The sequence below is a fragment of the Curtobacterium sp. VKM Ac-2852 genome (assembly GCF_013205045.1).
Lineage (GTDB): Bacteria > Actinomycetota > Actinomycetes > Actinomycetales > Microbacteriaceae > Curtobacterium > Curtobacterium flaccumfaciens.
The window spans coordinates 737,942-826,376 of the sequence record NZ_JABMLI010000003.1 but is presented as its reverse complement, the minus strand read 5'-3'; the positions used below and the strand labels follow the sequence as shown (position 1 = coordinate 826,376).

General features: G+C 70.3%; 92 protein-coding genes. 50 read left to right on the top strand and 42 right to left on the bottom strand.

What is annotated here, in order from left to right; all coding sequences use genetic code 11:
• The first annotated feature begins 1,413 nt into the window (after positions 1-1,413).
• The 10 genes from HQQ79_RS15045 to HQQ79_RS15000 all read left to right on the top strand — a co-directional run bounded on the left by HQQ79_RS15045 (position 1,414) and on the right by HQQ79_RS15000 (position 11,247).
• Positions 1,414-2,265: a hypothetical protein gene (locus tag HQQ79_RS15045; protein ID WP_051596930.1), complete on the top strand. Its 852-nt coding sequence runs from the start codon at positions 1,414-1,416 to the stop codon at positions 2,263-2,265.
• Between the two features lie 13 nt (positions 2,266-2,278).
• On the top strand, positions 2,279-3,268 hold the full coding sequence (locus HQQ79_RS15040) for an HAD-IIA family hydrolase (RefSeq protein ID WP_173035286.1): 990 nt from the start codon (positions 2,279-2,281) through the stop codon (positions 3,266-3,268).
• Between the two features lie 10 nt (positions 3,269-3,278).
• Positions 3,279-3,446 (top strand): hypothetical protein, encoded by a 168-nt coding sequence (locus HQQ79_RS15035; protein ID WP_155896846.1) that lies wholly within the window; start codon positions 3,279-3,281, stop codon positions 3,444-3,446.
• Complete coding sequence (locus tag HQQ79_RS15030) at positions 3,439-4,272, top strand: TlyA family RNA methyltransferase (RefSeq protein WP_173035283.1); 834 nt, start codon at positions 3,439-3,441, stop codon at positions 4,270-4,272. The genes HQQ79_RS15035 and HQQ79_RS15030 overlap by 8 nt, the downstream gene beginning before the upstream one ends.
• Positions 4,269-5,192: an NAD kinase gene (locus tag HQQ79_RS15025; RefSeq protein ID WP_071245131.1), complete on the top strand. Its 924-nt coding sequence runs from the start codon at positions 4,269-4,271 to the stop codon at positions 5,190-5,192. The genes HQQ79_RS15030 and HQQ79_RS15025 overlap by 4 nt, the downstream gene beginning before the upstream one ends.
• Before the next feature lie 144 nt (positions 5,193-5,336).
• The gene (gene recN / locus HQQ79_RS15020; protein WP_173035281.1) at positions 5,337-7,031 is read left to right on the top strand and encodes a DNA repair protein RecN; all 1,695 of its coding nucleotides are present in this window, start codon (positions 5,337-5,339) and stop codon (positions 7,029-7,031) included.
• A gap of 211 nt (positions 7,032-7,242) precedes the next feature.
• Complete coding sequence (locus HQQ79_RS15015) at positions 7,243-8,958, top strand: CTP synthase (RefSeq protein ID WP_367948109.1); 1,716 nt, start codon at positions 7,243-7,245, stop codon at positions 8,956-8,958.
• A 99-nt stretch (positions 8,959-9,057) separates the two neighbouring features.
• Positions 9,058-9,633 (top strand): NUDIX hydrolase, encoded by a 576-nt coding sequence (locus HQQ79_RS15010; protein ID WP_173035279.1) that lies wholly within the window; start codon positions 9,058-9,060, stop codon positions 9,631-9,633.
• The gene (locus tag HQQ79_RS15005; RefSeq protein WP_111057955.1) at positions 9,630-10,229 is read left to right on the top strand and encodes a DUF1349 domain-containing protein; all 600 of its coding nucleotides are present in this window, start codon (positions 9,630-9,632) and stop codon (positions 10,227-10,229) included. The genes HQQ79_RS15010 and HQQ79_RS15005 overlap by 4 nt, the downstream gene beginning before the upstream one ends.
• 37 nt (positions 10,230-10,266) lie before the next feature.
• The gene (locus HQQ79_RS15000) at positions 10,267-11,247 is read left to right on the top strand and encodes a site-specific tyrosine recombinase XerD (protein WP_173035277.1); all 981 of its coding nucleotides are present in this window, start codon (positions 10,267-10,269) and stop codon (positions 11,245-11,247) included.
• A gap of 142 nt (positions 11,248-11,389) precedes the next feature.
• On the opposite strand, the gene HQQ79_RS14995 is transcribed toward HQQ79_RS15000, so the two are convergent.
• The gene (locus HQQ79_RS14995) at positions 11,390-11,836 is read right to left on the bottom strand and encodes a DUF2510 domain-containing protein (RefSeq protein WP_173035275.1); all 447 of its coding nucleotides are present in this window, start codon (positions 11,834-11,836) and stop codon (positions 11,390-11,392) included.
• Between the two features lie 124 nt (positions 11,837-11,960).
• Here HQQ79_RS14995 and HQQ79_RS14990 point away from each other — a divergent pair, with 124 nt between their 5' ends.
• Complete coding sequence (locus tag HQQ79_RS14990) at positions 11,961-12,419, top strand: ASCH domain-containing protein (RefSeq protein ID WP_367948108.1); 459 nt, start codon at positions 11,961-11,963, stop codon at positions 12,417-12,419.
• 48 nt (positions 12,420-12,467) lie between these two features.
• Here the strand turns inward: HQQ79_RS14990 and HQQ79_RS14985 are convergent, their stop codons facing one another.
• Positions 12,468-13,505: an LLM class flavin-dependent oxidoreductase gene (locus tag HQQ79_RS14985; RefSeq protein ID WP_173035270.1), complete on the bottom strand. Its 1,038-nt coding sequence runs from the start codon at positions 13,503-13,505 to the stop codon at positions 12,468-12,470.
• Positions 13,506-13,555: 50 nt separating this feature from the next.
• On the opposite strand from HQQ79_RS14985, the gene HQQ79_RS14980 reads away from it, so the two are divergent.
• Together HQQ79_RS14980 and HQQ79_RS14975 are read left to right on the top strand one after the other, a co-directional pair.
• Positions 13,556-13,888 (top strand): TraR/DksA C4-type zinc finger protein, encoded by a 333-nt coding sequence (locus HQQ79_RS14980; RefSeq protein WP_071245122.1) that lies wholly within the window; start codon positions 13,556-13,558, stop codon positions 13,886-13,888.
• 130 nt (positions 13,889-14,018) lie between these two features.
• Positions 14,019-14,468: a TIGR02611 family protein gene (locus HQQ79_RS14975; protein WP_173035268.1), complete on the top strand. Its 450-nt coding sequence runs from the start codon at positions 14,019-14,021 to the stop codon at positions 14,466-14,468.
• A 10-nt stretch (positions 14,469-14,478) separates the two neighbouring features.
• Here HQQ79_RS14975 and HQQ79_RS14970 read toward each other — a convergent pair whose 3' ends face one another.
• Together HQQ79_RS14970 and HQQ79_RS14965 are read right to left on the bottom strand one after the other, a co-directional pair.
• On the bottom strand, positions 14,479-15,330 hold the full coding sequence (locus tag HQQ79_RS14970; protein ID WP_173035266.1) for a hypothetical protein: 852 nt from the start codon (positions 15,328-15,330) through the stop codon (positions 14,479-14,481).
• Positions 15,324-15,734, bottom strand: coding sequence for an MFS transporter (locus HQQ79_RS14965; RefSeq protein ID WP_173035264.1), 411 nt, complete (start codon positions 15,732-15,734; stop codon positions 15,324-15,326). Before HQQ79_RS14965 ends, HQQ79_RS14970 begins: the two co-directional genes overlap by 7 nt.
• Before the next feature lie 103 nt (positions 15,735-15,837).
• Here HQQ79_RS14965 and HQQ79_RS14960 point away from each other — a divergent pair, with 103 nt between their 5' ends.
• Together HQQ79_RS14960 and HQQ79_RS14955 are read left to right on the top strand one after the other, a co-directional pair.
• Positions 15,838-16,203, top strand: coding sequence for a helix-turn-helix transcriptional regulator (locus HQQ79_RS14960; protein ID WP_071245119.1), 366 nt, complete (start codon positions 15,838-15,840; stop codon positions 16,201-16,203).
• A 41-nt stretch (positions 16,204-16,244) separates the two neighbouring features.
• Positions 16,245-17,798 carry a methyltransferase gene (locus HQQ79_RS14955; RefSeq protein WP_173035366.1) on the top strand — a complete coding sequence of 518 codons (1,554 nt, stop codon included), beginning with the start codon at positions 16,245-16,247 and terminating at the stop codon, positions 17,796-17,798.
• 3 nt (positions 17,799-17,801) lie between these two features.
• Here the strand turns inward: HQQ79_RS14955 and HQQ79_RS14950 are convergent, their stop codons facing one another.
• Entirely contained in the window at positions 17,802-18,665 is an 864-nt protein-coding gene (locus tag HQQ79_RS14950; RefSeq protein ID WP_173035262.1) for an NAD(P)-dependent oxidoreductase, read from the bottom strand.
• A 113-nt stretch (positions 18,666-18,778) separates the two neighbouring features.
• The gene (locus tag HQQ79_RS14945) at positions 18,779-19,369 is read right to left on the bottom strand and encodes a TetR/AcrR family transcriptional regulator (protein WP_027465935.1); all 591 of its coding nucleotides are present in this window, start codon (positions 19,367-19,369) and stop codon (positions 18,779-18,781) included.
• Between the two features lie 176 nt (positions 19,370-19,545).
• On the opposite strand from HQQ79_RS14945, the gene HQQ79_RS14940 reads away from it, so the two are divergent.
• Complete coding sequence (locus HQQ79_RS14940; RefSeq protein WP_173035260.1) at positions 19,546-22,026, top strand: glycoside hydrolase family 3 C-terminal domain-containing protein; 2,481 nt, start codon at positions 19,546-19,548, stop codon at positions 22,024-22,026.
• 532 nt (positions 22,027-22,558) lie between these two features.
• On the opposite strand, the gene HQQ79_RS14935 is transcribed toward HQQ79_RS14940, so the two are convergent.
• On the bottom strand, positions 22,559-23,572 hold the full coding sequence (locus HQQ79_RS14935) for an LLM class flavin-dependent oxidoreductase (protein WP_173035258.1): 1,014 nt from the start codon (positions 23,570-23,572) through the stop codon (positions 22,559-22,561).
• A 122-nt stretch (positions 23,573-23,694) separates the two neighbouring features.
• On the opposite strand from HQQ79_RS14935, the gene HQQ79_RS14930 reads away from it, so the two are divergent.
• A complete protein-coding gene (locus tag HQQ79_RS14930; protein ID WP_173035256.1) occupies positions 23,695-26,265 on the top strand; it encodes an RNA helicase in 2,571 nt (856 codons plus the stop codon).
• A gap of 64 nt (positions 26,266-26,329) precedes the next feature.
• A complete protein-coding gene (locus HQQ79_RS14925; RefSeq protein ID WP_027465939.1) occupies positions 26,330-26,581 on the top strand; it encodes a DUF6458 family protein in 252 nt (83 codons plus the stop codon).
• A gap of 13 nt (positions 26,582-26,594) precedes the next feature.
• Here HQQ79_RS14925 and HQQ79_RS14920 read toward each other — a convergent pair whose 3' ends face one another.
• Positions 26,595-27,116 (bottom strand): ribonuclease H, encoded by a 522-nt coding sequence (locus HQQ79_RS14920; RefSeq protein WP_027465941.1) that lies wholly within the window; start codon positions 27,114-27,116, stop codon positions 26,595-26,597.
• Between the two features lie 63 nt (positions 27,117-27,179).
• Entirely contained in the window at positions 27,180-28,004 is an 825-nt protein-coding gene (locus HQQ79_RS14915; protein WP_173035254.1) for a LysM peptidoglycan-binding domain-containing protein, read from the bottom strand.
• A 118-nt stretch (positions 28,005-28,122) separates the two neighbouring features.
• Here HQQ79_RS14915 and HQQ79_RS14910 point away from each other — a divergent pair, with 118 nt between their 5' ends.
• Complete coding sequence (locus HQQ79_RS14910; protein ID WP_071405879.1) at positions 28,123-28,461, top strand: hypothetical protein; 339 nt, start codon at positions 28,123-28,125, stop codon at positions 28,459-28,461.
• A gap of 5 nt (positions 28,462-28,466) precedes the next feature.
• On the opposite strand, the gene HQQ79_RS14905 is transcribed toward HQQ79_RS14910, so the two are convergent.
• Positions 28,467-29,285, bottom strand: a complete 819-nt coding sequence (locus HQQ79_RS14905; RefSeq protein ID WP_173035251.1) for an aldo/keto reductase — start codon at positions 29,283-29,285, stop codon at positions 28,467-28,469.
• 197 nt (positions 29,286-29,482) lie between these two features.
• Complete coding sequence (locus tag HQQ79_RS14900; protein WP_071245113.1) at positions 29,483-30,688, bottom strand: MFS transporter; 1,206 nt, start codon at positions 30,686-30,688, stop codon at positions 29,483-29,485.
• Positions 30,689-31,043: 355 nt separating this feature from the next.
• Here HQQ79_RS14900 and nrdH point away from each other — a divergent pair, with 355 nt between their 5' ends.
• The 5 genes from nrdH (at position 31,044) to HQQ79_RS14875 (ending at position 35,324) form a co-directional block, all read left to right on the top strand.
• Positions 31,044-31,277 (top strand): glutaredoxin-like protein NrdH, encoded by a 234-nt coding sequence (gene nrdH, locus HQQ79_RS14895; protein ID WP_017886897.1) that lies wholly within the window; start codon positions 31,044-31,046, stop codon positions 31,275-31,277.
• A gap of 110 nt (positions 31,278-31,387) precedes the next feature.
• A complete protein-coding gene (nrdI, locus tag HQQ79_RS14890) occupies positions 31,388-31,804 on the top strand; it encodes a class Ib ribonucleoside-diphosphate reductase assembly flavoprotein NrdI (protein WP_027465945.1) in 417 nt (138 codons plus the stop codon).
• A 17-nt stretch (positions 31,805-31,821) separates the two neighbouring features.
• Positions 31,822-33,927 carry a class 1b ribonucleoside-diphosphate reductase subunit alpha gene (gene nrdE, locus HQQ79_RS14885; protein ID WP_110864196.1) on the top strand — a complete coding sequence of 702 codons (2,106 nt, stop codon included), beginning with the start codon at positions 31,822-31,824 and terminating at the stop codon, positions 33,925-33,927.
• 90 nt (positions 33,928-34,017) lie between these two features.
• Positions 34,018-34,992 (top strand): class 1b ribonucleoside-diphosphate reductase subunit beta, encoded by a 975-nt coding sequence (gene nrdF, locus HQQ79_RS14880; protein WP_017886894.1) that lies wholly within the window; start codon positions 34,018-34,020, stop codon positions 34,990-34,992.
• Positions 34,993-35,147: 155 nt separating this feature from the next.
• Positions 35,148-35,324 carry a hypothetical protein gene (locus tag HQQ79_RS14875; RefSeq protein ID WP_173035249.1) on the top strand — a complete coding sequence of 59 codons (177 nt, stop codon included), beginning with the start codon at positions 35,148-35,150 and terminating at the stop codon, positions 35,322-35,324.
• Between the two features lie 165 nt (positions 35,325-35,489).
• Here the strand turns inward: HQQ79_RS14875 and HQQ79_RS14870 are convergent, their stop codons facing one another.
• From HQQ79_RS14870 to HQQ79_RS14855, 4 genes are all read right to left on the bottom strand, one after another.
• Positions 35,490-36,464 carry a carboxypeptidase-like regulatory domain-containing protein gene (locus HQQ79_RS14870; protein WP_173035246.1) on the bottom strand — a complete coding sequence of 325 codons (975 nt, stop codon included), beginning with the start codon at positions 36,462-36,464 and terminating at the stop codon, positions 35,490-35,492.
• A gap of 119 nt (positions 36,465-36,583) precedes the next feature.
• A complete protein-coding gene (locus HQQ79_RS14865) occupies positions 36,584-37,819 on the bottom strand; it encodes an acyl-CoA dehydrogenase family protein (protein WP_173035244.1) in 1,236 nt (411 codons plus the stop codon).
• A gap of 416 nt (positions 37,820-38,235) precedes the next feature.
• On the bottom strand, positions 38,236-38,661 hold the full coding sequence (locus tag HQQ79_RS14860) for a hypothetical protein (RefSeq protein ID WP_111047495.1): 426 nt from the start codon (positions 38,659-38,661) through the stop codon (positions 38,236-38,238).
• Positions 38,662-38,831: 170 nt separating this feature from the next.
• The gene (locus HQQ79_RS14855; RefSeq protein ID WP_173035242.1) at positions 38,832-39,698 is read right to left on the bottom strand and encodes a CPBP family intramembrane glutamic endopeptidase; all 867 of its coding nucleotides are present in this window, start codon (positions 39,696-39,698) and stop codon (positions 38,832-38,834) included.
• A 699-nt stretch (positions 39,699-40,397) separates the two neighbouring features.
• Between HQQ79_RS14855 and HQQ79_RS14850 the strand changes: the two genes are divergently transcribed.
• The 6 genes from HQQ79_RS14850 to HQQ79_RS14825 all read left to right on the top strand — a co-directional run bounded on the left by HQQ79_RS14850 (position 40,398) and on the right by HQQ79_RS14825 (position 44,415).
• Complete coding sequence (locus HQQ79_RS14850; protein WP_173035240.1) at positions 40,398-40,895, top strand: hypothetical protein; 498 nt, start codon at positions 40,398-40,400, stop codon at positions 40,893-40,895.
• Positions 40,896-41,169: 274 nt separating this feature from the next.
• Complete coding sequence (locus tag HQQ79_RS14845) at positions 41,170-41,502, top strand: hypothetical protein (protein WP_071405895.1); 333 nt, start codon at positions 41,170-41,172, stop codon at positions 41,500-41,502.
• Between the two features lie 52 nt (positions 41,503-41,554).
• On the top strand, positions 41,555-42,154 hold the full coding sequence (locus tag HQQ79_RS14840; RefSeq protein WP_173035238.1) for a DUF5819 family protein: 600 nt from the start codon (positions 41,555-41,557) through the stop codon (positions 42,152-42,154).
• Positions 42,139-43,122 (top strand): HTTM domain-containing protein, encoded by a 984-nt coding sequence (locus HQQ79_RS14835; protein ID WP_173035236.1) that lies wholly within the window; start codon positions 42,139-42,141, stop codon positions 43,120-43,122. The genes HQQ79_RS14840 and HQQ79_RS14835 overlap by 16 nt, the downstream gene beginning before the upstream one ends.
• Positions 43,103-43,951 carry a serine hydrolase domain-containing protein gene (locus HQQ79_RS14830; RefSeq protein WP_173035233.1) on the top strand — a complete coding sequence of 283 codons (849 nt, stop codon included), beginning with the start codon at positions 43,103-43,105 and terminating at the stop codon, positions 43,949-43,951. The genes HQQ79_RS14835 and HQQ79_RS14830 overlap by 20 nt, the downstream gene beginning before the upstream one ends.
• Complete coding sequence (locus HQQ79_RS14825; RefSeq protein WP_173035231.1) at positions 43,951-44,415, top strand: DUF1648 domain-containing protein; 465 nt, start codon at positions 43,951-43,953, stop codon at positions 44,413-44,415. The genes HQQ79_RS14830 and HQQ79_RS14825 overlap by 1 nt, the downstream gene beginning before the upstream one ends.
• Positions 44,416-44,580: 165 nt before the next feature.
• Here HQQ79_RS14825 and HQQ79_RS14820 read toward each other — a convergent pair whose 3' ends face one another.
• Complete coding sequence (locus HQQ79_RS14820; RefSeq protein WP_173035229.1) at positions 44,581-45,630, bottom strand: methionine synthase; 1,050 nt, start codon at positions 45,628-45,630, stop codon at positions 44,581-44,583.
• 37 nt (positions 45,631-45,667) lie between these two features.
• A complete protein-coding gene (locus tag HQQ79_RS14815) occupies positions 45,668-46,624 on the bottom strand; it encodes a putative oxygenase MesX (protein WP_173035227.1) in 957 nt (318 codons plus the stop codon).
• 120 nt (positions 46,625-46,744) lie between these two features.
• Between HQQ79_RS14815 and HQQ79_RS14810 the strand changes: the two genes are divergently transcribed.
• On the top strand, positions 46,745-47,686 hold the full coding sequence (locus tag HQQ79_RS14810; protein WP_027465957.1) for a LysR family transcriptional regulator: 942 nt from the start codon (positions 46,745-46,747) through the stop codon (positions 47,684-47,686).
• Between the two features lie 56 nt (positions 47,687-47,742).
• On the opposite strand, the gene HQQ79_RS14805 is transcribed toward HQQ79_RS14810, so the two are convergent.
• Positions 47,743-49,062 carry a family 20 glycosylhydrolase gene (locus tag HQQ79_RS14805; protein ID WP_173035225.1) on the bottom strand — a complete coding sequence of 440 codons (1,320 nt, stop codon included), beginning with the start codon at positions 49,060-49,062 and terminating at the stop codon, positions 47,743-47,745.
• A 345-nt stretch (positions 49,063-49,407) separates the two neighbouring features.
• Here HQQ79_RS14805 and HQQ79_RS14800 point away from each other — a divergent pair, with 345 nt between their 5' ends.
• The 5 genes from HQQ79_RS14800 (at position 49,408) to HQQ79_RS14780 (ending at position 55,971) form a co-directional block, all read left to right on the top strand.
• Positions 49,408-50,469 carry a LacI family DNA-binding transcriptional regulator gene (locus tag HQQ79_RS14800; protein WP_216852526.1) on the top strand — a complete coding sequence of 354 codons (1,062 nt, stop codon included), beginning with the start codon at positions 49,408-49,410 and terminating at the stop codon, positions 50,467-50,469.
• A 147-nt stretch (positions 50,470-50,616) separates the two neighbouring features.
• Entirely contained in the window at positions 50,617-51,954 is a 1,338-nt protein-coding gene (locus HQQ79_RS14795; protein WP_173035223.1) for an extracellular solute-binding protein, read from the top strand.
• An 11-nt stretch (positions 51,955-51,965) separates the two neighbouring features.
• Entirely contained in the window at positions 51,966-52,916 is a 951-nt protein-coding gene (locus HQQ79_RS14790; protein WP_216852525.1) for a carbohydrate ABC transporter permease, read from the top strand.
• A complete protein-coding gene (locus HQQ79_RS14785; RefSeq protein WP_110864171.1) occupies positions 52,913-53,821 on the top strand; it encodes a carbohydrate ABC transporter permease in 909 nt (302 codons plus the stop codon). The genes HQQ79_RS14790 and HQQ79_RS14785 overlap by 4 nt, the downstream gene beginning before the upstream one ends.
• Positions 53,818-55,971: a beta-galactosidase gene (locus HQQ79_RS14780; protein ID WP_254066266.1), complete on the top strand. Its 2,154-nt coding sequence runs from the start codon at positions 53,818-53,820 to the stop codon at positions 55,969-55,971. The genes HQQ79_RS14785 and HQQ79_RS14780 overlap by 4 nt, the downstream gene beginning before the upstream one ends.
• A gap of 77 nt (positions 55,972-56,048) precedes the next feature.
• On the opposite strand, the gene HQQ79_RS14775 is transcribed toward HQQ79_RS14780, so the two are convergent.
• Positions 56,049-56,792, bottom strand: a complete 744-nt coding sequence (locus tag HQQ79_RS14775; protein WP_173035221.1) for an SDR family NAD(P)-dependent oxidoreductase — start codon at positions 56,790-56,792, stop codon at positions 56,049-56,051.
• A gap of 83 nt (positions 56,793-56,875) precedes the next feature.
• Here HQQ79_RS14775 and HQQ79_RS14770 point away from each other — a divergent pair, with 83 nt between their 5' ends.
• Together HQQ79_RS14770 and HQQ79_RS14765 are read left to right on the top strand one after the other, a co-directional pair.
• Positions 56,876-57,325 carry a MarR family winged helix-turn-helix transcriptional regulator gene (locus tag HQQ79_RS14770; protein WP_173035219.1) on the top strand — a complete coding sequence of 150 codons (450 nt, stop codon included), beginning with the start codon at positions 56,876-56,878 and terminating at the stop codon, positions 57,323-57,325.
• A gap of 109 nt (positions 57,326-57,434) precedes the next feature.
• Complete coding sequence (locus HQQ79_RS14765; protein WP_173035217.1) at positions 57,435-58,682, top strand: endo-1,4-beta-xylanase; 1,248 nt, start codon at positions 57,435-57,437, stop codon at positions 58,680-58,682.
• A gap of 52 nt (positions 58,683-58,734) precedes the next feature.
• On the opposite strand, the gene HQQ79_RS14760 is transcribed toward HQQ79_RS14765, so the two are convergent.
• The 5 genes from HQQ79_RS14760 to HQQ79_RS14740 all read right to left on the bottom strand — a co-directional run bounded on the left by HQQ79_RS14760 (position 58,735) and on the right by HQQ79_RS14740 (position 62,716).
• Entirely contained in the window at positions 58,735-59,073 is a 339-nt protein-coding gene (locus tag HQQ79_RS14760; RefSeq protein ID WP_173035215.1) for an SdpI family protein, read from the bottom strand.
• A 96-nt stretch (positions 59,074-59,169) separates the two neighbouring features.
• Positions 59,170-59,583 carry a hypothetical protein gene (locus HQQ79_RS14755; RefSeq protein WP_173035213.1) on the bottom strand — a complete coding sequence of 138 codons (414 nt, stop codon included), beginning with the start codon at positions 59,581-59,583 and terminating at the stop codon, positions 59,170-59,172.
• A gap of 46 nt (positions 59,584-59,629) precedes the next feature.
• Entirely contained in the window at positions 59,630-60,307 is a 678-nt protein-coding gene (locus tag HQQ79_RS14750) for a DUF402 domain-containing protein (RefSeq protein WP_173035211.1), read from the bottom strand.
• A gap of 40 nt (positions 60,308-60,347) precedes the next feature.
• Positions 60,348-61,010 carry a response regulator gene (locus tag HQQ79_RS14745; protein WP_173035209.1) on the bottom strand — a complete coding sequence of 221 codons (663 nt, stop codon included), beginning with the start codon at positions 61,008-61,010 and terminating at the stop codon, positions 60,348-60,350.
• Positions 61,007-62,716, bottom strand: coding sequence for a sensor histidine kinase (locus HQQ79_RS14740; RefSeq protein WP_173035206.1), 1,710 nt, complete (start codon positions 62,714-62,716; stop codon positions 61,007-61,009). The genes HQQ79_RS14745 and HQQ79_RS14740 overlap by 4 nt, the downstream gene beginning before the upstream one ends.
• 153 nt (positions 62,717-62,869) lie before the next feature.
• Between HQQ79_RS14740 and HQQ79_RS14735 the strand changes: the two genes are divergently transcribed.
• The gene (locus tag HQQ79_RS14735; protein WP_173035204.1) at positions 62,870-64,363 is read left to right on the top strand and encodes a CitMHS family transporter; all 1,494 of its coding nucleotides are present in this window, start codon (positions 62,870-62,872) and stop codon (positions 64,361-64,363) included.
• 53 nt (positions 64,364-64,416) lie between these two features.
• On the opposite strand, the gene HQQ79_RS14730 is transcribed toward HQQ79_RS14735, so the two are convergent.
• Genes HQQ79_RS14730 through HQQ79_RS14720 form a run of 3 tightly spaced genes read right to left on the bottom strand, consistent with a single transcriptional unit; the run spans position 64,417 to position 67,641 of the window.
• A complete protein-coding gene (locus HQQ79_RS14730; protein WP_173035202.1) occupies positions 64,417-65,490 on the bottom strand; it encodes a low specificity L-threonine aldolase in 1,074 nt (357 codons plus the stop codon).
• A gap of 4 nt (positions 65,491-65,494) precedes the next feature.
• Complete coding sequence (locus HQQ79_RS14725) at positions 65,495-66,178, bottom strand: SDR family NAD(P)-dependent oxidoreductase (protein ID WP_258373706.1); 684 nt, start codon at positions 66,176-66,178, stop codon at positions 65,495-65,497.
• Positions 66,175-67,641: a DUF6421 family protein gene (locus HQQ79_RS14720; RefSeq protein ID WP_173035200.1), complete on the bottom strand. Its 1,467-nt coding sequence runs from the start codon at positions 67,639-67,641 to the stop codon at positions 66,175-66,177. The genes HQQ79_RS14725 and HQQ79_RS14720 overlap by 4 nt, the downstream gene beginning before the upstream one ends.
• Before the next feature lie 300 nt (positions 67,642-67,941).
• On the opposite strand from HQQ79_RS14720, the gene HQQ79_RS14715 reads away from it, so the two are divergent.
• Positions 67,942-68,520 (top strand): TetR family transcriptional regulator, encoded by a 579-nt coding sequence (locus tag HQQ79_RS14715; protein WP_173035198.1) that lies wholly within the window; start codon positions 67,942-67,944, stop codon positions 68,518-68,520.
• Positions 68,521-68,602: 82 nt separating this feature from the next.
• Here HQQ79_RS14715 and HQQ79_RS14710 read toward each other — a convergent pair whose 3' ends face one another.
• Positions 68,603-69,247, bottom strand: coding sequence for a GntR family transcriptional regulator (locus HQQ79_RS14710; protein WP_173035196.1), 645 nt, complete (start codon positions 69,245-69,247; stop codon positions 68,603-68,605).
• 97 nt (positions 69,248-69,344) lie between these two features.
• Between HQQ79_RS14710 and HQQ79_RS14705 the strand changes: the two genes are divergently transcribed.
• From HQQ79_RS14705 to HQQ79_RS14690, 4 genes are all read left to right on the top strand, one after another.
• On the top strand, positions 69,345-70,052 hold the full coding sequence (locus HQQ79_RS14705) for a DUF969 domain-containing protein (RefSeq protein ID WP_027465970.1): 708 nt from the start codon (positions 69,345-69,347) through the stop codon (positions 70,050-70,052).
• Positions 70,049-71,131: a DUF979 domain-containing protein gene (locus HQQ79_RS14700; protein ID WP_173035194.1), complete on the top strand. Its 1,083-nt coding sequence runs from the start codon at positions 70,049-70,051 to the stop codon at positions 71,129-71,131. Before HQQ79_RS14705 ends, HQQ79_RS14700 begins: the two co-directional genes overlap by 4 nt.
• Entirely contained in the window at positions 71,118-72,179 is a 1,062-nt protein-coding gene (locus HQQ79_RS14695; protein WP_254066265.1) for a DUF2891 family protein, read from the top strand. Before HQQ79_RS14700 ends, HQQ79_RS14695 begins: the two co-directional genes overlap by 14 nt.
• Before the next feature lie 63 nt (positions 72,180-72,242).
• On the top strand, positions 72,243-72,425 hold the full coding sequence (locus HQQ79_RS14690) for a hypothetical protein (RefSeq protein WP_027465973.1): 183 nt from the start codon (positions 72,243-72,245) through the stop codon (positions 72,423-72,425).
• A 69-nt stretch (positions 72,426-72,494) separates the two neighbouring features.
• Here HQQ79_RS14690 and HQQ79_RS14685 read toward each other — a convergent pair whose 3' ends face one another.
• The 4 genes from HQQ79_RS14685 to HQQ79_RS14670 form a co-directional block, all read right to left on the bottom strand.
• Positions 72,495-72,797 (bottom strand): putative quinol monooxygenase, encoded by a 303-nt coding sequence (locus tag HQQ79_RS14685; protein WP_173035192.1) that lies wholly within the window; start codon positions 72,795-72,797, stop codon positions 72,495-72,497.
• A gap of 63 nt (positions 72,798-72,860) precedes the next feature.
• Complete coding sequence (locus HQQ79_RS14680; protein ID WP_173035190.1) at positions 72,861-73,745, bottom strand: biotin-dependent carboxyltransferase family protein; 885 nt, start codon at positions 73,743-73,745, stop codon at positions 72,861-72,863.
• Complete coding sequence (locus HQQ79_RS14675) at positions 73,742-74,383, bottom strand: allophanate hydrolase subunit 1 (protein ID WP_173035188.1); 642 nt, start codon at positions 74,381-74,383, stop codon at positions 73,742-73,744. The genes HQQ79_RS14680 and HQQ79_RS14675 overlap by 4 nt, the downstream gene beginning before the upstream one ends.
• The gene (locus HQQ79_RS14670; protein ID WP_173035186.1) at positions 74,380-75,141 is read right to left on the bottom strand and encodes a 5-oxoprolinase subunit PxpA; all 762 of its coding nucleotides are present in this window, start codon (positions 75,139-75,141) and stop codon (positions 74,380-74,382) included. The genes HQQ79_RS14675 and HQQ79_RS14670 overlap by 4 nt, the downstream gene beginning before the upstream one ends.
• A gap of 169 nt (positions 75,142-75,310) precedes the next feature.
• Here HQQ79_RS14670 and HQQ79_RS14665 point away from each other — a divergent pair, with 169 nt between their 5' ends.
• Together HQQ79_RS14665 and HQQ79_RS14660 are read left to right on the top strand one after the other, a co-directional pair.
• A complete protein-coding gene (locus HQQ79_RS14665; RefSeq protein WP_173035184.1) occupies positions 75,311-75,481 on the top strand; it encodes a hypothetical protein in 171 nt (56 codons plus the stop codon).
• Between the two features lie 215 nt (positions 75,482-75,696).
• Positions 75,697-77,061, top strand: a complete 1,365-nt coding sequence (locus tag HQQ79_RS14660) for an MFS transporter (RefSeq protein ID WP_173035182.1) — start codon at positions 75,697-75,699, stop codon at positions 77,059-77,061.
• Positions 77,062-77,177: 116 nt separating this feature from the next.
• Here the strand turns inward: HQQ79_RS14660 and HQQ79_RS14655 are convergent, their stop codons facing one another.
• The 3 genes from HQQ79_RS14655 to HQQ79_RS14645 form a co-directional block, all read right to left on the bottom strand.
• Complete coding sequence (locus tag HQQ79_RS14655) at positions 77,178-77,522, bottom strand: hypothetical protein (RefSeq protein WP_110864146.1); 345 nt, start codon at positions 77,520-77,522, stop codon at positions 77,178-77,180.
• Positions 77,523-77,668: 146 nt separating this feature from the next.
• Positions 77,669-78,499, bottom strand: coding sequence for an alpha/beta hydrolase (locus HQQ79_RS14650; protein ID WP_173035180.1), 831 nt, complete (start codon positions 78,497-78,499; stop codon positions 77,669-77,671).
• 92 nt (positions 78,500-78,591) lie between these two features.
• Complete coding sequence (locus HQQ79_RS14645; protein WP_173035178.1) at positions 78,592-79,305, bottom strand: hypothetical protein; 714 nt, start codon at positions 79,303-79,305, stop codon at positions 78,592-78,594.
• A gap of 9 nt (positions 79,306-79,314) precedes the next feature.
• On the opposite strand from HQQ79_RS14645, the gene HQQ79_RS14640 reads away from it, so the two are divergent.
• A complete protein-coding gene (locus HQQ79_RS14640; RefSeq protein WP_173035176.1) occupies positions 79,315-80,346 on the top strand; it encodes a YeiH family protein in 1,032 nt (343 codons plus the stop codon).
• Between the two features lie 76 nt (positions 80,347-80,422).
• On the opposite strand, the gene HQQ79_RS14635 is transcribed toward HQQ79_RS14640, so the two are convergent.
• The 6 genes from HQQ79_RS14635 to HQQ79_RS14610 form a co-directional block, all read right to left on the bottom strand.
• Complete coding sequence (locus tag HQQ79_RS14635) at positions 80,423-81,499, bottom strand: ABC transporter permease (RefSeq protein WP_027465983.1); 1,077 nt, start codon at positions 81,497-81,499, stop codon at positions 80,423-80,425.
• Entirely contained in the window at positions 81,496-82,377 is an 882-nt protein-coding gene (locus HQQ79_RS14630; protein ID WP_173035174.1) for an ABC transporter ATP-binding protein, read from the bottom strand. The genes HQQ79_RS14635 and HQQ79_RS14630 overlap by 4 nt, the downstream gene beginning before the upstream one ends.
• A gap of 145 nt (positions 82,378-82,522) precedes the next feature.
• On the bottom strand, positions 82,523-83,239 hold the full coding sequence (locus tag HQQ79_RS14625) for a response regulator transcription factor (RefSeq protein ID WP_173035172.1): 717 nt from the start codon (positions 83,237-83,239) through the stop codon (positions 82,523-82,525).
• A complete protein-coding gene (locus HQQ79_RS18990) occupies positions 83,221-84,495 on the bottom strand; it encodes a sensor histidine kinase (protein ID WP_173035170.1) in 1,275 nt (424 codons plus the stop codon). Before HQQ79_RS18990 ends, HQQ79_RS14625 begins: the two co-directional genes overlap by 19 nt.
• A gap of 110 nt (positions 84,496-84,605) precedes the next feature.
• Positions 84,606-84,914, bottom strand: coding sequence for a transcriptional regulator (locus HQQ79_RS14615; protein ID WP_173035168.1), 309 nt, complete (start codon positions 84,912-84,914; stop codon positions 84,606-84,608).
• Positions 84,911-85,321, bottom strand: coding sequence for a hypothetical protein (locus HQQ79_RS14610; RefSeq protein ID WP_173035166.1), 411 nt, complete (start codon positions 85,319-85,321; stop codon positions 84,911-84,913). The genes HQQ79_RS14615 and HQQ79_RS14610 overlap by 4 nt, the downstream gene beginning before the upstream one ends.
• Before the next feature lie 126 nt (positions 85,322-85,447).
• Here HQQ79_RS14610 and HQQ79_RS14605 point away from each other — a divergent pair, with 126 nt between their 5' ends.
• On the top strand, positions 85,448-85,780 hold the full coding sequence (locus tag HQQ79_RS14605) for a YciI family protein (RefSeq protein ID WP_173035164.1): 333 nt from the start codon (positions 85,448-85,450) through the stop codon (positions 85,778-85,780).
• On the opposite strand, the gene HQQ79_RS14600 is transcribed toward HQQ79_RS14605, so the two are convergent.
• Positions 85,686-86,888 (bottom strand): MFS transporter, encoded by a 1,203-nt coding sequence (locus HQQ79_RS14600; protein WP_216852523.1) that lies wholly within the window; start codon positions 86,886-86,888, stop codon positions 85,686-85,688. The genes HQQ79_RS14605 and HQQ79_RS14600 overlap by 95 nt on opposite strands.
• Before the next feature lie 62 nt (positions 86,889-86,950).
• Between HQQ79_RS14600 and HQQ79_RS14595 the strand changes: the two genes are divergently transcribed.
• Entirely contained in the window at positions 86,951-87,538 is a 588-nt protein-coding gene (locus HQQ79_RS14595) for a TetR/AcrR family transcriptional regulator (protein ID WP_173035160.1), read from the top strand.
• Positions 87,535-88,428 carry an alpha/beta hydrolase family protein gene (locus HQQ79_RS14590; protein ID WP_173035158.1) on the top strand — a complete coding sequence of 298 codons (894 nt, stop codon included), beginning with the start codon at positions 87,535-87,537 and terminating at the stop codon, positions 88,426-88,428. Before HQQ79_RS14595 ends, HQQ79_RS14590 begins: the two co-directional genes overlap by 4 nt.
• The last annotated feature ends 7 nt before the right edge of the window (positions 88,429-88,435 follow it).

Below are 88,435 nucleotides of genomic sequence, written 5' to 3'. Positions count from 1 at the left end.
GAAGCTAAGCCTCTCAGCGCCGATGGTACTGCAAGGGGGACCTTGTGGGAGAGTAGGACGCCGCCGGACTTAACGTATGAAAGATGTGGCCATCGGCCCTCCATCGAGAATTCGCAGGGGAAACCCTCGTTCTCGGTCGGGGCCGGTGGCCATTTCTGTTTTCGCCGCCGTTCGCTCGACGCCGGCTCTGGTTCGTGATGGACTGGAGGCCGACGTCGGGTGACCGACGCGGCACCCAACACAACGACACAGCGGACGAACGCCCGAGGCACTGCACCGGGCACGCGATGAGGAGCAACGGTGGCGAACGACGACGATCAGCGGCGGAACGACGGGGACCGCGGAGATCGACCCCGGCGGGACGGCGACCGGTTCCCGCGTCGCGATGGCGCTCCGCGTCGGGACGGCCAGAGTGATGGTCGTTGGTCGTCCGGTCCTCGCGAGTTCGAGCGCCGCGAAGGCGACCGTCGTGATCGTCCGCAGGGTGGAGACCGTCCGTTCCGTGACGGCGCGCCTCGACGGGACAGCGCTCCGCGTCGCGACGGCGACCGTCCGTTCCGTTCCGGCGACCGGAACGACCGTCCGTCGTGGCAGGGCGACCGTGGTGACTCCGGCCGGCCGCCGCGCGGCGATGGTCCGCGCGGTGCCGATCGTCCGCGGCGCGATGGCGATCGTCCGTTCCGTGGTGGCTCCGACCGCCCGGCTCGTGACGGTGACCGTCCGTTCCGTAGCAGGAGCTCCGACCGTCCGCGTCGTGACGGCGACCGCCCGTTCCAGGGCGGCTCGGACCGTCCGCGCCGTGATGGCGACCGCCCGTACCGCGGTGGTTCGGACCGTCCCGCTCGTGATGGCGACCGTCCGTACCGTGGCGGATCGTCGGACCGTCCCGCTCGTGATGGCGACCGCCCGTACCGTGGCGGATCGTCGGACCGTCCGCGGCCTGATGGCGACCGTTCATTCCGTGGTGGCTCTGACCGCCCGGCTCGGGACGGTGACCGTCCGTACCGTGGCGGCTCCTCGGACCGTCCCGCCCGAGATGGCGACCGTCCGTACCGTGGTGGTTCGGACCGTGCCGCCCGAGATGGCGACCGCCCGTACCGCGGTGGCTCGGACCGTCCCGCTCGTGACGGGGACCGCCCGTACCGCGGTGGATCCTCCGACCGTCCGGCCCGTGGTGGTTCGTCCGACCGTCCGTTCCGCGGTGGTTCGTCGGACCGCCCGGCCCGCGACGGCGGTGAGGACCGTCGTCGTTTCGGTGACGGCAGCCGTCACGCCGGCGCCCGTTTCGGTGAGGCCGCGCGCGACGACTGGGAAGACCGCGACCCCTACGGCACGAAGTCGATCCGTCCGCGCCACGACGACCCCGAGATCCCCGAGGAGATACAGGCGCGCGACCTCGACCCTGCGGCCCGGATGGAGCTGAAGACCCTCAGCAAGGACAACGCCGACTGGGTTGCGCGTCACCTCGTGGCAGCTGCGCTCTTCGTCGACGACGACCCCGAGACGGCCAACCAGCACGCCCTGAGCGCTGCTCGTCGTGCCGGTCGTGTCGGTGTCGTCCGCGAGACGGCCGCGATCACCGCGTACCGCCTCGGCGACTTCGCTACCGCGCTCCGGGAGCTCCGCACCTACCGTCGGATCTCCGGTCGCAACGACCAGCTCCCGATGATGGTGGACTGTGAGCGTGGCCTGGGCCGTCCGGAGCGGGCGCTGGAGCTCGGTCGCTCGGTCGAGCGCTCGGCCCTCGACACCCCGGTGCAGGTCGAGCTCGCGATCGCCATGTCCGGCGCTCGTCTCGACCTCGGGAACCCCACAGCCGCCCTCGGTGAGCTGGAGATTCCACAGCTCGACCCGTCCACCGCCTACACGTGGTCCCCGGCGCTCTACAGTGCTTACGCGGCCACGCTCGAGGAGCTCGGTCGACAGGACGAGGCCGACGAGTGGTGGGCCCGAGTGGACCGCGCGGCAGCGGCCCTCGCCGAAATCGCGGACGACAACGCTTGGGAGACAGTTGATGTGGTCGAGGAAACGCTCGAAGTCGAAGAACACGGAGACGCCGGAGACGACGACGCCGATGACCTCGGAGCCGACGACGTCGCGACCGACGAACTCGACGGCGACGACGAATCCGCCGACGACCTCGACGACGACCTCGATGACGAACCCGCCCTCGACGACCTCGACGACGACACCTCCGCAGCCGACGAGCCCGGCGAGATCGACGACGACAACCCCCGCGACGTCGACGGCTCCGCAGCCGACTGAGCAGTCTGCGGCCTTGACCGACGGCGTCGACGTGGTCCTCACCGACCTCGACGGCGTCGTCTACCGGGGCCGCAACGCCATCCCGCACGCGGTCGAGGCCCTGACCCGGGCATCGCTCACGGCGCGGGTCGGCTACATCACGAACAACGCGTCGCGCCGCCCGATCGACGTCGCCGAGCACCTCCAGCGGTACGGGCTCGAGGTGTCCGAGGGTGACGTCGTGACCTCGTCGCAGGCCGGCGTCCAGCTGCTCGCGACCCTGGTGCCGGCTGGGTCGACCGTCCTGGTCACCGGCGGGCTCGGCCTGTCGAGCATCGTCGAGGCAGCCGGGTTCACGGTCACCTCGAGTGCCGAGGACTCCCCGGCCGCGGTCATCCAGGGCTTCTCGCCGGACCTCGGTTGGAAGGAACTGGCCGAGGCCTCGTTCGCACTGGCCGACCCGGACGTGCCGTGGGTGGCCACGAACATGGACTGGTCGATCCCGGTCGAGCGGGGCATCGCACCCGGCAACGGCACACTCGTGTCCGCCGTGCACCAGGCGGTCGGCCGGATGCCCGTGGTCGCAGGCAAGCCCGAGCGGCCGATCTTCGACACGGCCGTCGAGCGCTTCGGCGGCGGTCGGACCCTGTTCATCGGGGACCGGTTGGACACCGACATCAAGGGCGCGAACGACGCCGGTATCCCGAGCGTGCTCGTGCTCACCGGCATCGACAAGGCGAAGCAGGTGCTCGCGGCCGACCAGCGCTCGCGTCCCACCTACGTGCTCGAAGACCTCCGGGGGCTGTCCCAGCCCTACCCGGAGACGGCGCGGCGCGAGGACGAGGACGGCACCCGGTACGTGACCGTCGGTACCTCGACGGTGGCGATGCGCGGGCACGTCGTCCGGGTGCTCGATGCCGGGACGGACATCGATCGGCTCCGTGCCGGCTCGACGCTCATCTGGGAGTCCGGGTTGGCCATCTACGGCCTCGACGTGGACCCGCAGCTGTACGGCGGCGAGTAGCGTGTCGGACGTGCCGAACCCCGAGCAGCCGTCCGCCGATCCCGAGCAGCAGGACGCCTTCGCCGCGCGCACAGCCGAGGCCGAGGCCCTGCCGCTCGCTGACCGTGCCGACGCCTTCTCCGCCCTGCACGACGAGCTGCGGACGCGGCTCGAGAGCGGCGGCTCCGCGAGTGCCTGAGCCGGACGGAGCCGTGCACGACGCGACCCCGGTCCGCCTCGACGCCCTCCTCGCCGCACGCGGGCTCGCACGGTCGCGCACCGTCGCCAGCAAGCTGATCCAGGACGGCCGGGTGCTCGTGGGCGGCCGTGCCGTCCTGAAACCGTCGACGCCGATCGCGTCCGACGCGGACATCGAGGTCGACGCCGCGGACGAATGGGTCTCGCGTGCTGCCCGGAAGCTCGTCGGCGCACTCGACGCGTTCGACGTCGACCCCGCCGACCGGGTCGTGCTCGACGTGGGTGCGAGCACCGGTGGGTTCACCCAGGTGCTGCTCGCGCGCGGCGCGCGCCGGGTCATCGCGCTGGACGTGGGCCACGGGCAGCTGCACCCCACCATCGCAGTCGACGAACGCGTCGCCGTGGTCGAGGGGACGAACGCGCGGAACCTCACGCGCGCCGACTACCTGGCGCTCGACGGCGCCGCCGTCGAGACGAGCCTGGTGGTGGGGGACCTGTCCTTCATCTCGCTCCGACTCGTGCTGCCGGCGCTGGCCGAAGCCGTCCCCGCGGACGAGTTCGTGCTCCTGGTGAAGCCCCAGTTCGAAGTGGGTCGTGGCGGTGTGCGCGAGGGCATCGTGCACGACGCCGGACTCCGGAACGACGCGCTCATGAACGTGCTGTGGGCGGCGTGGGACCTGGGCCTCGGCACCAGTGGGCTCGCTGCGTCCCCGATCGTCGGGACGCACGGCAACCACGAGTACCTGGCCCGCTTCCAGCGCGGTGTCGGGGGCAATCCGACAGAATGGAGAGTCCGGGCGACCGAACTCACGGAAGGGTCTTCATGAGTGACGAACGGCACATCCTGCTCGTGTCCCACACGGGTCGCCGTGACTCGATCGACGCTGCGGTCGAGGTCTGCGACCTCCTGCACGCGGCCGGTCTCACGCCCGTCATGCCCTTCGACGAGTACGCGGACATCCGTCGTGCCGAAGCGTCGGTCGGCAAGGTCGACATCCTCGGCGTCGACGTCCAGCCGAACCAGCTCGAGATCGTCATCGTGCTCGGTGGCGACGGCACGATCCTCCGCGCGGCGGAACTCGTGCGGAACACCGGCGCTCCGCTCATCGGGGTGAACCTCGGGCACGTCGGGTTCCTGGCCGAGAGCGAGCGTGACGGCCTGTCCGAGACGGTCGAGCGCGCGCTGTCCGGCGAGTACAACGTCGAGGAACGCGTCACCCTGCAGGTCGACGTGGTCGTGGGCAACCAGATCGTCTACTCGAGCTGGGCGCTGAACGAGGCCACGATCGAGAAGGCCTCGCGGGAGCGGATGCTCGAGGTCGTGACCGAGGTCGACGGCCGCCCGCTGTCGTCCTTCGGCTGCGACGGCGTGGTCGTGTCGACCCCGACCGGCTCCACGGCGTACTCGTTCTCCGGTGGTGGCCCCATCGTGTGGCCGGATGTCGACGCGCTGCTCATGGTGCCGCTGAGCGCCCACGCCCTGTTCGCCCGTCCGATCGTCGTCGGGCCGGACTGCACGCTCGCGATCGAGGTCCTGCGGCGCACGAGCGGCGTCGGTGTCCTCTGGTGCGACGGCCGACGGACCCACGACCTGCCTCCGGGCGCCCGTGTCGAGGTGCGGCGTTCGCCCGACCCGGTGCGTGTCGCCCGCCTCAAGGACGCTCCGTTCACCGACCGCCTGGTCGCGAAGTTCCAGCTGCCCGTCGCCGGGTGGCGCGGCCCCCAGAGCGACGAGGACGACCGATGATCGCCGTGGAAGGGCGCAGCATCGCTTCCGCCGGGTCCGCCGTGGCGCAAGGAACGACGGAGGACGACCGATGATCGCCGTGGAAGGGCGCAGCATCGCTTCCGCCGGGTCCGCCGCGGCGCAAGGAACGACGGAGGACGACCGATGATCGAGGAGATCGCGATCCGCGACCTCGGTGTCATCGGTGAGACCACGCTCGAACTCGGGCCGGGCTTCACCGTCGTCACCGGGGAGACCGGTGCGGGCAAGACCATGATCGTCACGGCGCTCGGGCTGCTGCTCGGTGCGCGGGCCGATGCCGGTTCGGTGCGCCGCGGTGCGTCGAGCGCCGTCGTCGAAGGTCGCTGGCACGTCCCCGAGCAGGACGCCGTCGCCGAACGCGTCGAGGACGCCGGCGGCACCGTCGAGGACGGCGAACTCATCCTCACGCGCACGGTCTCCGCCGAGGGGCGCAGCCGTGCCACGGTGGGCGGTCGCAGTGCGCCCGTGGCGGTGCTCGGCGAGCTCGCCGACCAGCTCGTCACCGTGCACGGGCAGTCGGACCAGATCCGCCTGACCTCGGCCACGGCGCAGCGCGCGGCCCTCGACGGGTTCGGGGGAGCCTCGCTCGAGAAGGCCCTCGCCCGGTACGTCGCCGCGTACGACGCCTGGCAGCAGCACGCCGGTGAACTCGAGGTCCTGGTCCGCGACCGGGACGACCGGGTGGCCGAGGCCGAGCGGATCCGCGCGGCCTCCGACGAGATCGAGGCCGCCGACCCGCAGCCCGGCGAGGACGTCGAGCTGGCCGAGCGCGCCGAACGGTTGGGCAACCTCGAGGAGCTCCGGTTGTCCGCGGCCCTGGCGCACGAGGCGCTGTCCAGCGAGTCCCTCGACGGCGTCTCCGACGTCGTCGGCCTGGTCGAGTCCGCACGCCGTGCCGTGGAGCGCGTCGTGTCGTCGGACAGCGCCCTGCAGCCGGTGCTCGAGCAGCTCACGGAACTCGGGATCCAGGCGGCCGAGGCCTCGGCGAGCATCTCGAGCTACCTCGGTTCCCTGGAACCCGAGGCCGGGCACGACCTCGAACTCATCAACGAACGCCGTGCCCTGCTTGCCGGCCTCACCCGCAAGTACGGCGAGACGGTGGACGACGTCATCGCCTACGGACAGCGCGCGAGCGACCGGCTGCTCGAGCTCGACGGCGACGACGACCGGATCGCAGCGTTGCAGCAGTCGGTCGAGCAGGACGAGCAGGCGCTCGAGACCGCCGCCGCCGCGCTCACCACGGCGCGCACCAAGGCCGCGACCGACCTGGCGAAGCGTGTGACCGCTGAGCTGAAGACCCTGGCGATGGGTGGTGCGACCCTGGTGGTCGAGGTCACCGACGCCGGCGATTACCGCCGCCACGGCCGTGACCAGGTCACGATCCTGCTCCAGCCGCACTCCGGTACCGACCCCCGGCCGATCGGCAAGGGGGCGTCCGGCGGTGAGCTGTCCCGCGTGATGCTCGCGATCGAGGTCGTCATGGCCGGCAGCACCACGGTGCCGACGTTCGTGTTCGACGAGGTCGACGCGGGTGTCGGAGGGGCGGCGGCGATCGAGATCGGCCGACGGCTGGCGAAGCTCGCCGAGCGCACGCAGGTCATCGTCGTCACGCACCTGGCCCAGGTCGCGGCGTTCGCGAACAACCACCTCAACGTCGTGAAGGACGCCAGCGGTGCCGTCACGTCGTCGAGCGTGCGCCGGCTCGAGGGCGAGGACCGGTTGCAGGAGATGGCACGGCTGCTCTCCGGACTCGGTGACAGCGCCAGTGGCATCGAGCACGCACGCGAGCTGCTCGACGTGGCCGGCCAGCGGGCCTGACGACCAAGCAGGCGGGTACTGTCCCCGGACCCGGACCCGGACCCGGACCCGGACCCGGACCCGGACCCGGACCCGGACCCGGACCCGGACCCGGACCCGGCCACGGCCCGAGGACCCGGCCACGGCCCGAGGACCCGGCCACCCACCCGCGCAACGCCCACGGCGAACCGAGGTCGCGCCTCCCGGCAGTTCTGACGTACGATGGAATCCCGTGGCGGACACTCTCAGCGGCGGTACCAATTCTTCGATCTCGACCCCGAAGGTCACGAAGCAGATCTTCGTGACCGGCGGGGTCGTCTCGTCTCTCGGCAAGGGCCTGACGGCGGCCAGCCTCGGCAACCTGCTCACGGCTCGCGGCCTCAAGGTCGTCATGCAGAAGCTCGACCCGTACCTCAACGTGGACCCGGGCACCATGAACCCGTTCCAGCACGGCGAGGTCTTCGTGACCGACGACGGTGCGGAGACGGACCTCGACATCGGGCACTACGAGCGTTTCCTCGACATCAACCTGTCGCAGGCCGCGAACGTCACGACCGGTCAGGTGTACTCGACGGTGATCGCCAAGGAGCGTCGCGGCGAGTACCTCGGCGACACGGTGCAGGTCATCCCGCACATCACCGACGAGATCAAGCGCCGGATGCGCGAGCAGGCGCAGAACGACCCCCAGCCCGACGTCATCATCACCGAGGTCGGCGGCACCGTCGGCGACATCGAGTCGCAGCCGTTCATCGAGTCCGCCCGACAGGTGCGGCACGAGCTCGGCCGCAACAACGTGTTCTTCGTGCACGTCTCGCTGGTGCCGTTCATGAACGCCTCGGGTGAGCAGAAGACCAAGCCGACGCAGCACTCCGTCGCCGCGCTCCGCTCGATCGGCATCCAGCCCGACGCGCTCGTGCTGCGAAGCGACCGTCCGGTGTCGGAGTCGAACAAGCGCAAGATCGCGCTCATGTGCGACGTCGACGAGGACGCCGTGGTGAACGCCGTGGACGTCCCCTCGATCTACGACCTGCCGACGCTGCTGAACAACCAGGGCCTCGACCAGGTCATCGTCGATGCGCTCAGGCTCGACGCCGGTCCGGTCGACTGGACCGCGTGGACCCCGGTGCTGAAGGCCGTGCACGAGCCGAAGAAGGCCGTCACGATCGCCCTGGTCGGCAAGTACATCGACCTGCCGGACGCCTACCTGTCCGTCACCGAGGCGCTCCGTGCCGGCGGCTTCGCGCACGACGCCAAGGTGACGCTGAAGTGGGTCGTGTCCGACGACTGCACCACCCCCGAGGGGGCGGCGAAGCAGCTCGGCGACGTCGACGGCATCTGCATCCCCGGTGGGTTCGGCGTGCGCGGCATCGAGGGCAAGCTCGGCGCGCTGAAGTTCGCGCGTGAGCAGGGCATCCCGACGCTCGGCCTGTGCCTCGGCCTGCAGTGCATGGTCATCGAGTACGCCCGCCACGAGGTCGGCCTGACCGACGCGTCGAGCACCGAGTTCGACCCGGAGACCTCGACCCCGGTCATCGCGACGATGGCGGAGCAGGTCGAGATCATCGCCGGCGGCGACCTGGGCGGCACGATGCGCCTGGGCCTGTACCCGGCGTCGTTCACCGAAGGCTCGCTGGCGGCGGAGCTGTACGGAGCGCCGGAGGCCTCCGAGCGGCACCGTCACCGCTACGAGGTGAACAACAAGTACCGCGAGCAGATCGCGGACGCCGGCCTCGTCTTCTCGGGCACGTCGCCCGACGGCACGCTGGTGGAGTACGTCGAGCTCCCGCGCGACGTGCACCCGTTCTACATCGCCACGCAGGCGCACCCGGAGCTCCGCTCGCGTCCGACCGATGCGCACCCGCTGTTCGCGGGGCTCGTCGCGGCCGCGATCGAGCGCCACGAGGCGTCCAGCCTGTTCGACCCGCAGACCGAGGAGCAGGTCGCGTAAGCGTCGGTCTCCACGATCGGACGGGAGGCGCGGTGCCAGCTGGCACCGCGCCTCCCGTCCGTCTGTCGCCGCGTCAGGGGCGCGTGCTTGGATGGAGACGTGACAGACGAACCGATCGCTGACGAGTCCGCCTCCTTCGAGGTCACCGAATCCACCGTCGTGTACGAGGGCGCCGTCTGGGACGTGCGCCGCGACACCGTCGCGTACAACGGCGACTCGATGGTCCGCGAGTACATCGACCACGCGGGCGCCGTCGCCGTGTACGCCGAGGACGACGATGGCCGCGTCCTGGTCATCCAGCAGTACCGACACCCGGTGCGGCTGCGCGACTGGGAGCTGCCCGCCGGTCTGCTCGACATGGAGGGCGAGGACCACCTGACGGCCGCGAAGCGCGAGCTGGGCGAGGAGGCCGACCTCGAGGCCGACACGTGGGAGCCCCTGGTCCGCTACAACACGTCGTCGGGTGGCAGCGACGAGTTCATCCAGATCTACCGGGCGCGCGGTGTCCGGTCGACCGAGTCCGCCTTCGAGCGCGAGGCCGAAGAAGCCGACATCGTGACGCGCTGGGTCCCGCGGGCGGAGCTGCTCGAGGGGATCCTGAGCGGTCGGCTCAACAACTCGGCCCTCGTCGTCGCGACGCTCGCCGTCGAGGCCATCGAACAGCGCGGCAAGTGAGCGGGTCCGCGGGCGACGGTCTGCGCGAGCTGGTCGCCACGGGGACGTGGACGCACGAGCCGGAGGCCGCCCAGTTGGACGGCGACGTGTTCCGCGTCACCGCGGTCGAGGGCAGTGACGCCTGGCGGACCACCTCGTACGGGTTCGTGCACGACTCCGAGCACGCGCTGCTGCAGCCGACCGACGGGCCGTTCTCGGTCGAGGCGTCGTTCGTGCTCGACTACACCGAGCAGTTCGACCAGGCCGGGGTGTTCCTGCGCGTCGACGAACAGACCTGGATCAAGGCCGGCGTGGAGTTCTCGGACGGAACCCCGCAGCTCGGCGCCGTGGTGACGCGTGGGTTCTCGGACTGGTCGGTGTCGCCCGTGCCGGAGTGGGCGGGCCGGGTGGTGACCGTCCGCGCGAGCCGCGATGGCGACGCCGTGACGATCCGGGCGTGGGCCGAGGGTGACGAGTCCCGCTTGGTGCGGGTCGCGTACCTCGACCCGGACGCCGTCGTGTCCGCGGGGCTGCTGTGCGCCGGGCCGACGCGGGCCGGGCTGACCGTGACGTTCACCGGGTTCCGCGTGGGCACGCCGGACGAGGCGTTGCACTGACGGCGGGTGGCCCCGCGCCGGTTAGCCTGCTGAGGTGATGCCCCTCGACCGTGCCGCGGAGACGTACCTGCGGCACGTCGCGATCGAGCGGGGACTCTCGCAGCACACGTTGTCCGCGTACCGGCGGGACCTCGCCGTGTTCACGTCGTGGTTGGCGGCCGCTCCGGTCGTCGAGTCGGACGGTGCGGACCGGGCCGGGGGGTCCTCGGCGCTGCTGGACGTGGCACGGTTGGCACGGGCGGACGTCTCGGGGTTCGTGACACACCTGGCCACCCGACCGGAAGGTCCGCTCGCACCGCGGTCGATCGCGCGGATGCTCAGTTCGGTGCGCTCGTTCACCGCCTTCGCCGCGGGGGAGGGCTGGCTGCCGCTCGACCCCGGCACCGCCGTCCGGCCGCCGAAGGCCCCGATGCGGCTGCCGAAGGCGATCCCCGTCGAGGACATGGAACGGCTGCTCGGGGCGGTGTCCGTCGACGCCGACGACCCCGTCCAGCTGCGGGACAAGGCCCTGCTCGAGCTGCTCTACGCCACCGGTGCGCGGATCTCCGAGGCGGTGGGGCTGTCGGTCGACGACGTGACGACGCTGTCGGATGCCGACGGCGAGCTCTCGGTCGTGAAGGTCACCGGCAAGGGCAACAAGCAGCGGATCGTGCCGCTCGGCAGCTTTGCCCGGGCCGCGATCGACGCCTACCTGGTGCGCGCACGGCCGGTGTTCGCCGCACGAGGTCCGTCGACACCGGCGCTGTTCCTCGGTGCCCGTGGAGCGCGGTTGTCGCGGCAGAGCGCCTGGCTCGTGATCCAGGCCGCCGCTGCTGCCGCCGACCTGGAGGCGCACGTGTCACCGCACACGTTCCGGCACTCGTTCGCCACGCACCTGCTCGAGGGTGGTGCCGATGTGCGCGTGGTGCAGGAGTTGCTCGGGCACGCGAGTGTCGCCACGACGCAGATCTACACGATGGTCACGGCGGACATGCTGCGTGACGTCTACCAGACGGCACACCCGCGGGCGCGGCGGTAGGCGGGCCCGCGCCCGTCGTGCGGGTGCGGGTGCGGGTGCGCGACGGGCGCGTTTCGTGAGCAGAAATGGTCGGGTCGCGCCGTCGCACCCGACCATTTCTGCTCACGAAGCGCCGTGGACCGCGGCGCGCGGCTCCCGCTGCTCAGAACAGGTGGAACTGGGCCGACGCGGCGATGACGGTCGTCGTCACGGCGACGACGAGGGCGCTCGCCGAAGCGCTCCGCGCCAGGACCGCCCAGGCGCCGACGGCCCCGGGACGGACGATGCCGATGATGCCGCACGCCACACCGAGCAGCCCCGCCAGGCCCCAGGGGTTCGCGATGACCGAGACCACGGCGAGCAGCGCCGCGAGCACCGTGAACACGCAGAGTCGACGGTCGCCGGCGGTGCCCGATGCCCACGCGTCCGTCCGGATCGCGGCGGTCTGCACCGAGAACGACGGCCCCACCGGCGCGACGACGATCGGCGTGACCGGGTCAGCAGCGGCCGCGGGGACCCGTGTGGCTGCGCCCCAGGTGCGACCGTCCCACCAGCGCAGACGACGGGCGTCCTGCGGGTCCGGGAACCAGCCTGCGGCCGGCAGCGTCACGGTTGCTCCTCGAGGTGCGGGGTGGATCGACGCTCCCGAGCCTAGGAGCGCGGTCGGCCCCGCCCCAGTCCCCAGCCGGGTGTCAGCACAAGGGGGGACCGGGCTCGTGCACTACGGTCGGGGCGTGCCCTCGACGCTCGACGACTTCTGGACCGAGCGACGCCGCGAGCGTCCGAGTCTCCCGACAGCGGTGCCGGAGGCGTGGTCGTTCGGCGCGACCCCGGAGCAGGCGGACGCGCTCCTGCAGCTCGTGTTCGACGGGGTCAAGGTCGGCACGGCGTCGTCGCTCTGGGACTACGAGGCGACCGGTGACCCGCTGCCGGCAGCCGACGAGTTGAGCATCGTGACCGACGGCTCGGGTGCGCCCCGTGCCGTCATCGAGACGACGGCGGTCCGGGTGGTGCCGTTCGACCAGGTCGGCGCGGACCACGCCTGGGCCGAGGGCGAAGGGGACCGGACGCTCGAGCACTGGCGGAGGGTGCACGAGGCGTTCTGGCGCGGACACTCGGAGAACCCGCGCGGGTTCGCGCCGGACATGCCGGTCGTGTGCGAGCGGTTCCGGCTGCTCTGGCCGAACGGCTGAGACCGAACCCGAACCCGAACCCGATCCCGAGACCGAGATCGATCCGGGTCAGGCGGGGACGGGCTCCGCGTCGACCTCGGTGAACACGTCCTTCACGGCGGCGAGCAGCCGGGCGTTGAAGTCCACGCCGAGCTGGTTCGGCACGGTGACGAGCACGGTGTCGGCAGCCCGGACGGCCTGGTCGGCCGCGAGTTCCGCGACGAGCTGTTCGGGCTCACCGATGTAGGACCGGCCGAACCGGGCCAGCCCGCCGTCGAGGTGCCCGACCTGGTCCTGCCCCTCGACCTGCGCGCGGACGCCGAAGTAGTGGCGCGACTCGTCGTCGATGATCGGGATGATGCTGCGCGAGACCGAGACACGAGGTTCGCGGTCCCAGCCCGACTCGGACCACACCCGGCGGAAGCGCTCGATCTGCTCGGCCTGCAGCTGGTCGAACGGCACACCGGTGTCCTCGGTCAGCAGGGTCGAGGACATCAGGTTCATGCCCTGCTCGGCGGTCCACTCGGCGGTGGCGCGGGTGCCGGCGCCCCACCAGATGCGGTCGCCGAGCGAGTCGGACAGCGGGGAGATCGGCAGGGACCCTACCGAGCCGGTCATCTGCGGGTTGGCGTTGGCCATCGGCTCGCCGGCGATCGCGCGGCGGAACACGCTCGTGTGCGCACGGGCCATGTCGCCGCCGTTCTCGTCAGCAGCGTCGGGCACGTAGCCGAACTGCTGGTAGCCGGCGAGGGCGGTCTCGGGTGATCCCCGCGAGACGCCGAGCTGCAGTCGGCCGCCGGCGATCAGGTCGGTGGCCGCGGCTTCTTCCGCCATGTAGAGCGGGTTCTCGTAGCGCATGTCGATGACGCCGGTGCCGATCTCGATCCGGCTGGTCTTCGCGGCGATGGCGGAGAGCAGCGGGAACGGTGCGGCCTGCTGCGGTGCGAAGTGGTGGACGCGGAAGTAGGCGCCGTCGACGCCGGCTTCCTCGGCTGCGACCGCGAGGTCGATCGCCTGCACGAGGGCCTCCCGCCCGCTGCGCACCTTCGACCCCGGCACGTCACGCCAGTGTCCGAACGACAGGAACCCGATCTTTGTCATGTCCATGCGAACGCATCCGGAGGCGGGGCCATTCCGCCGCGACTACCGTGTCCGGGATGGAGGACCCCCGCCCCGCCCTCGAGGCCGAACGCGTCCGCAACGTCCGGCTGCTCGCCGAGGTCGAGCGGAGCATGCGCGACGTCAGCGACGCCCGGCAGGACGCGAACTCCGACGACGAACACGACCCGGAGGGCGCGACCCTGGCCTGGGAACGCGGCTCGCTCGGTGCGGTCCGCGACGGCGCGCAGCTGCGGATCCGCCAGGTGGACGCAGCGCTCGCACGACTCGACGACGGCACCTACGGTCGGTGCACGGTCGGCGGCGAGCCGATCCCCGAGGCACGTCTGGCCGCCGTCCCGTGGGCGGCGACGTGCGTCGCGCACGCGTGAGGGGCACGCGGCCGGTGCCGCCTGACGGCCTGGAGGCGCGGGCTGTCCCCGCCACGCGCCTCCCGGCATGCGCACCCCGCGTCCACCCCGTGCGCCGCTGATTCCCAGCCGCGCGCCCTACGTTTTCGGCATGGACGGCGACCCGAACGACCGACCCGGCGACGCCCGGGCCGACGGCACGCCGCGCCAGCGCTTCCAGTGGTTCCACCGCCTGCGCGCCTGGATCCACGCTCGGCCGCACGTGCACCTGCTCTACAAGGTGCTGGTCGGTCTGGTGGGCGGGCTGATCGTCATCGTCGGGCTGATCCTGGTGCCGCTGCCCGGACCGGGGTGGCTCGTGGTGTTCATCGGCCTGACGGTCCTGGCGAGCGAGTTCCACTTCTTCCACCGGATCATCACCTGGCTCCGGGCGCAGCTGCACCGCTTCTGGGACTGGGCCAAGCGGCACGGGCCGAAGCGCCTGCGGGATGCTGCAGACCGGGGCAAGGCCGACGTCGATGCTGCGCACACCGGTGCGGCGCGGACGGTCGGGGTGCGTGCGCGCGCTCGCGGTGCGAACTCGGCGCGACCGGGCCACTAGCGCGGCGGCACTAGTCGGCGGAGGCGACCCGGATCGAGCCGGTCGCGGTGCGCTCGATGACCTCGGCGGCGTGCTCCTCGACCTCAGCGGCGTCCGTCGACGACAGTTGCAGCACGAGGGCGACGACCGCGGCGAGCACGATCAACCCGCCGTACCCGGCGATGACCGGGACGAGACCGACCGACGGCTCGAGCAGGCCTCCGATGACCGAGGGCACCCCGAACGCCAGGTAGCTGACGACGTAGATCGTGGAGAGCAGTCCGGCGCGGTGGGTCGGGGCGGCGGTGGCGAGCAGCATCCGGAGCGGCGCCTGGAACCCGGCGCCGAAGCCGACACCGGCGATGGCGCTGCCGACGACCATGCCCGGCAGGGAGTGCGCGAACACGAACGACACGGTGACGATCGGGCCGAGCACGAGCGCGACGAGCCCGAGCAGGACCGCGCGACGGGTGTCCATCCGCTGGATCGCCAGGCCGGTCAGGGCGCCGACGCCGGTGACCACGGCGATGAGCGCACCGGCGGCGAAGTGGTTCGTGATGCCGAACACCGCGCCGAGCGCCGAGGGGACGAGCGACAGGAACATGCCACCGAGTGCCCAGCTGGCGACGAGCGAACCGGCGACGCCGCGGAACAGCCGGCGTGAGGACCGCGGCACGCTGATCGTCGGGCGCAGGGAGCGGAGTGCGCCGGGGCGACGCTGCACCTGCTCGGGGACGACGAACAGTGCGAGCACCAGCAGCACGAGGAGCGCGCCGAACAGCAGGTAGACGAGCTGCTCCGGCGCCGGACCCCACTGCACCAGGGCGCCGCTCGACATCGCGCCGGTGGCCAGGGCGATCGGCGGGATGACGCCGTTCAGCACGCCCGCCATGGTGGGGTGGCGTTCGAGGGAGTTGTCGATGAGCGCGGCGCCGAGGGCCCGATGAGCAGTCCGACCGAGACACCCTGCACGATCCGGTCGACGATGAGCGCGACGACCCCGTCCGCCATCGCGAACAGGCCGAGCGACAGCGCGACGCCCAGGCCGCCGACGACCAGCACGGGCTTGCGGCCGACGTGGTCGGACAGGCGGCCCGCGACGAGCAGGCTCGCCAGCAGGCCGGCGACGTAGATGGCGAAGACGCCGGTGAGCATGAGCGGGGTGAGGTGCCACTCGGCTGCGTAGACCGGGTAGATGGGCGACGGTACGGCCGACGACGCGACCGAGACCAGGAGCATCGCCGCCAGGATCCAGAACCCGGCGACCGAACGAGCTGACTGGTGCATGCGCACCCCTTTCCATCTCCGTGCAGTACGACTGCATTCGTACCGCACTCGAACAGTACGACGCAAGTCGTACAGCAAGCCGAACGGTGGTAGCGTCCCGTCCATGCCCGCGCACGTCGATGCTCCTGAACGGCTGCCGCAGCCGTCCGTGGCCGAGATGGACCTCCCGGTCGTGATGGACGCCCTGAGTGATCCGATCCGGCTCGCGATCCTGCACCGCTACCTGGTCGACGCGGCCGGGGGTGAGCGCAGCTGCGGCTGGGTCGGCATCGACCGGCCGAAGTCCACGCTGACCCACCACTTCCGGGTCCTGCGCGAGGCCGGTCTGCTCGAGCAGCACCTGGAGGGCCTGACCCGCGTCAGCCGCGTCCGCGTCGAGGACGTGCAGCAGCGGTTCCCCGGGCTCCTCGACCTGGTGCTCGACTGGCAGGTCCCCGCTGCGCTGCTGCGCGAGGGGATCGCCTCGTGAGCGCCGGTGCGTCCGCCGGTGCGTCCGCCGGCGTGGACGCTGTGCACACGCTGCCGTCGATCGTCGCGGACCCTGCCGTCACCGCGGCGCTCGCAGCGGACCTGACGGCGGCCGGGTTCACCGTCGACCGGCTCGACTCGCTGTGGGGCGCCGAGGCCGCCGCATCGCTGCACCGCGGTTCGCGGGTCGCCGCGCTCCGCGCGCTCGCCGCCCGCGAGACCACGCCGCTCGGCACCCTGGCGACGCTGTTCGTGCTCGGCCTGCCGGTGGCGCGGGCCGAGGCCGCCGCGGCGTTCCCGACCGCCGGGCTCGACGCCGTCATCGCCGCGGGCCTGCTGCGCAGTGAAGGCGACAGTGCCGACGTGCTCGTGCACCCCACCGTCGACCTGCGCCCCTACGCCTTCGTCGACGACCTCGGCGCCGGCAGCTGGTGGATCGTCTCCGACCTCGGCGAGCTCGCCCTCGGGCACGCCATCAGCGAGGAGCACGTCCTCGGCATCGGCGGCGCCACCACGACGCTGAGCGGCCTGCAGGTGCCCGTCCCGGTCGAGCGTGTGCTCGACCTCGGCACCGGGTGCGGCATCCAGGCCATGCACGCGCGGCGCTTCGCCGACCAGGTGGTCGCCACCGACATCTCGCGCCGTGCCCTCGACATCGCCCGGTTCAACGCCCGGCTCAACGGCATCGACGGCATCGACTTCCGGTTCGGCTCGCTGTTCGAGCCGGTCGCGGGGGAGCGCTTCGACCGGATCGTCTCGAACCCGCCCTTCGTCATCACACCCCGTCGCGAGGGCGTCCCGTCGTACGAGTACCGCGACGGCGGCATGGTCGGCGACGCCCTGGTCGAGACGGTGCTGCGCGGCCTCGAGGCCCACCTGGAGCCCGGTGGCACCGCTCAGCTCCTCGGCAACTGGGAGTACCACTGGGGCGTCGACGGCCTGGACCGCGTGCGTGCGTGGTTCGCCGACACCGACCTCGACGTGTGGGTGATCGAGCGCGAGCGGCAGGACCCGACGTCCTACGCCGAGACCTGGATCCGCGACGGCGGGACGAAGCCCGGTACGGCCGAGTTCGACACCCTGATGAGCGCCTGGCTCGACGACTTCGCGGACCGTCGCGTCACCGGCGTCGGCTTCGGCTACGTCGTGGTGCGTCGACCCCTGCCGGGAGGCCCGTCCGGCCTCCGCCGGTTCGAGCGCGTCCCCGAGACGCTCGGCTCCAACCCCGCGGGTCTCGGCGCGACGGTCGCCCGCGTCCTCGACGCGGCCGCCTGGCTCGCCGCCCACGACGACGCCGCGCTCGCCGCCGCCCACCTGTCGGTGGCCGGTGACGTCACCGAGGAGCGGTACTACTGGCCGGGCAACGACGACCCCACCGTGATGACCCTGGTGCAGGGTGGGGGGCTCGGGCGCCGGGTGGACGCGGACACCGCACTCGCGGCGTTCGTGGGTGCGTGCGACGGCGACCTGTCCGTCGCCGCGATCATCGGCGCGCTCGCGCAGATCACCGGCGTGGACGAGCAGGCGCTCGCCGCCGACCTGCTGCCGGCGGCGCGCGACCTGGTGCTCGACGGGCTGCTCGTCCCCGCCGCCTGACGATCAGGCGCGGTGGTCGCGCCAGCTGTGCTCGGGCGTGTAGCCGAGGAGTTCGCGGGCCTTCTCCGACGACAGCAGCGAGCTGACGCCGTCGATGTCCGCGCGGCGCTCGATGTCCGGCACGAAGCGTTCGACGAGCTCGATCGTCGGGGTGTCCATCACCGTGTCGGGGCTCGCGATGACGAACGCCTCGAACCCGGTGAGGTCGGCCTCGAGTGCCCGGCGGACGGCCTGGGCCCCGTCGCGGGAGTCGATGTACGACCACAGGTTGAAGGTCTTCGCCTCGGGGCTGGCGTCCCACGGGAACGCCGGGTAGTCGGTCTCGTCCATCACGTTCGAGAAGCGCAGGCCGATCATCTTCAGTTCCGGGTCCCAGCGGGTGAAGTGGCGGGCCATCTCCTCCTCGACCGCCTTGCCGAGGGAGTACGACGACTGCGGGCGGACCGCGAACTCCTCGTCGACCGGCAGGTAGGGCGGGTGGTGCTCGCCCATCGGGATGCCGAGCAGGGTCTCGCTCGACGCCCACACGACGTTCTTGATCTTCGCGGCACGTGCGGCATGGAAGACGTTGATCGACGAGGTCACGTTGTTCGTGATGAGGGCCACGTCGGGGACCTGCCCCGGGGCTGGCACCGCGGCGAGGTGCACGACGGCGTCGACGTGGTCGTACCGGTCGTCGATGCCGAGCAGGGCGTTCAGGACCTGGCCGTGGTCGGTCAGGTCGATCCGCACGAACGGCACACGCTCGGGCTTGTCGGGGGAGGGGACACGGTCGAGCAGGACCACGTCGTACCCGTGCGCATCGAGGTCGCGCACCACCGCTCGTCCGAGCTTGCCGCTGCCACCGGTCACCACTACACGCGTCATCGCGTCACTCCACATCGTCGTCGGAACACACCCTGGCGGGCACCGACCATCCTGCCCCGCCGCACCTGACGCGACCAGGCCCTGTCCGTACCCCGGAGCGTCGGGGGTGGTGGTCAGGCGGTGGGGGTGACCTGGGCGATCGCGAGGCGGGCGACGAGTTCGACGTGCTCGGCCATGTCTCGGGTGGGGTCGAAGAGCCACTGGATCTGCATGCCGTCGGACACCGCGAGCAGGACGCTGGTGAGTTCGTCGGGGTCGATGTCGGTGCGCAGCCTGCCGTCCTGCTGCATGGCCCGGAAGTCGGCGGACAGGTCGCGGCGGCTGCGGTCGTAGCGCTCGCGGAAGTACTCGTGCGCCGGGTGCTCGGCGTCGGTGGCGGCCGCGGCGGACAGGTTGACGAACATCTGCACCAGGCCCGGGACCTCGGCGTTGTGCCGCACGATCGCGGCGAGCAGTGCTGCCGGGTCCGCGGCCTGCCAGTCGTGCGCGAGGTCGAGCTCGTCGCGACGGCGGAGGATCTCGACCCAGAGCTCGTCCTTCGAGTCGAAGTAGTGCAGCAGGCCGGCCTGGGTCAGCTCCACGGCGTCGGCGATGTCCTTGATGCTCGTCCGCCGGAAGCCCTGCGACGCCACGAGGTCCAGCGCGACCGTGAGGATCTCCTCGCGCTTCGCGATGCCCTTTGCGTACGAACCCCGTCGTGCCATGGCCAGACTGTACCGCCCGCAGGAGACCCGGAGAAACCAAGCAACGGTTGGTTTTCGGTGGTACGGTGCAGGAGCTGCCAGCGCGGGCGGCGAACCCGGTGGATGGTGGGTGTGGGCGACGAGGCCCCGGCCGTCCAGGCGGCGCCCCGCGGCCCTGAACGAGAGGACCGACCACCGTGACCACCGTGAACGACGCGAGCACCGCCTCCAGTCCGTCGACGCCGCTGACCGAGCGCATCGATGCGCTCCTCGGCCAGCTGAGCACCGACGAGAAGGTGCAGCTGCTCACCGGACGTGACTTCTGGACCACCTGGCCCATCGAGAAGATCGGGCTGCGCCGGATCCTGATGTCGGACGGCCCGTCGGGCGTGCGCGGCGAGGTGTGGGACGAACGCGACCCGTCCCTGAACCTGCCGTCGGCGACCGCGCTGAGCGCCTCATGGGACCGTGCGATCGCGAAGCGCTACGGCGCCGCCGCCGCGGTGGAGGCCCGCCGCAAGGGCGTCGACGTCGTGCTCGGCCCGACCATCAACCTGCACCGGTCGCCGCTCGGTGGCCGGCACTTCGAGGCGTTCAGCGAGGACCCGGTGCTCACCGGTGACCTGGCCGCGTCGTACGTCGACGGCGTGCAGGAGAACGGTGTCGCCGCGACCCCGAAGCACTACATCGCGAACGACTACGAGACCGACCGCTTCACCGCGTCGACCGAGGTGTCGGACCGTGCCCTGCGCGAGCTGTACCTGCTGGCGTTCGAGAAGGCCGTGACCGAGGCGCACGCCTGGGCGATCATGTCGTCGTACAACGCGATCAACGGCGTGACGGCGTCGGAGAACGACCTGCTCGAGACCCCGCTCAACTCGGAGTGGGGCTTCGACGGCATCGTCGTGTCCGACTGGACCGGGGTGCGTTCGGTGGACTCGGCGAAGGCGTCGCAGGACGTCGCGATGCCCGGGCCGAACCCGTGGTGGAGCGAGGGCCCGCTGCTCGCCGCCGTGCAGTCCGGCGAGGTGCCGATGGCGGCGATCGACCGCAAGGTCCGCCGGATCCTGACGCTGGCTGCCCGCGTCGGCGCGCTCGAGGGCTTCGAGCCCGTCGCCGCGTCGCCCGTGCACGTCGAGGACGGCATCGCGTTCGTGCGCGAGGCCGAGGCCGAGGGCACGGTCCTGGTCCGCAACACCGGTGTCCTGCCGCTCGACGCCCCCGCCGTGTCGCGCATCGCGGTGATCGGCCACAACGCCGACCAGGCCCGCACACAGGGCGGTGGCTCGGCCACGGTCGTGCCGTCGCAGGTCGTGTCACCGCTGGACGGCATCCGTTCGGCCTTCCCCGGCGCGAGCGTGGACTACGCGATCGGCGCCGTCGTGCAGGAGGGCATCGCGGAGTTCCCGCTGTCCACCATCACGAACCCCGGCACCGGGGAGCCCGGAGCCCGGGTCGCCTTCGTCAAGGACGGCGAGGAGCTGTTCGTCGAGGACCGCCGCGCGACGGCACTGTTCTGGTTCGGCGGCGACGCCCCGACCCGCGAAGCCGACCGGCTCGACATCACCACCACCTACACGGCCGAGTCGACCGGGACCGTGCGGTTCGGCATCGGCGCGGCTGGCCGGTCACGCATGTGGATCGACGGCGAACTGCTGCTCGACGAGGACGTGCCGTTCGAGGGCGACCAGCTCGGTGCCGCGTTCCTCAACCCGCCGGCGCGGTCGGTGCCGGTGTCGGTGACCACCGGCCAGCAGGTCGCGATCCGCATCGAGTACGACATCGTGCAGGACGAGACGCTCGGCGGGGTGCTGGCGTACCAGTTCGGCACCGAGCCGTCGGACGACGACCCCGCCGTGCTCATCGAGGCCGCAGTGGACGCCGCCCGTGGTGCGGACGTCGCCGTCGTCGTGGTCGGCACGAACTCCAAGGTCGAGTCCGAGGGCTACGACCGCTCCTCGCTGGCACTGCCCGGCCGCCAGGACGACCTGGTGCGCGCGGTCGCCGCGGCGAACCCGAACACGGTCGTCGTCGTGAACGCCGGATCGCCGGTCGAGATGCCCTGGCGGAACGACGTCGCCGCGGTGCTGCTGACCTGGTTCGGCGGGCAGGAGTACGGCAACGCCCTGGCCGACGTGCTGACGGGGGCGCAGGAGCCCGGCGGCCGCCTGCCCACCACGTGGCCCGTCGCGATGGCCGACGTCCCGGTGCTCGACGTCACCCCGGTCGACGGGAAGGTCGCCTACGACGAGGGTGTCCACGTCGGTTACCGGGCCTGGCTCCGCGCCGGCACGGAGCCGGCGTACCCGTTCGGCCACGGCCTCGGCTACACCACGTGGTCGATCGAGGGCGTCTCCGCGACCCCGACCGTGCGCGAGGGCGACGCCGTCATCGTCACGGCGACCGTCGCGAACACGGGCGCCCGCGCCGGCAAGCACGTCGTGCAGGTCTACGCGTCCCGTGCGGAGTCGGCGGTCGACCGCCCGGTGCGCTGGCTGGTCGGGTTCGCCCCGGTCCGGCTCGCTGCGGGCGCCTCGACGGAGGTCTCGATCGAGGTCCCGGCGCGAGCCTTCGCCCACTGGGACGGCTCGTGGCAGTACGAGTCGGGGACCTTCACGTTGCACGTCGGCGCCTCGGTCTCCGACGACGCCGGAACCGCGTCCCTCGAACTGGAGTGACGAAGTCGTCCGGTTTCCGCGCAGCTCCCAACTCCATTCAGTAACATCTATGTGCGCGAGTCGGCTGGTTACCGTCCGCGCACGCACCGACTACGGGGTCGCTGGGTGAGTGACTCGGTCTCCTGATCCGGCCGTTGTTGCCCTGGCCTCCCCGGTGCGTCCCAGAATGCGTCCCCGCGTCCGCGCGGGGACGCATTCGTCGTTCCGGCCCCGATGCGCACCGGTGAACCGGTTGCCGCACTTCGTCCCGGTTCGGAAAAACGAGTGACACTTGGTCAACTTCTTACGTCCCAGGTGCGCGGAACGGTGTGACAAACCGCTCGGTAGGTGGAACGATGGGTGCACCATCTCGTGCGGATCAGGGACGAGATGGTCATCCGGCCGGGCTCTCGGGCCTCACCAACTCGATCAGAGCCCCGCCGGATGCCCTTGACTCTCGGTGGTGCTGCGGCGGCGGGACCGCAGGTGGTCGAGCCCGCGGCGCCGGCTCTCAGGCCCGCGGCACCGGCTCTCAGGCCCGCAGCGCCGGCCCTCAGGCCCGCAGCGCCGGGGCGATCTCCTCGGCCACGATGCGCAGGATCCGCTCGTGTGCCGCACGGTCGCCGTTCGCCGGCAGGGTGATGACCAGTTCGTCGGTGGCGGTGACCGCCGGGTCGGCGAGCAGGGCGTCGACGATGGCCGCCGGTTCGCCGGACACGACCTTGCTGAACCGGAACGGCGGGGTACTCGAGAGCGGCCGGCCCTCGTCGTCCATCCCGGAGGCGTACCCGGTCAGGAACTCCTCGTGCACGGCGCGGTCGTGGTCGTCGAGGAGCGGCACCACGATCCGGCCCACGGCGACCTTGGACTCGCGCTGCGGGTGTAGCTCGGCGAACCGCTCGCGGTAGGCGACGATCTGGTCGGCCTGCGCCTGGGCGAACGGGGCGCCGGTGTCCTCGGTGTTCAGGGTCGAGCAGTGCAGCAGGAGGCCCTTCTCGGCCGTGCGGACCGCCGTGCCCATGCTGCCGCCGCCCCACCACACTCGGTCGCGCAGGCCCGGGCTGAGCGGCTGCAGGGTCAGGTCGGCCCCGGCGGGGATGCTCTCGTAGCCCTTGCCAGCACTGCCCAGGGGCTCACCCTGCAGCACCTCGAGCAGCCGTGCGGCGCGGGTTTCGGCCTCGTCGCGGAAGCTGCGGTCGACCGTGCCGAACACCGGGTCGAGGATCGGGCCGTACCCGGCGATGCCCGTGCTGATGCCGAGTTGCACCCGGCCACCGCTGAGGAGGTCGACCGTGCTGGCGTCCTCGGCCAGGCGTACCGGGTCCTCGTAGCGCATGCCGAGCACGGCGGTGCCGAACGCGATGGTGCTGGTGCGTTGGGCGGCGGCCGCGAAGAAGGTCATCGGGCTCGTCAGGTACGGCTCGAAGTGCCGTCCGCGCACCCAGCCCGTCCCGTAGCCGAGCGACTCGGCGGTCTCGAACAGGCGCAGGCCGTCCTCCAGGGCGCCGGCGGCGCCGTCGGTGCCGCCGTGGTTCGGGACGAAGGAGAGGAAGCCGAGTTCGCGCATGTCGCGAGTCTATGCGCACGTATCGAAATGCGCCTGGGTCGGCGACGGGGCGGACGGGAGGCCCGTGGCGGCGCCGCCACGGGCCTCCCTTCCGGCACATGCGCACCTGGGAGGATGTGTACATGACCGACGTCACCACCGTGCCCCCGCTCGTCGCCGCGATCCCGGCGGCGGTGGACGGCGTCGTCGACCCCGACGAGGTCTACGAGGCCTTCGCGGCCTGGGCCGCCGAGGGCGGCCGGCCGCTGTACCCGGCGCAGGACGAAGCGGTCATCGAGCTCGTGTCCGGCGCGAACGTCGTGCTGAGCACGCCGACCGGCACCGGGAAGTCGCTCGTCGCGGCCGGCGCGCACTTCGCCGCGCTCGCCGAGGGCAAGCGGAGCTACTACACGGCGCCGATCAAGGCGCTGGTGTCCGAGAAGTTCTTCCAGCTCGTCGAGCTGTTCGGTGCGCAGAACGTCGGCATGGTCACCGGTGACTCGAGCGTCAACGCCGACGCCCCGATCGTCTGCTGCACCGCCGAGATCCTGGCGAACCTGGCCCTGCGGCAGGGGCCGGACGCCGACGTGGACGTCGTCGTGATGGACGAGTTCCACTTCTACGGCGACCCCGACCGAGGCTGGGCGTGGCAGGTGCCGCTGCTCGTGCTCGAGCGGGCGCAGTTCCTGCTCATGTCCGCGACCCTCGGCGACGTCACCACCATCGCCGACGACCTGTCCCGCCGGACCGGTCGGCCCACCGCCCGCGTGACCGGTGTCTCGCGACCCGTGCCGCTCGAGTACCAGTACGTGATGACGCCCGTGCAGGAGACGGTGGAACGGCTCCTCGAGGAGGGCAAGGCGCCGATCTACATCGTGCACTTCGCCCAGGCCGCCGCACTCGAACGGGCGCAGTCGCTGATGTCGGCGAAGGTCGCCTCGCGCGAACGCCGCGACCAGATCGCCGACGCCATCGCCGGCTTCCGCTTCAGCGCCGGGTTCGGACAGACCCTGTCTCGCCTGATCCGGGCCGGCATCGGCGTGCACCACGCCGGCATGCTGCCGAAGTACCGACGACTCGTCGAGCAGCTCGCCCAGCGCGGCCTGCTGCCCGTCATCTGCGGCACCGACACCCTGGGCGTCGGGATCAACGTGCCGATCCGGTCCGTGCTGTTCACCGGGCTGACGAAGTTCGACGGCACGAAGATGCGCCAGCTGTCCGCGCGGGAGTTCCACCAGATCGCCGGCCGCGCCGGACGTGCCGGCTACGACACCGAGGGTGACGTCGTCGCCGAGGCACCCGAGCACGACATCGAGAACGCCCGCGCCGTCGCCAAGGCCGGCGACGACCCGAAGAAGAAGAACAAGATCAAGCGGAAGAAGGCGCCCGAGGGCTTCGTGTCCTGGGGTCAGGCGTCGTTCGAGCGGCTGATCGCGGCCGAGCCGGAGCCGATGGTCTCGCGCATGCGGATCACGCACGCGATGGTGCTGTCCGTCGTCGCCCGTGGCGGGGACGCCTTCGCGGACGTCCGGTCGCTGGTCTACGACAACCACGAACCGCGCTCGCGGCAGCTCGCGATGGCCCGGCGGGCACTCGTCATCGCCCGGACCCTCATCAACGCGCGGGTGATCGAGAAGGTCGACGGCGCCTACCGCCTGACCGTCGACATCGCGCCGAACTTCGCGCTCAACCAGCCGCTGTCACCGTTCGCGCTCGCCGCGTTCGAGTTGCTCGACCCTTCTTCTCCCACCTATGCGTTGGACATGGTCTCGGTCGTCGAGGCCACGCTCGACGACCCGCGGGCGATCCTGTCGCAGCAGCAGTTCAAGGAGCGTGGCGAGGCCGTCGCCCGGATGAAGCAGGAGGGGATCGAGTACGAGGAGCGGATGGAACTGCTCGAGGAGATCACCTGGCCGAAGCCGCTCGACGAGCTGCTGACCGCCGCCTACGAGGCGTACGCCGCCGAACAGCCCTGGGTGCTCGACTTCCAGCTGTCCCCGAAGGCCGTCGTCCGTGACATGTACGAACGCGCGATGACCTTCGGCGACTTCGTGCGCTTCTACCAGCTCACCCGCTCCGAGGGGCTCGTGCTCCGCTACCTGTCCGACGCGTACCGGACCATGCGGCAGACCATCGCCGAGGAACAGCGGACCCAGGAGCTCGACGACCTGATCGAGTGGCTGGGCGAGGTCGTCCGGCAGACCGACTCCTCGCTCGTCGACGAGTGGGAGGCGCTGCTCAACGGCGACGTCCTGCTGGCCTCCGAGGAGCACGAGGAGATCGCGCCGCCGCAGCCCGCGCGACTCACCGGCAACCCGCGGGCGTTCCGGGTGCTCGTGCGCAACGCCCTGTTCCAGCGGGTGCTGCTCGCCGCGGCCGACGACATCGACGGGCTCGGGGAACTCGACGCGACCGTCGGCTTCGACCGGTCGGCGTGGGACAACGTGCTCGAGGAGTACTACGAGGAGCACGACAGCATCGGCACCGATGCCGACGCGCGCTCGATGCAGTACCTGGTGCTCGACGAGAGCGGTGCCACCGCATCACCCCGGGTCTGGAAGGCGCGGCAGATCTTCGCCGACCCCGAGGGCGACAAGGACTTCGGCTTCTCGGCGACGATCGACCTGGACGCCTCGGACGAGGTCGGCGAGGCCGTCGTGCGGGTCACCGAGATCGGACGGTTCGACGGGTGGGCCGAGGTGGACGTCGACTGATCGGCGCTGGGGTTGTCGGACGTGTACCGTCTCCGGCACCACCCCCACCCGAGAGGACTGCGCAATGCGCATCGGATCCAGCATCGCCCTGATCGTCATCGGCGCGATCGTCGCCTTCGCGCTGAACATCCAGCTCGCCGGTATCGACCTCCGCCTGATCGGCTACATCCTGATGGCAGCCGGTGTCGTGCTGCTCATCATCAGCCTCGCCGTGGCCTTCGGTGGTCGCCGCACCACGACCACCACGCGCTCGGGCGTCGACCCGGCGTCGGGGGAGCAGATCACCCGCCAGGACCGGCGCGACGGGACCTACTGACCCGCAGGAAGGGTCAGAACAGGGTCGCGGGCGGGGTCGCGTCGGGCAGCGCGGACGGCTCGGGGACCTCGGCGCCGGGCCAGCCGGGACCGTGCGGCACGTCGGTGCCGTTCTGGAACGCGGTGGCGGCACCGCGGGCACGAACGTCGGCGGCCTCGTTCATCTCGTGACCGACGTGGCCGCGGACCCACTCGAACGTGACCTTGCGACCCTGCAGTTCCGCGTCGAGTTCCTTGATGATCTCGACGTTGAGGACCGGCTTGCCGTCGGCCTTCCGCCAGCCCTTGCGCTTCCAGCCGGCGAGCCACTCGGTGCAGGCCTTGATGGCGTACTGGCTGTCGCACAGGATGTGCAGCGGCTCGCCGGTGTCCTTCGTGGCGCGGAGCAGCTGCAGCACGGCGGTGAGCTCGCCGATGTTGTTCGTCGCACGGGGCCAGCCGCCGGCCGCCCACCGGTCGTCGTCGACGTACCAGGCCCATCCGGCGGGGCCGGGGTTGCCGAGGGCTGAGCCGTCTGCGGCGGCGACGATCGTCACGATGGGACCTCCTGGTGGTGCCGAGTGCTGGTCAACCGTAACGGACCGGCCCGGCCCCTCGGCTCAACGCCGAGCGGGGTCGATGTTGAGCGTGCTGCCCTCGAGCAGCCAGTCGTCGTCGCGTTGCTCCGTGTAGGGGTTCATCCACTGCACCTGCGCCGGCGTGACGCCAAACCGCTCCGCGACGGTCGAGAGCTCGTCGCCGTGCGCGACCAGGTAGTTCGCCGGTCGGCCGTCGACGTCGGTGACGATGCCGTAGGCGCCTGGTCGGTCCTTGCCGACGGTGACCCGGAGGTCGGGGTAGGGGTTCGGGATCCTCCACGTGAGGTCAGCGGCGGCGAGCACCGATCCGGCCCACGGGCGCGCCGACGAGTCCTCGTCCGCCACCGTCGCCGGCACGAGGACGACACTGCGCAGGTAGTCGGGGCGTGGACCCGCCTGACCCATCGTGAACGAGGTCGGAGGAGCAACCGCGGCGGCCCACTCGACCGTTTCGCGTACCGCGCCGTCCGCACCGTCGAGCGGCTGCGCGTGCCGGTGTCGGAACTCCAGACGCATCGGCTGCGGATTGGTCGTCCGGTACCCGGAGAGCTGGGCATCGAAGGTGCCGCGGTCGTTCGCCACGACGCGGACGTGGATGCTCGTGTCACCGCTCGGCGAGACGACGTCGGTCTCCGCCGCCACGGTGTCGGTCGGCAGGGCCTGCTCCACCTCGACCGCATCGGCCGCCGGCGTCGGGTCCGGAGTGGGTTCCGCCGTGCGTTCGGCCGCCTGTCGCGTCGGCGTCGGGATGGTGTCGTCGCCACCGAACGCCGTGCACCCCGTGAGCAGCAGCCCCAGCAGTGCGGAGCCGATCACCGCGGTCGTCGCGGTCCGTGTTCGTCCCATCGTTCCCCCTCGTCGGCAGCGTAGCGGGGGCGAGGGACGTCATCGAGGGCGGGGAGCGGACCGAGCCAGACTCGTTACACGGGGCCGAGGACTACCGTCCGCTGCAGGAGGAAACACCATGAGCGACAGCATCCCGAACGCCCCCGGCCCCGAGCCGTCGGACGACCGAGCACGGAACGACGCGCTCCGCGACGCCGCGCACAGCGACGACGTCGACGGGGTCAGTGGCCGCGAGCAGCGAGCGGCGGACACGTCGTACAGCCCCTCGAGCGAGCGTGAGATGGACGCATCCCAGACGAAGCAGCGCGACGACGCCGACCTGCGCGCGGACGGCATCGACCCGTCCAAGGTCATCGCGGCCCCCGGGACGGGCGGCGCGGACGACGCCGGCGACGTGGAGCCCGAACCGGGTGACCTGCACCTGCCGTGGCAGTCCGAGGAGGACCGCCGGGGCTAGCTCGGCTACGACACCGAGTCCGGGTGGGAGCCGGTCCGCTGCCCGGACTCGAGCGTCCCGATCGCCGCGAGCTCGTCGGCGGTGAGTTCGAAGCCGTCGACGTCGAGGTTCGACCGGATCCGTGACGGCGTGACCGACTTCGGCAGCACCACCACGCCCTGCTGCACGTTCCACCGCACGAGCACCTGCGCCACGCTCACGCTGTGCGCGTCCGCGATGCTCGTCAGCACCGGCTCGTCGATCAGGCGCCCGCGACCGAGCGGCGACCACGCCCCGGTCACGATGTCGTGCTGCTCGTGGAACGCGATGAGTTCGCGCTGCGGCAGCCACGGGTGCCGTTCGACCTGGTTCAGTGCCGGCACCTCGCCGGTCTCGTCGATGAGTCGCTGCAGGTGCGGCACCTGGAAGTTCGAGACACCGATGCTCCGCGCCCGCCCCGACTCGTGCAGTTCCACCAGCGCCCGCCAGGTCTCGACGTAGCGGTCGTTCGCGGCGGCCGGCCAGTGGATCAGGTAGAGGTCGACGGCGTCGAGCCCCAGCCGGTCGAGACTGCCGTCGAACGCCCGCAGGGTCGCGTCGCGCCCCTGGTGGTCGTTCCACACCTTGGTCGTCACGAAGACGTCGTCACGATCGAGCGAGGAGGCCCGGATCGCCTTGCCGACGCCGGTCTCGTTGCCGTACATCTCGGCGGTGTCGACGTGCCGGTAGCCGGCGTCGAGCGCGAGACCGACCGCCGTCTCCGCTTCGGCATCGTCGACCTTGTAGACGCCGAAGCCGATCGCGGGGATCGCGCGGCCGTCGCGCAGGGGGACTGAGGTGACCATGCACCCATCCTGCCGCTGCCTGGCGGGCGCGTGCCGGGCCTCCAGGCCATCTGTGGAGAACGCGACCGGCGCGCCGGACGCACGTTCCTTCCCACACCGGCCGCGATGGCAAGTGGAATCGGGCGTACCTGGTCAGAACTCCCGACCAGGTACGCCCGATTCGACCAGGTACGCCCGAAACCGCCCGCCCCGCCCGCTCAGGTCGGCAGGTGCACCGGCTCGGTGTCGGGGAGGGGGCTGGCGTCACGGCCGCGCAGGTCGGGCAGCCAGCTGCGCATCGCCAGGGGGAGCAGCACGCCCAGGCCGGCCATCACGGCGCCGACGGTGAAGCCGCCGACGGGGCCGCTGCCGTCGATCAGGAAGCCGGCGATCGCCGAACCGCCGGCGGCACCGATCAGCTGGCCGGTGCCCATCCAGCCGTAGGCCTCGGCCGTGTCGGAGAACTTGACGGTGGCGGAGACCGAACCGAACATCACCGCGAGGGCCGGCGCGATGCCCACACCCGCGATGACCAGGGCGAGGCAGAGCCACCAGAAGCCGGTGCCGCCGAGGGCCAGGGTGAGGCCGACGAAGACGACGGCCATGCGCGTCCACAGGGTGTTGCGGGAGATCGGGCGGTGGCCGAACGCCAGGCCGCCGACGAGCGAACCGACCGCGAACACCGCGAGGACGATGCCGGCGTTCGGGCTGCCCTCGCCGAAGACGCTCGTGACGCTCGCCTCGACCGCTGCGCACGCCCCGATCAGGAGCAGACCGGTCAGGGTCGCGACGACGACTGCGGGGCGCTTCAGCACGACACCGAAGGCGCGCTTGGAGCGGGGGATGCGGACTCGACCGAGCTCGGGGGAGGCGATGAACCACGCGCCGCCGACGACCAGGAAGACCATCGCGACGACGATCGCCTCGACCGTGCCGACCTGGGTGGCGACGAAGGTGGTGATGACCGGGCCGGCGACCCAGATGAGCTCCTGCGCGCTGGCGTCGAGTGAGAAGAGGGGTGTGAGCTGCGCCGACGTCACCATCTTCGGGTAGATGGTGCGCACCGCCGGCTGCACGGGCGGGACCGCCAGGCCACCGAGGAACCCGACCACCACGTAGCCCCAGAGCGGCATGACCACGAACGCGATGACCACCATGCTGATCAGCGCGACGATGCTCGTCAGGATGAGGACGGGGCGCATGCCCCAGCTGCCCATCCACCGGCTCGTCAGGGGACCGGCCAGCGCCTGCCCGATGCTCGTCGTCGCCAGCACCAGACCGGCCGCGCCGTAGGAGCCGAACACGTGCTCGACGTGCAGCAGGTAGGCCAGCGACAGCATGCCGAACGGGAACCGCGCGGTGAGCTGTGCGGCGATGACACGACCCACGCCAGGGGTCTTCAGGAGGGGCCCGTACGTACTCACGAGACGAGTGTACGGACCGGCCGGACGGGGGTGTCCCCCGTCCTGGGGAGGGGCGGTTCGCGACACGCCGAAGCGCTGATTCCACACTTGTGGATCGGGACTGTCCACGGGTGTGGGGAAGTGTCGGTGGTCGGCCGCAGACTGGCGGAAACTCGGGCCTCCCGGGAATCCACAGACTGTGGAGGACGTTGTGGAGAACTACATGGCTGTAACACTTCCTCTTGTGGTCGGTGCTGCGGCTAGCCACTAGATGTAGTGTGGAGGCATCGCAGCGGCCCCTCCCGGACACGACTGCGGACAGACATCAGCACCACCTCCACAGCACAGCAGAAACCAGTAGGAACCAGGGGAGAACATGGCCGTCACCGTCTACACCAAGCCGTCCTGCGTCCAGTGCACCGCGACGTACCGGGCCCTCGACAACAAGGGCATCGAGTACGAAGTGCACGACGTCTCCACGGACGAAGCAGCGCTCGAGCACGTCAAGAGCCTGGGCTACATGCAGGCCCCCGTCGTCGTCACGGACGACGACCACTGGTCGGGCTTCCGCCCCGACAAGATCGCGACCCTCAGCGCCGAACTGGCGTAGTCGCCTTCCGTCCTGCGGACGGTCACCCCGGTCCCGTTCAGGAGGCCCGGCGATCGCCCGCAGGACACCCCCGGTCCGCCTGTTCCGCACCTTCTCCAGAGGAGCGCACCATGAGCCGATTGGTCTACTTCTCGAGCGTGTCCGGGTACACCGCGCGCTTCGTCGAGAAGCTCGGCCGCGACGCGGACCGGATCCCGCTCTACCCGAGCGAACCGTTCCTGCACGTCGACGAGCCCTACGTCCTGGTCCTGCCCACCTACGGTGGCGGCAACGGCGAGGGTGCAGTCCCCAAGCAGGTCATCAAGTTCCTCAACGACGCCCACAACCGCTCGCTCATCCGCGGCGTGGTGGTGGGTGGCAACACGAACTTCGGCGAGGCGTACGGCCTCGCAGGGGACGTCATCGCGCAGAAGTGCAACGTCCCCCTTCTGTACAGGTTTGAACTCTTCGGGACCCCTGACGACGTGTCGGCGGTCAACTCAGGATTGGATGCATTTTGGACGCAGCAGTTGCAGACGTCGATCTGACGTCGCCGCAGACGGGGATGGACTACCACTCCCTCAACGCGATGCTCAACCTCTACGACGCGGACGGGAACATCCAGTTCGACAAGGATCGTGAGGCCGCCAAGCAGTTCTTCCTGCAGCACGTCAACCAGAACACCGTCTTCTTCCACAACCTGAAGGAGCGGCTCGACTACCTGGTCGAGAACGAGTACTACGAAAAAGCCACGATCGACATGTACTCGCTGGACTTCATCCAGCGACTCAACGACCTGGCGTACTCGAAGAAGTTCCGGTTCCAGACGTTCCTCGGCGCGTTCAAGTACTACACGAGCTACACGCTCAAGACGTTCGACGGCAAGCGTTACCTGGAGCGCTTCGAGGACCGCGTCGTCATGACCGCCCTCGGCCTGGCCCAGGGCAACGAGCAGCTCGCCATCGACCTGGTCGAAGAGATCGTCGCCGGCCGCTTCCAGCCCGCGACCCCCACGTTCCTCAACACGGCGAAGGCACAGCGCGGCGAGCTCGTCTCCTGCTTCCTGCTCCGCATCGAGGACAACATGGAGTCGATCTCGCGCGGCATCAACTCCTCGTTGCAGCTCTCGAAGCGCGGCGGCGGCGTGGCCCTGCTCCTCTCCAACATCCGCGAGGCCGGCGCCCCGATCAAGCAGATCGAGAACCAGTCCTCGGGCATCATCCCCGTGATGAAGCTGCTGGAAGACTCCTTCTCCTACGCGAACCAGCTCGGTGCGCGTCAGGGTGCCGGCGCGGTCTACCTCAGCGCCCACCACCCGGACATCATGAAGTTCCTCGACACCAAGCGCGAGAACGCCGACGAGAAGATCCGCATCAAGACGCTGTCCCTCGGCGTCGTCGTGCCGGACATCACGTTCGAGCTCGCGAAGAACAACGAGGACATGTACCTGTTCTCGCCGTACGACGTCGAGAAGGTCTACGGCGTCCCCTTCGGCGACGTCCCGATCTCCGAGAACTACCGCGCGATGGTCGACGACTCGCGCATCAAGAAGACGAAGATCAAGGCGCGTGACTTCTTCACGACCATCGCCGAGATCCAGTTCGAGTCGGGCTACCCGTACATCGTGTTCGAGGACACGGTGAACAAGGCCAACCCGATCAAGGGTCGGATCAACATGTCCAACCTGTGCTCGGAGATCCTGCAGGTCAACACCCCGACGACCTTCAACGAGGACCTGTCCTACAAGGAGATCGGCAAGGACATCTCCTGCAACCTCGGCTCGCTGAACATCGCGCTGACGATGGACTCGCCCGACTTCGGCAAGACCATCGAGACGGCCATCCGCGGCCTGACCTCGGTCTCGCAGATGTCGCACATCACCTCGGTGCGTTCCGTCGAGGACGGCAACGACAAGTCGCACGCCATCGGCCTCGGCCAGATGAACCTGCACGGCTACCTCGCTCGTGAGCGCGTCTACTACGGCTCCGAAGAGGGCATCGACTTCACGAACATCTACTTCTACACGGTGCTGTTCCACGCCCTTCGTGCGTCGAACAAGATCGCGATCGAGACCGGCGAGACCTTCGACGGCTTCCGCGACTCGAAGTACGCGTCGGGTGAGTTCTTCGACAAGTACACCGACCAGACGTGGACCCCCGCGACCGCTCGTGTTGCCTCGCTCTTCGACAACGCGAACATCACGATCCCGACGCAGGACGACTGGAAGGCGCTGAAGGCGTCCGTCCAGGAGCACGGCATCTACAACCAGAACCTGCAGGCCGTCCCGCCCACCGGTTCGATCTCGTACATCAACCACTCGACGTCGTCGATCCACCCGATCGCGTCGAAGATCGAGATCCGCAAGGAAGGCAAGCTCGGCCGCGTCTACTACCCGGCGCCGTTCATGACGAACGACAACCTGGACTACTACCAGGACGCGTACGAGATCGGTGCCGAGAAGATCATCGACACGTACGCCGCGGCGACGCAGCACGTGGACCAGGGCCTGTCCCTGACGCTGTTCTTCAAGGACACCGCCACCACGCGTGACATCAACAAGGCGCAGATCTACGCATGGCGCAAGGGCATCAAGACGATCTACTACATCCGTCTCCGCCAGCTCGCGCTGGAGGGCACGGAGGTCGAGGGCTGCGTCAGCTGCATGCTGTAGAGCTGCCGCTCTGCTCCCTGGAGGCGCGGTGCCAACCCGCACCGCGCCTCCAGTCCGTCACTTAGTCACCATCTCTGTAAGGAACACACGTTGGTCGAGAAGCTGAAGCTCATTGATCGGGTCCAGGCCATCAACTGGAACCGGATCCAAGACGACAAGGACGTCGAGGTCTGGAACCGTCTCGTCAACAACTTCTGGCTGCCCGAGAAGGTGCCGCTGTCGAACGACGTGCAGTCGTGGAACACGCTGACGCCGGCCGAGCAGACCCTGACCATGCGTGTGTTCACCGGTCTCACCCTGCTCGACACCATCCAGGGCACCGTCGGCGCCGTGTCGCTCATCCCCGACGCGATCACCCCGCACGAGGAAGCCGTCTACACGAACATCGCGTTCATGGAGTCGGTGCACGCCAAGTCCTACTCGTCGATCTTCTCGACCCTCGCGTCGACGCGTGAGATCGACGAGGCCTTCCGCTGGTCCGAGGAGAACCCGAACCTGCAGAAGAAGGCGTCCATCGTGATGGACTACTACCAGGGCGACAACCCGCTGAAGCGCAAGGTCGCCTCGACGCTGCTCGAGTCGTTCCTGTTCTACTCGGGCTTCTACCTGCCGATGCACTGGTCGTCGCGCGCCAAGCTCACGAACACCGCCGACCTGATCCGCCTGATCATCCGTGACGAAGCCGTCCACGGGTACTACATCGGGTACAAGTACCAGAAGGGCCTCGAGACCCTCACGCAGGCCGAGCGCGACGAGCTCAAGGACTACACGTTCTCGCTGCTGTTCGAGATGTACGAGAACGAGGTGCAGTACACGCAGGACCTCTACGACGAGGTCGGTCTGACCGAGGACGTCAAGAAGTTCCTGCACTACAACGCCAACAAGGCGCTGATGAACCTGGGCTACGAGCCGATGTTCCCGAAGAACATCACCGACGTGAACCCGGCCATCCTCTCCGCCCTGTCGCCGAACGCGGACGAGAACCACGACTTCTTCTCGGGGTCCGGGTCGTCGTACGTCATCGGCAAGGCCGTGAACACTGAGGACGAGGACTGGGACTTCTGATCCTGGTCTGACTCGTGGGGACGCCCCGCTGGCTTCGGCTGGCGGGGCGTTCGCAGTTGAAGGGCACCGTTGCCGATGTGGCCGACTTGCGGTTGACAACGCATCAAGATCACCTCGGTCAGAGGATCTGGTGGTGTCCCGACGACGCTGACTGGATGTTCGACCCCGACAAGGCTGAGGAGCAGTACGGGGGTTCGTACCTGCAGGCCGGTGGTACCGCCGAGAAGATGAGCGTGGAGCTGCGCCGTCGCGAGGACGACGGGGAGTACCGCTTCTCCATCGTCGGCCGTGACCACGACCTCACCGAACTCCGTCTCATCGACGACATGTAGAAGGTGGCGACGCCACCGTCGCGTGTCCGCGACCGTGTGCCGGACAGGAGGCGCGGTGCCAGCTGACACCGCGCCTCCTGTCCGTTGCTGCTCACGTGACCGCGTGCAGTCACGCAGCCAACCGCGTCCGGCCAGCCCTGGGCTGGGGATGGTGCTGGGGCCGGATCACCCGAGGGCGCCGCCCCAGAAGTTGCCACCGCCGAACACGACCTTCACCGGCACGGCCTGCGCTCGGTCGGTCACGTACCGGTACGCGCCGCCCGGACGTCCGAGCCACAGCACCTGCGCGGTCGTTGTGGTCGTCGCGACGGTCCGGAGTTCCACCACGTACTGCCCGGAGGGGATCTGGAACTGCGCCGTCTGCTCGCTGTCGAGCAGCGTCGAGAACCGGGTCGAGAACGACGCACCGGTCGTCGCGTTCGTCACCGTGACGGTCGCGCCGCTCAGTTGCACCGACGGGCTGCGGGACGCCGAGGCCGCGTAGACGACCAGGTCGTAGTCGCTGTGTGCGTAGTGCCGTGACAAGGTGACTCGGGAAGCCGGGAGCGTTCCTCGCTGCTGGTACACCCGGGTCTTCCAGACGGCGGGCGACGCCGTTCCGCTGGCGTAGGCCTCGATGCGGTACTTCCCGGTGCTCAACCCGACGAACCGGTACTGGCCCGCGCTGTCCGAGGCCGTCCGGAACACCTGCGAGGTGTCCTCGTTCCAGGCGTACAGCAGGCGCCCAGCGGCGGGTCCAGTGGGGCCGACCACGCCGCCCTGCACGGTGGCGCCGATCACGAGCGGCACGGTGACCGCGACTGTGGAACCGCCACGGACGGCGATGCCCAAGCGGAGTCCGGGGGCGTAGGTCTCCGTTCCGTGCGGTGGGAGCTGCCGCGTCGTCACCGTGACGGTGTCCGGTGCGGGGATGCCGGTGAACGTTGCGGTGCCGTTATCGTCGGTGGTGGCGTTCCCGACGACGACGTCGGTGCCGATCGCTGCGAGTTCGACGTCCGCCAGCCGGATCGCGGTGCCGTCCGGCGTTGCGAGCTGCACGGTGATCGTTCCGGATCCGGCCGCAGTCGCTGGTGGCACGAGGCCGATCAGCGCGCCTGCTGCCAGCGCAACGACCAGCGTCGTCCCCGTGATCAGTCGCATCGTGTTCCCCGATCGTCGGCCAGCCGTGCGTTGCCAGGGACTGTACGCGGGCGGGCGGGCGGTGGGGCAGGCACATCGCAGCAGCGGTCACGAGGAAGCCGTCTCGGCTTCGACAGGCGTCACGAGGTGCGGGTCGCACCGATCGCCCAGACACGGGGAGGTTGGGCACCGTTCACCGCGTGGTCACCGATGATCCGAGCCTTGAACACCCACGGGTTGTGGCTGCCGGCGGTGCGAGCGTTCCGCCAGTGCCGGTCGAGGTTCTTCGTCGTGCTCACCCCGGACGCCGCGAGCGCGTCGAACAGGTGCGAGGTCGCCGTCGTCGCCAGGGTGGTCAGCGCCACCTGGGCCTGCGCGGTCGCGAGTTCGGCGCGGTCGTTGCGGCGCTCGTCTTCGGCTGTGTCGAGCCCGGCTCCCTCGTACGCGCCCTGCAGGGCTGCGGCGGCCCGGTCGACGATGGCGGTGGCGGCGAACCCGGCCGCCGACACCTCGCCGACGACCTGGAGGATCTGCGGGTCTGCCGCGAACGTGTCGGCGTTGCCGTGGGAGAAGACGCGGGTGCGGTTGCGGACCTCGCGCGCGATCTCCCGTTCGGCTGCGAGGACGGACCCGGCGAGGACGCTCAACAGCACGCCCTGGTAGAACGCCGTCTGGTACTTGAACCGCTCGTCGAAGGGGATCACCGCGTCGGCCTGCACGACGGCGTCGTCGAAGGTGCTGGTGCCGGACCCGGTGGTGCGCTGCCCGAACCCGTCCCAGTCGTCGGTGTGGGTGACCCCGGGCTGGTGCGCGTCGACGATCGCGATGACCCGCTCGCCGGTGTCCGTGCGTTCGGCGTAGGTGTCGATCCAGTCGGCGAAGATGCTGCCGGTCGAGTAGTACTTCTGCCCGGTGATCCGGAACGTCCCGTCCGGCTGCGGGGTCACCTTCGTGATCACGTCGCCGACCTGCACTGACCCGACCTCGGTCCACGAGTTGCCGGCGATCTCACCGCGGCCGAAGCGGTCCAGCCACCCCTCACGTTCCCCGGACCGGGCGACCAGCCGGTCCTCCACCAGTGCGAAGTGGCCGCGGAGCGCCTGGGGGATGTTGCTGTCAGCGGCGGCGAGTTCGGTCAGCAGGCGGAACAGCTGGGGCAGGGTCGCCCCGGCTCCGCCGTGGGCGACGGGGACGCGGACGGCGCCGAATCCGGCGGCGGCGAGTTCGCGGATCTCCTCGAACGGGAGGCGGTGGTCGCGTTCGCGCGCGGAGGCGCCGGCAGCGATGCGGTCGAAGATCGGACGGAAACGGGCGAGGAGTTCATCGTCGGCGCCCTCGTCGATCGTGCGGTCGGCGGTCTGGTTGCTGATGGTCACGAGGACTCCTTCGTGGTCTGGGCTGCTACCTGTCGCGTGGTGTGGCGTCGTGCGGTGTCGCTTCGTCCGGTGTCGGCGGACGGCCCGACCAGATGTGCGCAATGGCGAGACTGTGGCATCGACGAACGCCCCCGAGAAGGGTTGTGTCGATGTGTGTCGGAGGGTGACTTCCCATGACACGTGACCACGCTGCGATGAGGTGGGGGTTCGCAGCAGCCCTTTCGCGGTGCTGCGCGTGTGCGGTGGCCGCGGAGCCCGTCGGATGAAGACAGGCATGCTCCTCCGGGAAACCCGTGTCGGCCACGCTCAGAGGAGCGCGCATCATCGAGGGAACACGCGCTCGCCAGAGGACTGGCCGCTGCCTTGCTTGGTGTGGGCGATAGCCGTGGTCTCGGCGCCGTTCACCCCAGTGGCGTTCAAGCCGGCGGGGTCGTCCCTGCGCCCTCGGTGTCGTCCGCGCCCGCAAGACCTGTCCCGGCCTGGTCGAGGTTCTCGTGGGGGTCGCCCATGTCGCCGGTTGCAGCGCCGGTGCGGGACAGCCCGAAGTGTTTGCGGACGGCGTTCGCCTCGGCGGGGGACAGGGTACGTCCGGCTCCGAGGGACGGCGCGTCCTTGATCGCGTCCTTCGTGTACCCGACGTGCACGTCCGTGCCGTCGAACGTGGCGTCGTCGGCGGGGACGAGCGCCTGGTGTCGCCCGAGCAGTCCCGTCGCGACACAGACGTAGGCCGCACTGCCGTCCTCGTCGGAGGGGAACACCTGCACGACCTTGCCGACTGACACGCCGTTGCGATCCCGGACAGTCGCACTCTCGACCTGGTGGATGACGCCCTTGGTGATCATGAACGTAAGTCAACGCCCTCGAGTCTGACGCTTCGCAGACGCCGTCCTCCAGGCCGGGATGAGGACCTGTCCTTCGGGGTCCGAGGCCGCGGTGGTCCGGTCAGTTCCCTTGGGCGTTCGGCCGGCTACTGGGAAAGCTCGGTGTTGCGGACCTCGGGGCTGCCCAGTTGCTACCCGTGTCGCTGGCGAAGTCGAGTTGCCCGCAACACGCACGCCGCGATCAAGAGCGCCATGACGACCCATCCGGTGATGGCGAGCGGCCCGACAAGGCGTTCGTCGAAAGGCGGGAAGAGGACGGACTGGTACGAGGCGAAGCTGTTGAGTGCCGCATGGGCGAGCACGCAGGGCAGAAGAGATCCACTCGCAAGCCGGAGCCAGCCGATCAGCACGCCCGCGCCGACACAGCCGATCATCATCAAGATGATCCCGAGGGGATTGCGTTCCTCGTAGTTCAGGCCGAGCAGGATCGCGGGAGCGTGCCAGAGACCCCAGATCGCGCCGCTCACGCACAGCGCCCATCCAGTGCCGAGCGGCAGCAGTTTCGGGAGGAGCCAGCCGCGCCAACCGACTTCTTCGCCGGTCGCAGCGATCGCGGTGATGGCAATCCCGATCGGGAGGTTCAGCAGCTGCAGCAGCGCCAGGAGTGCCATCGGCATCGGCGGTTGCTCGCCCGTGACTCGAACGATGAGTTCTTTCGCGACGGAGTGTTCGGGGTCGAGCTGCACCCACCCGAACAGCATCCCGAGGCCCCAGCTGCCGGAGATCAGCAGAGCAGCTCCGGCGATGCCTGTGAGAGCGAAGCGCCAGCCTTGACGCGTGAAGAACCCCGTCAGCCCGAGTGCAACCAGGATCGCCTTCCCGCGGCGACGTTCGAGCGTGACCGCGACCAGCAACGCAGCCACGCCCGGTGTGAACATCATCGCTACGGTCGCGATGTACGCACCGGGGTTCCCAGCTGGGTCCGAGAGGTCCGCGCTCACCTGGATGGCTGGCCAGAGCAGCACCCACGGAGCACCGTACGCCAGCAGGACGAACATGCCGACCGTGCTCCAGTGGACACCCCGCGGGCTCCTCAACATGTTCTCCCTCCGGTTCGCTCGAGTGTGCCGTGCATCATGGCGACCCGCTCCCTTGCGGGGACGGAGGAGCCTCAGCGCCGCGGACCCCTTACGAAGCAGTCATCTGAGAGGCAACATATCAAACTATGAATGCCCCTAGGGGTGCCCCAGGCCCGCTTGCCGCGGATCAGTTCGACGAACTCGAGCGGCATCTCGGAGCGGATCGATTCCAGCGAGATGACGTCGATCGACGACTGCTGCAGCCGCGGGAGGCGGGCTCGTCAAACTGGACGTTGTCGACGCCGGCGGCTTCGAGCTCCCGCGCTTCCTGGTTCACTCCCCGTTGCGCTGGAGTTCGTCCGCTGCGACGACCACGGCGATCGTGGCCGACAGTCGAACCGCCAACAGCTGGGGAGTCGGTTGGATCACGCGCCGAGCCGAATCGCTGCTCGTGATCGACGAGTTCGAGGGACTTGCTGATGCTGTGGGTTCACTTCGTGAGGTTCCTGTCGTGATCCGTGGGGGGCGTCAGCGACATCACGGAGCGACTGCGTATCGCGGCCGAGAGAGCTCGTGTCGTCCGACATGTGCACGTACGCCACGACCGGCCAGCCGAACGACTCACGAGATGATCATGCGAACATCGGAGAAGCAGAGCGAACAGGGTGGGGCTCCTAAGTGAATCAACCTCGGCGGAAAGCCGTCTCCGTCCTCCGGACGGCAGGAGCCGTACTGCTCACCGTCGCCGTCCTCACCGGTTGCAGCTCCGGGCTCGGGAAGACCACGGAGCGGGCGAAGCAGTCCATCGTCACGTTCGTCGAGGGTTCGACGTACGTTGTCGGTGACGGTTGGGAACCGAACGACGGTCCACGGCTGGGGAAGTGCGGGCTCGGCCTCGGGACGGGCGGCGTCCAGTACGTCTACGCGAAGGTCCGCGCTGCCAGCGCTGATCCAAAGGCCGACGTCGAGGCAGTGGAACAGCACTGGAAGGAGCTCGGGGTCACGACCGAGCGCTACCAGACCGGCGGCGAGGACCCGATCCTCGGCGTCCGGGGCAGGGGCGGTCCGGTGAGCTCCTCCGACTTCCGCGCGGATCCCCGCGGGTACACGATCGACGGCAGCTCGCAGTGCGTTGCGGGGGACTTCGAGAAGATGAGCCTCGACAGTCAGGAGTGACGACCGCGGGCTGACCACCCGAACCGAGCCGCGCCTCCAGTCCGGCCCGGGACCCGGGCGCCTGCCGGACGCGACACGAAGGACGGCCCGCTCCGTTGTCGAGGCGAGCCGTCCTGTGCGGGGCCGGCCATCTGGATGATGTCGATGCCGGCGGTCCTCATCGGCTTCGGGAATAGCGGCCGAACGAGCCCGCGATGTCATCACATCTGCGAGGTAGACCGGTCGGTTCGAAACTGGTACACAGGTACTCCACACAACAGATTGGAGTTCGAAGATGAAGCTCAATACGAAGCTCGCCGGTTCGGCCGCAGCGATTGTGATCGGCAGCACGTTCCTGCTGGCGGCGCCAGCGCAGGCTGCGCAGACGTCCTACGAGCAGTCCAGCGCGATGGCAGAGGTCGTGGCGAACCAGGGTGCGCAGTCGATGGACTCTCAGCCAGAGCAGCGCGGAGTGGTGGGCGTGGCGAAGGCTCTGGCAGCCGGGTTCAAGGCGGCCACTGCGCCGCAGGCGGCGGGGAACGTCGCTCGTCTCGCGAGCATCCTCGGTTTCGCCGCGGAGGCGCCGCAGCCTTCGGCGCAGCTCGAATCCGCCTACTTCGATCGTTGACGAGTACGAGGGGGCTCGTCGCTGCGGCGGGCCCCTTCCCTCCGGGGGAACAATGCAAAAGACCTTGATTGCAGCTGCTGGAGTGGCAGTCGCCGGAATCTTCGGCGCGTGCGCGCTCGTGCTGGCTGGTCCGGTCACGCCGGTGAAGTTCGACGTTGGTCCGGTAGCTTCCCTGCTGAATCCGCACCTCTCCCAGAACTGGCAGCTCTTCGCGCCAGATCCGATCAGCGACGAACGCGGCGTGGTTGCTCGCATCCGCTGCCAAGGCACGACGACAAGATGGACCGACATCTCTTCGTCCGCCGTCGCGCGGACCCAGTCGTCGAGGTTCTTCCCGGATCGCGAGAGCCGGATCGTCAGCAACGCACTCGTCGAGCGCTTTGCGCAGGATGACATCAGCAAGCGGCTTGAGGCGAGAGACAAGGAAGACCTCGTGCCTCCCGACGTCAGCGCACAGCGACGTGCCGAGCGGGTGCTGGCTCGCTACGCGGCGCAACGGGTCCCATGCCCGTCTGCGCGTGATCTTGATGAAGAACCGTCCGCCGTGCAGCTTCGATACGTCGTCCAACCGCTGACGCCGTGGTCGAAGCGCGGCGACAGGTCAGCTCGTGCAGAGCCCCGCATCACGGACTCCGAATGGATCCCGTTGTGATTCGGACGCTCCGTTCCCGAGTCGGCGTCATTGTCGACTGGATGGTTGACGCGCCTCGTGCAACGACTGCACTGAGCCTGCTCAGGGCAGTCGTCGGAGTGGTGTCGACGGCGTTCTACATCAGGCAGTACGCGGGGCGATCAACGTTCTTCGGCCCGGACGGTGTCTACGGGCTCGAGGGCATCCGCGACTACACGGCACGTATCGGGACCTGGAGCCTCTACGCCGCGACGGATTCGGCGGTGTACTTCGAGGTCGTCTTCCACATAGGCCTGGTGGTCGCGGTGCTTGTCACGCTCGGTGTGGGTGGCCGTCTGGTCCTCGCTGCCCACTACGTGCTCCTCTGGTCGCTCTACATGGCGAACCCGGCGTTCATGGACGGTGGTGATGCCTTGGCCGCGACAGCAGTGCTCTTCCTCCTGCTGACCAGGTGCTACTCGGCGTTCACCATCGTCAAAGGACGTCGAAAGCGCGAGGCGGGCCCGGGCGCGTCGGTCCTGAACAACACGGGGCTCCTGCTCCTGGTGACTCAGGTGACTGTCGTCTACCTCATGGCCGGGTTGTACAAGGTGCAGGGTGAGCTCTGGCAAGACGGCACGGCGCTGCACTACATCCTCAACGTCCCAGAGTTCTTCCTCCCGGGGATCACCCCATTGCTCGTGCAGTCCGATTGGCTGATGGTGATCGGTGCCTACGCCACTGTCCTGACATCGGTGTTCTTCCCCGTACTCGTCTTCTTCCGCGCGGGGAGGCCTGTGGCTGTCACGGCGATGCTCACATTCCACCTGGCGATTGCCCTGCTCATGGGCCTGACGTCGTTTGCCCTGGTGATGGCCGCGTACGACCTCCTCTTCGTGAATGCGCACGTCGTGACGCTCCACCGCCGAGCTCGGTCGTTGTGGGAAGGCGCAGTGGCCCGCCTTTCGGCCCGTTTTCAAGGAGGGACACGTGGCTCGGAATCCGCTTGAGAGCTCCGGACACTGGCGCGCGAGTCTTCGCAGGGCCGGCGGCTGGCGAACCGTCCGCGAGCCCCGTGGGCCGTACGCCGCCGCTTCGATGCTCGAGTGGGGGAGCATCACGAAGGGGCTCGTGGGCACGACGGCTTGGCTCACGCTCGAGGTTGAGCGACCGGTCGTGCACTACCTCCCCGGTGTTCCCGACGCCGAGATGACCGTTGCTGACCTCGTCCACCACACCTCGGGTCTTCCACGGCTTCCTGCCGCGATGCGCGACCGCCTGTTCGGCGACCCGTACCGAGAGGCCGTCGGGGTTCCGCTGAAACCAGTAGTCGCAGTGCCGGTCGCACCCCGAGGGCAGTTCGAGTACTCGAACCTGGGGTACGCCCTCCTCGGTGCAGTACTCGACGAGGTGCACGGCGACTGGTTCGCCGCTGTGCGCCAGCACGTCCTCGAGCCGGCGGGGATCAGCTCTGCGGCGCTCGTGCCAGCTCCAGCAGACCGGGTGGTGCCGAAGCTCTTCGGTCGTGCCATCAAGCCGTGGGCGCTCGGGGCGTCGTCGTTCGCGGCGGCAGGGGGCGTCTGGTCCACGTTCGACGATCTCTGTCGCTACGCCGACTGGGCGCTCGAACCCGGAGCTGGGCACTCTCGCACCGTGAGCTGGCAGCGGGAAGGGGCATCGACCTGGATCAACGGAGAGGTGCGAGCGGCAGGAGCGGTCATCGCCAACGCGGCAGGGCTCACCGCGGTGGTGCACACGCTCGCGAAGGCTCCACGCGCGGCCGACGCGATCGCCACGGCGCTCATCGAGCGGGAAGTGCGGGAGACATGCAACCGCTGATGAACGCACTGATGTCCAGCGCCCGTGGCCGACGCAAGCGAGAGGGGGTCTTCGCTGCCACCGCTGCTGCCTTCCCCGTCGTCATCGTGGTCGCGCTCACCAGCGCCTGGTGGGATCGGTTGCCCGAACGGATCGCGACGACGTTCGGCCCGGACGGCAGCCCGAGCGGGTACGGAACACCGTTGGGAACCGCGATCCTGATCGCGGCGATACAGGCGCTGTTCCTCGTGGCGGCGGTCGGCTCCGCTTTTGCTCAAGACCGGCGCAGAGGTCGCATCTCGTGTGCGGTCACCGCAGGGTTCGTCGCGGCTCTCGCGATGAGCTGGCTGATCATCGTGGGAGTGGCGTCTTCGGCGTTGAGTCCTACTGCTTGGTGGCTTCTCGCGGCGGCGCCCGCGTGGGCCGTTGTTCCGTACTGGCTGCTTCCCCCGCGAGGGACTGAAAGCGGATCGCTGACGCATTGACCGGGGTCGAGGGGCGGGGGAGGGCGAGGGCGTTACCAACGCAACTTGTCAGCCGGACGGAAGCCGCGCCTCCCGATCGAATCGAGAGCCGCCCACGCGGCGGACGCAACACGAACGGCGGCCCTCCTCCTTCCGGAAGAGAGCCGCCGTGGTGTCTCGCGGTGATCAGTGGGCCGACGGGACCGCCGTGCCGACGAGCTCAGCCCGCACGATGTCCGCACCAGCCGACAGCGCGCCGAGCTTGTCCAGCGCCGCACCCCGCGCCAGGGGCGCCATCCCGCAGTTGGAGCTGGGGATGAGCTTGTCCGCATCGACGAACTCGAGCGCCCGACGCAGCACCTCCGCGACCTCCTCCGGGGTCTCCACGGTCTCGGTCGCGACGTCGATCGCCCCGAGCATGACCTTCTTGCCGCGGATCAGCTCGACGAGCTCGAGGGGAACGTGGGAGTGGATGCACTCGAGCGAGACGATGTCGATCGAGGAGTGCTGCAGGAGCGGGAAGGACTGCTCGTACTGCCGCCACTCCGCGCCGAGCGTCTCCTTCCACTTGTTGTTCGCCTCGATGCCGTAGCCGTAGCAGATGTGCACGGCGGTCTCAGCGTGCAGGCCCTCGGCCGCGCGTTCGAGTGCGGCCACGCCCCAGTCCTGCACCTCGTCGTGGAAGACCGTGAAGGCGGGCTCGTCGAACTGGATGATGTCGACGCCGGCGTCCTGCAGTTCGCGTGCCTCTTGGTTGAGGATGGTGGCGAACTCCCACGCCAGCTTCTCGCGGCTCTTGTAGTGCTGATCCGAGAGGGTGTCGATCATGGTCATCGGGCCGGGGAGCGCCCACTTGATCGGCCGGTCGGTCTGAGCCCGCAGGAACGCGGCGTCCTCGACGAAGACCGGCTTCCGACGGCTCACGGCACCGACGACGGTCGGGACGGCCGCGTCGTACCGGTCGCGGATGCGGACGGTCTCCTTGCGGTCGAGGTCGACGCCGTCCAGGTGCTCGATGAACGTCGTGACGAAGTGCTGGCGGGTCTGCTCGCCGTCGCTGACGATGTCGATGCCGCGGCGCTCCTGCTCGTGCACGGCGGAGCGCAGGGCGTCCTGCTTGCCCTCGGTCAGTGCTGCTCCTTGCAGCTCCCAGGGGGACCAGAGCCGCTCGGGCTCGGCGAGCCAGGACGGCTTCGGCAGGCTGCCGACGATCGAGGTGGGGAGGAGAGAACGCATGGGAGTGACGGTCCAGTCAGTCGAAGGGCAGAGGAGGTCAGCGCGCGAGGGCGGGGTCAGCCCACCGGGCGAGGAGTGCGTGGTGCGGCCGCACCAGGTGCTCCTCGGTCCACCGGCCCTGCGTGATCCCGAGGCGGCTGCGCTCCTCGCGGTCGTAGGTCACCGGGGTGGGCGTGAAGTCGGTGTGGTCGAGGGTGGGGCGGTAGGTGCTGCCGGCCGGGGTGTTCGCGGCGTAGACCTCCGGGCGGTAGATCTTCTGGAAGGTCTCCATGGTGGCGATCGTGCCGATGAGCTGGAGGTCCGTGTAGTCGCCGGTCAGGTCGCCGCGCGTGTAGAACGCGAGCGGGGCAGCCGCTCCGGCGGGCTGGAAGTACCGGACCCGCATGCCCATCCGGCCGAAGTAGTCGTCGGTGAGCGAGGAGTGCTCGTGCTCGTACTCGGCGCCGAGGACCGGGTGGACGTACCCGTTCCGGCGGTAGGTCTGGCTCGTCGAGACGCTGATGCAGACGACGGGCTCCGTCGTGAACTGGTGCCGGAACGCGGAGGACTCCAGGAAGCGCTGGAAGAGCGCCCCGTGCAGCGCCCCGAAGTCAGACGGCAAGCCCGGCGATGACGGCAGCAGCACCGAGAAGTCGTAGTCGCGCAGGTACGACGAGAAGTTGTTGCCGAGGATCCCCTGGTGGCGCTCGCCGGTGTGCTGGTCGAGGATCGTGACGTCGAGCATCTCGAGCAGCGGGAACTCCGCGTCCGACCCGCTGTCTGAGAACTCCAGCGCCACCGAGACGATGTCGAGCTGCAGTTGGTAGCGGTCGTGCGCCGCGGCCAGCTCGTTCGCGCGCCCGTCGATCATCGCCAGCGCAGCACGGAGGTTCTGCTGACGGTGCTCGCCGCGCGCCAGGTTGGCGAAGTTCGTGGTCAGCCGGGAGCTGTCGGCGGGGGAGTAGTCCTCGTCGAACCGGGTCCGGGTGATGCTGAAGGTGAGGTCGTTCGCCATGGTCGGCAATCTGTTCGTCGAGCGGCCCGTGGGCGCGGTGGGAGGGATGAATCGATCATGGCGGGAATGGCGAGCCATCAGGTAATACCGAGATGCTATGCACCGGTATAGCCTCGGCCTATGGCCCGGGTCTCGAACGACATCACCCTGCAGCAGCTCCGGTACTTCATCGAGGTGGCGACGGAGGGCTCGATCAGCGCAGCGGCCGATCTGCTCTACGTGTCCCAGCCGACGATGTCCGCGGCGATGAAGGACCTGGAGACGCGGATCGGGCGCCCGCTGTTCACCCGCTCGGCCAGGGGGGTCGTGCTCACCGTCGACGGCGTCGAGTTCCTCGGGTACGCCCGGCAGGTCGTCGAGCAGGTCTCCCTCCTCGAGCAGCGGTACGTCGGCGGCCAGCGGTCGCGTCGGCTGCTCGGGGTGTCCGCCCAGCACTACTCGTTCGCGGTGGAGGCCTTCGTCCGGATGGTCGAGGCGGCGGCTGCGGACGAGTACGAGTTCTCACTCCGTGAGACACGCACCTGGGACATCATCGAGGACGTCCGCACCCTGCGCAGCGAGGTGGGCATCCTCTACCGCAACGACTTCAACAAGCAGGTGCTCGGCAAGCTGCTGCGGGACGCCGGCGTCGTGTTCACACCGCTGTTCGTCGCACAGCCGCACATCTTCGTGGCGAAGCGGAATCCGCTCGCGTCACGGGAGCGTGCGACCCTCGAGGACCTCGCGGACCTGCCTCGGCTCACGTTCGACCAGGGTGCGAACAACTCCTTCTACCTGGCCGAGGAGATCCTGTCGACGATGTCGAGCAAGCGGGAGATCCGGGTGTCGGACCGGGCGACGATCTTCAACCTCATGATCGGCCTGGGTGGGTACACGATCTCGACCGGGCTGATCAGCGACGACCTCGACCCCGAGATCGTCGCCATCCCCCTCGACGTCGACGAGCGCATCGAGATCGGCTGGATCGCGCACGCTTCGGTTCCCCTCACCGTGCAGGCGCAGACGTACCTGGACGAGTTGCGCGCGGTGGTCAGCAGTTACGGCGTTGAGCCGCTCGGGTAGGCAAGCGGCGGGTCCGGCGGTTCCAGCGATCGGCCTGGAGGCACGACATGCTTCCGTCAGGAGGCTGCGGTCTCGATCATCGCCGTCACGTGCGGTGCGCTCCACCGCAGGAGCGCGTCGGATGGCGGGTCTTCGAGGTCCTCACCCCAGATCGCGACGGCGGCGCCCGACATCGGAGCCGCGAGAAGCGAACCGGAGTCGCCGTCCCACGCCCGGAGCGACCAGTTCTCGCGGAGATCGGCGACCGTGTAATCGCTGTCGGCCGGGTCGAGGTCGGTCGGCACCTCGTAGAGGTAGTACGAGTTGTAGTTGAGCAGGTCGATCCCGGCCTGCTGCAGGTCGACCGCACTCGCCCGCCGCGCTCGGCGTTCGCGCCGCTCCGCTGCGTCCTCGGTGTCGCCGTCGAAGCTCCAGTACGTGACGTGGATGCGCGGATCGAGTCGCCCGACCGCAACCCGATCGATCCCGTCGTTCCAGGCCCAGACCTCGCGGTTGCCGAGCGTGGCCGCCATCTCGTTCATCCAGGCGACGCGATGTGCGGCGGTGACGTCGTCGCCCCATTCGTCGCCGCCGATGTGCACGGTTCGGCTGGAAGGGAAGGTCCGCTGCACCTCTGCGTACAGCTCCTTCGCCAGCACGAGACTCTCGGGCGCCGACGTGTCGAGCTCGTTCTCGCCCGAACGGATGCGGTCGACCCACTTCGTGCCGTGCTGCGCCTCGAGCAGGGCGAACGCGGCGGCCATGTGTCCGGGAGTGTCGATCTCCGGCACGATCGCGACGCCTCGCTCCGCCCCGTACTCGGAGATCGTGCGTGCCTGCGCGGCACTCAGGAACGGGCGATGGGTCACGCGGCTGGTGTAGACGCCGTGGTCGAGATCCGCGTTCGCGGGGGTCTGGCCGAGGACCGTGCTCTCGATCCCGACGTTCTGGTCATCGGTGAGGTGCAGGTGCAGGAAGCGCCCGCCGTCGTCGGCGAGGAGGTCGATGTACCGCTTGATCAACGCCACGGGGTAGTAGGCGCGAGCGACGTCGAGCATCACGCCCGTCTCCGGACGCGCGCGCTTCGTGGGCTTGGTGGTGACGGTCGCCGTCGACGTGCGGCACTGCTTCGCGGAGTACGCACCGGCGCAGGCGAGGACCGAGTACTTGCCGGCTGCGGCACGGGAAGGGGTCCCGCGCACTGCGGTGATCGAGGTGCTCGAACCGGCGGCGAGTGCCTTCACCGCCACCCGGCCGAGCGTGTACTTCTCGGTGCCGGCCGACAGGTACAGCCACGCGGAGGAAGCCGCCTTCCGCACCGAGGCGGTGTTCTTGACCTTCAGGGTGGTGCGCACGGCGGTGCCGGTGGTGGACGCGGTGACCTTCGTGACCGTCACCGCCGAGACTGCGGTGTCCGCTGATCCTGCCGTTGCACGGATGCCGACCAGAGCTGCGGCCGACAGGGCGATCGCCAGACCGACCGCAAGCGTGCGTCTGGCAGACGATCCGGGACCCACGTTCCCCTGCTGACGCACCACGACGTTCTCCCCCTCGAACACCCGTTTCCCTCGCTGGATCAGGATGCGCACACGATCGTATCCGCACCGCACATCAACACTTGCCACAACCTCGCACCCGCGGTGGCACCGCGGAATCGCTCTTGACTACGTAGACAATCCCGTGGTTGTCTTGCTCCCACACCCGGTCCCGGCCGGTCCCACGGAGCAGCGAAGGAGCTGACGATGAGCGGCAACGCATCGGTTCATCGCCTCCGCCCGGCCTCCATGACCGACGTCGCGAGCCTGGCCGGCGTCTCCCAGAAGACCGTCTCCCGCGTGGTGAACGACGAACCGCACGTCACCGCGGCGGTCCGCGCCCGGGTCCTCGAAGCGATCGACGAACTGGGTTTCCGCCCGAACGCCGCTGCCCGCTCCCTCAAGTCGCAGCGCTCCCGCCGGATCGGTCTCATCACCATCGGCACGAACCTGTACGGCCCGACCGCCATGCTCACCGGCGTCGAGCAGGCGTGCCGCACGAACGGGTACAGCCTGGCCATCGTCCGGACCGTCGCTGCGACCGCATCCGAGCTCCAGCCGGCGGTCGACTCGCTCGTCGGCCAGGACGTCGAGGCGATCGTCTTCTCCGAGCCGGTCGAGAACCAGATGGACCAGCTCCGCCTGCCCCAGGGCGTGACGGTGCTGACGCTCGGGCCGCCGGACGTCGCCGACCGAGAGAACACCCTGGCGGTCGGTCTGGACGAGAGTGGCGCTGCGTTCGCGGCCACCGATCACCTGCTGGCCCTCGGGCACGAGACCGTGTGGCACATCGCGGGTCCGGCGGACTGGACCTCGAGTTCGCGCCGGCTGGCGGGGTGGCGGGCTGCGCTGCAGGACGCCGGCGTCGCCGAGCACGCACCGGTCGAGGGGGACTGGTCGCCGCAGAGCGGCTACGACGCCATGCGCTCGTTGCTCGGCCGCCCGGACCTGACGGCGGTCTTCGTCGCGAACGACCAGATGGCGATCGGCGCGATGTCCGCCATCCAGCAGCACGGGTTGTCCGTGCCGGGTGACGTCAGCATCGTCGGCTTCGACGACATGCCGATCTCGGCGTACCTGCCGACGCCGCTCACGACCATCCGTCAGGACTTCGACGAGGCCACCCGCCTCGCGATGCACCGCCTCTTCCGCACCCTCGACGGCCACCCGCCCGCCGAGCGCCACCGGATGCTGCCCGGCCAGCTGATCACGCGCGCCACCAGCGCGCCGCCGTCCGCTGAGCGGCGACACCTCCGCCCCGCCGACTGAACCCCCGGACGGGAGGCGCGGCTTGCGTCCGTCCCGTGAGTGAGCGCTCACGCGCGCTCACCGCCACTTCCGCACGCACCTCGACGACGATGTCAGGAGACCTCCGTGACCCCAGTACTCAGGCGACTTTCCCCACCTGCGCCACCCGTGCCTCCAGGCCGTGGGCCGAGCCGACGCGACCTGCTCAGGTGGGGCGCCGCCGCTGGCGGCAGCATCGCCCTCGGCGCTCTGCTCGCCGGCTGCTCCCCGCAGTCGACGGCCGCCGTCCGTTCCGGACGCGCCGACCTGTCCTTCTGGACACACGACCCCGGCTACGAGAAGTTCTTCACCGAGGCGTTGCCGGTCGCCGACCGGAAGTCGGACTTCGACTTCGCGCTCGACATCACCACGATCGCAGCGGCGGACATCCCGACCAAGCTCATCGCGCAGGCCGTTGCCGGCACGGGGACGCCGGACGTCGCCGGGCTCGAGATCGGGGCGTTCTGCCGGATGCTCCGCGGTGACATCGCTGCCGAGCTGCTGAGCGACCTGTCGCCGTCGGTGGCGTCGCGCAAGGACGACCTCATCGCTGCGCGACTCACGCCGTTCTCGAAGGACGGGGCCCTCTACGCGCTCGACTCGGACAACCCGTTGTGCGTCTACTACCACCGCGCGGACCAGTTCGAGGCCCTCGGCATCCCCGACGACCTGACGACGTGGGAGGAGTACATGGACGTCGGCGCGAGGCTCAACAAGAGCAAGGGTGTCTCGCTGCACGCCGTGGCGGTCACCGATCCGGGCGGCACGCTGCAGAGCTACCAGATCCTGCTGCTCCAGCGGGGCGGCGACCTGTACGACGAGGACGGCGGCATCGCCATCCAGACGCCGGAGGCCGAACGCACCCTGCAGTTCCTGGTCGACGGTGTGCAGTCCGGGGCCATCGCCACGGTCGCCGACATGTACGGACCGAGCCTGCAGTCCGGGCTGAAGGGCGGCACGATCCTGGCCGTCGACATGCCCTCCTGGTACGCCAGCTACGGCATCAAGCCGAACGTGCCCGAGCAGAAGGGCAAGTGGAAGGTGCGGAACCTGCCCCGGTTCGCGGGTGGTGGCAGCACGACGAGCGTCGGCGGCGGCACCGGGTTCTCGGTGCTCCGCGACAAGCCGCTCACGAAGGCCGGCATCGACCTGGTGCTCGCCGCGTACCTCGACCCGGACCAGCAGGTGAAGCGCTACCAGGACCTCGGTTACCTGCCGACGCTCCGCTCGGTCTACGACGACCCGCGGCTCGCGGCGCTGAGCGACCCGTACTTCGGCGGGCAGCAGCTGTTCGGCGTCTACAAGTCGGTCGTCGATGACGTGCCCTCGCAGCACCAGAGCGCCGACGCCTCGATCCTGCAGACCGTCCTGAGCGGTTACCTCATCAAGGCCTACAAGGGCCAGATTTCCCCGAAGCAGGCACTCGACGCCGCTGCGGCCGACTTCCGCGGCCAGACCCGCGCCTGAGGAGGACGACGTTGTCCACATCAACCGCCACCGGCATCCCGGTGTCCGCCACCACGACCACCACCGATCCACCCGATCGCCGTCGCCGCCTGAACACGAACGGTGGCAGCGCGCCGTACCTCTTCATCGCGCCGTTCTACGTGCTGTACGGCCTGTTCATGATCGTGCCGGTGCTCGCCGCCGTGTACCTGTCACTCACCGAGTGGGTCGGCCTCGGCACACCGAACTGGATCGGCCTGTCCAACTACGCGAACCTGTTCCGGGACACCAGCTTCGGCACAGCCCTGGTCAACTCGCTGATCTACACACTCATCGCCGTGTTCGTCATCGTGCCGTGCTCGCTCCTGGTCGCGCAGGCGCTCAACGCCAAGGGACTCCGCGCCCGAGACCTGTTCCGGGTGACGTTCTTCATCCCGATGGTGCTGTCGCCGATCGTCATCGCGCTCATCTACAGCCTGGTGTTCGACACGAACTACGGACTGCTCAACGCCACGCTCAAGGCGCTGTTCGGGCTGCCGAACACCGACTGGCTCGGTGACCCGACGCTCGCGAAGGTCGCCATCGGATTCGTGCTCCTGTGGCGCACGGTCGGCTACCTGACGATCTTCTTCCTGGCAGCACTGCAGAACGTGTCGCCCGAGCAGTACGAAGCCGCGTCGCTCGACGGGGCAGGAACCTTCCGGAAGTTCACAAACGTGACGCTCCCGGCGATCCGACCGGTCACGGCGTTCGTCGTGGTGACGAGCTTCATTAGTGCCGCGCAGCTGTTCGACGAGCCCTACCTGCTCACCAAGGGCGGTCCGGGCGAAGCCACGCTCTCCGTCGCCATGTTCATCTACCGCGCCGCCTTCGAACGGCAGCAGTTCGGGTACGCGGCAGCCGCCGGTGTCGTGCTGTTCGTCGTCGTGTTCGGCGTCAGCCAGATCCTCAACCGCGCACTCGCCATCGGGAGGGACGCATGACCGCCACCACCGACCGCCCGGACACCCGGGCCGTCACGACCGCCGGAAGCAGGGCACCCCGGTCCGGCCCGCCCCGCACCAGGGGCTGGATCGCTCGCCGCGGCCTGCTCTACGCCACACTCGTGGCGCTGCTGCTGGTCTTCGTGTTCCCGCTGCTCTGGGCACTGTCCGGCTCGTTCAAACAGCGTGGCGACATCTTCGCGACACCGCCCACGCTCATCCCGAGCCCGGCGACGGGGGAGAACTACACGAACCTGCTCGCCACCCAGCCGTTCTGGGCCTGGTTCGGCATCAGTGTCGGCACCGCCCTGATCGCGACCGTCGTGTCCGTGTTCGTCTGCGCGATGGCCGGGTACGGGTTCGCGAAGTTCCGGTTCCGGGGCAAGCGGATCCTGTTCGCGGTGATGTTCTCGTCGCTCTCGGTGCCGTTCGCGGTGATCCTCGTACCGCTCTTCATCCTGGTGGTGAAGTCCGGGCTGACGAACCCGTGGTTCTCGCTCGTCGTCCCGTGGGTGGCGCCGGCGTTCGGCATCTTCATGATGCAGCAGTTCATCGTGCAGGCGATCCCCGACGAACTCATCGAGGCGGCCCGCATCGACGGCAACTCCGAGTTCGGAACGTTCCGCCGGGTCGTGCTCCCGCTGCTCCGGCCGTCGCTCGGCGCCCTGGCGGTGTGGAGCTTCCTGCAGAGCTACAACTCGTTCCAGTGGCCGTTGGTCCTGCTGTCCGACTCGAGCCAGTACACGCTGCCCCTCGGCCTCAACGCGATCTTCGCGTCGGAGAACCGGTCGTACGACCTGGTGCTCGCCGGCGCCGTGCTGGCGAGCGTGCCGACGATCCTCGTGTTCCTGCTCCTCCGCAAGCAGCTGCTCGACGGGCTGACCGCGGGGGCGGTCAAGGGATGACCGACACCCGCACCCACCACCGATCCTTCTCGAACGGAGCACCCAGCACCATGCAGCACGACCGCGTCCTCTTCGGCGCCGCCTACTACCACGAGTACCAGCCCACCCCTCGGCTCGACGAGGACATGCGCCTGATGGAGGAGGCCGGCTTCTCGGTCATCCGCGTCGGTGAGTCCGTCTGGAGCACCTGGGAGCCGGAGAACGGCCGCTTCGACTTGGAGTGGCTCGCACCGGTGCTCGACGCCGCCCACGAACACGGCATCCGGGTGATCCTCGGCACACCGACGTACGCCGTGCCGATGTGGCTCCCCCGCATCGTGCCGGAGATCAACGTCCGCCGCCGTACCGACGGCGAGGCGATGGGCTGGGGTGCCCGGCAGGAGATCGACTACGCCCACCCGGCGTTCCTGTTCCACGCCGAGCGGGTCATCCGGAAGATCGTCGCCCGGTACGCCGAGCACCCCGCCGTGATCGGCTACCAGGTCGACAACGAGCCGGGCAACGAGCTCATCGCGAACCCCGAGGTGTTCCAGCGCTTCGTCGACCACCTGCGTCACACCTACGGCAGCGTCGAGCGGCTGAACGAGGAGTGGGGCCTGACCTACTGGTCCCACCGGCTGTCAACCTGGGCAGACCTGTGGACTCCGGACGGCAACGCGCAGCCGCAGTACGACCTGGCCTGGCGCCGGTTCCAGGCCTCGATCACGACGGACTTCATCGCCTGGCAGGCATCGGTCGTGCGGGAGTACTCGCGTCCGGACCAGTTCGTGACCACGTGCATCGCCTACGAGCGGCCGACCGTCGAGGACGAGGTGCTCACCCGGACGCTCGACGTCACCGCTGGCAACCCGTACTACCGGATGCAGGACGCCCTCGAGCTGCCGAGCGCCGAGGAGCCCGCACAGTTCTGGACCTCGTCCGGTGCCTGGTCGATCTTCGCCTCGGGCGACCGCATGTACGGGTCGAAGCAGGCACCGTTCCTGGTCACCGAGACCAACGCGCAGGCCATCGGGTTCTCGTGGATGAACGAACCGGCCTACGAAGGGCAGTGGCGACAGGCCGCCTGGGCACTCGTGTCCCGAGGCGCGTCGATGATCGAGTACTGGCACTGGCACACGCTGCACTACGGCGTCGAGACGTACTGGGGTGGCGTCCTGCCGCATTCGCAGCAGCCCGGTCGCACCTACGAGGAGATCGCCCGGATCGGAGCGGAGTTCGCGCACGCCGGGGACCGGGTCGCCGGCCTCCGCCCGCACGCCGACGTCGCCCTGCTGTTCTCGAACGAGTCGAAGTGGGCGCTGAACGAGCACCCGGCGCTCGGCGACGGCATGGAGCCCGACCGGCGCTCGTGGCAGACGATCTACGACGCCTACGCCCGAGGCGTCTTCGATGCCGGACTGCAGGCGAACACGGTGCATCCGTCGCAGGTCTTCGACCGGGATCCGGTGTCCTTCGCCGCGGAGCGTCCGGTGCTCGTCGCTGCCGCGTTCACCATCGCGACCGACGCCCAGCTGCAGTGGCTCGCCGCCTACGCCGAGGCAGGCGGACACCTGGTCGTCGGCATCCGCACCGGGTACGAGGACGAAGAAGCCCGTGCGCGGCTCGAACGGAAGCCCGCGTTCCTCGACGTGCCCGCCGGCGTGCACTACGACGAGTTCAGCAACCTCGGCCGACGCATCCCGGTGTCCGCCGGGGCCGCTGCCGCTGAGCACGGGTTCACCGTGCCGGCCGGGGCGACGGCCACCCGGTGGGCGGACGGCCTGCTCGTCGACGACGCCGACGTGCTCGTCGGGTACGACCACCCGCACCACGGTCGGTTCGCAGCGGTGACCACACGGTCGCACGGAGCCGGTCGGGTCACCTACGTCGGGACCGTCCCGGATCCGGCGCTCGCCGCAGCGATCACGGAGTGGGCCGTCGCGCAGGGCAGCGGGTCGCCGAGCTGGCAGCCGCAGGCCGACACGCAGTCGGTCGCGAGCTCGGCCAACGGCCACGGCGAGACGGTGCACGTCATCCACAACTGGTCGTGGGAACCGAGCACGTACGCGGTGCCGGTCGCCGCGGAGGACCTGTTCGAGGGCACGGCACTCGCCGCGGATGCCGTGCTCGAGCTCGGGCCGTGGGACGTCCGGGTCGTCGTCGTCGCGTAGCGAGACCGGAGCAGGCGGGCCGTCGGGTCGGACGGTCCGCCTGCTCCTTCTGTGCAACGGTGGCACCCGGACAGCGGTCAGGCCGCGGCCCGGAACGCCTTCGTCGCCGCTCGGGCCTCCGCCGACGAGGCGAGCGAGACGGAGTGGCTGCCGATGCCCGTCGCCAGGGACAGTGCGACGGCGGCGGCACCGACCTCGGATGCCAAGACCCACTCCGGCTCGCCGCCGACGAACCGGGTCCGCACCGGCCCGAGCACGAGCGCGTGGACGCGGGCGTCCGGCGACTCCGCCGCGAGGACTCGCTGCATCATGAGCACCGCGGCCTGCTCCATGCTCACCAGCCCGCTGCCCGGAACCGGGAACTCGGCGGACTGCCCGACGATCACCGTGTACGCGCCGACACCGCTGAGCCGCGGGACGATCGCCCGCGCCAGTGCCATGTGCGCCGTGGCGAGCCCGGTGAACGCTCCCGCCCAGTCGTCCTCGTCGATGGTGGTCAGGGGCCCGCCCTGCCACCATCCGCCGACGGGGACGACCACGTCGTCGATGCCGCCGAGCCGTTCGGTCATCTCGGCACCGAGTGCTTCCGCGCCGGCGAAGGACGTGTAGTCGTGCGTCGGCAGGTGCAGCAGCTGGGACGTGCCGATCGTGCCGAGCGCGGCGCGGAGTTCCGTGCCGCGCGCATCGGAACGCGTCGGGACGACGACGTCGGCACCGGCGTCGAGGTAGGCGCGGACGACGCCTTCCCCGACGCCGCCCGTGCCGCCCGGCACGAGGACGCGACGGCCTGAGAGGTCAGGGGTGATGGGATGTGCGGACATGTTCGACTCCTTGGTGAGACCAATGTTGGTTCAACCAACGATACGCACAAATGGTTGGTCGTACCAACTGATAGTCTTCGGGCATGTCCGAGGACCCCACTCCACCCCAGGCGCTCCGGACGCTCGTGAGCTGGCAGGCCGGGCGACTCGCCACGATCGGTGCGCGCTTGACCAGTGCCCGGATGCCCCTCGAAGCGCGGTCCGACTTCGCGGTGCTGGCAGCGCTCGACGAGAACGGTGCGCTGAGTCAGGCCGAGATCGGTCGCGTGCTGGGTCTGGACCGCAACAACGTCAACGGCATCGTCGTCCGGCTCGAAGGAGACGAAGCCGTGACTCGGGAGCCAGACCCGTCGGACCGCCGGCGGAACGTCGTCACGATCACGACCGCTGGTCGGACCAGGCTCGCCGAGATCCAGGTGCTCGCGGATGCCGTGCAGGACGAACTGCTCACGGCGTTGTCGACGAAGGAGCGGAAGGACCTCATTCATCTGCTCGACCGGGCTCTCTCCGGTCACGGTGGCCAGTCCGCCTGACCCCGCAGGCGACTCCGCACGGCCGAACGCCCAGGGGTGACGGCGTCAGTCCACGCTGCTATGTTTGCGCGCACAACAAATCCCGGACGACGATGTCGGAGGACGCGCGATGACGCACGCAACAGAGCACCGCTTCGGCGAGACGACCCTGACGATCGTCGATGCCGAAGGCAATCCCATCCGCGATGCCGACATCACCGTCGAGCAGACCCGCCATGCCTTCGCCTTCGGCAACATCGGCTTCGACTTCATCCGACTCGCCAACGGCGAAGCGACCGGCGAAGTCAACGCCGGAGCGCAGGACGAAGCAGGCACCGAGCACCTCGCCGACCTCTACACCGACGTCTTCAACACCGCGACGCTCCCGTTCTACTGGGGCCGCTTCGAGCCCGAGCGCGGAGCCCCGGACACCGCCAGACTCCTGACGACGGCGCAGTGGTTCCGCGACCGCGGCATCGCCCTCAAGGGCCACCCGCTCGTCTGGCACACCGTGCAGCCCGACTGGCTGCTGGGGCTCCCGCTGGACGAGGTCGAGCGGCTCCAACGGGAGCGCATCCGCCGCGAGGTCTCCTCCTTCGCCGGCGCGATCGACACCTGGGACGCCATCAACGAGGTCGTCATCATGCCGGTGCTCGACAACGGCGACAACGCGATCACCCCGCTCGCCCGGGCCAAGGGCCGCATTCCGACGATCCGGATGGCCTTCGAGGAGGCCCGCGCCGCCAACCCGCACGCCACCCTGCTGCTCAACGACTTCGACCTGTCGAGCGCGTACGAGTGCCTGATCGAGGGCGTGCTCGAGGCCGGCGTGCAGATCGACGTCATCGGACTGCAGACCCACATGCACCAGGGCTACTGGGGCGAGGACACGATGCTCGCGATGGTCGACCGGTTCGCCCGCTACGGCCTGCCGCTGCACCTGACCGAGACCTCGCTCGTCTCCGGTGACCTCATGCCCGCGCACATCGTCGACCTCAACGACCACCAGGTGGCCTCGTGGCCGTCGACGCCCGAGGGCGAGGCGCGCCAGGCCGACGACCTCGAACGGCACTACCGGAGCCTCGTGGGGCACCCCTCCGTCGAGGCGATCACCTACTGGGGGATCACCGACGCCGGCGCCTGGCTCGGCGCCCCGATCGGACTCGTCCGCGCCGACGGCACCCCGAAGCCGTCGTACGAGGCCCTCCGCCGGCTGGTCAAGGAGGAGTGGTGGCTCGGCCCGACGGTGCTGCGCACCGACGACCGCGGTCAGGTGCAGATCCGCGGTTTCCGTGGCGACTACCGCGTCGACGTGCGTGGCACGTCCACGGCGATCGCCGTCACCGACGTGCCCGCGCAGGTGCAGATCGTCGCGTGACCACCTGACGGCCTGGAGGCCCGGTGCGGCCCCGCCCCGCGCCTCCCGTCCGTCAGGTGGTCGCGCGTCGTGCGGCCTCCACGCCCCAGAGGGCTCCACCGACGAGGATCGCGGCGCACGCGACGAACGCGGGAACGTCGTCGGCGCGTCCGAGTGCGATGTAGACCAGGCTCACGACCACCGTCGCGCCGCCGGTGATGCTCGTCGGGACGACCGCTGCTCGGTGGCCGAGGATCCAGTTCTCGTCACTGCGCATGGTCGCCCGGGTGCGGATGCCCACGAGTCCGTTCCTGCCGATGAGGCCCCGCGCCGGCAGTGCGACGAGGACGATGGTCAGGACAGCGGCCGCCGTCTCGATCGCGATCACGTGGTCTCCTTCTGGGTCGGTCATCGCGCTCGTGCGCGCAGTGAGGCTGCGGGGAGCGTGTCAGACCAAACCTGCCGGTATCCGGTGAAATACGCAAGCAAGATGTCGAGGTGAGTGATGCTACCGAGGGGACCGGAACGGCCAGTCGCCGGCATGCGTGTGCGGCACCGCGACGACCTGACCGGCATCCCGGTAGACGATCCGACCCGGGGAGCTGGTCACGAGTTGCATCCACAGGATCCCGTGGTGGTCGAGGAGTTCCAGGTACGGGCCGACCATCTCGAGCAGTGCGACGGCGTCCGCGCTGAACCACGCCCGTGCCCCGGGGTTGCGGATCTCGTCATAGCAGTCCGGCTGCGTGGTGGTCGGGTCCGTGTACATGGCGGTCGCGCGGGCGTCCGCTTCTCGGAGCCACCTCGTCTCGGCGTCGCTCAGTCGGCCGTCCCGCTGCAGTCCGTTTGCGAGAGCGAATACCCCCGGGAACCGCCCGCCGCGGTTGGGGACGGCGCTTTGATACCTGATGAACTCGCTCACGACAGGGAGCGTCCGAGGCCGCGCAACGCTGCACCGAATCCGCGGATCACTGCAGGGCGCTCCAGTCCTGGGGAAGTGCGGTCGTGCCCCACGCGGGGTCGGGGACCCATCCGGACCAATCGGTGTCGAAGGGGAACCGGCGCGCACTTGCGACCTCGGTGGCTTCTCGGCCAGCACGCTCGATGACCGCCCGCTTCGCCGCCGGCCAGTACCCGCCGGCGGCGTAGAAATCGAGCTCGTCTTCGTCCTTGTACCGGACAGACCACGAACCGTCGGGCTCGGTGGTCGCCACCACGTCGAGTGTCCAGTCTTGACTGTCGAACCCGATCAGTGTCCGTACCCACGGCAGCTCGAGGTTGACGTACCAGTGGGGAAGCCAATCGGACCCGTCGTGCCAGCGCCAGACGGACCAGGGGCTCCCCTTCTGGTGGACGCGGACGACACTGGATCCAACCCACCGGTCATCGACGTAGGAGCCGTCCCAGTCCTCGGGCAGCACGAGGCGTCCGTTGGGCCCGCTCCCGACGCCCGCACGTCGACGGACGGCTGAGCCGACGGTCGTGGCGACCACCGCGAGTTCGTCATCGTCCACCAGGACCCGGGCGGCGACCGCGAAGCCGACTGCTGCGCCGTGCTCGCCGAAGCGGTTGATGCTCCGGAGCGCAACGGGGGTCCCGGAGGGGAACGGATCAGTCCTGGTGTCGGATCGCGCGGCGTCGGTCATCCACCGATGCTGCCACGGCGCGGCCTCCGGGACCGCTGACTCACCGCCGCACGTACCGGTGCTCCGGCCGCCCCGCAGCCCCGTACCGCAACTGCATCGCCACCGTCCCGTCCGCCGTGAGCTGCGCCAGGTACCGCTGCGCCGTCGCCCGCGACACCCCGATCGCCGCAGCCACCTCCGCGGCGGATCGTTCCTCACCGGCGACGAGCTGCTCGAGCACCAACGCCGCCGTGGCCGCCCGGGACGGCGACGCCCCACCGCTGTCGCCGGCGTGCAGGATCCGGAACGCCCGCTCGACGGCCTCTTGATCGAGGGTCGACCGCTCGTCGAGCACGTTCCGCGACCGTGCGTACGCCTGCAGCCGCTCGGCCAGCACCCCGGCCGCGAACGGCTTGATCAGGTAGGCGAGTGCCCCGCTGCGCATCGCCCGCCGAACGGTGCCCGAGTCCGACGCAGCACTCAGCACGAAGGCGTCGGCGTCGGTGTCGATCGACCGCAGCAGGTCGAGCCCGCTGCCGTCGGGCAGGTACACGTCGACGAGCACCAGGTCCACGGTCCCGCTCGACAGCGCGGCGCGGGCGGCCGCGAGGGTCCCGACGGGTTCGAGCGCCCGAAACCCCGGTACCTCGTCGACCTGCCGCCGGTGCAGGTCGGCGACGTGGAAGTCGTCGTCGACCACCAGTACGGTGAAGACGGAACTCACGACACCACTCCTTCCAGTCGGGCGCAGAAGACCGCGCCGTGGTCGTCACCGCCGGGGGAGGCGAGCCACACGTCGCCACCGTGCCGTCGGGCGATCTCCCGCGACAACGGCAGCCCGATCCCGAGCCCGTGCACCTGCGAGATGTCCTCCGACGCAGGAGCCGCCGCCGGCCCGCGGACGAACAGCGAGTCCGCGGCATCGACCGGCACCCCCGGCCCGGAGTCCACCACCGACAGGTGCAGCGTCGCGCCGTCGTCGAGCACCTCGACCTCCACCCACGGGGATCCGCCGTCGCGCGTTCGCTCGTCGCCGCCGAGAGCCGCCGACACCGCGTTGTCGACCAGGTTGCCGAGCACGGTCGTCACGTCGCCCGGTTCGGTGATCGTCCCCTGAACGAGCGTCTCCGCCCCGATCCGCAGCAGCACCCCGCGCTCGGCGGCCTCGACGCCCTTCGCCCCGAGGAACGCCTGCAGGTACGGCTCGGTCAACCGGTCGGCGTGCTGCACCGGGTAGCGCAGCGGCCCGCGCTCCTGCACGTCCGCCAGGTAGGCACGTGCCCGCGTCGTCTCGCCGATGTCGAGCAGCCCCGAGATCGCGTGCAGCCGGTTCGCGAACTCGTGGCGTTGCGCGCGGAGCGCCGTGCTCATCGCCCCGACGGCGTCGAGCCGTCGGGTCAGGGCCTCGACGTCGGTGCGGTCGCGCAGGACGGCGACCCGGCCCAGGTCGCGTCCGTCGCGGAACACCGTGCGGACGTCGACGAGCAGCACCCGGTGCCCGGCGACGATCGTGGCGCTCGCCGGAGCCGCGGTGGACGCGGCGAGCATCGACCCGAGCGGCGCGGGCAGGTCGAGGGAGGCCACCGGACGGCCGACCGGGTCGGTCAGTCCGAGCAGTCGCACGGCTTCGGGGTTGCAGACGGTGACGACCCCCGACGGGCCGATCGCGATGACGCCTTCACCGACGCCGCCCAGCACGGCCTGCTGGTTCTGCACGAGCGTCACGAGCTCCTCCGGCTGCAGCCCGAGCGTCAGCCGCACCAGTCGTCGCCGGATCAGTACCGAGGCGATCACCGCGAGCAGGACCGCCGCCAGCCCGGCACCGATCACCGGCATGCTGTCCTCGACCAGGGTGTCGTAGACGCGTGCCCGGTTGAACCCGACGCTCACCTCACCGACGACGGCGGACTGCCGGGAGGCCCGGCTCGTCTCCGCCCCGCCGGCTGCGGGCGCGGAGACGGGAACCTTCGCCCGCGCCGACTCACCGAGCGTGCCGCGCGCCCAGGACACGGTCTCGCGGCCCGCGAGTGCGGCGTCGGGGGAGGTGCTCACCATCTCGCCGATCCGGTCGGTGTCGGGGTGGGCCAGGCGGATGCCCCGGTCGTCGGTGACCACGACGAAGAGTGCCCCGGTCCGACGCTGGGCTGCGAGTGCCGCACGCTGGACGGGCCCGTCGGCGAGGACCGCGGGGTCGAGGTCGGTGCCGTCGACGCTGAGCCGGGCGACCGCTGCCCGGACGTCGGACTGCGCGGCGACGCTCTGTGCGATCGCGAGGGCGGTCCCCTCGGCGGCGCGCTCGAGCCGGGTGACCTCGATCCGGACGAACACGGCACTGGTCAGGGCGACGACGGCGACCACCACGGCGAGCTGCAGCACGAGCACCTCGGTGGCGAAGCGGAGCCTGGGGCGCCGTGAACGGTCGTCGGTCACGACCCCAGCGTACGGAGGGCGAGCCGACCTGCCTGCGCACAATGCGCAGAAAGCGGTCAACGCGCGATGGTGCGCCAATGTGCAGAAGCGCGCCGCGCCTCCAGGCCGGGTCGTAGCGTGCCCGGACTGCCAGACACGGACGAAGGAGTCCTGATGCTCGTCATCCTCGGGTACGCGATGGTCCTGACCTTCATGGTCCTGATCATGACCAGGCGCATGTCGCCCATGCTCGCGCTGATCATCGTGCCGACCGTGTTCGGACTGTTCGCGGGGGCGGGTCTGGGACTCGGCGACATGGTGACCGAGGCGATCGGCACCCTGGCGCCGACGGCCGCGCTCCTGATGTTCGCGATCATGTACTTCGGGCTGATGATCGACGTCGGACTGTTCGACCCGCTCGTCCGGTTCATCCTGCGGGTGACCGGCAACGACCCGGCGAAGATCGTGCTCGGGACGGCTCTGCTGGCCGGTGCGGTCTCGCTCGACGGGGACGGCTCGACGACGTTCATCGTGGTCACGGCGGCGATGCTGCCGATCTACCTGAAGCTCGGCATGAGCCCGGTCGTGATGACGTGTGTGGCGGGTCTGACGAACGGCACGCTCAACATCGTGCCGTGGGGCGGTCCCACCGCCCGTGCCGCCGCCGCGCTGAAGATCGACCCGACGGACATCTTCGTGCCCCTCGTGCCGTCGCTCGTGGTGGGGCTGCTGCTGTGCTTCACGTTCGCGTGGACGATGGGCCTGCGGGAGCGCAAGCGCCTCGGGCTCATCGAGTTCACCGAGGCCTCACGGGGCGCGCGGGTGCCGGAGCGGGCGAACGCCCGGGCGGGGTCACGGGTGCTCGCGGCGGTCGGCGGGACCGGCGGCGGGATGTTCACGAGCCCCACGGTCGCGCTCGGACTGCGCGGTGGGAAGGCCGACGGCCGGCGTGCGGACGGCGAGGGCGTGGACGGCACCGGGTCGGGGGACGACAGCACGGGGACCGGCACGATGGCCGAGACGATGCTCGACCCGAACCGTCCGACCCTGCGGCCGAAGCGGATCTGGTTCAACCTGGCGCTGACCGTCGCCGTGATGGTGGCGCTCGTGCTGGGGCTCCTGCCGCTGCACTTCGTGTTCATGATCGGCACGGCGATCGCCCTGCTCGTGAACTTCCCGCAGCTCAAGCAGCAGACCGCGCAGATCGTCGCGCACGCCCCGAGCATCGTCGGTGTTGTGTCGATGGTGTTCGCCGCCGGGGTGCTGATCGGGGTGCTCGACGGCACCGGGATGGTCGCGGCGATGGCCGACTGGCTCGTCGCGGTGATCCCCGACTCGATGGGCCCGTACCTGGCGGGCATCACCGGTGTGCTGAGCATGCCGCTGACGTTCTTCATGAGCAACGACGCGTTCTACTTCGGGATCCTGCCGGTGCTGTCCGAGAGCGCCGCGGCGTACGGGATCACCCCGGCCGAGATGGCGCGGGCCTCGGTCGTCGGGCAGCCGGTGCACATGCAGAGCCCGCTCGTCCCCGCGATCCTGCTGCTGGTGTCGCTGGCCAACGTGAACCTCGGCGACCACCACCGGAAGGTGCTGTGGCGGGCCGCCGTGGTCGCGATGGCGATGCTCGTGGTGGCGATCGTCGTGCGGGTCATCCCGTTCGGGTGAACGACCGTCGGTGCCGACTCGGGGCGCGCCCGACCGGGCCGGGCGCGACCGGCTCAGGCGGCGTCGAGCTCCCGCGTCAGGGCCCCGACGAAGTCGTCGATGTCCTGCTCCGAGGTGTCGTACGCGCACATCCACCGCACCTCGTTGCGGCTGGCGTCCCAGTCGTAGAACCGGAAGTGCTTCCGCAGCCGGTCGGCCACCCCGGCGGGCAGGGTCGCGAAGACCCCGTTCGCCTGGGTCTGCTGGCTGAAGCCGACACCCCGGATGCTGCCGTCGGCGATGCCGGCCTCCAGCGAACCGCGCAGTCGGGCGGCCATGGCGTTGGCGTGCCCGGCGGAGCGCAGGTACAGGTCGTCGCTGAGCAGGGCGATGAGCTGGGCGGAGACGAACCGCATCTTCGACGAGAGCTGCATGTTCATCTTGCGCAGGTAGTGCAATCCCTCGGACGCCGAGGGGTTCAGCACGACGATCGCCTCGCCGTAGAGCATGCCGTTCTTCGTGCCGCCGAAGCTCAGCACATCCACACCGGCGTCGGTGGTGAAGTCGCGCAGGGGCACCCCGAGGGACGCCGCGGCGTTCGAGATGCGGGCGCCGTCCATGTGCAGCTTCATGCCGAGCGAGTGGACGTGGTCGGCGATCGTCCGGACCTCGTCCACCGTGTAGGCGGTGCCGAGCTCGGTGGTCTGTGTGATCGACACGACGAGCGGCTGGGCGCGGTGCTCGTCGCCCCAGCCCCAGGCCTCGCGGTCGATGAGCTCGGGCGTCAGCTTGCCGTCGGGCGCCTCGACCGGCAGGAGCTTGATGCCGGCGACGCGCTCGGGCGCACCGGCTTCGTCGGTGTGGATGTGCGCGGTCGCGGTGCACACGACCGCTCCCCACCGCGGCAGCATCGACTGCAGGCCGACGACGTTCGCGCCGGTGCCGTTGAACACCGGGAACGCCTCGGCCTGCGACCCGAAGTGCTCGCGGATCACCTCGTTGAGACGTGCCGTGTAGACGTCCTCGCCGTAGGCGATCTGGTGGCCGTCGTTGGCCGCGGCGATGGCGGCGAGGATCTCGGGGTGGACGCCGGCGTAGTTGTCCGAGGCGAAGCCCCGCAGGTCCAGGTCGTGCAGTCGGAGGGTCACTCGTTCATCCTAGGTTCGAGGGATCAGGCGCCGTGAGCGGGATGCGGGCACCGTTGACGTCGGCCGGTGGGGTGTCCCAGAGTCGGACGACCTCGGCGCCGAGCTGCGCTTCGAGGCCGGACAACGCGCCGACGACGAACACGGCGGCCGCGGCGGTCTCCGGCGCCTCCTTCCGGAACCCCTGCGCGACGGCCCGGACCCAGGCGTCGGACGCGGCCTTCGCTGCCGCGTAGTTCGCGGCGCCGGCGGTGGGGGAGTCGACCGCGGTGGACGACACGAACGCGAGCCGTCCGGCAGGGGACGCCACCAGGTCGTCGTGGAAGACCCGGGTCGTGTTCCGCAGGGTCCGGAAGGCGCGGTCGAAGAAGTCCCAGTCCGCGTCGGACTGGCCGACGATGCTGCCACCGCCGCGCCACCCGCCGACCAGGTGGACCAGTCCGTCGACGCGGCCGGCGTCCGCGTGGACGTCGTCGGCCAACGCGGTGACCGCACCGAGGTCCGACAGGTCGCACGTGCGGGTCGTGACGCCCGGGACGGACGCACGCAGGGCCTCCAGGGCGTCGGGTCTGGTGCCGACCGCGACGACGGCCGCACCGGCTGCGGTGAGTGCGCGCGCGACGGCCGCGCCGCTGGCACTGGTCGCACCGGCGATCAGCACCAGGCGACCGGCCACCGAGCCGTCGGTCACGCGGCGGCCTCGCTGACGAGCTCGGCGTCCGTGGTGCCGGTGATGCCGGCGGTGGACGCGATGACGGTCGCCATCTTCTTGTCGAGGGCCTCGTAGAACATCGACAGCGGGAACTCGTCGTCGAGCACCGCGTCGGTGTAGCCGCGAGGCGGTCCGGCGAGCGTCTCGTCGGGCAGGCCACGCGCCCACTTCGACGCCGGGTGCGGCGTGAGCGTGCGGGTCAGCATCTCGTACGCGGCGAGCCAGTGCGCCGACTTCGGCCGGTCGATCGAGCGCCGGTAGAGCTCGTTGATCTCGTCACTCAGGGCGATGATCACGTCCGGCACCTCGGGCCAGTCGATCGTCAGCTGCGTGTCCGTCCAGTGCAGGACGCCGTGCTGGTGCATCCAGGCGAACAGCAGCTGTCCGCCGAGTCCGTCGTAGTTGCGGACGCGGCTGCCGGTGATCGCGAAGCGGAAGATGCGGTCGAAGACGACCGCGTACTGCACCAGGCGCGCGTGGTCGCGGATGGCGCGCTGCGCGTCCTGGAGGCCCGTGTCGGGTCCGGCGGACAACTCGCGCTCCAGACGCACGGACTCGCGGAACGCGGTCAGGTCGCAGCGGAGCTCCTCGAGCGAGTAGAGGAAGAACGGCATCCGCTGCTTGATCATGAACGGGTCGAAGGGCAGGTCCCCGCGCATGTGCGAACGGTCGTGGATGATGTCCCACATCACGAAGACCCGCTCGGTCAGCTGCTGGTCGTCGAGCATCGCAGCGGCCTCGGCCGGCAGCTCGAGCTTGGTGACGTCGGCGGCGGCACGGACGACCCGGCGGTAGCGGGCGGCCTCGCGGTCCTGGAAGATCGCGCCCCACGTGAAGGCGGGGATCGTGCGCATCGCGACGGTCTCGGGGAACAGCACCGCCGAGTTCGTGTCGTACCCGGGGGTGAAGTCGACGAACCGCAGCGCGACGAACAACGCGTTGCCGTGGTCGCCGGCCTCGAGCTCGGCGATGAACTCCGGCCAGATGACCTCGACCAGGACCGCCTCGACGAACCGCGAGGTGCTGCCGTTCTGCGTGACCATCGGGAACACGACCAGGTGGCCGAGCCCGTCAACGCGGTGCTGCTGCGGCTGGAACGCGGTGAGGGAGTCGAGGAAGTCGGGGACACCGAAGCCCTGCTCCTGCCAGCGAGCGAAGTCGTGCTGCAGCACCTGCAGGAACGCGGCGTCGTGCGGGAAGTGCGGTGCGAGCTCGGCGATGGCCGGCACGATCACCGCGACGTGACCGGCGGCAGCGGCGTGGTCGAACGATTCGGGGACGGAGCCGTCCCGCGTCTGCAGGGCCTGCAGGGCGACGACTGCACGCTTGAGCCGGAGCCAGGCGGGATGGGCGGCGATCGCGCGCACCGACAGGTGGTCCTCGACGACCTCGGGCTCTCCGACGATGGCGTCCTGCGAGATCTTCTGGACGAACTGGGACATGTCGAACCTCCCGTCATTGGGGTCGGCCGCGGATCTGCGGACGAGTGGTGCGCGTTACCGGATCGTCTCGAGCCTAGGGAAGTTCGGGGGACGCAAAGTTGCCCATCTCCGGTGGAATCGTGCGTCGTCACGGCGCTCGCGCGGGCATCCACGCGAGCCGCGCACGGAACCGTCGCTCCGCGTGGCTGGGATCTCCGGAAGGGACCGGGGAGTGCTGTCGACTGGCCTCGGGGCAGGGCTGCTGCGCGCGCTGGTCCGCATCGACGGCTCGGCTGCCGTGTGATCGGTACGGTGGTCGCCATGGCCCGATTCACGCCCCCAGCCGCTGACGCGATGCGCGCCCGGCTCCTGCTCGCCGCGCGGGACGAGTTCGCCGCGGTCGGACTGGCCGCTGGCAGGGTCGAACGGATCGGTGCCGCAGCGTCGAGCAACAAGGCGCAGGTCTTCCACTACTTCGGCAGCAAGGAGGGGCTGTTCGACGCCCTCGTCGCCGACACCGTGACCGAGACGTTCGCCGAGGCCCCGCTCGACACCGCCGACCTCGCCGCCTGGGCCGGCCGGGTGCACGACTCGTACGTCCGTCGCCCCTGGGCCCAGCGGCTCGCGACGTGGCACCGGCTCGAGCGCGCCGACGTCCCGCTCGAGTCCGTCGCGACGAGCTACGCCGACGCGGTGGCCGAGGTCGAGCACGCCCAGCGTGCCGGGGTCCTGCCGCGGGCGTTCCGTCCGGCGGTGCTGCTCGGGCTCGTGCTGCACACCGCGGCGTTCTGGAGCGCGACCGCTCCGGAGTACGAGCCGCTGGTGCAGGCCGTGACGCCGCCGCGGCGTCGCCAGGTCGTGGCGGACGCGGTCGCCGCCCTGCTCGGCGGGAAGTCCTGACCGAAGGGTCCGCGAGCACCAGCGTGAGGGCGCTGGGACCGAGCGTGCGGGACGGGGCCGCACCGGGCCTCCTGGCCGCCCCTCAGTCGGCTGCGCCGGCGGCGACCCGCAGCGTCCGCTCCGCGTCGTCGAGGTAGTCGGCGAGCAGCGCCGAGGCGGCGTCCTGGTCGCCACCGCGCAACGCGGACACGATCGCCTCGTTGCGTTCGACGAAGTCGGCGTGGAACGAGGCCGGGTCCGCGGTGGTCAGGAAGGCGAGCCGCATCTCGGCGAGCAGGCCGTCCATCAGGGCGTGGATCCGCTCGCTCGGCACCGCGCGCACGAGCTCGGAGTGGAACCGGATGTCGGCGGTCCCGACCGCACCCCAGTCGCCCGCGGACGATGCTGCCCGGGCGTCGGCGACCGCTGCGGCGGCCTCGGCGAGTGCCGGTGCGTCGGGGGTGCAGGCGCGGACGGCTGCCTCCTCGAGCACCCGCCGAGCCGCGTAGAGATCGGTGACGTCGGCGGCGGAGAGCCGGCGGACGAAGACCCCGCGGTTGAACACGTGCTCGACCAGACGGTCGCGGGCGAGCAGCCGGAAGGCCTCGCGCAGGGTGTTCCGTGAGACCCCGAGCTGGTCGCTCAACCGCTCCTCGGACAGCTGCGCCCCGGGGGAGAACCCACCCGACGCGATCATGGTGCGCAACCGCGTGGCCGTGGAGTCAGCGCCGCCGACGGTTCGGGTCATGGCACCGATCCTGGCACGGGTGGCGTTTGTGAAGGGCGTGTTACAGAGCGGAACCGGCTCTTGCGATTGTTGAACAATGCGGTCCAGACTGTCCCGCATGTTCGTCCTCATCGGCGTCGCCGTCGTCATCGTCGGCTTCGCGCTGCGCATCAACGCGCTCCTCGTCGTCACGGTCGCGGGCATCGTGACCGCGGCCATCGGCGGGATCGGTCCCGTCGGCATCCTCGACGCTTTCGGCAACGGGTTCGCCTCGAGCCGGTCCGTCACGACCTTCGCGCTCGTCCTGCCCGTCATCGGTCTGATCGAGCGCTACGGCCTGCAGGATCAGGCGAAGCGCCTGATCGCGAAGCTCGACAAGCTCACGACCGGGCGCCTGCTCGCCGGCTACCTGGTGATCCGGCAGGTCACCGCTGCGGTCGGCCTGACGAGCATCGGTGGGCCGGCGCAGACGGTGCGCCCGCTGGTGTACCCGATGGCCGAGGGCGCGGCGACCAAGAAGTACGGGCGGATCGACGACCGCATGCGCGAGAAGATCAAGGGCTACTCGGCGTCGTCGGACACCGTCGGTGTGTTCTTCGGCGAGGACGTCTTCGTCGCGGTCGGCTCGATCCTGCTCATCACGACGTTCGTCGACTCGACCTACGGGCTGTCGCTCGAACCGATCGACCTGGCCCTGTGGGCGATCCCGACGGGCATCGCGGCGCTCATCGTGCACGGCGGACGCCTGCTGCTGTTCGACCGCCGACTCGACAAGATGGCGGCGGACGCCCGTGCCGACGCCCCGACCCTGGGGGCAGCAGCGTGATCACCAGCGAATGGCTCTACTGGCTCATCGGCGCGTTCTTCATCGCCGTCGCCGTCCTGATCGTCACCGACACCGCGCACGCGAAGCGCCTGGGCAACGCGGCGTTCTGGGGCATCCTCGGGCTCTCGTTCTTCTACGGCACCTTCGTCGCCGCCGGCACCGTGCCGGCCTGGACGCTCGGGATCGCCGTCCTCGTGATGGTCGCGCTCGCCGGACTCGGCTTCACCGGCACGACGAGCCGCACCCGGGTCGCGAGCATCCCCGGCGCGGGCACGGGTGCCGAGACCGGCCCCGCCGAACCCACCGGCGTGACGCAGAAGATCACGAACGCCGGCAGCGGAAGCACGAGTGTGCTCGCCACCACCAGTCCGGACGAGCGCGCCGCCTTCGCGACGAAGTACGGCAACCGGCTCTTCATCCCGGCCCTCGTGGTGCCGGTGGTCGCCGTGCTGGTCGCGACGCTCGGCCCGCTCGTCTCGTTCGGTGGCGAACCGCTCCTCGCCGAGGGCAGTGCGACCCTGACCGGTCTGGGCATCGGTTCGGTGCTCGCCGTGGTCGTGGCCGTGTTCGTCCTGCGCCCGCCGAAGATCGCCACCCCGATCCGCGAGGGCGGTCGCCTGCTGCAGGCGATCGGCTGGGCGGCGCTGCTGCCGCAGATGCTCTCGACGCTCGGAATCGTCTTCACCCAGGCGGGTGTCGGTGACGCCGTCGGCACGATCATCAAGTCGGTCCTGCCCGACGGCTCGCTGCTCGCCGCCGTGGTCATCTACTGCCTGGGCATGGCCCTGTTCACGATCATCATGGGCAACGCCTTCGCCGCCTTCCCGATCATGACGGCCGCGATCGGCTGGCCGGTGCTGGTGCAGGGCTTCGACGGCAACCCCGCCGCGATCTTCGCGAACGGCATGCTCGCCGGCTTCTGCGGCACGCTCGTCACCCCGATGGCCGCGAACTTCAACCTGGTGCCGGCCGCCCTGCTCGAGATGCGGGACAAGTACGGCCCGATCAAGGCGCAGATCCCCACCGCCGCCATCCTGCTCGTCGTCAACATGGGAGTCATGTACCTTGTCGCATTCTGATGCCGCCCCGATCGACCTGACCCGGGCCGCGTGGGCCGACCGCTTCGCGGCCGTCGCCGCGGACAACACGACCCGCGAGTACCCCTACGCCGCGCACCACGCGACGTCCGGGCCGGACGACCGGGCACTGCCCGTCGAGCTCCACCCCGCCTTCGCCACGTCGTACGACTGGCACTCGTCGGTGCACATGCACTGGCTCGCGGCACGCCTGGTCGCGCACGGCCTGCCCACCGACCTGGAGGCCCGGCTCACCTCGATCCTGCAGGCGCACCTCACGACGGATCACCTGGCGACCGAGGCGGCCTACCTGCGTGGGACGCCGCACTACGAGCGCCCCTACGGCTGGGCCTGGCTCGCGCGGCTCGCCGCCGAGGTGTCGGCGTCCGAGGCGCCCGCCGTCCGGGCACTGGCGCCGGGCTTCGCGCCCGTCGTCGACGTCCTCGAAGACCTGGTCGTCCGGTGGATCGACGGCGCCGCGCACCCGGTCCGGCACGGCGTGCACTCGAACTCGGCGTTCGGGTTGCTGCTCGTGCTCGAGGCCGCCCGGTCGCTCGACCGTCCGGCCCTGGCGGCGGCGGTCGAGGGGGCTGCGAAGGACTGGTTCGGCGCGGACGCCGGGTGGCCGTTCGCCTGGGAGCGGAGCGGGCACGACTTCCTGTCCGCGGGCCTCGCCGAAGCCGACCTGATGCGGGCGGTGCTGCCCGCCCCGGAGTTCACCACGTGGGCGCGCGGCTTCTTCGCCGCGGTGCAGCCGGGCGACGCGATCCTGCGGTCGACGGTGGTCCGTGACGAGAACGACCCGCAGCAGGTGCACCTGTTCGGGCTCGACCTGTCGCGTGCGGGTTCGGCCCGGCGCATCACGGACGCACTCCGCGCCGACGGTTCGGACGACTCCGGCACCGGGATCGCCGACCTGCTCGACGACGCGGCCGATCGGCTGCTGACCTCCGGGCTCGCGGCGAGCGTGGGCGAGGAGTACTACTCCACCCACTGGCTGGCGAGCTTCGCCTGGGACGCCATGGAGGCCCGGGAGCACGCCGCCCGCTGATCGTTCGTCGGGAGCGCTGGTCGTCTCCGGACACGTCGAGGATCCGGAGGTACCTTCGGGGCCATGAGCGATCCGAAGGACGACGAGACCCTCGACGACTTCCGCGAGGCGCAGGAGACCGACTACGAACCGGAGCCGACCGTGCTCGACCCCGACGACCTGCCGGTGGTCGACGACGCGGACGACGAACTGCTCCCGGACGACGACCGCCCGGTGCCGCTTGACACCGACGACGACACGATCTGAGCGATCGCGCCGCCGTCGTGCCGCGGCGTCAGCACCGGCGTTGGCGTCAGCTTCGGTGTCGGTATCCGCTCAGTCGAGCGGCAGGGTCCGCGCGAAGGTGCGGGTGACCGGAGTGGCGGCGAGGAACGGTGCCATCGCCGGAGCGCCCTCCGGCGTCGCACGCCAGGCCACGTAGGTGTCGTGGTCCTCGGCGGTCGTCCACGACTCGACGACGACCATGCGCGCCGGGTCCTCGTCGTCGACCAGGACCTCGAGCGACTCCAGGCCGTGGAACGACGCGGTCTGTTCGAGCGTCTCGCGGATCGCACCCCGGAGTGCGTCGTCGGGGGCATCGCTCTGGAACTGGACCTCGAGCAGGACGGTCATCGGCATGGGGAACCTTTCGTCAGCGGTGTCCAAGCCAACCCCTGACCCCCTGCGCTTGTTCCGGGTCGGTCAGTCGACGATGCGGAACCGGAGCGGATCGCCCGGACGGAGTTGCGCAGCGAGGTCGATCGACGACGGTGTCAGGACCGCGACGACCGGGTAGCCGCCGGTCACCGGGTGGTCGGCGAGGAACAGCACGGGGAAGCCCTCGGGCGGCACCTGCAGTGAACCGGTCTCCACGCCCTCGCTCGGCAGCTCGCGTGCCACGGAGCGGACGAGCGGCGTCTCGGCCGTGGTGCGGACCCCCACGCGGTCGCTGTCCGCACTGGCGGAGAAGTCCTGACCGGTCAGGGTCGCACGCCACTCCGGGGTGAACCAGTCGTCGCGCGGTCCGGGCACCACGTCGAGCACGACCGGCTCGTCGGGCCACCGGGGTTCGGGCTGCGGCACCGCGTCGACGATCGGCCACGACACCCGGGCGTCACCGACGGGCAGGACGTCACCGGCGGACAGCGGCGGCGGACCGAGGCGCGCGAGGGAGTCCCACGAGCGACTGTCGAGCACCGGGTCGACCGCGAAGCCCCCGAGGACCGCGACGTAGGCGCGCAGGCCGACGGTCGCGGTGCCGATCCGCAGTGTGTCGCCCGGAGCCAGCAGCAGCACCTCGTGTGACGCCGCCCCGCGGACCGACCCGTCCGCCCGCTCGACCTCGACGGGGCAGGCCGCGCCGGTGGTGGCCGCGACCACGTACGCGTCGGCGCGCAGCGTGACGGAGCCGAGCAGGGCCTCCAGGACGGCCGCTTCGGGACGGTTGCCGACCAGCCGGTTGGCGAGCGCCGCGGAGCCGCGGTCGGCTGGTCCGGCCGCGCCGAGGCCCATGTCACTGAAGCCCGGGCGCCCGAGGTCCTGCGTGGTCGCGCCGTAGCCGACCCGCACGACGGTCAGCGCGGTCATGCCGCACCCGCCAGGACGAAGCGGACGAGCGTGCCGGCGGGGGCGAGCGCCGGGGGCGTGCGGTCGAGCGACCACATCGGGACGACGGTGCGGCCGATGAGCTGCCAGCCGCCGGGGGAGGTCCTCGGGTAGACGGCGCTGAACTCACCGGCCACCGCGACGGCCCCGCTCGGGACGGCCGTGCGGGCGGTGCTGCGGCGGGGCAGGTCGAGCGGCCGATCGCTGCCGGTGAGGTAGCTGAAGCCGGGTGCGAAGCCGCAGAACGCGCTCGTCCAGAGCTGCCCGGTGTGCCACGCCACGAGTTCGTCCCGCCGCATGCCGGTCAGCTTGGTGACGGTGTCGAGGTCCTCGCCGTCGTAGGTGACGGGGATGACGAGCGGGTCGGCGTCGTGCGCTTCGAGCGTGGCGCTGACCGGGCTGACCGGGCTGACCTGCGTGAGCTCGGTGCGGAGCCGCCCGGCGTCCGTCGTGGTCGGGTCGAACCGGAGCAGCAGTGTCCGGGCGCCGGAGACGACCTCGGTCAGCCCCGGCAGGGCGGCCTGCGCGAGCCCGGCGCGGAAGGCGACGACGTCGGCGAGGGAGTCGAACGTGGCGAGGAGTGCGGTGCCGCCCGCGGAGCGGACCTCCGGACCAGTCACGGTGCGAAGGGCGCGATCGTCACGCCGTGCTCGGTCAGCAGCGTTCGGATGGCACGGGCCATCGCCACCGCGTCGGGGGAGTCACCGTGGACGCAGACCGAGTCGGCACGCACGGCGATCTCGGACCCGTCGACGGCGGTCGCGACGCCGTCGGTGACCATGCGGAGCACCCGGGCTGCGACCTCGTCCGGGTCGTGCAGTACCGACCCCGGCTGCTTCCGTGACACCAGCGAGCCGTCGGGTTCGTAGGCGCGGTCGGCGAAGGACTCGCTCACCGCCCGGAGCCCGTGCCGCTCGGCCGCCAGCAGCAGCTCCGACCCCGGCAGCGCGAGCACCGCGAGGGACGGGTCGACGTCGGCCACGGCGCGGACGACGGCCTCGGCCTGCACCGGGTCGGCGCAGGCGGTGTTGTACAGGGCGCCGTGCGGCTTGACGTAGGTGACGGCCGTGCCGGCGACGTGCGCCGTGGCGGCCATCGCGCCGAGCTGGTGGACGACGTCGGCGTACAGCTCGTCGGGGGTGACGTGCACGGGTCGGCGGCCGAACCCGATCAGGTCGCGGTAGGCAACGTGTGCCCCGACCGCCACACCACGCTCGGCGGCGGCGCGGGCGGTGGTGAGCATGATCGTCGGGTCGCCGGCGTGGAACCCGCACGCGACGTTGGCGCTCGAGACGACGTCGAGCATCGCGGCGTCGTCGCCCATGGCCCAGGCGCCGAAGCCCTCGCCCAGGTCGCTGTTCAGGTCGATCGTGGTCACGGGCGCTCCCTGTCCTCGCGGGTTGTTGAACAATCTACCGATCGTCCCGGTCCCTGTCATCCGTTGCCTCCGGGTGGACGGCGGTTTCCGAGGTGCGCCACGTACTGTCCGAGTCCTCAGTACCACCGGCGGCAGTGCTGCCGGATCGATCTCTGCACTGGAGCAGCTCATGACCGACAGTGACAACACGCAGGACGCCCCGAAGAACGACTCCGAGGGCACCGAGAAGCCGGGCGGCCTCGGCGACGACAACACCATCCCGAACAACCCCGACGGCCTGGCCGCGGGCCACACGGGTGACGACTCGCACTTCAACCCGGAAGAGGACGGCGAGCACTAGCGGCTCCTTTCCGGCCTGCGGGTCGATGCAGAACGACACCGTCGTTGTCCTCCGACAGCGGCGGTGTCGTTCTGCGTCGGCGCCACGTCCGTCCGCCCCGACGAAACATGCGTCACAAAACCTTCCGGCACGAGGTTTCCGGTGCTACAGTCCCGATCACCTAGCAGCACTAGGGATTCGCGGGCGCCGAAGCCCCTGTGACTCAAGGAGGAGTCATGTCGTCACCGACGTCGAAGGAAGAACCCACGCGGGGCATCGCCGGGACCGCGTCCCCAGCGGTCACCGCAGCCGCCGGAGCCACCGCCACGGACGCCGCGGCGTCCCGAGCGTTCTCGGTCGAGGGCATCACGCAGTCCGTCAGCACCGTCCGGGTGGGACGCGGCTACCTCTGGGGCCTCAGCTTCGCCCAGTTCGGCCTGTTCGTCGCCCTGCTCACGCCCGTCTTCGTGAGCATGTCGATCAAGGCGACGGAGCTGAACCCGACGAGCCCCGAGACCGTCGTCGGCTCGGTCCTGCCGTTCGGAGCGCTCGGCGCCCTGTTCGCCAACCCCCTGTTCGGCGCGCTCTCCGACCGCACCCGCACACGGTGGGGTCGTCGCCGCCCCTGGATGGTCGGCGGTGTCGTCGTCTTCGTCGGTTCCCTCGCCTGGCTCGCGTTCTCGCCCGACGTGCTCCAGCTCACCCTGGCCTGGGTGCTCGCGCAGGTCTCCGCCAACGCCGTCCTGTCCACGCTCACGGCGAGCTTCGCCGACAACGTGCCGGAGTTCCAGCGCGGCAAGGCGTCGAGCGTCATCGCTCTGGCGCAGAACATCGCGATCCTCGCCGGGCTCTACCTGGCCGTGTACCTGGTCGGCAACCTGCCGGTCCTGTTCATCGCACCGGGCGTCCTGGCGATCATCGCGGTCCTCGTCTACTCGTTCGTCGCCCGTGACGACCTGCCGACGACGCCGGTCAAGCCCTTCAGCTGGATCAACCTGATCAGCTCGTTCTGGACGAACCCGATCAAGCACCGCGACTTCGGGCTCGCCTGGTGGGGCCGCTTCCTCATCACCTTCGGCACGTTCATGTTCACGACGTACCGACTCCTCTACATGCAGGACCGCATCGGACTCCCGCAGGCCGAAGCGGTCGGTGCCGTGGCGTTCGGGGTGCTCCTGTACACAATCGCCCTGCTCGTCAGTGCGGCCGTCTCCGGCTGGGTGTCCGACCGGATCCAGCGTCGCAAGGTCTTCGTCTGGGGTTCGACGGCCATGACCGCCGTCGGCCTGGTGATCCTGGCCCACGTCGACAGCGTCGGCGGGTTCTACTTCGCCGAGATCGTCCTCGGTTTCGCCTTCGGCATCTACGCCGCCATCGACACCGCCCTGATCGTCGACGTGCTGCCCGACCCGGAGCGCCCCGGCAAGGACCTCGGTGTCATCAACATCGCGAACGCCCTGCCGCAGTCGCTCGCCCCCGCCGTCGGTCTGTTCCTGCTCGGCATCGGAGGCGGCCAGAACTACACGCTCATGCTCTGGGGTGCCGGCGTCGCCGTCATCCTCGGTGCCCTCGTGATCCTGCCCATCAAGTCGGTCCGCTGACCGACGCGACCGCCTGGAGGCGCGACCTGCGTCCGCAACGCACGGCGCGCCTCCGGGCGGTCACCTGCACCCCCCGTACCCGTCTGTTCAGGCACCGTGACGGGCAGGGGGCTGATTCAGAGCTGCGGTGTGCGCCTGCCGAACAGCGCGTCGAGGAACCGCGAGAACCGCGACTCCGGCTCGTGGGGCGTCTCGATCGAGCGGGTCGGGGAGCGGAAGGCCAGGTCGTGCAGCATGTTCCGCTTCGATCCGTCCCAGTTGGCGAACAGGTAGGTCCCGCCGATGAAGGACATGCTCCGGACCGGCGTGCGCTTCCACGAGTCGGCAGCCACGTAGTACCCGGCGTGGCCGGCGCGGATGTGCTGGATCACGGTGTCCACGTCGATGACACCGGTCGGTGTCACGACGGCGGTGATGCCCGTGCGGTCGCGGGCGACGTACTCGATGAGGTGTTCGGTCACGATGGAACTCTTCGTCACGGTGGTGAGGCGCCACGGCAGGGAGCGTGGCGAAGGGGATTCGGAACCGCCGTTGCTTCCGTTTCCAGAGTACGTCCGCGATGGGCGTGCCGTTCCCGGATGTCCGCCGTTCGCAGGCGGATGAGCGTTCAGCGGATGGCGGTCCCGGTGGCCCACTCCGCGATGCGTTCGATCGTGTCGTCGAAGTCCCGGGTGCCGGGTCGGTTGAGGAACGCGTGACGGCTGTCCGGCAGGACGCGTCGTTCGACCTCGATGTCCGCGGCCTCGAGCTCGTCCGCGAAGCGTTCGCCCGAGGCGCGCATCACGTCCCGCTCGGCGTCGATCACCAGGGTTCGGGGGAACCTGCCGAGGTCGTCGGACGCTGGGTAGACCGCCGTGGGGTGGCCACCCGCGTACGCCCGGTTGCTCAGGTCGAGCAGCAGCGGCGCGTGCGTGAGCCGCCGGTGCCCTCGGACGAGTCGCTGCATCGCCCGGTCACGGGGGAGCCGGGCGTGGAAGAACCCGTAGGTCAGCACGAGGCCGGCCAGCGGCGGGGCGGTCGCGACCGCGGACGCCGCCAGGCACGCACCGGCGCTCGCCCCGCCGAGCAGCAGGCCGGACGGCGCCTCGTCGTGCAGGTGGTGGAGGACGGCGAGGATCTCGTCCCGCGCGTGGGGTGCCCGTCGTCGCCCACGTGGTCCACCCCGGCCGAGCCAGGGCAGTCCGGGCAGCGGTCCGAGGCGGTAGTCGACGGTCACGACCGGCAGGCCGCGCTCGGCGAGTGCCCGTGCGACGGCGTCGGACTCGGGCAGATCGAGGTCGCCCCGGAAGAAGCCGCCGCCGTGCACCCAGACCAGGGTCGGGGTTCCCGTGCCGCCGCTCCGGTCCAGGGGCCGGTAGCGCCTGATGGGGACCGGCCCGTGTGGTCCGTCGATCCGTTCATCGGCGACCTCGATCGTGTCCTGGTGCTTGCCCCGCATGGGAGCAGTGTCGCAGCACGCCGCACCACCGCAACCTTCACCTGGGACGACGAGACCGGCCGGGTCGAGATGACGGGCGACACCCTACCCGCTCAGTGACGGTCAGCCGGCGCGGAAGCCACACCGAGTTCCCGCTGCAGCGTGCGGAGGATCCGCACGAGGGTGTCGAGCTTGTCCGGTCCGGCTTCGAACCCGCGTCCGAGGGCAGACCGCGGCTGCACGACCACGTCGTCACCGTCGGTCGTGCTGATCCAGACGCCGAAGTCGGCACGCTGGCCGCGGGAGTCCCTCGTCGCGACGGAGAACCGCCGGATGCGTGCCCACGGCAGGTCGAACACCGGCGCGTCCCGTGACGGTGCCCACGCGTGCAGGCCGAACTCGTCGACGGTCCAGACCTCCGGGCGGGGCTTCGGGAAGTCGTCTGAGGTGCGCAAGCCGGACGTCAGCACGGGCAGGTGGAACCGAGGTGCCCGGCCCGCTCCGATGCGCGTGAGCGTCCGGCGGTCGCCTCGCCCGGCGGACAGCGTCGACACGGCCAGCAGCAGCCCGAAGCCCGTGACCACGATCGGCCACAGCACGAACGACCCCTGCGTCCGGGCACTGTCGATGCCGCGCAGGAAGTCCGGGAACGCGAACTCGGCGACGAGCGCGGCGAGCCCCACCGCCAGGATGACGACCGCCGCGAGCAGCAGCGGCCCGCGCTTCGGCATCTCCCCGTCGCGCAGCCGCTGCACCCACCGTTCCCCGGAGTACTCCACCGTGCCATCCTGCCCGTCGCGGTCACCGATCGTCCACGGGCGCGACATGCTGTTCCCATGCAGTCCGTCCGTGCCGTCGTACCCGGTGTCGCCCTCGCTGTGGCGATCGGCATCGTCGCCACCCTCGTCGGCCGGGTCGTCCCGGTGGTCGGCGGTCCCGTCCCCGCCGTCCTGATCGGCGCCGTCGTGGGGTGGATCGTCCGGCGTCGCACCGGTGGCACACTCGCCGCGCTGGCTCCCGGCGTGAAGTTCTCGTCCAGCCGGGTCCTGCAGTTCGCGGTGGTCCTGCTCGGCGCGCAGCTGTCCATCGGTGAGGTCCTGCGCATCGGCGGTGAGACCCTGCCGGTGATGCTCGCGACGCTCGTCGTCTGCCTGGTGGCCGCGTGGGGGATCGGCCGACTGCTCCGGGTCTCGGGCGCACTCCGCACCCTGATCGGCGTCGGGACCGGCATCTGCGGTGCCTCGGCGATCGCCGCCGTGACACCCGTCATCGGCGCGGTCAGTGCGGACGTCGCCTACGCGATGTCGACGATCTTCCTCTGCAACATCGCCGCTGTCTTCGCCTTCCCGCTGCTCGGACACGCCCTGGGGCTCAGCCAGCACGCCTTCGGCGTCTTCGCGGGCACCGCCGTGAACGACACGTCGTCCGTCGTCGCCACCGCGACGGTCTACGGCCGCCAGGCGACCGACACCGCGGTCGTCGTGAAGCTGGTGCGCACCCTGATGATCATCCCGATCGTCATCGGGCTGGCCGGACTGGAGGCCCGCCGCGCCTCCCGGGAGCAGCTCGCCCCCGCCTCGGGGCCGGGTCGCGGGTTCCGTGTGTTCCGGTTGGTGCCGTGGTTCCTGATCGGGTTCCTCGTGGTGGTGCTGCTCCGGACGGTCGGGGTCCTGCCCGCGTCCGTGGCGCCGGGGTTCGCGACGGCCGCCTCGTTCCTCATCACGGTGGCGCTCGCCGCGATCGGTTGCTCGACGGACTTCGCGGCGCTCCGCCGTGCCGGGTTCCGGCCGATGCTGCTCGGCATCGCGCTGTGGGTCCTGGTGGCGGGGACGAGCCTGGGCATGCAGGCGGCCTTCGGTCTGCTCTGAAGAAGGCCCGCCCGACGTGAGCTGATCTGCTCACGCTGGGCGGGCCTCCTGGCCGTACCTGACGGATCTGCCGGCGTCAGCCGCGCAGCGCCTCCGACAGTTTCACGCGACTGCCGGTGCGGAGCAGGGCGTTCTCGTAGACGCGGGCGCCGATGACCACGACCGCGACGACCGAAGCGGCGACGATGACGAGCGACAGGATCGGCTCCCACCACTCGGCGGTCCCCAGGAAGATCCGCATGGGCATGCCGATCGGGGCGCTGAACGGCACGTACGACATGATGCCGAGGATCGTCGGGTTGTCGTACGCGACGATGATCAGGAAGTACGGGATCATCACGAGCATCATCACCGGGGTGGTGACGCTGCCGACGTCCTCCTGGCGGGAGACGAGCACGGCCGCCGCGGCGAACAGCGACGCCAGGAGCACGAACCCGATCGCGAAGAAGCCGATGAACCACAGGATGCTCGGGCCGAGCATCGCGAACATGTTGTCCTGGCCGGTCACCGCCAACGTGACGATGGCGGCGACGGCCACCGCGACGATCTGCGCGAAGGCCATGATGCTGTTGCCGAGGACCTTGCCCGCGAGCAGTGCTCGGGCCGGGATCGCGGACATCAGGATCTCGACCACCCGGGTCGACTTCTCCTCGACGACGCTCTGCGCGATCGACTGGCCGAACGTCACCGCCGACGCGAAGTACACGACGCCGAACGCGATGGCGATGAGGTAGACCAGGCCACCCGGGAGCGCGTCCGGGTCGAGCAGCTCGATGCGTGGAGTGACGCTCAGCGCCGAGACGACCTCGGACGGGGCCTCGTCGAGTCCGACGACCTTGTAGCCGAGCGGGTCGTCCGACGGCACGATCGCCGCGTCGACGTCGCCCTTGGTCACGAGCCGTTCGGCGTCGGCGACCGATGCCGACTCCGTGACGTCGAGCCCACCGGTGGTCGGCAGCGAGACGCCGTCGACGACCGCGACCGGGGTGGTGTCGTCCGCGGTGGCCTTGCTCACGATCCCGCCGACGACGATCGACGCGACGACCATGCCGATCAGGATGAGCGCCGAGACCACGAAGGCCTTGCTGCGGATGCGTGCCTGGATCTCACGTGCGGAGACGAGCCGCACGGCCTGCACGAAGGAGTTGTTCATCGGACGACCTCCCGGAAGACCTCGCTGAGCCGCGGCACCCGCGGCGAGAACGACCCGACGGTGCCGTGCTGCACGGCACGCTGCAGGACACGCTGGGCGGTGGCGGCGTCGGCCTCGAAGACCGCGTACCCGCCGTCGAACTCCCGTACGGTCACACCCGGCTCGTCGCGGAGCCAGGCGACGTCCCCGTCGACCAGCAGCTCCCACGCGGCGGGGCCGGCCTGCTTGCGGAGCTCCTCCTGGGGACCGGCGGCGCGGATCGTGCCACCGGCGATGACGACGACGTCGTCGCAGAGGCGCTCGACGACGTCGAGCTGGTGGCTCGAGAACAGCACCGGGACGCCCCGGGCCGCGGTCTCGCGCAGGACGCCGAGCACGGTGTCGACGGCCATCGGGTCGAGGCCCGAGAACGGCTCGTCGAGCACGAGCACCTCGGGGTCGTGTGCCAGCGCCGCGGCGATCTGCACGCGCTGCTGGTTGCCGAGCGAGAGCTTCTCGACGGGGTCGCCGGCGTGGGCGGTGAGTTCGAGGCGTTCGAGCAGCTCGCCGGTGCGGGTCGTCGCCGCCCGCTTGTCGACGCCGTGCAACCGGGCCAGGTAGGTGATCTGCTCGGCCACCGGCATCTTCGGGTACAGGCCGCGTTCCTCGGGCATGTAGCCGAAGCGGCGGCGGTCGGCGGGGCGGACAGCGGTGCCGTCGATCGAGACCGTGCCGGCGTCGGCCTGGAGCACGCCGAGCATGATGCGCATGGTGGTGGTCTTGCCGGCACCGTTGCCGCCGACGAAGCCGGTGAGACGGCCGCTGCCGACCGTGAACCCCACGTCGTCGAGCACCCGGCGGTCGCCGAAGTGCTTGGTCACCCCTTCGATGGTGAGCATGTCGTTCCCCTTCGTCGCGACGCTGGTCGTCGCTGCGTCCGACGCTATTGGCCGGGAGGCACGCCCCGCCTCCGCCGCCAGGCGGGACTTGGTCGGGTGGTCGGCTCCACCGCGCGGGGGAGGAACGCGCGTCGGCCTACCTCGGTCAGCCGGCGACGCCGTGCTCGAACGCCCAGACGACGGCCTGGATCCGGTCGCGCAGTGCGAGCTTCTGCAGCACGTTCGACACGTGGGTCTTCACGGTGGCGTCGCCGACGTAGAGCTCGGCGGCGATCTCCGCGTTGCTCAGGCCACGGGCGAGGAGTCGCAGCACCTCGGTCTCCCGCTCGGTGAGCCCGGCGGCGGCGAGCGCGTCCTCGCCCGTCGTCGAAGGTGCCGCGGTCGTGGTGGTCGCCGAGGGCTGGGCCGCAGCCGACGCCGTCGCCCGGCTGATCACCCGCCGTGTGACGTCCGGCGCGAGTAGGGCGTCCCCGGCTGCGACGGTCCGCACAGCGTCGATCAGCCGCTCGGGGGAGGCGTTCTTCAACAGGAACCCGCTCGCCCCCGCCTCGAGCGCCTGGAACAGTGCGTCGTCGCTGTCGAACGTGGTGAGGATGAGCACCGCCGGCGGGTGCGGCAGCGCCGCGATCCGTCGCGCGGCCTCGAGCCCGTCGACGCCCGGCATCTGCACGTCGAGGCAGACGACGTCCGGACGGAGTTCCTGCACGGCCTCGACCGCCCCGGCGCCGTCCGCGGCTTCGCCCACGACCCGGAACCCGGGCTCGGACTCCAGGATCACGCGGAACCCGGCGCGGACGAGCTCCTGGTCGTCGGCCAGCACGATCGTCAGGTCGGTCGTCCCGTTCACGTCGTCGGCAGCCATGCCCGCACCAGGTAGCCTCCTCGGGCTCGTGGCCCGATCTCGATCCGTCCGTCCACGGCGGCGACGCGTTCCCGCATCCCGACGTGTCCGAGTCCGCTGCCGGAGGTGCTCCGGGCGGCACGGGCACCGAGCCCGTCGTCCGTGACCTCCACCTCGACGCCGTCGTCCAGGTACCGCACCCGGACGTCGGCGCGGGCGGTCGGGCCGGCGTGCTTCAGGATGTTCGTCACCGCTTCCTGCACGATCCGGTACGCCACCGCGGCCACCGTCGGTGGCACCGCGCGCTCGTCACCCACGACGACGTACTCGGCGGGGTGGCCGGCCACCCGGGCGGACTCGGCAAGTTCGGCAATCCGCGTGATGCCCTCGGTGCTCGGGCCGTCGCCACCGGCGGTCCCGAGGCCGTCCGCGTCGTCGTCGGAGCGCAGGGTGCCGAGCATCCGCCGGAGTTCCTCCACCGCGGTGCGGGCGCTCTCCTCGACCACCCCGAGCGAGGCGGTGGCCTGCGCGGGGTCGCGGTCGATCACGCGCCGTGCAGCACCCGCCTGCACGCCCATCAGCGAGACGTGGTGGGCGACCACGTCGTGCAGCTCGCGGGCGATCCGTACCCGCTCGATCGTGACGGCCTGTGCCGCGGACCGCTCCCGCTCGGCGGCGAGTTCGGCGGTGCGTTCGGCGAGCTCGTGTCGTGCGACCGCGGAGACCCAAGCCCGGTTGCCGGCGTACCAGGCCGCGCCGAAGTAGATGACGTTGATGACGATGTTGAGCAGCGAGATCGCGACGTAGGGCGCCACGGGGGAGTCCGTGTCGTTCGGCAGAGCGTTCGGTGACGCCCACCCGAACGAGATCGCGACGAACAACCACGCGAACATGCCGCCGATGACGACCCAGCGCACCGCTTCGGCCCGCACCCGGTCGGAACACCACGCACCCACCGTGTACAGCGCGATGAAGAGCGTGAAGTTGACGAGGAAGACCTCGGGCACCTGGAGCAGCTGCGTCGCGGCGAAGGCCACGGCCGACACCAGGGCCACCGACATCGGGAACCGTCGGCGGAACGCGATCGGCGCCGCGTTCGCGACGATCATCAGCGCGGAGACCCACCACTCGGCCTGGTCGTCACCGTACGTACCGGCCGACCCGTACAGGAACGTCGTGACGGCGAGCCCGCCGGCCAGCACCACGGCGAGCACCGTGTCCTGCCGGTACTCGTGCCGCCCCACCGGCAGTCGCGACCACTCCGCCGTCGTCCCCACCCCCGAAACGCTAGCGGAATCCCGGTGCGATGTCGTCATCATCGGCCGACGCTCGCGGTCATCGCCACGACGCTCGACTGCCGGCGTTCGCTCGTTTCACGGGGCGGCGGTCACCGGGCGGGCTCGGCGATCGCCAGGATGACGGCGAAGTGCCGCTCGAACGCATCTCGTCCTGCGTCGGTGAGGGCGAGCCAGCTCCTCGTGCTCCTCCCCACGCGAAGTCTGCGGATGCGGAGGAAACCCGCCTCTCGCAGAGTCGCCGCCGCTTGGGACAGCGTTGAGTCGCTGACCTCGAGTGCGTCCCGGACGACGCCGAACTCCGCTTCGTCCACCGTCCGGAGCAGAGCGAGCAGGGAGAACCTCACCGGCGAGTGGATCCGGTCGTCGAGTTCGTGCCGAGGGTGGGTGCCGCTCGTCATCGACGACGCGGCCGAGCCTGCACCGCCGCCACGACGAGCGGAGCTGCGACGACGAGCGCGGTCGCTCCCCACGCCACCAGCGACGCTGACCCGTCGAGTCCTCGGAGCAGCGCGGCATCGAGCGGAGCGACGGCGAGGACGTAGAGGACACCCGTTGCGATCCAGGCGACGGTCATCAGTCGGTTGCCTCCGCGGGGGATGACCCGCCGAGTGCTCGCGACGAGCCAGAGCACGATGACGACGGCCGCGGCGATCGCGAGGACAGGGAGTCGCGGGCCGTCCAGCCCCTCGGCCACGAACACGAAGCACGCGACCACGGCAGCACTGCAGAGGAACACCGGTGTCTGCCAGCCGCGCCCTTGCCTGAGCCGAGTCCCGACTGCAGCTTCTCGAGTGGGAGTGTTCATGTTCACAGATGGTAAACGTCACAGGACCGCTTCTGCGGATGTCCCAGGGGAACAGCAGCTTCACGCCGAACGCGTCCGTCGGTGCACGGCAGGAGTAGCCTCCCGCCAACGAGCAGGGGAGACGCCATGCAGTTCCTCGTCAACGTCATCGACGACGGCCAGGCCGCCGCCGTCGGCAACACGTACTCCGCGACCGACGCCGAAGCCGCCGCGGTCGACGCCTTCAACCAACGGATGGCCGACGCGATCGTGTTCGCCGCCGGGGTCTCCGCACCGGCAGACGCCACCGTGGTCGACGCCCGCGGGGGCGCGGCCGACACGACGAACCGGCCCGACCCCGACGAGTACGTCGCCGGGTTCTGGGTCATGGACCTCCCGGACGCCGAGACGGCGGCCCGGGTGGCGCACCAGGCGTCGCAGGCGTGCAACCGGAAGATCGAGCTCCGCCCGCTGCTCTGACGGCGCGGACCCCACCCGGCCGACGGGCCGCCGCGGGGACGGCGCTCGCCGCGGTCACGCCAGCCCCGACCACGAACGTCGCGACGAACCCGATCGCGCCGACGAGCGCTCCGGCAGCCGCAGCGCCGACGGCCTGCCCGAGCACGAGTGCGACGAACAGCATCGACGTGCCCGCCGACGACCGCTCGGCATCGATCTCGGTCGTCCACGCGATCAGCGCCCCGGTCGCCGCCGTGTAGCCCCAGCCGAACACGGCACACGCCAGCAGTGCCGCGACCGTCGACTGCGGCGCTGCCCCCAGCACCACGACGGCGACGGCGACCGACCCCGCCGTGACCGCCCAGAGCGTCCGGGCGCGCAGTCCGTTCGTCCAACGCGCGGTGACCACGACGGCCGCTCCGCCGATCCCGAGCGCGATCCAGGCCGACACCGAGACGACGACCGACGCGCCGGCCTCCACCAGCGCCGAACGTCCGTAGGTCCAGACGACGGCGGACCCCGCCCCGAACAGCAGCGCCAGCACGAGCACCCCACGGTGTGCCGCGAACCAGGGAGCGCCGGGCAGCGGTGACCGGGACGCGGCAGTCCCGCCGCGGGACACCACGAGCACCAGCGCTCCGATGGCCAGGGCGAACACCCCGGACACCGCCCAGGCCGTCCGCCAGTCGGGCAGCAGCACGAGTGCGAGCACGCCGGCGCCCACCAGCCCGGGGCCGGTGCCGGCGTTCACGATCGCCTGCGCGCGGCCCTGCAGCGCCTGGGGCACCTGCGCCGCGACGATCCGGACGAGGGCGGGCGACGCGAGTCCGGCGCCCGCCGACGCGACCACGGCGCTGATGCCGAACGCCGGCGCCCCGCCGGCCGTCGCCATGGCGATCGCACCGGCTCCCGCCACCAGGGTCGCGACCGTGACGAGCACGCGGGGCATCCGTGCGGCGAGCAGGAAACCGGCCACCGCACCGACGCAGTACAGCGCCGAGGCGCCCGACGAGACCCACCCGGCGGCGTCCGCCCGGAGCCCCAGGTCCCGCTGCACGTCGGGCAGGAACAGCCCGTACGCCAGGCGCACCAGGCCGTAGGTGGCGGCGATCAGGCCGAGTCCGCTCACCAGGAGCAGTCGATGTCGTAACGAAAACGATCGTTTCACTTTTCAGAGCCTAGGGTGCTCTCATGGTGATGCGCCCAGGGACCGAGCAACGGCTGCTCGACGCCGCCGAGGAGCTCTTCTTCTCACAGGGCATCGCCGCCACCCCGATCGACGCGGTCCTCGAACGGGCCGGGGTCTCGACGGCCACCCTGTACCGCGGCTACGCGAGCAAGGAGTCCCTGGTCGCCGCGGCCCTCACCCGTCGTCACGAGGACTGGATCGCCACCTGGGACCGTGCGGTCGCCGCCGAACGGGACGAACTGGGCCGACTCCTGGCGGTGTTCGACGCCCTCGACGACTACCGCTCGACGCCCACGGGCTCCCGCTGGTGCGCCTTCCTCGGCACCGCCGCCGAGTACGCCGACGCCCCCGCCGAGGTCCGGCAGGTCCTGGACCTCGAGACCACCACCCTGCGCCGGCGGCTCGTGGCACGGGCGGTGCCGGTGGTCGGTCCCGGTGCCGAGGTCCTCGCCGACCAGCTGCTGCTCATCGTCTCCGGTTACCTTGCGATGCGGTTGCGCGACCCCGCGCTCGACACGACGACGGCACGGTCCGTCGCCGCGTCCCTCATCCGGGAACACACCCCAGACGGAACGGCGCCCACCACATGACCCGATCGCGTGCTGCCACGATCACCCGCCGCTCCCTGCTGATCGGTGGCACGGGCGTCGTCGCCGCGGGAGCCGTGGCCGAGGGGATCAACCTCGGCCTGCTGCCCGGACGCTCGACCCTGTACCGGGTCCTCGGTCTGGACGGCGCCGACGGCACGGTCCCCGACGTCGAGGCGGTCCCCACCGCCTCCGGCACCTTCGTCTCGACCGCTCGGAACGGCCGCACCGTCGGGTGGACGATCGCGGCTCCGGCGTCCGACACCCCCTTGCCGGTGGCGGTCGCACTGCACGGCTACGGCGACGACCACACCTCGTTCTTCGGGCGGAGCCTGGGCTACGACCGGTTCCTCGCAGCGCACGTCGCCGACGGCGGAGCCCCGTTCGCGATCGCCTCGATCGACGGCGGCAACCGCTACTGGCACCGGCGTGCCGACGGCGACGACCCCGCCGCGATGGTCGTCGACGAGTTCCTGCCCCTGATCACCCGCCGCGGCTTCGACACGGACCGCCTCGCCCTGACCGGCTACTCGATGGGTGGCTTCGGCGCCCTCCGGCTCGGCGGAGTCCTCGGCGCCTCGCGCGTCCGGGCCGTCTCGGCCATCAGCCCCGCGCTCTGGAAGTCGGCCGCCGACACCGCCCGCGGCGCCTTCGACGATGCCGCGGACTTCCGCGCGAACACGGTCCTCGGGCGGCAGCGCGCCCTGGACGGTGTCGCCGTCCGCGTCGACTGCGGCAACGGTGACGGGTTCGCGCCGGCGGTGCACACCTACGTCGACGGCTTCGACACGCCTCCGGCCGGCGGCTTCGCACCCGGCGCCCACACGCACGGCTACTGGCGCCGCCTGGCGCCGCAGCAGCTCGCCTTCCTCGGCCGCAACCTCGGTCACTGACCGGGCC

What these genes read in the sequence shown, in the direction of transcription:
- HQQ79_RS15045 (WP_051596930.1), top strand. Translation starts at nt 1,414, where the DNA reads ATGGAGCTGAAGACCCTCAGCAAGGACAACGCCGACTGGGTTGCGCGT.
- HQQ79_RS15025 (WP_071245131.1), top strand. Translation starts at nt 4,269, where the DNA reads ATGAGTGACGAACGGCACATCCTGCTCGTGTCCCACACGGGTCGCCGT.
- recN (WP_173035281.1), top strand. Translation starts at nt 5,337, where the DNA reads ATGATCGAGGAGATCGCGATCCGCGACCTCGGTGTCATCGGTGAGACC.
- HQQ79_RS15000 (WP_173035277.1), top strand. Translation starts at nt 10,267, where the DNA reads ATGCCCCTCGACCGTGCCGCGGAGACGTACCTGCGGCACGTCGCGATC.
- HQQ79_RS14985 (WP_173035270.1), bottom strand. Translation starts at nt 13,505, where the DNA reads ATGGACATGACAAAGATCGGGTTCCTGTCGTTCGGACACTGGCGTGAC.
- HQQ79_RS14980 (WP_071245122.1), top strand. Translation starts at nt 13,556, where the DNA reads ATGGAGGACCCCCGCCCCGCCCTCGAGGCCGAACGCGTCCGCAACGTC.
- HQQ79_RS14975 (WP_173035268.1), top strand. Translation starts at nt 14,019, where the DNA reads ATGGACGGCGACCCGAACGACCGACCCGGCGACGCCCGGGCCGACGGC.
- HQQ79_RS14965 (WP_173035264.1), bottom strand. Translation starts at nt 15,734, where the DNA reads ATGCACCAGTCAGCTCGTTCGGTCGCCGGGTTCTGGATCCTGGCGGCG.
- HQQ79_RS14960 (WP_071245119.1), top strand. Translation starts at nt 15,838, where the DNA reads ATGCCCGCGCACGTCGATGCTCCTGAACGGCTGCCGCAGCCGTCCGTG.
- HQQ79_RS14950 (WP_173035262.1), bottom strand. Translation starts at nt 18,665, where the DNA reads ATGACGCGTGTAGTGGTGACCGGTGGCAGCGGCAAGCTCGGACGAGCG.
- HQQ79_RS14945 (WP_027465935.1), bottom strand. Translation starts at nt 19,369, where the DNA reads ATGGCACGACGGGGTTCGTACGCAAAGGGCATCGCGAAGCGCGAGGAG.
- HQQ79_RS14935 (WP_173035258.1), bottom strand. Translation starts at nt 23,572, where the DNA reads ATGCGCGAACTCGGCTTCCTCTCCTTCGTCCCGAACCACGGCGGCACC.
- HQQ79_RS14930 (WP_173035256.1), top strand. Translation starts at nt 23,695, where the DNA reads ATGACCGACGTCACCACCGTGCCCCCGCTCGTCGCCGCGATCCCGGCG.
- HQQ79_RS14925 (WP_027465939.1), top strand. Translation starts at nt 26,330, where the DNA reads ATGCGCATCGGATCCAGCATCGCCCTGATCGTCATCGGCGCGATCGTC.
- HQQ79_RS14915 (WP_173035254.1), bottom strand. Translation starts at nt 28,004, where the DNA reads ATGGGACGAACACGGACCGCGACGACCGCGGTGATCGGCTCCGCACTG.
- HQQ79_RS14910 (WP_071405879.1), top strand. Translation starts at nt 28,123, where the DNA reads ATGAGCGACAGCATCCCGAACGCCCCCGGCCCCGAGCCGTCGGACGAC.
- HQQ79_RS14905 (WP_173035251.1), bottom strand. Translation starts at nt 29,285, where the DNA reads ATGGTCACCTCAGTCCCCCTGCGCGACGGCCGCGCGATCCCCGCGATC.
- nrdH (WP_017886897.1), top strand. Translation starts at nt 31,044, where the DNA reads ATGGCCGTCACCGTCTACACCAAGCCGTCCTGCGTCCAGTGCACCGCG.
- nrdI (WP_027465945.1), top strand. Translation starts at nt 31,388, where the DNA reads ATGAGCCGATTGGTCTACTTCTCGAGCGTGTCCGGGTACACCGCGCGC.
- nrdE (WP_110864196.1), top strand. Translation starts at nt 31,822, where the DNA reads ATGGACTACCACTCCCTCAACGCGATGCTCAACCTCTACGACGCGGAC.
- HQQ79_RS14875 (WP_173035249.1), top strand. Translation starts at nt 35,148, where the DNA reads ATGTTCGACCCCGACAAGGCTGAGGAGCAGTACGGGGGTTCGTACCTG.
- HQQ79_RS14870 (WP_173035246.1), bottom strand. Translation starts at nt 36,464, where the DNA reads ATGCGACTGATCACGGGGACGACGCTGGTCGTTGCGCTGGCAGCAGGC.
- HQQ79_RS14860 (WP_111047495.1), bottom strand. Translation starts at nt 38,661, where the DNA reads ATGATCACCAAGGGCGTCATCCACCAGGTCGAGAGTGCGACTGTCCGG.
- HQQ79_RS14855 (WP_173035242.1), bottom strand. Translation starts at nt 39,698, where the DNA reads ATGTTCGTCCTGCTGGCGTACGGTGCTCCGTGGGTGCTGCTCTGGCCA.
- HQQ79_RS14845 (WP_071405895.1), top strand. Translation starts at nt 41,170, where the DNA reads ATGAAGCTCAATACGAAGCTCGCCGGTTCGGCCGCAGCGATTGTGATC.
- HQQ79_RS14840 (WP_173035238.1), top strand. Translation starts at nt 41,555, where the DNA reads ATGCAAAAGACCTTGATTGCAGCTGCTGGAGTGGCAGTCGCCGGAATC.
- HQQ79_RS14835 (WP_173035236.1), top strand. Translation starts at nt 42,139, where the DNA reads ATGGATCCCGTTGTGATTCGGACGCTCCGTTCCCGAGTCGGCGTCATT.
- HQQ79_RS14825 (WP_173035231.1), top strand. Translation starts at nt 43,951, where the DNA reads ATGAACGCACTGATGTCCAGCGCCCGTGGCCGACGCAAGCGAGAGGGG.
- HQQ79_RS14820 (WP_173035229.1), bottom strand. Translation starts at nt 45,630, where the DNA reads ATGCGTTCTCTCCTCCCCACCTCGATCGTCGGCAGCCTGCCGAAGCCG.
- HQQ79_RS14815 (WP_173035227.1), bottom strand. Translation starts at nt 46,624, where the DNA reads ATGGCGAACGACCTCACCTTCAGCATCACCCGGACCCGGTTCGACGAG.
- HQQ79_RS14810 (WP_027465957.1), top strand. Translation starts at nt 46,745, where the DNA reads ATGGCCCGGGTCTCGAACGACATCACCCTGCAGCAGCTCCGGTACTTC.
- HQQ79_RS14800 (WP_216852526.1), top strand. Translation starts at nt 49,408, where the DNA reads ATGAGCGGCAACGCATCGGTTCATCGCCTCCGCCCGGCCTCCATGACC.
- HQQ79_RS14785 (WP_110864171.1), top strand. Translation starts at nt 52,913, where the DNA reads ATGACCGCCACCACCGACCGCCCGGACACCCGGGCCGTCACGACCGCC.
- HQQ79_RS14780 (WP_254066266.1), top strand. Translation starts at nt 53,818, where the DNA reads ATGACCGACACCCGCACCCACCACCGATCCTTCTCGAACGGAGCACCC.
- HQQ79_RS14775 (WP_173035221.1), bottom strand. Translation starts at nt 56,792, where the DNA reads ATGTCCGCACATCCCATCACCCCTGACCTCTCAGGCCGTCGCGTCCTC.
- HQQ79_RS14770 (WP_173035219.1), top strand. Translation starts at nt 56,876, where the DNA reads ATGTCCGAGGACCCCACTCCACCCCAGGCGCTCCGGACGCTCGTGAGC.
- HQQ79_RS14765 (WP_173035217.1), top strand. Translation starts at nt 57,435, where the DNA reads ATGACGCACGCAACAGAGCACCGCTTCGGCGAGACGACCCTGACGATC.
- HQQ79_RS14760 (WP_173035215.1), bottom strand. Translation starts at nt 59,073, where the DNA reads ATGACCGACCCAGAAGGAGACCACGTGATCGCGATCGAGACGGCGGCC.
- HQQ79_RS14750 (WP_173035211.1), bottom strand. Translation starts at nt 60,307, where the DNA reads ATGACCGACGCCGCGCGATCCGACACCAGGACTGATCCGTTCCCCTCC.
- HQQ79_RS14735 (WP_173035204.1), top strand. Translation starts at nt 62,870, where the DNA reads ATGCTCGTCATCCTCGGGTACGCGATGGTCCTGACCTTCATGGTCCTG.
- HQQ79_RS14720 (WP_173035200.1), bottom strand. Translation starts at nt 67,641, where the DNA reads ATGTCCCAGTTCGTCCAGAAGATCTCGCAGGACGCCATCGTCGGAGAG.
- HQQ79_RS14715 (WP_173035198.1), top strand. Translation starts at nt 67,942, where the DNA reads ATGGCCCGATTCACGCCCCCAGCCGCTGACGCGATGCGCGCCCGGCTC.
- HQQ79_RS14710 (WP_173035196.1), bottom strand. Translation starts at nt 69,247, where the DNA reads ATGACCCGAACCGTCGGCGGCGCTGACTCCACGGCCACGCGGTTGCGC.
- HQQ79_RS14705 (WP_027465970.1), top strand. Translation starts at nt 69,345, where the DNA reads ATGTTCGTCCTCATCGGCGTCGCCGTCGTCATCGTCGGCTTCGCGCTG.
- HQQ79_RS14690 (WP_027465973.1), top strand. Translation starts at nt 72,243, where the DNA reads ATGAGCGATCCGAAGGACGACGAGACCCTCGACGACTTCCGCGAGGCG.
- HQQ79_RS14685 (WP_173035192.1), bottom strand. Translation starts at nt 72,797, where the DNA reads ATGCCGATGACCGTCCTGCTCGAGGTCCAGTTCCAGAGCGATGCCCCC.
- HQQ79_RS14680 (WP_173035190.1), bottom strand. Translation starts at nt 73,745, where the DNA reads ATGACCGCGCTGACCGTCGTGCGGGTCGGCTACGGCGCGACCACGCAG.
- HQQ79_RS14665 (WP_173035184.1), top strand. Translation starts at nt 75,311, where the DNA reads ATGACCGACAGTGACAACACGCAGGACGCCCCGAAGAACGACTCCGAG.
- HQQ79_RS14660 (WP_173035182.1), top strand. Translation starts at nt 75,697, where the DNA reads ATGTCGTCACCGACGTCGAAGGAAGAACCCACGCGGGGCATCGCCGGG.
- HQQ79_RS14650 (WP_173035180.1), bottom strand. Translation starts at nt 78,499, where the DNA reads ATGCGGGGCAAGCACCAGGACACGATCGAGGTCGCCGATGAACGGATC.
- HQQ79_RS14645 (WP_173035178.1), bottom strand. Translation starts at nt 79,305, where the DNA reads ATGTCGCGCCCGTGGACGATCGGTGACCGCGACGGGCAGGATGGCACG.
- HQQ79_RS14640 (WP_173035176.1), top strand. Translation starts at nt 79,315, where the DNA reads ATGCAGTCCGTCCGTGCCGTCGTACCCGGTGTCGCCCTCGCTGTGGCG.
- HQQ79_RS14635 (WP_027465983.1), bottom strand. Translation starts at nt 81,499, where the DNA reads ATGAACAACTCCTTCGTGCAGGCCGTGCGGCTCGTCTCCGCACGTGAG.
- HQQ79_RS14630 (WP_173035174.1), bottom strand. Translation starts at nt 82,377, where the DNA reads ATGCTCACCATCGAAGGGGTGACCAAGCACTTCGGCGACCGCCGGGTG.
- HQQ79_RS14625 (WP_173035172.1), bottom strand. Translation starts at nt 83,239, where the DNA reads ATGGCTGCCGACGACGTGAACGGGACGACCGACCTGACGATCGTGCTG.
- HQQ79_RS14615 (WP_173035168.1), bottom strand. Translation starts at nt 84,914, where the DNA reads ATGACGAGCGGCACCCACCCTCGGCACGAACTCGACGACCGGATCCAC.
- HQQ79_RS14610 (WP_173035166.1), bottom strand. Translation starts at nt 85,321, where the DNA reads ATGAACACTCCCACTCGAGAAGCTGCAGTCGGGACTCGGCTCAGGCAA.
- HQQ79_RS14605 (WP_173035164.1), top strand. Translation starts at nt 85,448, where the DNA reads ATGCAGTTCCTCGTCAACGTCATCGACGACGGCCAGGCCGCCGCCGTC.
- HQQ79_RS14595 (WP_173035160.1), top strand. Translation starts at nt 86,951, where the DNA reads ATGGTGATGCGCCCAGGGACCGAGCAACGGCTGCTCGACGCCGCCGAG.
- HQQ79_RS14590 (WP_173035158.1), top strand. Translation starts at nt 87,535, where the DNA reads ATGACCCGATCGCGTGCTGCCACGATCACCCGCCGCTCCCTGCTGATC.